Consider the following 115,343-nt stretch of genomic DNA (forward strand, 5'->3'; position numbering starts at 1 on the left):
AAACGATGGTTTTTTCCCTTCGATCGCATGGCCGATGAACTGGCCGATCCAGGCCAGCACAAAGATCACGATGGACAGTTGCAGGATATCGACCCCTGCCAGCTGGAGCCAGCCCAACAGTGCCAGATTGGCGATACACATCAATGCCATGCCGACGGCCATAGGCCTGGACAATCGCAGATAGAACCCAAGCCCGAGCAGGAAAACGACGGTCGCCAGGTTGCCATAGCCCACTCCGCCCATCGAGATTGATGATCGGATGGCATCAGGCACTGGCAACATCCAGAACAGACCAAACACGGTGAAGACGATCGTTGGCACGCAGATTTTATGGATGAGTATATTGATAGGGTGCTGATGACTTTCGCCATAGCGGGCCAGCCAGTCTTGCAGGCTCATGGTCATTCTCCTAAACAGATTGCCCCGTGATTATCAAGCGCGTGCTTGATGCGTGCTTGATCTGATAACCTGTGGAATTGACTTCACGGAAACAGCGTATTTGGCGCAGATATGCCTACACTGATCACCCCTACCGTCGCCTTTAGCTGGGTACATGGCATTTTGGATGCTGCCGCTATGCAGGGCGTGCCGCAGCGGCATTTGGCAGATCTTGCCGGGGTGCCGGTGACATCTCCCGCCCATGGTCGGTTGCCGATCGATCAGGTGGTCAGGCTGTGGCGGCTGGCAGCCGAGCTGAGTGGTGATGCGCTGTTCGGCTTGCACATGGGCGAACACATCAAACCTGCCAGCTTCAATGTGGTCGCCTTCACGCTATTGTCTGCCGCCAATCTCCGGGCTGCCATCCGCCACATGCAGCGCTACCAGCGCTTGATCAGCGACGCGGCACGCCTGCAATTGTTGGAGGGAGATGAAATCAGCTGGTTGGTGTATCACCCCCAGCCTGGTGTGCTGGCCTTTTCGCCGCATCAGGTGGAAGCCGCGTTGGCCACAGTTCTCACCGCTGGTCGCTGGATTTTGAATCGACCGCTGGTTCCGCTACAGGTCCGGTTCCGTCATACAGCCCTGGGCTCATCGAGTGAATACCGCCGTGTATTGGGTTGTGATCCTGGCTTTGAAGCATCGTTTGATGGTATTGCCCTCTCGACAGCTCAATTGGAACAAGCGTTGCCAGCCGCCGACCCCATGCTGTTCCAGCTTCATCAACGCTTTGCCGAGCAGCACTTGTCCAACCTGGATCAACATGAGCCTTGGGCGAGTCGTACCCGATATGCGCTGATGGCCTGCTTGGCGCAAGGTGTCTTGGATCGGGAAGCCGTCGCTGCCGCCATGGGCTTGACCGGCAAGCAGCTGCAACACCGCTTGGCGCAAGAACAGGCCAGCTTTTCGGCGGTATTGGACATGGCCCGGCGTGATTTGGCCCTGGAATGGGTCAAGCAGCGTACCGAGCCATTGGCGGCGCTGGCGGATCGGCTGGGCTTTGCTGAGCAAAGCGTATTCAATCGGGCGTTCCGACGGTGGACAGGGCTGACCCCAGGCGCGTATCGTGATCAGTCCCGATCACTTGCTGATGAAAGCTAGCCCATGGAAGACAGAATGAACGAGCTGGAGATCAAACTCAGCTTTCAGGAAGACCTGCTCGATACCTTGAACGAAACCGTTGTCCTGCAACAGCAGCAGCTCGATAGCTTGCAACGGCAGTTTCAACTGCTCTATCAGGAGCTTCGTACCATGAAAGACCAGGTTGGCGAAGGCCGTCCACCCGCCAATGATCCCCCGCCCCATTATTGATGACGGGGGCCAGGGTGGTCTGGGTTGCATTGACATGGTTTCATGATCTTGGCCCAGTCAACTGGGCCGGTCTGGATGCCACAGGTGCTGTGTAGCAGGCCATGAAATCATGTCGGCGGAGCTTGGCTTGGATCGGTGGTGGTCAGGCCGACAGACTGGCTTCAATCCCCCATCAGCTTCAGCCGCATCTCAGCGCGTGCTTGGCGGCGTTTTTCCACGTCGAGTTCCATCAGTGCTTCCTCTGCATAGCGGACGTGGGTGCCGCTGGCTTGACGGGCAGCCACTGGGTCGCGATCCATGATGGCTTGGAAGATGGCGGCGTGCTGGGCCATGATGGTGTCGCGCGTGGTGTGGCGGGTATACAGCCCACCCAGATTGGTCACCACATTGTGTCTCAGCAAGCCAAACAGCCCTCGGATGGTATGCAGAAAGACCACGTTCTGGCTGGCCTCTGCGATCGCCAAGTGAAATCCGGCGTCTGCTTCGGCCTCCTGGGCATGATCCGCTGAGCGGTAGGTAGTCTGGAGTTGTTCGTAGGCATGGCTGATATTCGCACGATCTGCTTCAGTGGCGCGTTCGGCGGCATAGTAGGCCATGGCTGTCTCGATGGTGTGGCGGAACTCCAATAGATCGAAATGCACGGTGGCATCCTGCTGCATCAACGCCAGCAGAGGGTCGTACCAGGTTGCGCCCAGGCCGGTGCTGACGTAATTTCCCCCGCCTTGGCGGCTGCGGATCAGCCCTTTGGCCACGAGCTTCTGGATGGCCTCACGGACTGAGGGGCGCGACACGCCAAATTGCTCGGCCAAGTGGCGCTCGGCGGGCAGTCGCTGATTTTCTTTCAGGACACCTTCCAAAATCATTCTTTGCAGACGTTCGACGATTTCGTCCGCGACACGGCGTGGTTTGATTTCTTGAAACATGCGTCACCTGAAAATTGGTCATACCAATTAACTGAACTCGATGCGATTGTGCCCGACAACAGGTTTGCCACCCTGCAAGGGGTATCACTCGATGCTATCTGGCCAGCTTGGCCTTCGCAGGTGGAAATGGGCACCACATTGACGATAACACATTGTTCAGGCTCGCTTGGCGGAATCATGCGTATCAATCAGTTGGGTGGAAGTCGTTTCGCGTGTGCCTGTGTCTTGACAGCGTGCAGCGCATTGTGTCGAATGAACTGTCAGTCGTATAAATTGGTATGACCAATAGGCCGGGATTGATCAGCTTCATGAAGGAGTTGGAATGCAGGATGTGTGTGCAAAGCAGGTTTATCTATTCGGCACCTGCTTGGTGGATGTGTTCTTCCCGCAGGCCGGGATGGATGCCCTGGCCTTGATCGAACAGGCCGGGGTGCGGGTACATTTTCCGGATGCCCAATCTTGCTGCGGACAACCTGCCTATACCAGCGGCTACCCCGATGAAGCCCGCCGGGTTGCCTGGTCACAGATCAGGCTGTTTCCAAACGATTGGCCGATCATTGTGCTGTCCGGCTCGTGTGCGGGCATGATGAAACATCATTACCCGAAGTTGTTTGAGCGTGGCACCACGCAATGGGCTGCAGCCCAGGATGTCAGCCGTCGTGTTGTCGAGCTGACCGACTATCTGGTGAACGATCTGGATATCCAGCTTAACGATCTTGGCCCCGCCATCAAGGTTGCATTGCATACGGCCTGCTCGGCCCGCCGTGAAATGGAGACTTTGCAGTGTGGGCTGGCACTGCTTGATCGGCTGCGTCATGTGCAATTGATGAATCATGAAAGGGAAGCGGAATGCTGTGGTTTTGGTGGTACGTTTTCCATCAAGCACCCGGCCATCTCGGCGGCCATGGTGGCTGACAAGGTGCAAGCCCTGCTGGATTGTGGCGCCCAGCAGCTTGTCAGCGCCGATTGTGGCTGCTTGCTGAACATCAATGGGGCTTTGGCTCATCGGGGTGAGGCATTGCAGGGCGAACACATCATCAGCTTTGTGCGGCGGCGCTGTGAGGGCGGGGTATGAGGACTGCAGCGCAACCCACTGCGACTGGGCTGGAGGCCGCGCAGCCTGTCGTTGTCACGCAAAGCCCATTCAAAGAGCGTGCCCAGGCAGCCCTGTGCGATCGCTCGCTGCGGCAGAGTTTCCGTGGTGCGATGGATTTTCTGACCGCCAAACGCGCAGGTGTATTCGATGACCCGGCAGAGTGGCAGGCGCTCAGTCAGCTGGGCGAGCATATTCGTCAGCGTGCTTTATCAAAGCTGCCGGATCTGCTGGAACAACTGGAACACCGCTGCCAGCAGAACGGTATCCATGTGCATTGGGCGGAATCCACCGAGCAAGCCAATCAAGTGGTGCATGGCATTCTGGCCCAACATCAGGCGACGCAGGTGGTCAAAGGCAAATCGATGGTCAGTGAAGAGATGGCGCTGAACCATTATCTGGCTGAGCGTGGCGTGGCGTGTCTGGAATCAGACATGGGGGAATACATTGTGCAACTGGCAGGGGAGACGCCATCGCACATCATCATGCCCGCCATCCACAAAAGCAAGGCCCAGATTGCCGCGCTGTTTGCTGAGCACCTGCCGGGCGTGCCCTACACCGAAGATGTCGATGCACTGATCCAGATAGGGCGACAGGTATTACGGCAGAAGTTTCTGGACGCGGAAGTGGGCATCTCTGGTGTGAATTTTGCCGTGGCGGAGACAGGCACCCTGTGTCTGGTCGAGAACGAAGGCAATGGCCGGATGTGCACCACTGTGCCCAAGGTACATATTGCCGTGATGGGTATCGAGAAAGTGGTCGAAAAGCTGATCGATGTCGCGCCGCTCTATAGCCTGCTGACCCGCTCGGCCACTGGGCAGATCGTCAGTACCTACCTGAATCTGATCAACGGCCCAAGGCGACCGGGTGAGCTGGATGGCCCGCAGGAAGTCCATCTGGTGTTGCTGGACAATGGCCGCAGCCAAGCCTTTGCCGACACGCAGCTGCGGGCCACTTTGCAGTGCATCCGCTGCGGGGCCTGCATGAATCATTGCCCTGTCTACGCCCGCATAGGTGGCCATGCGTATGGCACGGTCTACCCTGGCCCGATCGGTCAGATCATCTCGCCGCATCTGCTGGGTTTACAAGCGACACCGGCTTTGCCGGGGGCATCGTCACTGTGTGGGGCGTGCGGCGATGTGTGCCCGGTCAAGATCCCGATTCCAGCCTTGCTCACCCGATTACGTACCGAAGCCGCCCGCCCAGCCAACGAGCAGCCGCATGCCATGCGTGGCCAGGGTGCCAATGCCAACCTGCGTGAACGTCAGTTGTGGCGTTGGTGGCGCTGGCTGAATACCTCGCCCATAGCCTATCGCTTGCTGACGTGGTTGTTAAGCCGTGCACGACATCACCTGCCCAAGCAGCTCAAGCCCTGGACACAAGTGCGCACCCTGCCCAGGCCCGCGCCCAAGACTCTGCATGAGTTGATGCGGCAACGTACCGGGAGAACATCGTGAGCGCCAAGGCCAATATTTTGCAGGCGTTACGCCAAGGCTTGGCGAATGCGCCAGGCCCGCTGGGCGACAGTGATTATCAGGCGGCCATCGCACCCTATGCGTTTACCCATGCTGATGCAGTCACGCGGGTCAAGCAATTGCTGTGTGCTGCCCATGCAGAGGTGATCGACAGCACACATGACACTTGGCCTGCTGACCTGACCCGCGTTTTACAGCAGACTGGCATGCCAGCCACCTTATTGGCACCACAAACTGACTGTACCTTGGCTCTGCGCGCCTATTGGGCGGATCGACATGATGTGCCTTCGCTCAGGCTGTTCGATCAGGCCATCGACTGCTGGAAGGCTGATCTGTTCCAGATCGACGCGGCCCTGACCGAATGCGAGGGGGCGATTGCCGCGACCGGCTCGCTGATCATCTGGCCCACTCCCCAGGCCCCACGCACACTGTCGTTGGTGCCACCGCTCCATATCGTGCTGTGGCAGACCCGATCCGTGTGGAATACGCTGTTTGAGGCCATGCAGCAGGCCGAGTGGGCCAGTCGGCTTCCCACCAATGCGCTGTTGGTGTCCGGGCCATCCAAAACAGCAGATATCCAGCAAACCCTGGCTTATGGGGCGCACGGCCCGAAACGGTTGATTGTGCTGGCCATTGACGAGCCCTGCCCATGAGCCCCGCTCACCAAGCGTTGTTACAGATACTGCGGCGATTCCTGCCCGCTGATCGGCTGATCACCGACCCACTGCGCACCTATGCTTACGGCACCGATGCCAGCTGCTACCGACTGACTCCGCAAATCGTGGCCAAGGTCGAAACCGAGCAGGAGGTGATCCAACTGCTGCAGGCGGCACGTGCGGCGGCGGTTGCGGTGACCTTTCGCGCGGCGGGCACCAGTTTGTCCGGGCAGGCCATCAGTGATTCGGTGCTGGTGATACTGGGTGATGGCTGGCGGGGCATTGAGATCGAGCACCATGGCGGACGGGTCCGGCTTCAGCCAGGGGTGGTCGGTGCACACGCCAATCGCGCTCTGGCACCCTATCGACGCAAGATCGGCCCTGATCCGGCCTCGATCAACACTTGCAAGATCGGGGGCATTGCCGCCAACAATGCCAGCGGGATGTGTTGTGGCATCGTGCACAACTCATACCATACCCTGGCGGCCATCCGCGTCATTTTCACAGACGGTACGGTGTTGGATACCGGCGATGCAGCAAGCATCGCGCGGTTTCGCCAGACCCACCAGCCCTTGCTCAATACCCTGGCTGATCTCGGGCAGCTGGCGAAAAACAACAGTACGCTGGCTGAAAAGATCCAGCATAAATATCGCCTGAAAAATACCACGGGCTATAGCCTGAATGCCTTGGTCGATTTCACCGATCCCATCGATATACTCGCGCACCTGATGATTGGCTCGGAGGGCACGCTTGGCTTCATCGCCAGCATCACCTATCACACCGTGGAAGACCTTCAGGACAAGGCATCATGTCTGGTTGCGTTTCCTGACATCCACACCTGCTGCGAAGCCGTTGCTGCACTGAAAGCCAGCCCTGTGGCTGCGATCGAGCTGATGGATCGTGCTGGTCTGCGTTCCGTGGAGACAAAGCCGGGTCTACCTGAGTTTGTCCGGGGCCTAAGCCCAACTGCGAGCGCCTTACTGATCGAAACCCGTGCCCAAGATGCAGCCCAGCTCGCAACGCAGATGGCGGCCATTGAGGCGATACTGGCGCAATTTCAGCAAGAGGCGGCAGTTGCGTTCACCCGTGATCCCATCGTCTGCGAGCAGCTTTGGGCGATTCGCAAAGGCATGTTCCCGGCGATCGGTGCGGTGCGGGACACTGGCAGCACCGTGATCATTGAAGATGTCGCTTTCCCGATTGCCAGGCTGGCTGAGGGGGTGCAGCGGCTGCAAGCGTTGTTCCAGCAACATGGATATCACGAGGCCATCATCTTTGGGCATGCGCTGGAAGGCAACTTGCACTTTGTCTTTACCCAGCGCTTTGATGACCCTGGGCAGGTGGCCCGATACCAGGCGTTCATGGCCGACATTGCACGCCTGGTGGCGGTTGAATTGGGTGGATCGCTCAAAGCTGAACATGGTACCGGGCGCAATATGGCACCATTTGTCGAGCTGGAGTGGGGGAGCGAGGGGGTTGCATTGATGCGCGCCCTCAAACGGGCGTTCGACCCGACAGGGATCTTGAACCCGGATGTGGTGTTGTCTGATGATGCCGAGATCCACCTCAAGCACTTGAAAGCCTTGCCTGCGGCCCACCCGGTTGTCGATAAATGTATCGAATGCGGCTTTTGCGAGCCGGTGTGCCCCGCACATCAGCTGACACTCAGTCCCCGCCAGCGCATTGTCATCTGGCGCGAGATCCAGCGCCTGCGGCGTGACGCACCAAACAGCCCTAGGCTGGCCTCATTGGAGAAGGACTACACCTGGCTGGGGTTGGACACCTGCGCAGCTACCGGTCTGTGCGCCTTGCAGTGCCCTGTCGGAATCAATACCGGTGAATTGGTGCGTAGCCTGCGTGGCGAGCAAGATCGCTATCGGCACGCAGGCAGCATGGACGGCGTCCGCCTGAAGCTGTGGCTGGCAGACAGCGTGCATCAGCTGCTTGGTACCCGCCAGATGCAGCGCTGGGCGTATCGGTTGCGTCATTGGTTTGGCAAGCGCCTGCCACTCTGGACGCCCGCCTTGCCACAGCCAATCCACTTTGTGCCACCTAGGGCAGATCACACCAGTACACGGCCCCGCGTCGTGTATTTCACCAGCTGCATGAACCGGGTCATGGGCCCCGCCCGAGGGGACAGTGAGCAACAGCCGCTGGCTGACAAGACAATTGCGCTGCTGCGTAAAGCAGGGTTTGAAGTGATCATGCCCACGGACTTGGATGGGCTGTGCTGTGGGCAGCCGCTGGCATCACAAGGGCGTGATGAAGAGGCCGATACCCAGCTGAGACAGGTTGAGATGGCACTGTTGGCGGCCTCGCGGCAAGGGCAGGACCCGATCTATCTCGATACCAGCCCCTGTGCGTTACGGTTGATCCGTAAGCTCGACTCACGGCTGAGCGTGTATGACCCGGTCGCCTTCATTCATACCTTTCTGTTGGACAGGCTGGACTTCCACCCCCAAGCCGAGTCGGTGGCGGTGCATGTGACCTGCAGCACAACCCACTTGGACCAGGGCCAGGCGTTGATCGAGCTGGCCCGGCGCTGTGCCCGTTCAGTGGTGGTGCCGCCTGATGTCAGCTGTTGCGGATTCGCGGGCGACAAGGGCCTGACCACGCCTGAGCTGAATGCCCATGCCCTGCGCTTTCTGAAATCGGCCTTACCGGCCAATTGTCACGAGGGCGTCTCCACCAGCCGCACCTGTGAGATCGGCCTGTCGCACCATGCAGGGCTGCCATACCACAGCATTGTCTATCTCGTTGACCGCTGCACCACCCCCAAGCAGACACCGTGATGCCGACGCCGCTCATTTTTACCCAGTCCGGTGCTGACCATGACGCACCTAGACACAGCCTGGTCTATTCAAGCCGCGCCGGGTTCAGTACCATCGCCACCAATTGGAAACTGGATCGGGCGGTAAAGTGGCAAAACAGAGCCTCACGTTGGAGCGCATTTTGCAATCACAAGGGTTTGGCAGCCGGAAGGCATGTCGGCAGCTGATTGAATCGGCTGGCGTCAGTGTGAATGGCGTGGCGTGCGATGACCCGCAGACCGTGTTCGATCTGGCAGGGTTGCAGTTTGCAGTGGATGGCGTGACATGGGCTTATCGGCCTCAGGTCTACCTGATGCTGCATAAACCAGCAGGATTCGAGTGCTCGCGTAATCCGCAGCACCATCCATCGGTATTGAGCCTGCTGCCAGCCCAGCTGATCGAGCGAGGCGTGCAATGCGTCGGTCGATTGGATGAAGACACGACGGGCTTGCTATTGCTGACCGATGACGGCCCTTGGCTGCATGCCTTGACCCACCCACGTCGTCATGTGCCAAAGCGCTATCTGGCGATGTTGAAACACCCATTGACTGATGACATGGTGGCGCAATTGCAGAAGGGCGTTCTGCTACATGGTGAAACCACTCCGCTGGCCGCACGAGATGCCGCCAGGGCTGCAGACAGCACACTGGCGTTGACCATTGAGCAAGGGAAGTATCATCAGGTCAAACGGATGGTCGCTGCAGTCGGCAACCGCGTCACACAACTGCATCGGGCACAGATCGGCTACCTGAGCCTAGGAGATTTGCCGATAGGGCAATGGTGCTATCTGACTGACGAAGAGGTGCGGTTGGCCATGCAAGATCCCACCCCCGTTGATTCGAGATCGTGATCCCGCCTTCAGACCTTGCCGGCACCGTGTCGGCCAGATCATCAAACCATGCCAAAAGCCTCCCACAAACCAATAGCAAAAGTAATGAAAGTAATGACCAACTGAGGTATTATCATTTCCCTTGATGTCCATTAAATGGACGGAAATTGGCTGAAATTTAGTCTAATCATGGATGATGGGTGGCAGTGAACTTGGTTACGAAAAGATTGCCGAACCTATGACTGAAATTGGTGAAGTAGTAACAGGAGGCTCACTATGGCACGAGTACTGATTGATGATGCACTCATCGAGAAGATGCAGAAGACTTTGGATACTAATGATGGCGCTGCGAAGATCTCTGAGGAAGCGTTGACGCTACTTTATTGGGCTGCGAACGAGGTGAAGAGCGGGCGGGCTATCGTATCAGTGGATATGACGGGTCAAGACAAGGCGATCCATAAACTGGCCATGCCTGCATTGATGAAGTTAGAAGCAGCATAAGTTCCAAGCCATTCGGAACCATGGCCGGTGTTGTAGGTGACTGCAATACCGGCTTTTTCTTGGATAGGGAGGAAAAATGACATCCGAAAATAAGCAGGAGGAAGGGGCACAGATAAACCGAATACTTCAAGGGCTGGGGGTTAATGACACAGGCAATGTAAAGGTTGAAGTAAAAGATATCTCGAAAACCAATCTTATCCAGAAAGGGTTTGGCGTAACCGAAGAGGCGCCGCCAATCACGAAGATTGGTTATAGGCTATCGACGTTTGTTTTGTCGATGGTGATTGGTGCCGGTTTGCTTCTGATTTTCATGATTGGGGTGCAAGAGTTATGGATTTTCCCATCTCAAAAACAGCAGCTGTGGAACACGATCACCCGTCTTGAAAATGGACCGCTACTCACAACATGTGATCCTAGATGTGAAAAGCTGATAGAAACGACCAAGCTGGCAATAGAAGCACTTTCAAAGCAGCATCAGGAAGCAAGGCAGTTTTACCTCCAGCTTTTACAAATCATTCTCTTGAATATGTTGCTGCCCCTCGTAACGGCATTGTTTGGATATATCTTCGGAAGTAAGCAGGCTGAATCCAAGGGTTAGAAGAGATCGGGGCTTATACCAGATACTCCATACCAATACGAAACTGTCAGAGCAGCTCAGGCTTGATACTGATTCGTGAGCCTGCCGAAGAGTTGCGGCTCGAATATGGCCGCCAAAAACGCCCTGAGCTGTTTTCGTGCACATCCCCACGCTGATGATCACCGAAAATGCGAGGGGATCCAGAAGCAGGTATTGGTGACGTGTCGCTTAAGCTACTGCCGCCATGGGGAGCGGTGCGCTACGCTTGCCGTGATGTCTGACGAACAGCGTGATGTCGACCGGTGAATCAGTATGCAACACGCGCCTTAAAGCCGGGAAGAACCCACCTTCGACAATCAAGCCCACTGACCCGGCAAAACGATCACTGCCATCCAATAGATAGAAGGCTGGGCGGTTGCGGGTGGCTTCTCGGGTGGGCAGATCAGCTGCCACCGTGCGAATCCGACCGGAGATATTAGGGAGATCCAGCCCGCCTTCGCGGTTGCGCTGCACGCGGTGCGCCGCAGACAGCATACACTGGCGAGCCGCCATGTCGCGCTCTGTCAGCTGTCCGTTCAGCAGCAACTGGTAGGTACCGGGTGGTAGCGAAGCGCCCAAAGTGCTTTGTTTCAGCCGGTAGCGTTTGCCATTCCAGATCAGGTAGTGTCCGTCCAGTTCCATGGTGATTGGCATGTCGAATCCTTCCTTTACTTCTGGGCAAAGTCAGCCTCTGGGCTGCGCCTGCCACAACCAGTGACAACATTGGCCGCACGACATGCTGTGCTGCCGAGCTGTAGGCATCGTAGCAAGAAGCGCGAGCGAGGGATAGAAAAAATTAACTATTTTTAATCTAGCAGTACTTGCAAAAACTTGCATTGCGTGCTTAGGAATACACTTTTCCGAAATCGTGAATTCCCCACATACGCTGCTGACAAGTTGACGTCATGATGACGCAAGCAATCTGAACCATTACTGAAAATGCATGCGATCACAGTGGCCTGGTAGCGGATCAGGCGATAAGAATTTTTCTGGAAACGTTGTTTTTCATATCAGGGCTGCAGGGGCGTGGCCTGATGCACAGCGGGTTGGTAGGCGGCAGGGCCTGCACGCAGGCTCATTGCCCAAGCCTAGGGGATGGAAAGTGTCGGCGCGGAGCAAGCTGTCAAGGCGGGCGTCAAGGCCATTCGAATCAGCTATATACGGCAGGTGGCGTGAATCCTGACTGCATGCTCTAATGCTGGGCTGAGCAGCAGGTAGGTGGATTTCTCTGGATTGATAGCTGGCCTTAACCACACTTTGAATCATGATAGGTAACAATATGCCTTCTTTTCCCAAACCATCAGACTTATTCCAATCATGGGGGTTGAACCCGGACTTCATTCATTTGAATCATGGCTCTTTTGGTGGTACACCACGATTCGTGATCGAGAAGCAAAAGCACTATATGGACTTGCTTGAGTATGAGCCGGTGGATTTCTCGATCAGAAAATGGTTTCCGCTCTATCACGCCAATAAAGAGGCCTTGGCTGAATTCATCGGCGCCAAACCACATGATATTTATCTGGTGCCCAATGCCACGGTGGGTGTGAATCATGTGCTGCACAATACCAAGGACACCAATAAAACCTGGCTGACCACCAATCACGCCTACGGTGCATGTCAGCATGCCCTGCAGAGAATTGGCGGGGCCAAAGGCAATGAAATCGTCAAAGTCACGGTGCCATTCCCCTTGCAGTCAGAGGACGACATTCTGGATGCAATCGAGAGCGGCATTACGCCGGATACGACGCTGGCATTGATTGATTATATTTCGTCCGGCAGCGCGATCATCTTCCCGATCAAGAAGATCATCGAACGATTGCATGCCAGAGGGGTCAAGGTGCTGGTGGATGCAGCCCACGCTCCAGGCATGGTGGATCTGAATGTGGATGCGTTGGATGCAGACTATCTGGTGGCCAATTGCCATAAGTGGATGTGCTGCCCGAAAGGCTCGGCATTCGTCTATGTCAACCCTAGACATCAGGCGGAATTCCACCCTGTGCTCTACAGCTTTTTCAATGATTGGGATGTGGACAATGCACGGCACTGGTCAAACCAATTCATCTGGGAAGGTACCCGGGACTATAGTGCCTATCTGTGCATCAAAGACACGATTGAATACATGGCGACATTAGTACCGGGGGGATGGCCGGAAATCATGGCGCGTAATAGAGCGCTGGCTATTCAAGGCGCCAAGCTGATCGCAGATAAATTGGGTGTGTCTCTGCCTGTGCCAGAATCGATGTTGGGTTCGATTGTCACCATCCCGCTCTGGGACGATAAAGTGCCCACCAAGTGCTTCCATTATTATTCAGACCTGAAAAACAAACTGTATGACACTTATCAGATCGAAGTGCCTTGTATGCTATTCCCCAAGGCGCCAACCCAGCATATGAGGGTATCTGCTCAGCTCTACAACAGTCTGGCGCAGTATGAATACCTGGCAGAGTGTCTGCTGGAGATCAGGCGGGGAATGTAAGCACCTTGCCCGGGGTGCTTGCTGGCCGGGCCGGCTCGAATCAGTGGTCAGCGCGATCGATTCGGGCTGGGTCGACCTGCCTGTCAGGGGGGCTTGGTAGCTGACTGGCCCCGGTGGTGAACGGGATGGGCCGATCAAACGCCCTAGGCAAGGTTGCTTGGCTATTGAATTGGGGAAATCGATAGGTTTGAATTGAAACCGATTGAAAATAGCCACTTGTCTGAGGCGTGCAGGTTCCTTGATGGAAAGGGAGCAGGCGTGCCTGCGGGGCATCTGGGCTATAATCCAAGCAAACAACTGGGTTAATGTCATGTCTGTATTCACACCTGTCAGTGCGGCCCAGATGGCCGAGCGGCTCAAGAATTATTCCATCGGAAGCTTGGTCGAGCTTCAAGGTATCCTGGCCGGCATTGAAAACACCAACTATTTTCTGACCACGACACACGGTCGCTATGTGCTGACTTTGTTCGAAAAGCTCAAGCTTCATGAGCTGCCGTTCTATATCAATCTGATGGCGCATCTGGCCAAGCACGGCGTGGCCTGCCCCGCGCCGATCGCGGATGTCCGTGATACGTATCTGGCCGAGCTGAATGGGCGGCCTTCATGTATCGTGACCTGCCTGAAGGGCGAAGCCGTGATGGCACCCGAGGCTTTGCATTGTGCCCAGATCGGTGAGGTGTTGGCCGAGATGCACATGGCGGGCCAGACTTACGATGGTCGGATGTCCAATCCGCGCGGCCCAGCCTGGTGGACAGCCACTGCGCCCGAGGTCTACCCCTATATGTCTGCCGATGCCGTGCATGTGTTGCGAGACGAGGTGCGTTTCCAGTCGCGCCATCGTTTTGACAAGTTGCCTACTGGCGCCATCCATGCAGATCTGTTCCGGGACAATGTATTGTTTGACGGAGATCGCATCGGCGGCGTGATCGATTTCTACTTCGCGTGCAACGATCTGTTGCTTTATGACGTAGCTATCACCGTCAATGACTGGTGTGTCACTGATGATGGCGATATCGACTCAGACAAAGCCAGGGCGCTACTGGCCTCCTATCACGCAATCCGGCCTTTCCGTGATGAAGAGGCCGATAATTGGGGCGTGATGTTGCGTGCGGCGGCGCTACGGTTCTGGGTGTCTCGACTCTATGACTTCCACAAACCACGGCCATCCGAACTCAATAAACCCAAAGATCCGGCCCATTTCGAGCGCGTGTTGAAAAAACATGTCGCACGCGACCCTTCGAAATTATGGCTCTAGACTTGGCCCAACTGGCAGTGCACCGATCGTATCTGGTGCGCTACGCCATGCTGCAATTACGTGACGAAACCCAGGCTGAAGATGTGGTGCAAGAAACACTGTTGGCCGCGTTGCAGGCGAATTTCTCCGGGCAGTCGTCGATCAAGACCTGGCTGACCGGCATTCTCAAGCATAAGATCATTGATCTGATCCGTAAGAAAAGCCGTGAACCGGGCCTGCCGGATGATTTCTCAGACGTGGTGGATACGGGCGATTTCGACCCGCTTTTCAGCGACAGCCATCATTGGGACAAGGAATCGATGCCCCATAGCTGGGACCAGACGGCGCAGTCGATCGAGGATCGTCAATTCTGGGCTGTGTATGAAGCCTGTTCACAGCAGATGCCCAAGCGTGTCGCACTGGTATTTTCGCTGCGTGAGGTGATGGGCCTGGAAATCGACGAGATCTGTAAGCGTTTGGAGATCACTTCGACAAATTGTTCGGTGATTCTTTATCGGGCACGTATGAGCCTGCGCTTGTGCCTGGAGAAGAATTGGTTCGGTATCGCTGGGAGGGACGCCTCATGATGGCCTGCAAAGAAGCCACCCGTCTGATGTCGCAAGGCATGGATCGCAAGCTGACCGTGGCTGAACAGGTGAGTTTGAAATTGCACTTGGCTCTTTGCCAAGGCTGCCGCCATTTCAACCGGCACATCCATTTCATCCGTCACGCGGCCCGTCGCATGGTTGATCGAACCGATTGACTTGGCACCATACGCTGCCATTCGTCATGGAGAGCCGGTAACAAAGTTACCGGCTCTTTTCACATCCGCTTGCACCCGGCTCAACTCAGTCATGCAGAGGCTAAATCTTATTGGTAAATAAAATCAATATCTTATATTTGATCTTCTTCAATCGCACAAATTATCAAATTCGCAAATTAGAGCAAAAGTACAATCCGGTGCTGCCTTCATGAATTTGTCATGACGGTGAGGGTGACAACAAAACCTAACATAGGTGTGCGATTGCCAGATCCGTTGAGGGTTGTATTCGATGGCCGATGGCTGGGCATGCTTTACAACCAGAAAGCGAGGGATTGGACATGGTTTCTACACATCATCTGCTGATGCAGGTACGCCCATTGGTTGCAGCTGTCGCATTGGCTGTCGGGCTGGCTGGATGTGGCGGGAGTGGTTCTTCGGACGGGGGCGGCAGCACGCCACCACCGACGCAGGGTACGGCGACACCGATTGCTGCGGCCACGATGCGTGTGCATTTCCATCGTAATGACGGTAATACCGCTGATTGGGGCGTGTACTCGTGGAGCGGGCCCAAGGAGCCCAAAACGAGCTGGCCGCAGGATCGGATCAAATTCACCGGCCAGGATGCATTCGGTGCCTATGTCGATATCCCCTTGGATGTGAGTAAATCCAAGCTGGAGTTTCTGGTGATCGATGGCAATGGCAACAAAAGTTGCGGTAGCGATCAGCACGCGCCGTTTGCCAGCGATATCGCAACCAAAGGCCAGGAGGTCTGGTTGCTTGAGGGTGACTGCAAAGTCTACGATAAGCAGCCCGCCTTCAGCGTAGGCAGCTTTGCCAATGCCGGGGCCATGTGGCTGAACCAGACCACCATTGCCTGGCCCGGTGCGTCTGCTGGTAACACCTATAAGCTTTACTACGCAGCACAGGGCGGCATCAAAGCCACGCCCGATGGCGTGAGCGGCGCAGATGGTGAGGTGACATTGCAAATGGTCGCCGCTGGCCTACCAGATGCATTGCGTCAGCAATTCCCGCACCTGGCGGGCACCACCGCCCTGATGATATCTGGGCAGGATGCCGCGACGGACACCTTGAAAGGCCGCCTGAAAGGGCAGGTGGTGATTGCGGAGTCCAATGCAGCAGGTAAAGTCATCAAGGCCACCTCATTGCAGACGGCTGGGGTGTTGGACAGCCTGTATGCTAATACAGCCCGCACGCAGACCTTGGGCCTGAGCTTCGATGCCAATCAGATCCCAACTTTTGCGCTATGGGCGCCCACCGCCAAGTCGGTCAAGTTGAATGTCTACCCTGAAAATGGTGCGCCGGTGACCGTGGACATGGTTGAAGACCGCAACACCGGCGTCTGGCGTCATCAAGCCAAAGATGCCAGTTGGACGAATGCAGCCTATTACACCTACACTGTCGAAGTGTTCAGCCGCTGGGCAGACAATCAGGTTGCCCATAACACGGTGACCGATCCTTACTCGGTGAGTGTGTCTGCCAACGGGCAGAAGAGCTTCGTAGGCAATCTCGACGCTACCGCATTGAAGCCCACAGGCTGGGATGGTCACGCAGTGCCTGCGTTGGCGGCACCAGAGGATATTTCGCTATACGAGCTGCATGTGCGGGATTTCTCTGCCACTGATACAAGTCAGCCCGCCAATCTGCGTGGCAAATACCTGGCCTTCACCAACACGAACAGCAATGGCGTGAAGCACCTGCGTGGTCTGCAACAAGCAGGTCTGACCCACATCCACCTGTTGCCGGTGTTTGATATCGCCACCATCGACGAGCAGGGATGTACCGAGACAACCATCCCCGATGCGCCTGCAGATTCCGACCAGCAACAAGCCGCTGTGCAGGCCAACAAAGCCAAGGACTGCTTCAACTGGGGCTACGACCCGCATCATTACAATGCGCCGGAGGGCAGCTATGCCACGGATGTCAATGATGCCAAGACCCGTGTGCGGGAATTCCGACAGATGGTGAAAGCCCTACATGAACAAGGTCTGCGGGTCGTGATGGACGTGGTCTACAACCACACCGCTGAGGCCGGGCAGGGAGATAAATCGGTGCTGGACAAGATTGTGCCTGGCTATTACTACCGGCTTGATAACCAAGGCAGCATTTTCAATTCCACCTGCTGCTCCAATACTGCCGCCGAGCATGTGATGATGGCCAAGTTGATGATCGATTCGACCAAGCAGTGGGCCAAGGCTTACCAGATCGACGGATTCCGCTTCGACATCATGGGTCACCACCCATTGGATGTGATCAACCGGCTCAAAAGCGAGACTGACACAGCAGCTGGGCGTGAGCTGTATTACTACGGTGAAGCCTGGAATTTCGGTGAAGTGGCCAATGACCAACGCTTCAAGCAAGCACGCCAGGACAACATGGCTGGTACGGGCATCGGCTCCTTCAATGATCGCCTGCGTGATGCGGTACGTGGCGGAGGCTGCTGCGACTCAGGCGAGGCATTGTTGAAGAGCCAGGGCTACGCCAATGGTATCTATCTGGATGGCAATGGCCATAGCAGTGAAGGCAAGGATGCCCTGTTGCATCAGGCTGACCTGGTGAAGTTGGGCTTGGCCGGCACCCTGAAAGACTATGTGCTGGTGGACAAGGATGGCAAAACCAAGCGTGGCAACGAGCTGTCATATTTCGACCTGAAAGCAGGCTACGCTGGCGACCCACAAGAAACCATCAATTATGTTGAGGCGCATGATAACCAGACTCTGTTCGACATCAACGCATTCAAACTGCCGGTCGGTACCAGCAAGGCTGATCGGGTGAGATCGCAGATCCTTGGCTCAGCAATTGTCACCTTGTCACAAGGCATCCCGTTCTACCATGCAGGCCAGGACATCCTACGTTCAAAAGCCCTGGATCGAGACAGCTATAACTCGGGTGATTGGTTCAACCAACTGGATTGGACATATACCAACAATCACTTTGCGATTGGCTTGCCAGTTGCAGAAAAGAATCAGGAGAACTGGTCATTGATCAAGCCGCTGCTGACCAATCCCCTATTGCAGATGGGTAAGGATGAGATTGAAACCGCACGCGATGTGTTCCGCGATTTCATGACCATCCGGCAAAGCAGTACCTTGTTCCGTCTGCGTACAGGTGATGATGTCAAGAACCGGTTGAGCTTCTTTAACGTCGGGCCGGACCAAGTGCCGGGTGTGATTGTCGCCCACCTGGATGGTGTGGGCTATGCCGGGGCCAATTTCAAGCGGATCGTCACAGTCGTCAACCCAGACAAAACTGCACGTGCAGTGGGCGCCGATGCGCTGAAAGGCAAGCTGTTGGCCTTGCACCCCGTGCAATCCGGCGGACGTGACCCATTGGTCAAAACGGCCAAGTTTGACGCCGCCGCAGGTGTATTCAACATCCCTGCCCGGACAGTGGCTGTATTTGTCGAAAACTAAGGTCGCATTGCTGCATACGTCATATTGGCCAAAAAGCCGCCCGACTGGGCGGCTTTTTTTATGCATGCCACAATCCATACATCCGGAAGACGAATGTATTTGTTTTAAAAAATAACAAAAGAGTAATGTGTTGAATTGAGTTGGCCTATTGAAAAGTTGATAGATATCAGTGGAGAAGTGATTGTGTAATGCGATGAATGATGTTATATAGACAGAAATGATATGCATAGACATATCTCGTAATATCTGTTTTACAGGATGGCTTGTTGATCCGATCCAACTTCTCGACAACGGGTGGCATTGACATGAGCGCAGGAAATCAAACAATGAGTGCGAGCCCACGTAGCTATAACAATTATCGACGCGGCAATCGTCGTTCGCGAAAGATTCGCAACTGGATGGTGACCGGAGGGCTGGTGCTGATGGTGCTGGTGGCGATGGCTGCCGTGCTCTACAGTATTACGCAATCGTATATGTAGCCGTTACTGACGTCGAAAATGGAAAAGCCCAGGCAGTGTAGACTGCATGGGCTTTTCGTTTTTTACGGCACGATAGATTGGGGGAATTCAGATCCATCTTCTTGTATGGCTTTCTCTTAGTTGATCTTCTCTGCGTCGATGTCTGCAGGTGCGTTTGGTGTCGCTGCCCGTAATGTAATCACGCCAGATAAATGTCCAAATACCACGCCATCGTTTCCAGGTCATCATGTTGAAGCACTCCTTGTGTTGTTGAAAGAACGTGAGGAGAGCTTCGCATTGATCCGGCTGCAATGGCAGGGCTGGCAGCATGCGCCAATTGATGACCAGGCAGTGTTTTTTTGCAATTGTTGCAACTGCGCTGGCATGGTGTTGCAGCCGGTGGAAAACCACAGGTCAGATCAAGGCCATCTGGGTCATCTATGCTGTCGGCTCAGTTTTGCGTGAATGCAGCACTCTCGGCCAGCCTCAATCGAACGAAGTCTGGCACCTGTGCTTCATCCACCAGATCGAGCGCTTGATATAGTGGGGAGGTCTTGAGCGTGTCGAAAAATGGCACGAGCGGCCAGCCATCTTCATCGATCTGCGTGTCCAGCGCATGCTGCCAGTCTGCATCCAATTCAGCCTGCCGGATCAATGCAACCGAGCGACAGAACAATCCGCGTTGTCCAACCAGGCCCAGACACAACCCGCTCATGGCCTTGATCTGGCGATCCTGCTGTAGCAGATTGGAGAAAACAGTGATCTGAAATGCCCGAGTCTCTCGCTCGAAGCTCTGGACGATCAACTGGCTGGATTTTTTGACCAGATAGCCACGAAAGACCTCGGTTACCTCTGGCGTGGTCACCAGGTTGGTATCGCTGTGTTTGCTGCCACCCATGCGGTGGATTTCCAGAGTGCGCATGGCCCCGGTTTTTTGATTGAAATAGATCAGCAACAGGCCCAGCACATAACGCCCCGGCCATACCACAGACGGGCGCCAGACTTGATAGATGCCGGGTGAGGCATCCCGTAATTTCTGGCGGGTGGTGCGGACGGACTCCAGCTCATGGACAAGGCTCCAGAAATATTGATCCGGGCTGCGTGCTACTTCCAGCTGATCCCGGACTTCATCCCAAAAGCCTTCTGTCACCAAGTACTGCAACAAGCGCTGTGCATCGTCAGTTTCCAGCTCGGCCTTGCCACTGCACCATCGGCTGAAGGTGAATTGTGAGGCACGTTGGATGATCTCGGCGCGACACAGTACTTTGAAGTGCAGCATATCCCGTTCATCTGGACGGGCTGCTTTACGGATCTGCTTGAATCGTTCGCGCAGGAAGTCCTGTCCATCTTTGGATAGTCGGCCAAACAAACGCTCGATCTCACTGGCTGCTGTGTTCTCTCTCATATCCATCGTTGCTGATCATCTGTTTGTTGGGGCGATAGAGCCTAGTGTGCCATTGTTTCTGTCTGATCTGAATGTCCAATTTGCTCAGGTAGGCTGGTGATGAGGTGTAACGGTAAATTGCGCCCCTTGCTGTGTCTGAATCGTGATGTCGATTGACGCTACAATGCCTGCTTACTCGACACCTTGACCTTGGCAGGTCGTTACATCGTGCCTCAACAATCCCGACTTGGTTTGCTGTTTGCGTTTGGTGCCTATTTCTGTTGGGGATTGTTCCCGCTCTATTGGAAGCCCCTTCAGCACGTTCCTGCACTCGAAATATTGGCCCATCGGGTGGCATGGTCGCTCTTGCTGCTGGCTGGGGTGCTGACGATCCGTCGGCATTGGTCGTGGCTTGACGGTGCGGTGCGTACGCCCAGGGTGCTGGGGGGCTTCCTCGCCTCGTCGGTTTTGCTGTCCGTGAACTGGTTCATCTACATCTGGGCAGTCAACGCGGGGCATGTGGTCGAAAGCAGCCTGGGTTATTTCATCAACCCACTGATCAGCGTACTGCTGGGCAGTCTGGTGCTGCATGAGCGTCTTCGTACCGCACAGCTGTTGGCGGTGTCGATCGCAGCACTCGGCGTCATCTGGCTTACCGTTTCCTTGGGCAAGCTCCCTTGGATTGCATTGGCGCTGGCAGTTTCATTCGGCATGTATGGGTTATTGCGTAAGGTGGCCAGTCTGGGCTCGCTGGAGGGGTTATCCCTGGAGACTATGTTGATCGGCGGGCCCGCAGTTGGGTTCTTGCTATGGTCGGAGTGGCAGGGCAGCGGGCATTTTGCCCATGTTGATGCCTTCACCAATGCCATGCTGCTGGGGTCGGGGGTGGTGACTGCCATACCATTGCTGTTGTTTGGGGCTGGGGCCCGCCAGCTGACGCTTACAACACTGGGGTTGATGCAGTACATTGCGCCGACATTGCAATTCCTGATCGGGGTGTTTGTCTATCACGAGCCCTTCAATCAAGATAAATTGGTGGGTTTTGGTTTGATCTGGCTGGCTTTGCTGCTATTCAGCGGCGAAGGGCTCTGGCGTAGCCGAAAACTGGCGATGGCGGGCTGAGAGTCAGGCAGAGGCTGCCATGATGACTGCGGTTTGTAGCGAACGGGCAACGGAAACTGCTCGATCCTTACGGTAGACCAGGAATTCTTCTGGCCGGCTGTTATGAAAGCGAATGGCCTCGACTCGGGCCTCTCGCCCGCGATAGTTGACCCGCCAACTGGTAGCACCGGTCTTGCTGACCTCGATGCCAGACAAGCCATCGGCGTTGAAGGTGATGGAGTCATTGACCTTCATGGCGTAACGATCTGTGTCGAATCGCGATAGGTGAGAAATACGTTCAATTTGTTTGATGCAATGTGTGCCAAAGGCAAAGCACATGGCAAATCGTGCTCCCTGAGCCGATATTATCAGGCTTCCTGTATATCGCTGTCCAGTGCGTTCTCAAGCCAAAAAATGCAAAGTCAGGGGTGATTGGTAACCCGGTGATCTACCGTTGCTGTTTATTGAACAATATTTTGCCTGGCGGATTCACCGAATTGCAGGGCAGCTAATTCGGCATAGAGTGGCGAGCTGGACAGCAGGCTTTGGTGGGTGCCCTCAGCTACGATCCGTCCTCCATCCAGCACAATGATACGGTCTGACTGCTGCACGGTCGCCAACCGGTGGGCGATCACCAGTGTCGTTCTTGATTTGGCGGCATTGTCCAAAGCCAGTTGAACCTGACGTTCGCTAGCGGCATCGAGCGCGCTGGTGGCCTCGTCCAGCAGCAAGATGGGCGGGTTTTTCAAGATGGCGCGGGCAATGGCGATGCGTTGGCGCTGTCCTCCGGACAATCGAACCCCCCGCTCACCCAGGAACGTGTCATAGCCATCGGGCAGCGCCTCGATGAAATCGGCTGCTGCGGCCAGCTCGGCTGCGTGTCTGATCTCCTCTATGGTGGCATCGGCCCGACCAAAACGGATGTTGTCGAAGACACTGCCAGCAAAGATCACCGTGTCTTGCAGCACGATGCCGATATGGCGCCGTAGATCGGCCAGGGCGAGTTGTCGTGTATCGACGCCATTGATGTGGATGCTGCCCTGTTGTGGGTCATAAAAGCGCAGCAACAGCTGGAACAGGGTCGTTTTGCCCGCGCCCGATGGGCCGACCAGAGCTACATGCTCCCCAGGGCGAATGTGTAAGGAAAACTGCTGCAATGCGGGGGTATTCGGGCGGGATGGGTAGGTAAAGTGGACGTGATCCAGCTGGATGCCGTCCCCATCTGTCGGCAGGGCAAGTGGCTGGCGGGGGGACTGGACGGGTGGCACCGCTGCGAGCAATTGCAACAGGCGCTCGGTGGCGCCTGCTGCCCGTTGCAGGTCGCCCCAGACCTCAGCGATGGCGCCGATCGCCCCCGCCGTGACAACCGCATACAGAATGAATTGAGACAGCTCGCCTGCCGTCATCCGCCCGGCAAGTACCGCCTGCGCCCCCAGCCATAGCACAAAGACGATGGCGGCGAAGACCATCACGATGACCACGACGGTCAGCCAGGCCCGTGCCTTGACCCGGCTCAGCGCGGCGAGAAAGGCAGTCTCGACCGAATGCCCAAAGCGTTGCCGCTCGTTTGGCTCTTGTGTGAATGCCTGTACTGTCGGCATGGCATTCAGGATTTCACCGGCCAGGGCGCTGGCGTCGGCAATCCTGTCCTGGCTGGCTTTTGACAAGCGACGAACCCGTCGCCCGAACAGCAGAATCGGCAGAATCACGACCAACAACGTGATCAAAATGTAGGCCGACAACATGGGGCTGGTCACGGTCAGCATGACCAGCCCGCCGATCAGCAATAGCGCATTGCGTAGGCCCATGGACAGGCTGGTGCCGACAACGGTCTGGATGAGCGTGGTGTCTGCGGTCAGGCGGGAGAGCACCTCGCCAGTCTGCGTGGTTTCGAAAAACTGTGGGCTCATGCCCAGGACATGGTCGTATACGGCACGGCGCACGTCGGCTGTGACCCGCTCACCCAGCCAAGACACAAAATAGAATCGCAGCGCGGTAGCCCCTGCCAATACCACCGACACCAGGAACAGGGCCAGAAAATATTGATCGATATGGCCACGATTGGCGGGGGCAAAGCCCAGATCGATCAGGTATTTGAATGCCACCGGCAGGCTGAGCGTGGCACCAGCGGCGATCATCAGGGCCAGGCCTGCCCAGACCCATTTTGTTGCATAGGGCTTGAGAAACGGCAGCAAGCCCAGCAACGGCGTAAACTTGTCAGAGGCGGGGGCGGATGTGGACATGTCGGCTTTCTGGTTGGTGGTGGCTGATCGGGCTGATTGGAAAAGGGTAAATAAATGCAAATAAGATCTCGATAGGCGAATGCTTGAGAACAAACCACACCGGTTTCGTTCACAATGGGCTGTCTGCCTTGATCAGACCTGTGCGAGCCATGAAACCATGTCAGCAGAATCTGGATGACTGAGATTGTGCCGCAGATTGAAAATTTCCAGCGTGAATTGTGTTGAATCGTAATGAAAAGAAAAACGACTGTCATTGTGTTGCTATTGGCGGCTGGCGTGGCCAGCGGCCTGATATATCGCCATACCCACCAACAAACCGGCCATGCCAAGGCCGACAAAGGTGGTAAGCCCACCGCGAGGGTCGTTGTTGCGCCCGTACAGGTGGCGGATGTGCCGATTGAGATGGAGGCAACCGGGACCGTGACGCCTTTGCAAATGGTGGATGTCAAACCGCAATTGGCTGGTGTGGTGAAAAAGGTGGCGGTGAAAGAGGGGCAATACGTCGCGGTGGGCGAGGTGTTGTTCCTGCTGGATGATGATGCCGAGCGGACGGTACTGAGCCGGGCAAAGGCGCAGTTGGCCAAGGATCAAGCGCAATTGATCGATGCTGAGCGGACGCTGGAACGCAATCGGTCATTGGCGCGTGATGGCTTTTTGTCACCCAGCATGGCAGATACGGCACAGAGCAATGTCGATGGCCTGAAGGCTGCAGTGGCTGCGGACAACGCCGCGATCGAGGCGGCACAAGTCGATGTCAGCCGTAAGACCATCCGTGCTGCCATTGCTGGCCGGGTGGGCAGTGTCAGTGTGTTCCCTGGCAGCGTGGTGCAGCCCGGTATGGCCAATGCGATGGTGACCTTGGTGCAGATGTCGCCTACCACTATCAGCTTCACCCTGCCGGAAAGCAGCTTGCCGCAGGTGATGCAGGCTCAGGCTGTATCGCCCCTGGCGGTGGATGCCTACCTGTCTGGGCAGACTCAGCCCGTTTCGCATGGTCGGCTGGTGTTTCTGGACAATACGGTTGATACCCGTAGCGGCACGATCCGGGCCAAGGCCGAGTTCGAGAACCAGGAAAAGACGCTATGGCCTGGGACCTACACTCGGATCAAGCTGTCGTTGGGTAAGCGGACTGGTGCGATGGTGATCCCGGTGGCGGGTGTGCAGACTGGGCCAGAGCAGCGTTTTGCCTATGTGCTGCAAGCAGATCAGACTGTCAAGGCCAAGCCGCTCACGCTGGTATCCATCCAACATGATCAGGCAGTCGTAGAGGGATTGAGCGCAGGTGATTCTGTTGTGGTTGCCGGTGGGCAGAATCTCAAACCGGGTGACAAAGTGAAGACCAGCGAGGGTAAAGGTGGTGAGCGGGCTGGCTCACCCCGCTTGCCGGAAAAGTCGTAAGCTGAACAAGCTACGCCGGGCAGTCGCGCAGGGCGCATCCCGGTGCCCGATCAAGGTTGGTAGGCGCTATCGGCTTCACCATAACCAGAACAACAGTATCCAGCTGTATAAGACGCCTGCCCAGGCTGGGGAAACGGCCAACCAGGCCAGGATGCGATGGATCATCGGTTGTGGTTGGGTCTGCTTCCATAGCAGCCAAGCCGACCACAGTGTCGCCAGGCCCAGCAGGGCCGCGCGGGTGGGGCCTAGCCACAGCATCGACAGGTGCTCTGCTTTCAGGAGCGACGCCGTCAGGGCGGATAGGCCTAAGAACACGCCACAAGCCGCCATGGGAATCAGCGTGTCCGATGTACGCAACAGGCGGTCTTTCAGTGGCCCCTGCTGGCAGGCTGCGCTGATCGTCAGCCATAACAGAATCCAGCTACCCAATATGATGGCCACCGCCAGGATATAAGCAACGATCATGCCGCCATCCAGCCAGCTGAATGAGTCATTGCGCTCAGGATAGTGGGTCAACAGCCACCATGGCGCGTTGTCGTTCAATGGCCATAGGATGTCGCGCTCGATCAGCCACTCGGCCATACCTTGTTTGGCGGCAATGAACCAGGTGCTATTCGTCCACTGGAAGGCACCAATTGCGACACCAAGCAGGCCGTAGACCAACAACACCAGCTCCCATGCGCTAGGGGTAGGGCTGGATGCGGACGTGATTTCGGCATTGGGCCGCCGCGCCACCAGCTCCACTGCATCGCGATGACCGGCACAGCGCCCGCAGAGGTGGCAGTCCGACGCGCCTTGCATGCGGCGGATATCCACCAGCGGCGCACAATTGATCGGGATGACGCGCCCGGTGGATGTGTGCTGCCAGCGCTGGCGATCCACCCGCATGTATACCGGTGACAGCTTGGCCAGCAGACCAAATACGCCGCTGACTGGGCAGAGATGTCGGCACCAGACCCGTTTACCCTTGCCGTAAAACAAGCCGATCGCCATGGCCGCCACGGTCGAGCCACCCAGCACCAATAGGGCTGCCTTGGGGTATTGATACACACTGACCAATTGGCCGTAGATGGTGGTCAGACAAAATGCGACGAAAGGCCAGCCTCCCCATTTAGCCCACTTTGGTACCGCTCCGCCCCGCCCATGCTGGCTGGCCCACTCGCTCAATGCCCCCTCTGGGCAGAAAACGCCACACCAGCTTCGACCGATCAGCAACATCGATACCAACACAAAGGGCCACCAGATCCCCCAGAACAGGAACTGCGCAAAGGTGGTCAAGTCGTTCAGGATACGAGCGTGATCGTCAGGCAGCGGGCGCAGCGCAGGGACAATGATCAGAAACAGGTATACGGCGACCACTCCCCATTGAATGCGCCGGATCAGGCTGCTGTGATCCCGCATCCAGCGTGCGAAACGGGCAGGTCGTGTCAACGGGGCGGGCGAGCAGGTAAACGAAGAACAATCAGGCATCAACAACTCCAGCCGGTAACGGCCATCGGGCAGCTAGGGATCAACGATTGGTACGCCGCATCAACCCCCACATGGCCAGCCAGTAGGTGAGGTAGGCCAGCAGCACAGACAGCGCAGGGTGGGCACGATAGCCAGTCAGCGTGGCAATGAAATTGCCGGCGCTGGTGCTGTCATCCAGCAGAGCAGAGCTGTCCCAGACGGGGTCGATCAGCGGTGGTAGCCACCCAAAATTCATCATCTTCTCGGCAGCATTGACCAGCAGCCCGCCGGCGAGCAGTAGCAATAACAGCTCTGACACCCGGAAGAACGCCTGCCAGGATAGCCAGCGGCCACCTTTCTGTAGCAGCCAGAAGGTGACGCTCGCCAAGAGCAGGCCAATGGCAATTACCTGTAGCGTGCTGGCCAGGCTTTGCTGCTCCAGCCCGACACCATACAAAAACACGACAGTCTCAGCGCTTTCACGGCCCACCGCCAAGGCGACTACCGTCAGCATGCCCCACCAGTTGGCTGTTTCCAGATTCTGTTGCAAGCCCTGTTCCAGGTCGCGTTTGAGTGTGCGGCCATGGCGCCGCATCCACAGCACCATCTGCATGATCAGCAAGGCAGCTACGGTGACCATGCCCAGCTGGAAATACTCCATGCTGTCCGCCGAAAGCCATTGCATCATCCCCAGCATCAGCGCCGCCAGGACCAGCGCCAAGCCAACGCCAGCGGCTACCCCGCCCCACAAGTAACGCATGCCCTTATGGCCGTCCGGTTGACGCTTCAACCAGGCATACAAAATACCCACCACCAGCATCGCCTCGGCGGACTCACGCCAGATGATGAACAGTGCATTACCCATGATGTTGCTCCGCAAAACACTTACTTGGCGACAATCTGCCCTTGGCTGGTGGCCGGGTGATATTCGTCAAAAAACTTATAACTGCCGGGCTTCAACGGATGAATCACGACAAACGACTTCGCCCCCGGCGCCAGGACTTTTTCCTGGCGCAGCTGCAGGCTCTCGAATTCAATGGCGCTGTTGCTTTGGTTTTCGATCTCGATCTTGAAGCGCTGGCCTGCAGGCACACTCAGTGTGCTGGGCTCAAGCTTGCCATTACGCGCAATCATCTTGAAAGTGGGGAGCGCCTCTGCCCAGGCTGCCTGGCCAAGCAGGCTGCATAGCATGACCAGCATCAAGGAAAGATGTGACATAGCAGGCCTCATCAAGTTCAGTAACCGCCTTTTTTGCCAATGCCGGCGTAGGCAAAATCATACTCGACCTGAAACGGCTTGAACCAAGGCCCGACACCGGTTTCCTTGTCGGTATGGCGGCCAAAATGACTGTGTGGATTGGCATCGGGTGCGGAGATGGTCAGCTTGAGCTTGTATTTCCCTGGCCCCATCAGCTTGACATTATCGCCATAATGCGGCCCATCGCTCGCCACCATCGGCATGAAGTCACCTGAGATTTTGTCCTTGCTGCCCACCTTGCTGACTTCATATTTGATATTCAGATAAGGCACCCAGCTGCCCTCAGGGAAGCCATTGGGGTTGTTTTCCAGGGCCTTGATATCGGCCTCCAGGTGGATGTCGGACTCCTCAGCCTTGCGCATCATGCCATCCGGCTCCATCTTGACGGGTTGCAGATACACGGCTGCCACCTCCAGCCCATTCTTCTGTTGGGGCTTCCCGATCGGGTATTCACGGGCATAGACTGTAGAAACCAGCAAAGAGGCGGCAAGCAAGGGCAGGGCAGAGCGTAGATTGAGCATGGGAAATCCTTTTAGACAACAGCGGTACTTAAAAATAAGAATATTATTGAGAATTGTTCTCAATTGTACATGGTGTTGAGTATACATGACCAGCTCAGAATGCTGCCTTGCGCTAGATCAAAGAGGCAGAAATCCTGAGCCAATCATGATAGAGCTGCGTACCCGCTACATGGTTCCATGGGTGGTGTTGATCAGTTTCGGGGCGAAGCCAGCGGGTAAGCTGGTGGCCGGTCTGACCTGATGCAAGTGTCAAGACAGGCCAAGTGAGGCTGGGGGCGAATTCAGCCACATGAGAGAGTCACCGCCAACACCTGATTTGTATGGGATCAGATATGGCGGCGATTCGGGTGGGAGATGCCAACGTGGCATTATTCCTGAGGGACGTTTGCTTCAACCAGCTGCACCAGCAGGTTCAACGACTCCTGCCAGCCAAGATAGCACGCCTGCGGCGGGATGGACTCTGGAATACCTTCCTGTGTGATCTGCAGCTCCGTTCCACAGAATACCTCTGTCAGCTTGACAGTCGTACGCATCTCACCTGGCAGATTGGGATCATCAAACCTATCGGTGTTGCAGATGTACTCATTGGGAACCAACGCCAGATACTGGCCACCAAATGAATGTGATTGCCCAGTTGAAAAATTGGTGAATGACATCCTGTAATGCCCGCCAACCCGAGCATCCAGCTCATGTACGACCCCTGTGAATCCATGCGGTGGTAGCCACTTGACCATGGCTGCTGCATCCAGAAAAGCGCGATAGATTTTTTCCGGTTTGGCTTTGATGACTCGATGAAGGGTGATGGTGTGGCTTGTCATGATGGCGCGGCCTTTCAATAAGAACGGTTGACAACATGAGTAGCATGCGGACAGCTATTGACAGAGCCTGCGGAAGCCCGACCGCATGTGCAGTAAGATACCACAAGCAGTTTAAGGCGAAAGTGTGACGCGGGTGGGATACAAAGGTGTTTTCATCTGGCCATCCGACGCCGCTTGGGCAGGGATGGCCAGATCAAGTGGCCGTCAGTTTTTCTTGCCTGACAACAGCTCGATGAGTCGAGCCTTATCCGCTTCAGATTTTTGTCGGACGACGATCTTGTCCTGTTCGCGGGTCTTGACCAGATCATCAATACGCTTCATCTCGTCCTGATCATGTTGGATATCGTCCTGCAAGTCCTGCGGAATGGGTTTATTACGGCCTTTCAGGTTGGCGACTTGTTTGGCTTTCTTGGACAATCGCTCTTCAACCGCCTTACGCCCCAGCTGGGATGCTTTGATTTCGGCATCGATCCCTTCCAGCGCACGATCTCGTACCAGATCGACTTCTTCCGGTTTGGTGTATGTTTTCAGTAAGGCGTTGTCCCGCCGCCGCTGCTCTTTCAAGCGCTGTTCTTCGGATTGCTGGGATACCTTGGCTTCTTGCTCGGCCTTTTGCCGCTCGGGATTGCGCACAACCACGCCACCACGATTCAACTCAGCGGGTTTCGACTTGGTATCCTGGGGTAGTGGGGGCTGATCGCTATAATGTACCTTGCCATTTTCATCAACCCATTTATAGGTGTTACCAGCCGATGCCACGGATGCAACCAAGGCGAAGAGTATTCCGGCTGAGATCAATTTGCGCATTAGTGGACTCCGTACTCGGCACGATAGCGGGCAACCGCTTCCAGATTGTTTTTCATCGCGGGTTGGGTTTCCAGATAGGCAACCAGATCATCCAACGAGGCGATGCTGATGACCGGGATACCATACTCCAGCTCAACTTCCTGTACGGCTGACAGCTGGCCCTTGCCACGCTCCATGCGATCCAAGGCGATCACGACGCCAGCGGGTCTGGCACCTGCATCCTCGATCATATTGACCGATTCGCGTACTGAAGTGCCTGCGGAGATCACGTCGTCAATGATGAGCACATTGCCCTTGAGCGGCGCGCCGACCAGGGTGCCACCTTCACCGTGATCTTTTGCTTCCTTCCGATTATAGGCAAAAGGAACATTTTGGCCACGATCAGCCAACGCAATCGCCGTGCCTGCCGCCAATGAGATGCCTTTGTAGGCTGGGCCGAACAGGACATCGAATTGCAATTCGGATGCCTGGATGGCATCTGCGTAAAAGCGTGTCAGATGAGCGAGCGACAGGCCATCATGGAAGAGCCCGGCGTTGAAGAAATAGGGGGAAAGGCGACCTGCTTTTGTTTTGTATTCGCCGAACAGAAGCACTTGTTGTTCGATAGCAAACTGGATGAAGTCAGTACGAAAATCGCGCATGGCAAGACTCTGATAATTAGCATTCCATGAAATAGCATAGCATAGGGCGCGACATGCTTTACACTCGCTTTTTTTCAATGGGATGAATACAGGACAGCTCATGCGAATCGTGTCTGCCAATTTGAACGGTATCCGTTCTGCTGCGAATAAAGGTTTTTTTGATTGGTTGCCAGCGTTGGCGGCAGATGTGATCTGTTTGCAGGAGCTGAAAGCCCAAGATGCCGACTTGACCGATCTGATGCGGTCACCGCATGGCATGCATGGCTTTTTCCATTGTGCGGAGAAGAAGGGCTATAGCGGCGTCGGCATTTATTCACGACGCGCTCCGGACAGGGTGATCGAAGGACTGGGCATTGCAGATATCGATGCGGAAGGGCGCTATCTGCGGGCGGATTTCGGCAATCTGACAGTGATCTCGCTGTATCTGCCATCTGGCTCCAGTTCTGAAGAGCGACAGCAGATCAAGTTCAGTTTCATGGCACGTTTCTACCCCCATTTGCAGGCCTTGATTGCAGAGGGGCGCGATATCGTGCTGTGTGGTGATTGGAATATCGCACACCGCGAATTGGATTTGAAAAACTGGAAGGGGAACCTGAAGAACTCGGGCTTTCTGCCTGAAGAGCGTGCCTGGATTGGTCAGGTGTTCGACGAATTGGGGTGGGCTGATGTCTGGCGCCGTTTATACCCCGACGTGCCGGGCTACACCTGGTGGTCAAATCGTGGGCAAGCCTATGCGAAGGATGTGGGCTGGCGGATCGACTATCACATCGCAACGCAGGCATTGGCCGCCAAAGCGCAGCAGGGCAGTATCTATAAAGAGGTTAAGTTTTCAGACCACGCGCCTTTGATTGTCGATTACGACTATCCATTTTGAGTGTGCGTGCGGCCAATTTTCGAACCGGGAGTCAGGTTCGCCCTGCGGGCCAGTCGAAGCCAGCTGCCATTGGGAAGCTGGCTTCTTCGTTGATGGGTCACGGTCAGTGCTTGCCGGATAATCTATCCATCAACGCAAACAACACGCCAGAAACCAGGAAGGTCATGTGAATGCCGATCAGCCAAGCCAAGTTCTCATGGCTGGTGGATTCGATGTTCACGAAGGCTTTCAGGAGATCGATGGCGGAAATGGCAACAATCGAGCCGATCAGTTTCAATTTCAGATCGGCATAGGTGACCTTGCCCATCCAGCTCGGTTTGTCAGGGGAGTTGTGGGCGACATCCAGTTTGGAAATGAAGTTTTCATAGCCACTGAAAATCACAATTACCAACAGATTGGCAATCAAGGTGATATCCACCAGGCTGAGAATGGAGAGGACGGCATTGCCATCGCCCCCCATCACAATATTGACGACGGTGCTAAATTCTTTGATCAGCTTGACGAACAGGACCACGATCCCGCCGATCAGCGCCAGATAGAACGGTGCAAGCAACCATCGGCTATGGAAAATGGCTTTTTCCAGAAATGATTCAATTTTGTTGTTCTCACTCATATTCAATATCCCTACAAGTTGTGCTGATGGCCAGATGCGGTTGACGCAGTGACTGCTGGCCCATTGCGATGTGGCGGCAGGTGCCGCCCGGTAAAAGCGCCGTGGCATACCTGTCGTGCAGGCTTTTGCAGCATGATGCCGCAAGACATCGACAGGATCTTTCAAAAGGCGCAGCTGTCAATGGATGACGCTATTGTCTTTCCCGTGCCCTTGGTGTGTGGCCTGACCTGATCAGTTCCGTGGCGTTGTCGGCAAGTGCTCATGATCCAGTGCATGCTGCACCTGGATTCAAGCCCGGCCCGTCTTGGCCAAGTCATGCGCACAGGGCGGCATTGTAGAGTCACAACATGCTTTCTGCATCATGCCAGGCAAACATGAAGATCCGATGCGCCCCGTGGAGCTGGGGTGATGGATGCATGAATGAGATGGCTGATTTGAAATCGCACAAATTGTCAATCAGTAGGTGTACGAAGCTGTTACCTTGCGCCCATTGTCGGTCAATCACAGTGGTGAGGCGATGGCTGGCAATGTGATAGGGGCCGGCATCAAACATCTACCTAAAACAAGATTGCCAGCCTGTTCGACACAGCACATGACAGGTTATGTGCCTGATCATCATCAAGCGGGTATGGAGACCTAGATGACACACTCAACATTACGACCTCTTGCCATTGCCTTATTGGCAGGCATGGCGCATTTGGCGCAGCCCAGTATGGCGGCAACCGAGCAGACCAAGGCCAGCGCTGCGATTCTGCTGCAAGGTTTTCACTGGAATGCCTGGAACTACAACTACGGCTGGTATGCCAACCTGGCTGGCAAAGCGGCTGATATGAAGGCGTTGGGCATCACCCACGTCTGGTTTCCTCCTCCATCGGATGCCGCCTCCAATGAGGGCTATCTGCCTCGACAATTGAATGTGCTGGACAGCAAATATGGCTCAGAATCCGCGCTGAAAGATGCAATCGGTGCCCTGAAGAATCAAGGCATCCATTCCGTGGTGGATGTGGTCATCAATCACCGCGTCGGCACAACCAATTGGGCAGATTTCACCAACCCGACTTGGGGTTGCAATGCGGTGGTCAAAGAAGATGAATGGAGCGGTGCTTGTGGAAATAGCGACACCGGTGATGGCTATAGCGCGGGACGTGACCTCGACCACACCCAGCCACAAGTGCAGAACGATCTGAAGAGCTGGATCGGAGGCAGGCTGAAGAACCTGGGTTTCAGCGGTATCCGTTACGATTATTCAAAAGGCTACGGCCCACAATATGCCAAGATGTACCACGATGCCATGACCCCCGATTTCTGTGTGGGCGAAATCTGGACTGATCTGAATTACAACGATGTGGATGTGCATCGCAAAGTGCTGATGAACTATGTGGATGGCACTGGCGGCACCTGTGGCGCCTTCGATTTCACCACCAAGGGTTTACTGAATCAGGCATTGACCCACGGCGACTACTGGCGCCTGAAAGATGGCAGTGGCAAACCCGCCGGTGGGATTGGCTGGTGGGCGCAGAAAATGGTCACCTTTGTGGACAACCATGATACCGGCCCATCTGAGCGCTGTGGCAATGGGCAGAGCCACTGGCCGGTGCCGTGTGGCCAGGTCATGGAGGGTTACGCCTACATCTTGACCCATCCTGGCATTCCCAGCGTCTATTACGCCCACGTCTACGACTGGAACCTGCGGAACAATATCAAGAGCCTGATCGATGTGCGCAAGGCGGCTGGCATCACCTCGACCTCTTCAGTCAATATCGTCGCGGCACAGCAAGGCTTGTATGCGGCAATTGTCAGTGGTGCTGATGCGCAGGTGGCAGTCAAGATCGGCCCCAACAGCTGGAGCCCCGGCAATGGTTGGACATTGTCCACATCTGGGACAAATTACGCGGTGTGGGTCAAGGGTGGAAGCAACAACAGCTGCAGCGTCCAGGTCAATTTCAGTATCGCCAATGCCAATACGGATGCCAGCCAAAGTGTGTATGTCGTCGGCAACCAAGCTGCACTGGGGGATTGGGCGCCTGGGCAGGGCTTCAAACTGACTGCACAAGGCGCTGGCAACAACGTGACCTGGGCTGGCAGCAAAAATCTGCCTTGCAATAGCGCGGTCCAATATAAATATGTGAAGTACAACGGTACGGCCATTTGGGAAGGTAACCAGCCCACTGTGAGCGGTAACCGAGAGATGGCTACCAGCAATAGTCATGGCGGCACCATGACCCGGGCCGATGGTAATTTCCGCTTCTGACATAGCGGGCTGACATTCAGTAGAACCTAGTACGGGCAGGCGTTTGCAGCGCACTGCCCGTTTCTTTACTTCTCGATCTGCAAATTTATACTTATCTGAATCAAGCCTGAATCAGCATTTTGTGGTAGTCTCGCGCGCTCAAAAAACACCATGATGAATTCGTTGATGAAATTTCAACAGGTTACGCCCTATCATGGTGCATATCGATCAACTCCTTACTTAGTCTGAAAACCATGCTAGACGCCCTGTTCAAGCTCAAGGAGCACAATACTTCGGTGAAAACCGAGGTTATCGCCGGATTTACGACCTTCCTGACGATGGCGTACATCATTTTCGTAAACCCCGCCATCCTGTCGGCCACCGGCATGGATCAGAATGCCGTGTTCGTTGCGACCTGTATCGCAGCGGCACTGGGCTCTGCCGTGATGGGTCTGGTTGCAAATTACCCCATTGCATTGGCCCCAGGTATGGGCCTGAATGCTTACTTCACCTTCAGTGTGGTGAAGGGCATGGGGGTCAGCTGGCAAGTTGCCCTGGGCGCGGTCTTCCTGTCAGGCGTCATCTTTCTGTTTGTCAGCCTGTTCAAATTGCGGGAAATGATCGTCAATGCCATCCCTCATTCGCTGAAATTGGCTATTTCAGCAGGTGTCGGCATGTTCCTTGCCATCATCGCCCTGAAAAATGCAGGCGTGGTGGTGGGCCATCCGGTGACGCTGGTCACCCTTGGCAATGTACATGATCCCAAGGTGTTGCTGGCCGCATTCGGTTTCTTGCTGATTGTTGCCTTGGAATATCGCAAAGTCCCAGGCTCGGTCATCATCGGCATCATGACCGTCACCATGTTGGCTATCTGGATGGGACTGGAGCAATTCAAAGGGGTGGTGGCACCTGTGCCATCGATCGAGCCCACTTTCATGCAGATGGATATCCAGGGTGCCTTGAATGCAGGTCTGCTGGGCGTCATCTTCGTGTTCTTCTTTGTCGATCTGTTCGATACGACAGGTACATTGGTCGGGGTGTCACATCGCGCCGGTCTGTTGGACAGCAATGGTAAGCTGCCTCGCTTGAAACGTGCATTGTTGGCTGATTCCACCGCGATCGTGGCTGGTGCTGCCCTGGGTACCTCCAGCTGCACCGCCTACATTGAATCTGCAGCCGGTACCGCAGTTGGTGGCCGCACCGGTTTGACCTCAGTTGTCGTAGCCATCCTGTTCCTGGCGGCGTTGTGGCTGTCGCCGCTGGCTGGCACCGTGCCAGCCTACGCCACTGCGCCCGCACTGTGCTATATCGCCGTGCTGATGGCACGTGGTCTGGCGGAAATCAACTGGGATGACCTGACCGAGTCCGCGCCCGCAGTGATCACCGCCCTGGGTATGCCTTTCACTTTCTCGATCGCGGATGGTATTGCCTTTGGCTTCATCAGTTACGCAGCAATCAAGATCATGGCAGGCCGCTACAAGGATATCGGCCTACCCGTTCTTGCCATCGCCGCGCTCTGGGTCATGAAATTTGCCTTATTCTGATCCATCTGCTTAAATGGGCAGTGAGACTCCCAACGATTGTGCCGGCGTAAGCCGGCACTCTTTTTTTGGGTTGCGCGCAAGTGCTCGGCGTCGTTGCTTGGCCGGCGCATAATTATTGTCGTTCGATTCCTCCCGCCCCTTTTCATTTCATATACATGGTGCAGCAGCTGGTCTGCGGTGTAGACCGAGGGCAGCATTGCGTGCGGCATGGCTTGGCAGATTGGCGCGGGGATACACCATCAACTTTGAGTCAACATCATGTTTCTCGATCCACATTACATTCGTGACCGCATCCGTACGGTGCCTGATTGGCCTCAACCCGGTGTTCAGTTCCGTGACATCACCCCGCTGCTGCAAGACCCCAAGACATTCCGTGTGCTGGTAGACATGTTTGTTTACCGCTATATGGATCAGGGCCTGGATCTGGTGGCGGGGGTGGATGCGCGTGGCTTTATCTTGGGTGCGGTGGTTGCCTATGAATTGAATTTGGGATTTGTGCCTATCCGCAAAAAGGGCAAGCTGCCCTATATGACGGTCAGCGAAGAATACGAGCTGGAGTATGGTAGTGCCACCGTTGAAATCCACACCGATGCTTGTCGTGCCGGTGATCGCGTGTTGCTGATCGATGATTTGATTGCGACAGGCGGCACCATGATTGCAGCCGCCAAATTGCTCAACCGGATCGGCGCCAATGTGGTGGAGGCTGCGGCGATTGTGGATCTGCCGGAGTTGGGCGGCTCGCAACTGATCAAAGCGCAAGGCATTCCCTTGTTCACTGTGTGTGAATTTGAAGGCGAGTGAGCCAAAGGCAGCCAAAGGCTGCCTTTTATTTGAATAATTACCGATATTCACAATAAGTTAATTGTTATTGGATTGGGTACGTTTTGAGATGATTCCGACCTGATCCGACAAACGGTAGTTGTGCTGAGATCAAGGTGGAAAAACGCTTCCATCAAACTCATCCCACCGTACTGAGATTGGTTGATTGAACAGTTTTATTTGCTGAAGTAGATTGACTTCGTCTCTGTCACCGGATGCAGACATATTTCTTTCATCCCGTCTGTCGCCAATGAACTACTGTCGGGCACTCCCTTGATTCTGTAGCTGCCATTCGTCCTGCCCCAGTACGCATCCTCATTCTTCTGACGAAGCGACACATCCTGCCCAAGCCACCTTGGGCCAGAGGCTTTCGCCCTGCTTTTATGTGGCCAATCCAACGATGGCATGTGCCATCGGCTGTCATTCAAATTTGGTGCTGCTTTCAGACCCTTGGCAATGGTGCGTACCCACGAGCATCACGTGTGGGCTGGCTGCCATGTTGACCGATGACATTTGTCAGCAGCAATCGTCGTGGAATCGGAGAATTCAAATGCAGACCTATACGCAATTATTCAAATTCACCGCCATGGCTGCCTCGATGCTGGCAGGTAGTCTGTTCATCAGCCAGGGTGCCCGGGCAGACGGAACCTGCCCGGCCAATGTGAAGGAGGAAGTCGTCAAGATCATGATTAACAATGGCGCTGAAAAGATGCCAGATGAGAAGCGGCTCTCGCTGGAGGCAGATCTGTACAAGAAATTTGCACCATGTTCAAAACCAGATACCAAGCTTCTCCTGCCAGAGGGGGCCAGTTGTGGGAAGACATCCTATCGTGGCAGCTTGTGGTATGAAGAGATGTCTTGTTGTGGTTATGACCCGCAGCGGCGCATGTTTGCCTGCCCGGTCAGCGTCAAGCAGTCTTATGGCTTTGGCGGGAGCCCCCTGCCCGGCAGCCGTGAGTATGTGTTGAACTGTGTCTGGAGTGGGGGCGGGTTTTTGCCTGTGGCAATGGATAGCGTACATCTGGCCAACGCCTCTGGGCAAAATCCGCCTTGGCAATTTGCGGTGATTGCAGCAGCTAACACCAATATCAATCTGGTACAGCCGATGAGTGGTGCATCGCGCTCGGCCAGATCGATTTTGTCTTGGCAGCTCCAGCCCACCGACTGTAATTACAAGCCGATCTGGGGGAATGTAGTCGATTATATGATTCGCTTGGATCAATAATCACGCTGCCTGAAACACGGATTGGTTGAGATCCGGGCAACCCGCCTGTGGGGTGGGTTGCCTTTTCGTGTTGGATGGCAAGGTTCGGATCTTGGGCGGCGTGCTGGATTGGAGATTACGCAATCCATGCGCTCAGCTGGGAGCCCAGCAATACCACCATCCCCAGCATCGCAAAAATCACCGCCGCCACCATGTGCACCAACTTGATGGGGAGCTTCTTGGCGGCTACTTCACCCAACAACACAGCCGGCACATTGGCCAGCATCATACCCAGCGTGGTGCCTAGTACGACAGGAAGCAAGGTGGTGTATTTGGCGGCCAGGGCGACGGTGGCGATCTGGGTCTTGTCACCCATCTCGGCCAGGAAAAATGCAATCACTGTCGCACCAAACACGCCCAGGTTATCCACTACTTTGGTGTCTTCATCATCCAGCTTGTCTGGAATCAGCATCCAGCCTGCCATGGCTAGAAATGAAATACCCAGAATCCAGCGCATGGCATCCGGGCCTAACCACTGCGTGATCAAAGCGCCTGCCAGCCCCGCCAGAAAGTGATTGACGACCGTTGCAGCGAAGATCCCCGCGATGATCGGCCAGGGCTTGCGGAATTTCGCGGCCAACAGCAACGAAAGCAGCTGGGTTTTATCACCGATTTCAGCGAGCGCAACAATACCAGTAGAGATCAGAAAAGCTTCCAATGGAGATTCCTTCAGGGGCTGGATCATAAACCTCAACCCGACACCCACCCAGCCCCAAGCCAGCGGATATCGAGTCGAAGGTCTTGCCAAACGGATCAGCAAAGGATGCTGATCGATGCCGCTCGTGCCATGATCTGACGACCAAGTGTGTTGACACGCGCTTCCGTCATATTCGCGGAACGGCTACTCCCCTAGGACGGGCGGAACTCTATCACGATAGGCTTTTCATCGGCAATCTCAAGATAGAGTTGTTGCTTTGATGGCCTGTAGTTGGTTCGCGGGTGATGATCTACGGGTTGGAGCTTAAGTATTTGGTGCCTGCGAACTCCGCCGAGTGACGGACGTGCTGCTGTGAAGGCCGTATAATCAGGGAAGATTGGATTGTGCTTTGGACTTGTCTCGGTTATTCGCGTCATGCAGCCCCATTTACCACGGCGGGTAGCCCCAGCCGATACTCGATATATACAGCGGCAACGGCGGCAGACGTTATTGATCATGTCGGCTGTGTTGTTTGGCTTTGGCCTGATTGGTTATGGCGTGTTACATGAGCGGGAGCCCAATCCGATGGCCGCCGATTCACCCGGGCCCGTGGATGATGACCCCTTCGAGCAGGACGATCTCCGTCTCCGGTTGGAGCTGTTGCAGGCTCAATGGCGACGTTTGGAGTCACTGCTGCTGGCACAGCCGGACAACCAACACAGTGCTGCTGCGATGACACCTGCTGTCGCATTGGCATTGCAGCCAATCGGAGCCTTGTCAAATGAGGAGTTGCAGCGCCGGTTGAGTGTGCTGACAACGGCTTTGGGCGAGCGATTGGCAGAATTGAAAGAGCTGAAAAGACAAGGCGTGCAGCGATTGCTGCCGGTTGCGGGGATTCAGCCCACGTCAGATTTTGGTTTGCGGATCGATCCGGTCAGCGGGAAATTGGCCATGCATAATGGCATCGACTTCAAGGCACCAATCGGGACGGCCATTCTGGCGATGGAAGCAGGTAAAGTCAAAAGTGCAGGGTTGACACCCCAATTCGGCTGGACAGTCGAGCTGGAGCACGCAAATGGCTTGACCACCCGATATGCGCATGCGCTTCGGCTATTGGTCTTTAAAGGACAGCAGGTGGCAGAGGGGCAGAAGATCGCTGAGGTGGGTTCCAGCGGCAAGTCAACCGGCGCGCATCTGCATTTCGAAGTGCGATACAACGGCGTGCCGGTCAATCCTCGTCGTTTCCTGGCGTTGCGCTGATGCTGGGGCGATTGTTCAAATTCGCCCTGCTGGCGCTGGTGCTGGCCATGGTATTCCGATGGGTGCTCAAGCCCACGCAACGCGCCAAGGTCAGCGAGTTTACCCATCTATTGGCTTGGGCGCTGTTGATATCGGGTGGGCTGATCATCTTGGGGCATTATTTGGGTGCGTTTGGCGGATCGGTTTGAGATGACAGTGGGCCAAGCCATGGGTCAAGCTGATCAGTGGATGGGTTGACAGCATGGTGCGACCATGACGGCGGCTGAATAAGGAGAGCAGGATGCGGTGGTTGTGTGGTGCTGCATGTTTGGCATGCGTGTTGGCTGGGTGCGGCAGGGTGGGGGGCAATGGTGACGCCTCCATGCCGTTGGTCCGAGTCGATGAATCATTGATCACCCAAGTGGAATTGGATCGTGCCCTGCAGCGCAGTGGTAAACCCGAGGGCGCAGCCAAGCAGGTGCTGGAAAACATGGTGGATCAACACCTGCTGGCGAGTCAGGCGCAGCGCGAGCATCTGGATCAGGACCCGATGGTGAAAGACGCATTGGAAGCCGCGCGCCGTCAAGTATTGGCGCAAGCGCTGTTGGAGCGGCGCGGGCCGGTGCAGCCTACCGAGGCCGAGATTGCAGCCTACTACGATCGACAGACTGTGTTGTTCAGCGCCAGACGTGTGTTTGGCTTCCAAAGCATATCGATCGCAGAACCCAAGCCCGGCCTGGAGTCCCGTCTCAAGCAGGATTTACAGTCAGGGCTGGGATTGAGCGAGCTGGTCAGCGGGCTGGAGCGTGTTGGCTATAAGTTGCGCACGGCTGAAGGGACGGCGGGGCCGGAGCAATTTCCAGCCTACCTATATGAAGACCTGAAGCAAGTGGAGCCTGGCCAGATCGTGGTTGCCGGGAATGACCAGACGTTGACGGTACTGAACATTCTGTCCGCCAAACCCCGCCCACTGAGCCTGAGCGAAGCCAAGCCGATCATTACCCGGTATTTGGTCGAACTGGGTCGGGAAGAGTCTGCAAAGCAACTGGTCAAATCACTGCGGCAATCGATACGGGTGGATTACCTGACGCGCGAGCAAGCCTTGGCGATGGGAAGCGTCATTACCTTGCCTCCGCAATGATCGGGCCTGTGGGCGTATCACCTGCTTGGTGCGCCCATCCATCAAGCGGAATCAACCTCAGCCCACGTTGCAAGCCTGTGGCGGCTGTCAGGCGCATCATTCGTCATTTGCCTGGTCTGCACTGCACCGCAGCATCCCTGAATTGAAAAGTGCTAAATGCCGAATATGGAAAGTCCCGCTTAAAAAATGTGCAAAATGTCTTTGGCGAGTTGCGCTGAAACGATTAAAATACGCACCTTTCCGCCCAAAAGACCGTCATGCAGATCGGCCCTTATACCTTGAAAAACAATCTGATCGTTGCGCCCATGGCGGGGGTGACAGATCGACCGTTTCGCATGTTGTGTAAGCGCTTTGGGGCAGGGCACGCAGTCAGCGAGATGATCACTTCCAACTCGCTGCTCTGGGGTTCGGAAAAGACAAAACGTCGCGCCGATCATCAAGGTGAAATGGCACCGATATCAGTACAGATCGCAGGCGGCATACCGGCTCAAATGGCCGAGGCGGCTCGGGTGAATGTGGCGCATGGCGCACAGATCATCGATATCAACATGGGCTGCCCAGCCAAGAAAGTCTGCAATGTGATGGCTGGCTCAGCACTGCTGCAGCATGAGTCTCTGGTGGCGGAAATCCTGGATGCCGTGGTTGGGGCGGTTGATGTGCCGGTGACATTGAAAACCCGGCTTGGGTTTCGTCGCGGAGAGGAAAACATCCTACGCATTGCCAAGCTGGCTGAAAATGCCGGCATTGCCGCACTGGCGGTACATGGACGCACCCGTGAAGACATGTACAACGGCACCGCCCGTTATGAGCTGATCCGCGAGGTGAAGCGCAGTATTCGCATTCCAGTCATTGCCAATGGCGATATCGGCACACCACAGAAAGCCAGCGAAGTGCTTTCCGCGACGGGTGCTGACGCGATCATGATAGGACGGGCCGCACAAGGCCGGCCATGGATCTTTCGTGAAATCGCCCATTATCTGTCCACTGGCCAGCTATTGCCGGCCCCGGCGGTCGCTGAAATTCGCGGGGTGTTGCTAGAGCACCTCGATGATCTGCATCAATTCTATGGCGAGTATTCAGGGGTGCGGATCGCCCGCAAGCATATTGCTTGGTACACCAAAGGCCTGCGTGGTTCCAACGAATTCCGACAGGCCATGTATCAGCTGGAGTCAACCACCGAGCAGCATCAGGCTGTGCAGGCCTATTTTGACCAACTTGCGGAACAGGGTGAGCGCTTGGTGTATGAGCAAGAAGCAGCGTCTGAACCACTGGCAGCATGAATAACGGGCTATCCGGACCTTACCAGGGGCACGACTGAAACAGTACACCAGATGGGCAGATCGCGCTGATGGTGTGCTTTCAATCATGCTTTCTGGCAACACAGGATGCGCATGATCTCCGGCGCCCAAGGCCAGACCTGTCAGACCCGTTTGAACGGGCACGGCTGGCAATATCGACATAATAGGGAAAGGTATGCAAGGTAACGAGCAAATCTCGACCGCAGTGAAGCGGGCGATGGAACAGTATTTCCGCGATCTTGATGGCGAGGCGCCTTCAGCCATCTATGACATGGTGCTGGCCTGTGTGGAAAAGCCGCTGCTTGAAGTGGTGTTGTCACATGCCCAAGGCAACCAGACCAAAGCAGCAGAGCTGCTGGGTATCAACCGCAACACCTTGCGCAAGAAGCTGAAAGAATACGATCTCGCATAAGGCGCTGATCTATATTGATCTTTATCCAAATCTGACTCACCCGTAACGACGATTGCCATGATGACCAAAATTCAACGAGCCCTGATCAGCGTGTCCGATAAAACTGGCGTGCTGGAGTTTGCCAAAAGCCTGGCCGCTTTCGGTGTCGAAATCCTCTCTACCGGCGGTACCGCCAAATTGCTTGCGGACGCGGGCTTGAAGGTCATCGAAGTGGCCGATTACACGGGTTTCCCTGAGATGTTGGATGGGCGAGTCAAAACTTTGCATCCGAAGATCCATGGCGGCATTCTGGGGCGCCGTGATCTGGCTGCCCATGTCACCACCATGGCACAACATGGCATCGGCAATATCGACTTGGTCTGTGTCAATTTGTATCCCTTCACCCAAACGGTTGCCAAGCCTGATTGCTCGTTGGACGACGCGATCGAGAACATCGATATCGGTGGGCCGGCCATGGTGCGCTCCGCAGCCAAAAACCACGCTCATGTCGCCATTGTGACCGATGCCGCAGACTACTCCGCATTGATTGAAGAAATGCGGGCCAACGAAGGTGCATTGGGCCTGCCAACCCGTTATAAGCTGGCTTGCAAGGCCTTCTCCCATACCGCAGCTTATGACAGCGCAATCAGCAACTATCTGACGGGTCGTAATCATGAGAACCAGCCGACGGCTGATTTTCCTGATCGTTTCAACATCAACGTCGAAAAAGTGCAGGACATGCGCTATGGCGAGAATCCTCACCAAAAGGCCGCGTTCTACCGTGATCTGGCAGCTGTGCCTGGCGGCATTGCCAGCTATACCCAACATCAGGGTAAAGAGCTCAGCTATAACAATATTGCTGACGCAGACGCAGCCTGGGAAGCGGTCAAGACCTTTGACCAGACGGCTTGCGTGATCGTCAAGCACGCCAACCCTTGCGGCATTGCCGTGGCCAATGACACGCTGACCGCCTACAAGCTGGCTTTTGCCACCGACACCACCAGCGCTTTTGGTGGCATCATCGCATTTAATCGTGAAGTCGATGTTGCGACTGCTGAAGCCGTTTCCGCCCAGTTTCTGGAAGTGTTGATCGCACCTGCCTATACCGCTGAAGCACGAGCCTTGTTGTCCAAGAAGGTCAATGTGCGTGTGTTGGAAGTGCCGCTGGATGCGGGCCACAACCCCTATGATCTGAAGCGGGTTGGTGGTGGCTTGCTGGTGCAAAGCGCAGATATCCGTAATGTAGGATTGGACGAATTGAAAGTGGTGACCAAGCGTCAGCCCACCCCTGCCGAGCTGCAAGACCTGTTGTTTGCATGGCGCGTGGCCAAGTTCGTCAAGTCGAATGCCATCGTGTTCGCAAAAAATGGCCAGACGGCTGGCATTGGGGCTGGCCAGATGAGCCGGGTGGATTCCACCAAGATCGCGGCCATCAAAGCGGCGAGCGCGGGTTTGTCGCTGGCTGGGGCGGTTGCAGCCTCGGACGCATTCTTCCCATTCCGCGACGGTGTGGACGTGATTGCTGAAAACGGCATCAAAGCAATCATCCAGCCTGGCGGATCAGTTCGTGATGAGGAAGTATTTGCAGCGGCAGACGAGCACGGTATTGCCATGGTGTTGACGGGCACACGTCATTTCCGTCATTGAAATGGACTGTCATGGCCCTGCCTGAGCGGGGCTGAATCCCTTTTTTGAATTGCTCGAACAGGATTGTTTGATGAAAGTACTGGTCATCGGCTCTGGCGGTCGTGAACATGCGCTGGCGTGGAAGCTTGCGCAGTCGCCGAAAGTGCAGCGGGTTTACGTTGCCCCGGGCAATGCGGGCACGGCACAGGAAGAAGGGGTGGTGAATGTCGAGATCACCGCCATTGCAGACCTGATCACGTTTGTGAAACAAGAAAACATCGAGCTGACCGTGGTTGGCCCAGAGGCGCCCTTGTCGCAAGGCGTGGTGGATGCGTTCCGAGCGGAGGGTTTGAAGATTTTCGGCCCTACTCGTAGTGCGGCACAGTTGGAATGGTCCAAGGACTATGCCAAAGCCTTCATGACCCGCCATGGTATTCCCACCGCACAGTATCGCACCTTTGCTGTTGCCGAAGAGGCACACGATTACGTGGCCAGCCGTGGCGCGCCGATTGTGATCAAAGCAGATGGTTTGGCTGCGGGCAAGGGCGTCATTGTCGCCATGACATTGGATGAGGCGCACGCTGCCATTGACGCCATGCTGCTCGACAACAAGATGGGCGATGCGGGCGCAAGGGTGGTGATCGAGGACTTCCTGGCTGGCGAAGAGGCCAGTTTCATTGTGATGGTGGATGGACAGCATGTGTTGGCCTTGGCCACCAGCCAGGACCACAAGCGCCTGCTGGATGCAGACCAAGGCCCGAATACAGGTGGAATGGGGGCATATTCGCCTGCGCCGATCGTCACTCCGGAAGTCCATGCTCGGGTGATGCGAGAGGTGATCCTGCCTACAGTGGCGGGTATGGCAAAAGACGGCATTCCCTATACCGGCTTTCTGTATGCAGGGCTGATGATCAGCGAAGATGGCAAGGTCAATGTTGTCGAATTCAACTGCCGTATGGGTGATCCGGAAACCCAACCCATCATGTTCCGCCTGAAGTCAGATCTGGTGGATCTGGTGGAGGCTGCTGTGGAGAGTCGTTTGGACAAGGCAGAGGCAGAGTGGGATCGCCGGGTGGCATTGGGCGTGGTATTGGCCGCTGCCGGGTATCCAGACAGCCCGCGCAAGGGAGATGTCATTGCGTGCAATGCGAAAGACAACGAAGATGCCCATGTCTTTCATGCGGGCACAGTGTTGAATGATCAGCGACAGGTTGTCGTCAGCGGTGGGCGTGTATTGTGTGTCACAGCGTTAGGGGATAGCGTCCGCATTGCACAGAAGCGTGCCTACGAGATGGCCGAACAGATCAGTTTTGCTGGCATGCAATACCGTAAGGACATCGGCCACCGGGCCATCAAGAAATGATGTAGGTGATGTCCAGATCAACAAAAAGGCAGCCTCGGCTGCCTTTTGTTTTGTGCCATGTCTGATCCATGCAGCCGCTGCCTGCAGGTCAGGGTTTCAACATGTTGGTATTGGTCAGCGACGTCAGTATATGGTCGGCCCACTTGCCGTTGATATACAGGTAATCTCGCGCATAGCCTTCCACCGTAAAGCCCAGTCGCCTGAGCAGATTGCCGCTGCGCTCGTTGGTTGGCATGTAGTTGGCCTGGACGCGGTGCATGCCCAACTCGGTAAATGCATAATCGACGACCAACCGGACGGCGCGGGTGGCGATGCCTTTACCTTGCGCATGCTCGTCCAGCTCATAGCCAATGAAGCAGGCCTGAAACGGCCCGCGTTGGATGCCGGAAATGCCAATCGAGCCGATGACTTGCCTTCCATCGAACACATAGAGCTTACAACCACGGCCTTGTAGGAATTCATCCCATTGACTGGTCAACCGAGCAGGCCATGCCTCCAATTCCAGCATCGAATCAGGCCATGGGGGCGAAAAGGGCTGCAGGAAGGCTTGGTTGCGTTGGTAAAATTCAACCAACGTATGGATATCACTATCGTTGGCCATGCGCAGTGTCAAGCCCTCATCTCGGAGAACGGGTGGTTGTTTCATCACTGTGTGTCCTGTTGGCGGTGAAAAGCAGGTACTGTTGGACAGGCTGGGTGCAGTCCAGCGGGTGCGCCCAAAATCTAGGGCTTTCAATGGCCTTGGCATCATTTTGGTGTGGTCAAAGTCGGTCAATTACCGTTTTGCAATCAACAGAACCTGAGAAGCGGATGTATTGTGCTGGTATTGCCTGAGTCAACCAAACGCCATTATCCGAAACTTGAAAGCGCAGCCTATCCAGCTGCATGGCAGCGCTGGCCATGCTCAACACAGCCGGCATGCCATGGTGTGCTCTCAGCCGGGGCAGCAGTCTATCAAGAATCAAGCCACTTTGGCATCGGGCGGCGAAACATGGTGTGCGCATCTTGCGGGCGCATACCAGGACAGGGCAATTCTACATCCGTAAGGAGGTGGGCCTCGATCAACCTCGATTACTGTTGTCCTGCGCCCGCTTTCGACAGGGCATGAAAAGTACCTGGCCAGATCGGCTGCGGTAGGTCTTCCAGATCGGCAGCACCAGAAAAAGTGGCCGGGTATCTAAACCCGACCACCTCAAAGCATCAAATGTTTGGGCGCTTACAGCGAGCCATATGAATGCAAACCTGTCAGGAACATATTGACGCCCAGGAAGGCAAATGTAGTGACGAACAAGCCGATGATGGCCCACCATGCCAACATGGTGCCACGCAAGCCTTTCATCAGGCGCATGTGTAGCCAGGCCGCGTAATTCAGCCAGACAATCAAGGCCCAGGTTTCTTTCGGGTCCCAAGACCAGTAGCCGCCCCAGGCATCCGCAGCCCACATGGCACCCAGCACCGTGGCAATGGTGAAAAAAGCAAAACCGATGGCGATGGCTTTGTAACTGATTTCTTCAATCAGGGCCGGTTGCGGCAGGAATCGAGCCAATTTGCCGCGATTGACCTGAACCAACAGCAGCACCGCGACGGTCAGGCAGGCTTTCCCCCAATAGTGGGCGCCATCTGCCCATGCACCCTCCACCACATTCAATGCGATGCCAGCGGCACTCAGCAGGACGATGGCGATCCAATAGCGCAATGTATGTTGAGTGGTGCCTGTTGCAAGCAAGTAGGCTATGCCCAGCATGGCCGACATAGCAAAGGCGCCATAGCCGACGAAGTTTGCTGGCACATGTAGCTTCATCCACCATGATTGCAACGCGGGGATCAAGGGTTGGATCTCGTGTGCCTGACGATCGAAGGAATACCACAGCAGGAAGCCAACCGCTGCCGAAATCACCAACAGGACAAAAGCACCGAGCTGGCGGGAAGCGTAACGCGCTTCGTAAAAAAGATACATCAACGCGGTGATCAGGCAGAACAGTACAAAGACTTCGTAGAGATTGGAGACAGGGATGTGGCCGACATCCGGCCCCAGCAGATAGCTCTCAAACCAGCGAACCAGCATGCCCGCCAGCCCCATTGTGACAGCGGACCATGTCAAACCAGTGCCCGTCTTGTTGGCAAATTCGCTACGGCTGAGCAAGCCCAGCCAATATGCGCCGGTTGCCAGGAAGAACAGGGCGCACATCCACATGATGGCTGGCTGGCTGGCAATCAGATATTTGAGCAGAAAAGCCTGGTTGGCGCGATTCAGGTCTCCGCCATATTGCTGGGTGGCAAGCAACGCCAGTATGCCTGATAGTGGTAGTAGCCAACGGATAGGTTTCCAGTACCAGCCAAAGGCAATCAATGCGCAGGCAGAGAAAGCCAGAATGCCTTTCTCATAGCCATCCATGAAGTTGCCATACTGTGTCCAGGCCCATCCGGTGCCAATGATCAGCACCAAGGCATAGAGCCAATCGAACCAATTGAGTCTGGCCAATAGGCTGGGTTCACGGTAAGGGTGGGCGAGTTCCATGGGGCACCTCAATGACGAGCGGCGTGGATGATCTGTTCGATATCCTGCCGGATTTGTGTGAATTCACGTTCAAATTCAGCATGTTTGCGGTTGGCTGACATGGCAAGCACCAATTCAGTCGGCTTGAGCAATATGAACACGCGGCGTTCCCGGATATAGAACATCGCAAATACACCAAGGATCAGCATCAGTGACCCAAGATAGACGATATTCTGCCCAGGTGCGCGTGTGATTTGGAAGCCGCTGGCTTTGACTTCGTCGAAACCCGTGAGTTGCAGATAAATAGGTTCGCCATAGTCGAAACTGGTGCTGAGGGCGACCAGGCTGTCAACGATGAACCGGAAGTGGGCAGGTGACATTTCCTTGGCAGGCAACCCCGCATCTTGACGGGCCAGCTTGTCAGCCTCGATTGCGACACCCTGTAGAATCTGCAGATAGGTTCGGGCAATGGTGTCGCGTTTGTCCGCAGGCACATTGTTGCGTAGCGTCTCATCCAATGCCGGGAAGCCGCCTTGTGCGAATTGCTTCAGCACCCACGATACGCCCAATGCAAATTGCTCGCTGTTTTTGGCGGAGCTTGCGTCGGCGCTCAAAATGGCTGCTTGAGCGGCTTTGATCAGCCGGTCGGTATTGCCAGGCTCTGTCAGTAGAGCTTTGAGGCGCATGAAACCGTTGATTTCCAGATTTTCATCCGCAGGGATGCGCAGATACTGGAACGGCTCACCAGGTTGTGTCCGCATGCCGGTGACAAAATAGCTCTGGCCATCCAACAGCACCGGTTGCATATAGTTCATATACTCGCGCGCCTGCCCTGCTTCGTCGCGGAGTTTGAATTGAATGCTGGGGCCGACATTGCGCAATGTTTTTTCCGAGCGCACCTGCATGGCATTTTCCAGAGCGCTGGACAGCTGCCCAGCCATGCCATTATTGGTAGGTTTGCTTTGGCTGAAATTCTCAATGTTGAAGGGTCGGAAATCACCCAATTCGAGTGAAAAATCCTTGCCACTCAACTTGATAGGCATGATGACTTGAGAGCGGGCTTTGAAGGGGATCGGTTTGCTGCTCGCGCCGCGCAGTGTCCACTGCGCCAGCTCCAGCCCAGAGCCACCATCTCCAAAGCTGGCTTGGTAGATGGCGGCGCCACCGAAGAGCATCGGGTGGTTCACCTTGACCGTACCGACTTTGGTTTTGCCGGTAGCCTTATCGGTCACTTCAATGTCGCTGGCGAACAACTTAGGTTGTCCCGTTGAATAGTGCTCGATATGGAACTGTTTCAGTTTGATGCTGAAAGGTAGCTCCTGAACCATATAGCCGTTGCCAACATTAATGAACATCACATCGGCTTCGCTGCCCGCTGGAATGGTGACATTACCGCGAAAGGCAAGGCTGGTCTCAGGTAATCTGCTGATTTCCGGGACTTTGCTTTGAGGGATGTTCCGGGTTTCGGCATGCTTGGTGCCTAATAATTGCTGCACCTTCAGCGGGATGTTGCCATCCAACAACCCACCAATACAGATGAGGACAATTGCTGCATGCGCAAAGAAATAACCCAGTTTTTGCATGCTACCGGCTTTACCTGCAAGCAGTTCGCCACCGGTGACTTGATCCTGCCGTTTGAATCGATACCCTTTGGCTGTCAGGTATTGCTGTAATTCGGTGCTCAGCGCTGAGCCCGACGATGCCAGTGGGTAGGTCGCTTGGTGCGAGAATGCCTTCAAGGAGTTTTCACTGGCATGTTCGCGGAAGCTGCGCATGTCTTTCAGAAAGCCTGGCAGATTACGATAGATGCACAGACTGGTCGAAATCACCAGAAACAGCAAAATCCCTAGAAACCAGCCGGCATGGTAGACGTCGTATAAGCCCAATATACGAAACACTTCGAACCAGAATGGACCGAATTCGATGGTGTAGGCGGGGTAGGGCTGGTTCTGCTGTAAAACCGTGCCAATGACAGAAGCGATGGCAATCACCGTCAACAATGTGACGGCAAAGCGCATGGAGCTCAACAGCTCATACAGCGCACGGGAAAACGTCTGGCGGCGCAAAATATCAATCCGTTCGAATGCTGGATGTCACTTGCCAATGGCATGCAGGCCGTTTGGCGAATACAAACAAGGGTGGCCTAAGCCACCCTTGCGTGCTTTGATCAACATCAGGTAATCAGCGTAAACCAACCAGATAGTTGGATACCGCTTCGATTTCCTTGTCTGTCATCTTCAGAGCAATTTGACGCATGGTCTCGCCAGGGTCGTTGGCGCGCTCGCCTTTGCGGAACGCATTCAGCTGAGTAATGGTGTACTCAGCATGTTGACCACCCAGGCGAGGGAACTGAGCAGGCATGCCACCACCCTTCGGGCCGTGACAGGCTGCACAGGCCGGTAGCCCGGTAGCCGGATTGCCAACCTTGTAGATCTTCTTGCCCAATTCCTGCAGATCTGGCTTGCTGCCTTCGAGTACCTTGGGCTTCTGCTGGGACAGATAGGCCGATACATTGCGCATATCGTCTTCGGTCAGCGTGGCCGTCATACCAAACATGGTCGGGTTCTTGCGCAGTTTGTTTTCCTTGAATGCTTTCAACTGCTTGAACAGGTACTCCGGATGCTGGCCAGCCAGATTGGGGTTGATCGGCGCACTGCTATTGCCATCGGCGCCATGACAGGCTACACAAACCTGCTGCACGATCTGCTGGCCTTTTGCTGGGTCTGCCTTGGTCTCAGCCACTGCGGCGCCGGACGCTGCCAAACCGGCGATAATGAAGGCCACCATGCGGAATTTCATACGGGCTCCTTGCATCTGCAAAAGTAGATTTCGATTCAAACCTGTTATTCTATCCCAACTTATCAAAGCGATACCAGCGCACGGATTGCGAATGTCACTCTTCTCTCGTTTACAGTTCTACACGACCGTCAATCATATGCGTGATTTGCCCGAAACAAGGGCCGAAATCGCATTCGCAGGGCGGTCCAATGCTGGCAAGTCCAGTGCCATCAACACCCTGGCGAATCATACGCGTTTGGCCTATGTGTCAAAAACACCAGGGCGAACTCAGCATATCAATTATTTTTCATTTGGCGATGAAGCTTATCTAGTTGATTTACCTGGATATGGCTACGCGCAAGTTCCTGCCGCAGTGCGGGCGCATTGGGAAAAATTGCTGGGTCAGTATCTGGCAACCCGAGCCCAGCTTAAAGGGTTGGTTTTGTTGATGGATTCACGCCATCCGCTCAAAGAATTGGATTGGCAGATGTTGGAATGGTTTTTGCCGACAGGGAAACCAGTTCATGTTGTCTTGACCAAGGCGGATAAGTTGACCCGCCAGCAGCAGGCCCTGACATTGAATGCGGTCAAGAAAGCACTGGCAGATCACCCAAACTGTACAGTCCAGTTGTTCTCAAGCTTGAAGAAAACCGGTGTGGAAGCGCTGGAGCAGGCTATTGTGGATTGGATAAAAATGGATTGATATCAATAGTTTAATTTAATTGACAAATTCATTGGAACTCGCAGATGAATGGACTATCTTAGGTAGTAGGCGAGACTTTCCGCCTCCCGCTTCTCCTCCCTGAGCGGGTGCCTTACTCGTTAAGGCGTTTCACCCCGGCTTTCCCCTTTAGGCCGGGGTTTTTCTTTGTGCCGCTGCAACTGTATTTGATGAATACGGCATGCTGAACATTAGCAAGTCCTAAAAAATGCGCTAACATTAATTACCGCGCGTGGGTTTGCGGGTGCTTCCGAGGCTTGCCTGTCCACGCGGTATCGCATAAAAACGAATTGAACCCCGAATAAAATTTCATCGCCGTAACAGGCTGGAAGTATCATCTATTGCTGTTTGACAGCGATGCCGCTTGGTATGGTGCCATTCGGCTCGTGCTAAACGGAACGCCAAGGAGGTTGTGTGACTGGTACAACGGATCTGAAGGGTGTCAAGGTCATGGTGATTGACGATAGCAACACCATCAGACGCAGTGCAGAGATTTTTCTTGGTCAGGCTGGCTGTGAAGTCATCTTGGCAGAAGATGGGTTTGATGCACTTGCGAAGATCACTGACTTTCATCCCGATCTGATCTTCGTCGATGTCATGATGCCACGTCTGGATGGTTATCAGACATGTTCATTGATCAAGAAGCACCCACGCTTCAAAGCTACGCCCGTTATTATGCTGTCCAGCAAAGATGGTTTGTTCGACCGTGCACGTGGCCGCATGGTAGGCTCTGACGAATATCTGACGAAACCATTTACCAAGGACAGCCTGTTGCAAGCTGTCGGCCAACACGCCAGACAGCCGGTTTAATTCTGAAATAGACATCATCGTGTATCGAGGAAATACAAAATGCCGATCAAGAAAATCATGGTAGTGGATGACTCCCCGACCGAACGCCACGTGTTGAGTGAGATGCTGACTCGCAATGGATTCGAGGTGGTCACTGCCGAGAGTGGTGAAGAAGCAGTAACCAAGTCGAAGGTGGCATTGCCCGACCTCATCATCATGGATGTTGTCATGCCCGGACTGAATGGATTCCAGGCAACCCGTACCATCACCCGCGAAGAAGCGACCAAGCATATTCCTGTGATCATGTGTACGACCAAAGGGCAGGAAACCGACAAGATCTGGGGGCTTCGCCAGGGCGCGCGGGACTACATTGTCAAACCTGTCAATCAAGAAGAATTGCTGCAGAAGATCTCTGCACTCGGCTAATCGCCTGTCAAGCGAGCGGGAGCACCCCACCTTATGGCAAAAAAAATCAGTCTCAGGGAATACCAGGAAAGCGTAGTCGCCAAGTTGCAGTCATCGCTGGCATCCAGCACTGCTGCAGCTTCCAAACTTGGATTGCAAATTGGCAATGAGCGTTGGGTGGTGGATCTACAGGATACCAGCGAGGTGGTCGCGGTTACCGAGATTGAACCTGTACCGCTCACCCAGAGCTGGTTCCGCGGGGTGACCAATGTTCGCGGAAATCTGTACAGTGTGATTGATTTGCCGGCTTTCTTCGGCGGTGAATTTTCTGTTGTGACCAGTAGCAGTCGTCTGCTGTTGGTCAACCCGCATTTCATTGCCAGTTCTGCGCTGTTGGTTACCCGCATGCTCGGTCTGCGCGGTTTGCAGAGCATGGAAGCGGTGGAAGTACCTCCTGATAGCCCACCTTGGCTGGGAGGTAGATTACGAGATCAAGATGGTATCGTCTGGAACGTACTCAATATTTCGGCGCTGACAACAAACCCGCAGTTTCTGCAGGTTGCCGCGTAATTCCAACATTTCAGTCGTCTCCGACTTGTTCGGTGAGGGAGATAAACAAAAATGGCGTTTTCCATAAAAAATCTGTTCGGCAAGTTGATTGGCCGTGGTGGTGATGGTAGCGGCGATCGACCGTTCGACCCATCCAAAACCGTCTCCATCATCGAAAAACTACGCACAACCACAGATTCCGACATGCCGGCGCCTTTGCCGCTGATCGGTCATTTACCAGCCAAGCAACAATCCACCATTTTCACGACTGGGATTGTTGTGTGTCTCGTCTGTGCGGGTGCGCTGGTTTTGTGGGATATCCGGACATCCAACCATAATTCGCTGCGTCGTGCGACATCAACGGAAATGCAGATGTTGTCGCAGCGTATGGCACGTGCTGCAGCGCAGGCGATTCAAGGTAACGAAGGTGCGTTTGGCACGTTGAATGAGGCATATGGCTCATTTGGCAAGGATTTGGCGAGATTGCGCGATGGCGATGATGATCTTCCCAAATCGTCGGGTGAGGCGGCGGATGTTCTGCGGGCAATCGATAAGGTCTGGAAAGAGAGCTTCCTGCCCAACTCGGTCAAACCGACCGTTGAAACCATTCTGAAAAACCAGTCCACCATCGTCACCGTGACGAAGAGCGTGACCTCGATCAACTCGAACGATGCCAAGCTGCTGGAAGCTACCCAGCAACTGGTTTCGCTGTTGAAAGAAGGTGGTGGCACTGAGCATGAGCGTGAACTGGCGCAACAGATGGTGGTGTTGACACAGCGTATGGCCAAGAACGCCAACGCCATGCTGGCCAGTGAAATCATCAACCCGGAAGTGGTGTTCCTGCTGGGGAAGGATGCCAACACGTTCCGGGATACCCTGCAGGGGATGTTGGATGGCAGTGAAGAGTTACGATTGGCTGCTGTCAAGAATCAGGAGACGCGTGAAAAGCTGGAAGAGATCAAAACGCTCTTCAAAGATTTCGAAACAGTGGTGAGTACCTTCTCGCGGAACCAGCAGAACCTGGTCAACACCCGCTTGGCGAACCAGACCATCTTCTCCGAAAGTGAAAAGCTGCTGGTTGATTCGCGCAAGCTGGCTAACGCTTATCAGACTGAAGGTGGTAGCGGCATCATCTATGCCCTGATTGCTTTGTTCGGTATCGGTGCGGTTGGCTCTTTGGTGATGTTGGGTAGTGTGAACGCGGCGGATGCCCAACGTCGTCGTCTGGAGTCGGAGCGTGAAAACAAACGGAACCAGGAAGCGATTCTACGTCTGCTGAACGAAATGTCGGATTTGGCGGATGGTGACTTGACTGTCAGGGCGTCGGTAACCGAAGACCTGACCGGTGCGATCGCTGACTCCATGAACTACACGATTGACGAGCTGCGTTCTCTGATTACCGGTATCAACAAGGCGACTGAACAGGTAACCAGCGCTGCGGCGCAGGCGCAGTCGATTTCTAATGAACTGCTGGACGCCGCACAGCGCCAATCTACAGAGATTGTGACCACCAACAACCGTGTACAGCAGATGGCGCAGTCGATTTCGGACGTGGCGAGCACCGCATCTGAGTCCGCCCGAGTGGCGGAACAATCGCTGCAAGCTGCCGAGAAAGGCACGCAGGCGGTGGATAACTCGATCAAGGGCATGAATGAAATTCGTGAACAGATCCAGGAAACTGCGAAGCGGATCAAACGGCTGGGTGAAAGCTCGCAGGAAATTGGTGAAATCGTTGAACTGATTTCCGACATTACCGAGCAGACGAACGTACTGGCGCTGAATGCGGCCATTCAGGCAGCATCTGCAGGTGAAGCCGGTCGCGGGTTTACCGTGGTTGCGGAGGAAGTACAGCGACTCGCTGAACGCTCGGCGGAAGCGACCAAGCAGATCGGCGCGATTGTGAAGACCATTCAGAGCGATACCCATGATGCGGTAGCGGCGATGGAAGTATCGACCCAGGGTGTGGTGGAAGGAGCAAAACTGTCTGATGCGGCGGGTCAGGCTCTGTTGGAGATCCGTCAGGTATCGCGTGATCTGGCGTCACTGATTCAGCGCATTTCTGGTGCAACACAAGAGCAGTCGAAGATGGCGGAAGATGTATCGCACTCGATGACCGACATTCTGAACATTACTGAGCAGACAACTGCTGGTACCAAACAGACCGCCGTACAGATCGGTCAGTTGACTGGCTTGGCAGCAGAACTGAAGGGTTCCGTAGCCGGCTTCAAACTTTCATAAAAATCGGGCCGTCTCATGCGCGTACATAGCGAATTTGATGTCGGCTCGCTGGTCTGGGTCAAGGCTGAAATTGACCAGGCGTTGGAGCGAGCCAAAACCTGCCTTGAGCAATTCAAGGCTTCGCCTGCCGATACTTCTCAATTGAAGTTTGGCCGCACACATTTGCACCAGGTGACAGGTGCACTGCAGATGGTAGGTCTGGATGGGGTTGCGCGGGTTTCCGAAGAGATGGAGCTGGCGCTCTCTGCCATTGAGAAAGGTGAGGTCGAACAGGTTGATGATGTGCTGGACGCCTTGTCTGCGACGGTAGACGGATGTGCCCGCTATCTGGAAGCCCTGATGAATGGCGCACCAGATCTGCCATTACGGCTATATCCAGAGTACGAACGGATCAAGCTGGCGCGTGGTTTGACCAAAGTTTCACCAAGCGACCTGTTCTTTCCAAACCTGGATGTTTTTTCCCTGCCCGCCAACGCGAAACCACTTGCCGATACTGAGCTTCCCGCGTTGGTGAAGGCGCAGCGTACACGTTATGAGCTGGGTTTGTTGAAATGGCTCCGGGGCGGGGAGGATGGTTTGGCGATCATGGCGCAGACGTTGCGTGCCATCGAGGCCGCCGTCCGTTCGCCCCGCCAGCGTACATTCTGGTGGACTGCAGCGGGTTTGGTCGAGGCGATTGCCAATAAGGCCGTCAATATCGACTACGTGGCAAAGCAATTGTTTGCCCGGATCAATATTCAATTGCGGCGGTTGGCTGAGGGCTCGCAAACGGTTGCAGATCGCCTGCAACGTGACATCCTGTATTACCTCGCTCGCTCGAACGAAGCGACTGACACGCTGAAGAAGATCAGGCAGTCCTTTGCCTTGGATGAGCTGATTCCAACGGAAACAGTAGCGGAATCGAGTGCAGATGCGGCGCGGCAGAAAGCGGCCCGAGCCATGCGTGATCTGCTGGCTCAAGCAAAAGAGGCCTGGGCTCGTGCTGCGGGTGGCCAGGCGGACAAGTTGACGCAAGTTTCAGAAACACTGGCGAATCTGACCAACAAAGCGCAGGCATTTGATGTCGAGGGCTTAGAGGCATTCCTGCAGAATCTGCAATCAGCAGTCAACTCGGTTCAGAGCAACCCTGTTTCAGAAGCTGCGGCGCTTGACGTTGCCACGGCGTTCTTGCTGCTGGATGCCCTGTGTGAGCATCCTGTCAGCCCAGCTCACGAGCTACCTGGCCAATTGTCCGCCATGAGTGCGCGTCTGGATGCATTGGCCCGCACCGGCAAGCTGGACGATTCGCTGCCAGCCCTGCCGCAGCTTGATGAGCTGGCCCGCGATGCGCAGGCAAAAATGCTGCAATCGCAGCTGATGCATGAGATTCAAGTCAATCTGCAGCATATCGAACAGGGACTGGATGCGTTCTTCCGAGATGCCTCCAAACATACCGAGCTTGCCAGCCTGCAGCCATATTTCCGTCAGATTCAAGGCGCATTGGCGATCACTGAGTTGAACGATGCAGCGGAGTTGTTGGCCTGGAGCCAGGAGACCACAGCACGCTATCAAGCGCCGGATGCGGAGCTGATTCCAGCTGAGTTGGAAATGCTTGCTGAAGTTTTGTCAGCCCTTGGTTTCTATGTTGAAGCTACACAAAGCGATCGAGCCAATCGAGAGGAGATCCTCCGCCCGATTCTGCGAAAATTGCGTGGCGAAACCGATGTTGCTGAGCCTGAGCCGGTTGAGATGGCACCTGCGCCGGAATCGACGGTGGAGTTGGAAGTTGACCAGCAGAAGCAGCAAGCGCAGGAGTTGTTGGAGGTTCTGCGCGACAATCCGGAAGATCAGGCCGCACAGGAGCAGCTGAAAGCAACGTTACAGACTCTGCAGCAGAATGCGGATCTGATTGCTGACAATGCCTTGGGGCAGCAAAGTGCCGCTGCATTGTCCGCTTTAAAGGAGGCGGAAGGTAAGCCTATTGAGGCATTGGTTGCCACGGTCAGCGAAATGGTCGGTGACAAGCCTGCCGCCGAGGCGTCGCCCCGCCCTGCCCCGGTCAGTGACGAGGCGGTTGATCAGGAGTTGCTGGAGGTCTACCTGGAAGAAGCGGTGGACGTGCTGGCCAATATCCGCAGCAACCTCGCCATCATTGAGGCATCGCCGCGTGACAAAGAGGCTTTGACAGTCATCCGTCGCGGTTATCACACCCTGAAGGGCTCCGGTCGCATGGTCGGCTTGAACCATTTGGGTGAGGTGGCTTGGTCGGTTGAGCAGGTGATGAACAAGGTATTGCAGGATGATTGGCCTGTCACACCGGGTGTTTTACGTCTGATCAACCTCTCCCATGATGGATTCGTTACCTGGATCGACGAGCTGCGTGACAAAGGCAGTGCATCGATCGAGGCCAGTCAGATTTTCAATATGGCTGAAGCATTGAAGCGAGGCGAGGAGCCCGCTGAAGTAGCTTCTCCGGTTGTTGAGCCTGTGGCGGCGCCTAGTGCTGACAAGGTGGTGGCGGACGAAATATCGCTGGAGCTGCCGACTTTGGATTTGGAGCCAGCAGACGTGGTTGCCAAATCAGCGCCCGTGCTGGATGTTCCTGTGGTGCCGCCGGTTGCAGTCAATATCGAGCCGGCAGAGGATGTGGATCTGCACATCGGTGACGTGGTGATTTCCTCGGTGTTGTTCGACATCTTCACCAACGAGGCAGTGCGTTATCTGGCAACCTTGAATGAACAGCAAGCACAGCTGCGCGCAAACCCGCACCAGGCGGTCTCCGATCGATTCCTGCATGCAGCACACACCTTGTGCGGTATCTGCCGCACTGCTGGATTTCAGGATATGGGTGAGCTGGGCCATGGCCTGGAGCTATGCATACAGGGGCAGATGAAAGCGCCTGAACGCCTGGAAGCAACGGATATCAATGCGTTTGCGGATGCAATCGCGCAGCTTGATGTGATGTTCCTGACCATCAACGCCAAGTTGGCTCCGGCGGCGGCGCCTGAATTGGTTCAGCGTCTGGAAGAAATATCGACACGACTACGTGCAGTAGAGGACGTGCATCTGGAAGAGGATGCGGAGCTGGCGCCGTTGCCGATGCTGGATGAAATCAAGCTGGATCTACCGCCCCTGGCAGAGTCGGATGTCCCGGCGCTTGAGGCAGATGCAGAGCATGAGATTTCTTTGAGCCTGGATGAGTCCGGCACTGATGTGGGCATGCCCATTGCAGAGCCTGTGGCGTTGGATGCCTTGTCTGAAGACGCGATGCTGTCAATCGACTTGCCAGAGGTCGAAGCGCTGGATCAAGATCATCATCTCGTCGAAGAGCCGATTGAGCTGGCGACACCAGAGATGACGCCCGTGGCAATGGTTGAGGTGCCCGCTGCCGACATCCCTGTATTGGATCTCGAATCTGAGCTGCCGATCGTGACGGTGGATGCTGAGCCTGCGACAGTGGCGGCTGCCGAGCTGGATGCGCCCACATTGAGTTTCGATGAGCCGGAAATCTCGGTTGAAGCTGTTGAGTCCTCCTCTATAGCGGTCGATCAGGCGGAGGACATTCCCGTACTGGATGTGCCGGTTATTGATCTGGATGAGACGCCAAGCGAACAAGTATCGCCTGTCGCTGATCTTGACGCGGCTGTGAGCAACGAGCTTGCAGTTGATGTGGTCGAGGTCGAGCCGGAGCCTGTGGTTGCGCCGGTGATCGAAGTGCCTGCTCAGCCAGCTGTGTCAGTGCCGACATTCAACACTGCCGCTACAGCTGTTGCTACAGCCACTGAGGAGGCTCCAGAGGTTTCCTACTCAGTTCAGGATGACATCGACGAGCAATTGCTGCCCGTCTTCATCGAAGAGGTCAATGATCTGCAGCCTCAGATCAGCAAAGTGCTGCGCGACTGGCGGGCAGATCCGGCTGCCTACGAGATGTCCAAGGCATTGCAGCGTTTGCTGCATACCTTGAAAGGTAGCGCACGGATGACCGGTGCGATGCGGCTGGGTGAAGCCACCCATAACCTCGAAACCAAAGTCATTGCATTGCAGGATACAGCACCTGGCCATGATGACTTTGATGATTTCGAGTCGCAGTGGGATCACGTCAACGAATTGATTGATGCTCTGCAAGGTAAGCCTGTCGCGGAAACAGTGGTGGAAGCGACAGCCCCGGCGGCAAGCAATCTAAGTGTGCCGACCATGCCGATGGGCTTGGTCGATGCCGAAGCGGCCAAATCCACATTACGTGTCCGTGCTGATCTGGTTGATCGCCTAGTGAACCAAGCGGGTGAAGTGGCAATTGCGCGTTCCCGCATGGAAGCGGAAATGCAGGCGCTGAAACAATCACTGCTGGATTTGACCGATAACGTCACCCGCTTGCGCACCCAATTGCGTGAGATCGAGATCCAGGCTGAATCACAAATGGCCTCACGGATGTCGCATATCCAGACGGATAACGAATTCGACCCTCTGGAATTCGACCGGTTCACCCGCCTGCAGGAATTGACGCGTTTCATGGCGGAAAGCGTGAACGACGTTGCGACCATTCAACACAACTTGCTGAAAAACCTGGATGAAACCGACGCTGCATTATTGCAGCAAGGGCGTATGACCAAGGATCTGCAACAGGAGTTGATGCGGATTCGAATGGTACCGTTTTCCAGTGTGAATGAACGGCTGTACCGGATTGTTCGCCAGACGGGTAAAGAAGTGGGCAAGAAGGTCAACCTGGAGATTCGAGGCGGACGGGTTGAAATTGACCGGTCGATGCTTGAAAAAATGACATCGCCGTTTGAGCATATGCTGCGGAATGCCATTGACCATGGTTTGGAAAGCCGAGAACGGCGGATCGATGCGGGTAAGCCAGAAGTTGGTGAAATCTCGCTCAGCCTGAAGCAAGAGGGCAATGAACTGGTATTGGTGTTGGCAGACGACGGGTCAGGGCTCAATCTGCAGCGGATTCGCGAGAAGGCGATCGGTAAAGGGCTCATTGCTGCTGATCAGGTCTTGAGCGATGAGGAAGCCATGTACCTGATTTTCGAGCCTGGGTTCTCCACCGCTGAATCGCTCAGCCAATTGTCCGGTCGAGGCATTGGCCTGGATGTGGTGAAGAACGAGATCTCCGATCTGGGTGGCCGCATTCAGCTCGATTCGGAAGTGGGCAAGGGTACGCGTTTCACCATTCACCTGCCATTGACGTTGGCGGTGACGCAGACGATTCTGGTAACTGCCGCTGGCCGCAAGTACGCGATCCCATCGGTCATGGTTGAGCAAGTTCAGGAATTGAAACTCGGAGACCTGGAGCGTCTGTACGAGCAGAAGAAAGTCGTCTGGTTGGGCAACGAGTATCCGTTCACCTACTTGCCGCGACTGTTGGGTAATCGTGATCACCAGCCTGAGGCGAAGCGCTACAGTACGGTGGTGTTGCTCCGTAGTGGTAGCCAACGGATTGCCCTGCATGTGGATGATCTGGTGCGGAATCAAGAAGTGGTGGTCAAGAACATTGGCCCGCAATTGGCGCGGGTGCCAGGTATCGCTGGTGCGACAGTACTCGGTAACGGCGATATCGTCCTGATCTTGAACCCCTTGTTGTTGCTCAATCGCATGGAGTCTGCCCGTACACTGCAACAGGCACAGGCTGACGATCAAGCACCGACCCAGCAGCAGGCCGATTCACTGGCGATGGTGCCGGTGGTCATGGTGGTGGATGACTCGTTGACGGTGCGGAAGATCACGGGCCGGTTGCTTGCGCGGGAAGGTTTCCAGGTAACGACCGCAAAAGACGGCGTAGATGCACTGCAGCAAATTCAGGACGTGATGCCTGATGTGATGTTGGTTGACATCGAGATGCCTCGGATGGATGGGTTCGAATTGACGCGCCATATCCGCAGTGATGAAAAAACCCGGCATGTCCCGATCATCATGATCACATCGCGTACAGCTGAGAAACACCGCAATTATGCGACTGAGCTGGGTGTCAACGTCTACCTGGGTAAGCCGTATCAGGAAGACGAGTTGTTGGGTCATATCGAGCGTTTTGTCGAACACAAAAAAGCTCGACAAGTCTGATTGTCCGTAGCTCAAGTGGAAAGGGCGATACCAGTGGTATCGCCCTTTTTCGTATCTGGCGATGCGCTGGCATGACGTGATTCAAGTGCTTGTCATTTTGCGTGGCTATGATGCGTGCTTTTTCTGCGGAGTAGTACGATGGCCGTTTTGCTCAATCCTATGAAACTTACCGCACTGGCGGTCAGCATCACCCTGCTTGCAGCTTGTGATGTTGATACTGTCCAGACCGTCAATGAGCCAACCTTGGTCGGGCGTGCGGTGCTTCCTGCCGCTACTTTTGCGGATGGCCCGGTGTCAGGTCAATACGTCACCGGTAATCTGAATGGGCAGAAGGCGCCATTCGACAAGCAGCCAGTACAAGGCTTCTCTGCGGTTCTGCGTAATGTGGATGGCAGCTATCTTGCCATGGCAGATAATGGTTATGGCACGATTGAAAACTCGGCTGATTTCAATTTGCGGGTGTATACCGTCAGGCCGAATTTCAAGACCAAAACCGGAGGAGAAGGCGCGGTCAAGGTTGAGGGGTTTTTTGAGCTGAAAGACCCGAATAAACACATTCCCTTCGCCATCACCAATCACTTCACCACTGAACGCATCTTGACCGGTGCAGATTTCGATATCGAATCAATGCAGAGGGCTCCGGATGGCACCTTCTGGTTCGGAGATGAATTCGGTCCTTTCCTGATCCATACCGACGCTAAAGGTGTGTTGCTTGAGGCGCCTATCCCCTTGCCTGATACGGAAAACGCCGGTCAGGAGATTCGTTCACCCCAGAACCCTTTCAGCGAAGAGTCCGCAACGCTGCGTGTCATGAATGCGGCACGAGCACATGCCTTGGCAAATGGTGCCAAGCGCACGCCCGTTTTTTCCCCTTATTTCGTACAGCTGAAATATGACACCAATGGTGTGAAATCGAGCCCGGATGCACACTACGCACGGGGCGCCAAATCCCCAGAAGGGCTGCGTAAAGCCAACTCCGACATTCATGATGTGGCGATGATGAAAGCCGCTGGCTTTCAAGTCGTGACCTGGACGGTCAACACCACGGATGATATGACCAAGCTGCTCAAAGCAGGGGTGAATGGCATCATTTCCGATCGGCCTGATCTGCTATATCAAGCCGTTGCAGCGTTTGATGCCAATGGAGACGGCAAACCCGGTGACTATTTGACACCCGCCGGCTTGATCGATATAGCCAAGTTCGATGCGCAGGGGCACCGTGGTGGTCGGAATCAACGCCCAGAGAACACCTTACCTGCATTCGAGGTGGCCCTGGACAACCTGATGACAACCATCGAGACGGATACAGGTATCACCAAAGATGGCGTATCAATCATCAAACATGATCCGTACATCGAGGCGGTCAAGTGCCGTCGTGTAGATGGTCAGCCCTATGCATTTGCAGACGAACGCTTGATCAAAGACCTGACGCAGGCTGAGATTCAATCTACTTTCATCTGTGACAAGATCTTCCGTGGTGCGGATCAGAAAAATGACCTGGCGCTCTCGCCTGTTTCTGTCGCCTTGGCGAACAGCAAAGGTTATATCAGCCCCTATGTCATGCCCACCACGCAGGACATGTTCGACTTGGTTACGGCCTACATCGATCATTACAGCAATGGTGCGGGCAAAGCTCACCCTGATGCACCTAAGCGTGTGGAAAACGCCAAACACGTGCGCTTCAATATCGAAACCAAACTCAACCCACGCTCCGATAAAGATAGCCACGGTAATACCTACAAAGATCGCACAGTAGGCTATGTGCAGATGGCAGACACCCTGGCTGGTGTCATCGTTGCGAATAAAATGGAAAACAGGGCAGATATCCAGAGCTTTGATTTCCGCACCTTGTTCCATGTCCAGCAGAAATTCCCTGCCATTCGCACGGCTTTCCTCTTTGGGGATTTCCCGATCTACGCGGGGCCGGACAGTGACGATGGCACAAACATGCAGGATGAAGCGGGCAAGAACACACCGTGGATGAACGGCCTGCCCTGGCCATACCGTCAAACTGCCGCATCCAACCCATTCCGCGCCAAGCGTAGTGGAGGGTTTGAAGGGATGGCCTTGTCAGCTGATGGCACCAAACTCTACCCGCTGCTGGAGCTGCCATTGGCTGGGCATGACGACAAGACTTTGCTGATCAATGAGTTCGATCTGGCCAAACGGCAATACACCGGCAATCGCTACCTCTATAAGCTGGATGCCAAAGGAACCAATATCGGTGATTACATCATGTTCAACGGTGAGGAAGGGATTGTCATCGAACGTGACCCCAGCCAAGGGGATATGACGGGCTTCAAAAAGCTGTTCAAGATCAGGTTGGGCAAAGCGGGCGACTATGTTGAAAAGCGTGAATTGGTCAACCTGATGGCAATCAAAGACCCTGATGGTATCAGTGGGGCTGCGGCCAATGGAGACATCGGGCTGGGTGCTACCTTTGCCATGCCATTCAATACCATTGAGGACATTGCCATACTGGATGAGCGTACTCTGCTGATCATGGATGACAATAACTATCCGTTCAGTGTTGGCCGGCATGTGGGCAGCAAAATGCCGGATGATAATGAGTTCGTGGTGATCAAATTGCCAGAGCCTTTGAAAATGGCCAAATAAGCACATACCGTTTCGGTGAGATGGCGCTACCGTTGTGGTGGCGCCATTATTTTTTTGCTATTCCTGATGGTGGAAACAAATAATGTCTTGAGTACCTTGAAAAAGATGGTGAGCAATATGTTGAACAGATTCTTTTTTGCTGTTGCGGCGGGCCTTTTGACCATGCAGGCTCAGGCTGATGACCTGGATAAAATACAGAAAAAAGGCGAAGTCCTGATTGGTGTCCGTGCAAACTCCCCGCCTTTCAGCTTTCTGGACAAAAGCCAAGGCACCGTATCTGGCTATGACATCGAATTCGCGCAGATGATTGCTCGCCGTATTGGTGCCAAACCTGTCTTCAAAACGGTCGAGCCGGATGACCGTATCCCTTCCCTCAAGGATGGGCGTGTGGATCTGGTTGTGGCTACGTTCGCCAAAACACATGACCGGGAAAAACAGGTCGACTTCAGCCTGGGGTACTTTGTCACCGTACAAAAGATCGCCGCCAAAACGGGCAAGTTCCGTGACATCAAGCAATTGAACGGCATCAAGATTTGTGTGGCAAATGGTACTTCAACACAGAGCCTGGTCAAAGAGAATGTGCCTACTGCCGTGCAAGTCGTTCAAGACGATTACGACCTTGCTTTCAAAGCATTGCTGGCGGGCAATTGTGAAGCCGTCGCCGGCCCCGCATCTGTGTTGAATGGCAATATATCGAAACAGCCTGCCAGCGCTGGCTTGGCGGTTGCAGAGGTACCGTTGGGGATTGAATCATTCGGTATCGGCATGCGTAAAGGCGAAAAGCGTTTGCAACGAATGGTGAATGACGCATTGCTTGAATCTGAGCGCTCAGGAGAGGCAGTCAAGATCTTTGAGCGGTACTTCGGGAAGAATTCGCCTGCTCCACAAATGCGCTTATTCAAGATTCAGGAGTAACTATCGCCAAAGACCCGCCCGTCACTTGTCCAACCATGATGGCTGTGATGGCCCCTGCGTTCGGGCAAGCGCAAAGCACACCCGGTGGGTGTGCTTACACAGACTGGGCAGCCAGGCTCCAACAGGCTGAAGATCAGGTAACAGCTTGGCTGCCAGTCACTGGTGAGTCAGTGCCATGGCGCTGTGCCAGCGGCCAGTCCAACGCTCAAAGACCGGCTGGATGCCATGGGTTTGGATTCCATCAATTCGGGACAACGAACTGCCGCCATTTTCCTCGCCCACCTGGATGGTTGTTCGAGACCAGTACCACTTTGACACCATCTGCACCAACACCAATGGAAAGTCCATTTGAATTATATGGATAGGGGCGTATCACTCTTGCGCCATCATCCGGTTGTTGATTGAAGCATAGATTCAAGAAGCGCAGATTGTTCGAGTCCTCGCAGGCCCAAATACCTAGGCCGGTTCCGGAGGTTTGGCTGCCACGCGTGTCCAGGCAATAGCGGCTATCTTGTCTATTACGGATGAATTCGGTTTCCCTCTCATGTATCCACTGTTGTTTAAGCTCCGAGGTGCATTTTTCAAGAATGACATTGGCACCATTTGTCAGCACCCCATTTTCCACCGACATACACATGTCGTCGGCACCGTTCCAAACACTCCATTTCACATAGACATCAGACGCCACAGCGTTGCTGCAACCATCGTTACCTGTGCCGGGGGCGGCTGCAGTCGTAGGGCCCGCCCATAAGGCCATTGTGCTCATGGCCAATAGCACAGCAGTTTTTCCAAACTTATTCATGTTCATTTCTCCTCGTCGTGCAATCACGGATGGATTGCGTAGATGAAAATCCCATCACCTTTCATGGAAGACTGAAATGGCGATGTAGACCACTCATGGTTCCTATTTGATATGGATGTTGCTTTTCACGACTGATAATAGGGTGATAGGTGATTGATATATCAATGATAAATTTGTATTTTTTGGTTCTTTTATGAATTGGCATGGCTCTGTGATTTGTATCATTTTGAATGCAACTAAATTTTAGTGATGAATGAAAATTTGATTGGTTTGTTGGTTTTATACCAATCTTTATTCAGCCTATATTCAGGTTTATTTCTTAGTCAAGTCATACGAAATTCATTAACTTTATGGAAGCGTAAAATTCATTCGGGTTGGTGAGGGTGGTTTTATTTTCAGGAGATAGTGGGTAAATATACGAAAAGGCGAGAATACCTGGTGAGGAAGGTGCTGGGTGTGTATGCTTTTGTAGCTTGGATGAAGATGTTTCTTCAAATAATTCAATTAGTTGTGTGGTTGAACTTGTTTTGACTTGACCGAATGTTCTTTTTGTTGGTTGACATTTAAATATGGATTGATTGCGCGATAAGATATTGTTTGATCAGTTTGGTATATATGATTTTTAGGTTGTATGTGGTTGAGAATTTTATGATGTAGGGTAGATATTCGGTGGTTGAAACTGTCAATTGAATTGAGTGTGTAACTGAATAGGGCTGCTTCAGGTTTGCGCATTGCCTTTTTTGGAATAGGTAATGCGTGATTTCAACTGCCAATGAAAACGTTTTTAATTGGCAGTTTGGTATCTTTGGCCCGACATAAAGAGCCAGGTAAACAAGGTGCGGGCTAACTTTTCATATGTCGCTCAGTCAGGCTCTGCTGTATGGATGAGGGCGTGTGGCATCACAATGAAAATTGCAGTGCTGGTTGTCGAATTCATCGGTCAGCCACTGGCCAGGTCAATATGGATCGTCACTTGCGTGGCGGTTTGCAGCCTGATGTATTGCTGCTTGATGCGGAGAGCTGTTTTCCTGCGATGATTTAGCTGGCGATGCATGTTTTACTCGCATCTGGCTGACGAGCGCGATCAAGACCAATACCGTGGCGACAGCAAAGGTGACTTGCATGCCATATCTGGCAGCGGTGGGGGCATGCTGCTGCCCAGTGATGTTGACCACCCATGCAAAGGTCGCACCCATCAACGATGCACCGGTGATCAAGCCCAGATTGCGTGCGAGGTTGAGCATGCCTGAAATCAGCCCCCTCTGCCCGCCTTGCGAGTGGGCCAATACGGCTGTGTTGTTGGCGGTCTGGAACGTGGCATAGCCGGTGGTGAGCAGGGCCAGAGGAATGGCATAGCCGAGTACGCGCCAACTGGCTGGAATACAGACCAACAACGCACTGGCGACCAGCATGGCGCTCAGTCCCTGGGTGATGGTGCGGGCAGACCCAATGCGGTCTACCAGGCGACCAGCGGGAAAGGAGGTGAGGGTGGCGAAGGCGGGGCCAATCGACACGACCAGGCCGACTTGTGTTGAATTCAGATCAAAAAACCGCCCCAAATAGAATGGCCCGACCACCAGTGCGGCCATTACCACGGTCGTGGCTGCTACGCTGGCTATCAAGCCACTGCTGAATTGCGGGTCTTGAAACAGGTGGACTGCCAGCAAAGGGTTGGCTGCCTGTCGCTCGATGGCGATGAGCACAGCAAGGCTGATCAACGCAAGCATCAGCAGGCTGCCATTCAGCCAGCCATAGTGGCCGCGCTCCAAGGTCAAGGCCAAGGTGTAGAACAGCAATGTTGTCATCAACCAGCACATACCGGGTATATCCAGGTTGGAAGTTGGCTGCCTGCTCAGGTCGGTTTGGCCGGGTAAATATCGGGAGATCAGCACCCATGCCAGCACGGCCAGGGGAATAGGTACCCAGAACATGGCCTGCCAGCCCATTGTATCAATCAGTATCCCCCCCAAGGCTGGGCCAAGTGTGGTGCCAATGGCTGACATGGTTCCCAGCAGGCCCAGCGCACCACCGCTCTTCGCCTTGGGAATGACCTCACCAACGCAGGCCATGGCCAGTGTGGTCATGGCTGCTGCACCCAGCCCTTGGCCAATCCGTGCCATGACCAGCATGGTGATATCTTGGGCGCCTGTAGCAAGCAGCGAGGCGATACAGAAAAGTGCGATACCGATCAGGAGAATACGTTTCCGCCCTAGGCGATCTCCAAGATATCCTGTGCTTGTAATCAATGCTGTCATGGCCAGCAAGTAGCCCAGTATCACCCATTGCACTGCTGAGAATGGGGTGGAAAAAACCTGCATCAAGGTCGGCAAGCCGGTGTTGACGATGCTGACACTGAGCGATGGCAGCAAAACTGCCAGCGATAAGCCGGCCAAGATGCGGCGGCTGGGGGGGAAAGCGGTGGTGGGCATGGTTGGGGTGTTTCCGCGTCAATGGGTTTGATCGGACTATAAAACCAGCCTAATCAGTGCGGAAGGCGCATGATCTGCATGTTATTCGTGCATGTGACGCCAGCTATAGTCCGGTATGCTTGCCGCTTCTTGGCAACTTTGCTCGCGAGCCAATTCATGAATCTGCCGGACTTGAATCTGTTGATTGCCTTGAATGCTTTATTGGCGGAAGGCAGTGTAGCCAAGGCTGCAAAACGCCTACACCTGAGCCCTTCTGCCATGAGCAGGGCGTTGGCCAGATTGCGTGAAACCCTGGGTGACCCATTGCTGGTGCGGGCGGGCCGGGGTATGGTGCCTACGCCCCGTGCACTTGTGATCAGGGAGCAGGTCGGCCAGTTGGTGCAAGGCGCGGAAATGGTGTTGCGGCCCGCCAGCAGACTGGATCTGACCCAGTTGAAGCGTACATTCGCCATCCGGGCCAGCGATGGCTTTGCGGAGACATTCGGCCCGGCCCTGCTTGAACATCTGGGGCAGGCAGCCCCTCAGGTCAGGTTGCGGTTCATGCAAAAACCCAATAAGGACAGTACGCCCTTGCGCGATGGCATTATTGATCTGGAGATTGGCGTAGTGGGCGAAAGCGAAGCCCCTGAATTGCGGGTGCAGAAACTGTTCAAAGATCAGTTCGTTGCTGTAGTGCAGCCTCGGCACGCACTTGCACAGGATGTGATCACCCCCGAGCGCTATGCCGCAGCGCGACATATCGTAGTGTCTCGCCGTGGGTTTGAAAAAAGCCGGATCGACGATGCCTTGCTGGGCTTGGGCCTGCAACGACAAGTTGAAACTATTGTCGATAGCTTTGCCACTGCGCTGGCATTGGCGCGTCGTACCAATCTGGTCGCTACGGTGCCGGCTCGTCATACTGCAGGTTTGCAGGATGGACTGGTGGTGCTTGCATTGCCGATCAGCTTGCCGGATCTCACGATTTCCATGCTCTGGCACCCCAGGTTGGATGCCGATCTGGCACACCGCTGGTTAAGGCAGTGCCTGCGTGTCGTGTGCGGAGAGCCGCCTGGCGAGGCAGTGTCTGGCGCGAGCTGAACAGCAGACCGGCGCAAACATCTCGATAGCATCAGGTACTAACTGATGCCCGTCACTCGTATCAACAGCCAGACAGGCACGCCAACATATAGTACCAACAGGCCCATGCGTTCGATCAGGTAGCGGGTATCGGCAGCATGTTGCGGCTTGGCCCAGGTTGCCACTAAGGTAATCGACTCAATACCCAGTCGCAGCACGGCTGCGGTGGCTGTCATGCCGATCAGCCACCCTCCCCACCACAGCAACAGCGTGGTCAGGTAAGCCTTGAGCCCCAGCACGTAGTACTCTCCGAACAGGCTGCCATACACAATATGCTGGTGCAGGTTGAATGCAATCAGCGACAGTGCCAGTGGGAGCAAGGCGAATTTCACCAAAGGATGGGCGATGCGCCCTGGCCGCGTCGCTTCGCGTGTCTGGGCGAGCAGGGCGATGATCGATGGTTTGCTGGTTTGTGCTGTGTCAATGGGCGTCAACACCCTCATCAATTTGGCTGGATCAGGAACTGCAAGGGTGTATGGCCAGGGCCTGCCTGAGCGGAGGTGTATGGCCAGGCCAGGGGTGGGCAGGGGTAGCCAGCTGGGCTCGACTGCACGGATATCAGCCAAGGGAAGCATCAGGCTGTCTTTGCCTCGGCGCAGCACCAGTTGCCCTGATTCGATGCTGGCGGTGGCTGCGAACGCCCGCAGGACAAACCAGGCTGCCGCCTCGGGCACCAAGCAAAGGCTCATGAACAAGCGGATCTGGGCCCATGCCTGAACCCGCAAACTGTCATCCAGCAAGATCGACAGTGCCAGCCAGATCAGCGCGCATCGTGCAAAGGCCCGTAGCGCACTTGCCAACAATCGGGCTGGCAACGGCAGCACCGCCACACTGCCCAGCGGACAATCAGCGGGGGGCGTGTCCAGCTGGGGCCGGGCTGGTGGTTGCCACCTCGGCAGCAGCGCTGTGATGGCCAACAACCCCAGCCATGTCACACAGACCAACCCGACCCAATCCCCCCATCTGACTAGCAAGGTGGGGGCGGGCGTGCCGATCGGCAGTGCGCCCACTACCAGGGTACGCTCACCCAGCCGTGATCCTGCGGTGACATGGCCCTGTCCATCGATGACCGCGCTGTAGCCATTGGTGGTGACGCGATATTGCGGCAGGCGGGTTTCAATGCTGCGGAAGGCGGCGACTGCATGGTGTAGGGCCGCGCCCTGGGGGTATTGGGTAAACCAGGAGTCGTTGGACAAAGTAATGATGGCCTGGGCGCCCAGGCGAGCGCCATGGATGGCCAGCCGTGTATCGACATCATCAAGGCAGATCAGCGGCAATACAGGTATTTCGCGCCCATCCTTGAGCGGCAGCGGGAACACCCGTGCACCATTGCCAGCCAGCCAGGTGCCTGTCCATGGTAGCCAGCTGCGAAAGTTCGGGCCATCCAACCAGGCTGGCACCCATTCGGTCAGCGGGAACAGCCGGGTTTTCCGATACATGCCCGATACACCTTGCTTGGGTGTGACAATGGCGGCGGCGTTGTATTCACCGGCGGCGTCCCGATCATAGGTGCCCATGACAAATGGCACCTGTGCGGCCTGCACAATGCTGAGGATCTCTTGATCCAGCTCTGCGCCGGTTTGGCTTTTCGGGTGACCAAGGGTGGTGGGGTAGGCGGTTTCAGACCACAGCACGACATCGACTTTTTGGCGTTCCACCGCGTCGTAGCTCATTGCATAATGCAGATCGAGCACCTCGCGGACAGCCGCGAATGCACCTTTCTCGGCGCGTAACTGCTCATATGCCACCAGATTGGATTGGATCAGGCCCACACGTAGCGATTGCGCCGTTGTTGAGGGCGGCAGTGGTCGCACGTAGGCCCCGTAGGCAGCCAGCAGCAGCGGAATGGCCAAGCCGATGGCAGCGGGCTTCAACATTGACAACACACCTTGCCGACGTTGGCCCCAGGTGCTGGCTGTTGCTTCGTTGGCCAGCAGCAGGCAAAAGGTCAGCCCTGCCGAGCCAATCAGATCTGCCGCTTGACGGATGGTTGTGGCCGGGTAAAGCCCATAGCCCAAGGTATCGCCCAGCAATTTGGGAACCAGCCGCTCTGTCGCCACCCAGGCCGCAGCCCCGGCCAGGGCCTGTACCCAAGGGCCATAGCGACGACCAGCCCAATGACGGGCAAGGGCAAAAGCGAGGATCTGCGGCTGAAACAGTGGCGCCATCAACACCAGCACCAGCAAGCCAGTTGACTGACCCAGCTTGGTATAGTCTCCAATCGCCAAGCCAAACCACGCGAAGACGGTCAGGCTATAGGCGATGCTCATCCCATATCCGCTCAACAATGTGCTGCCGAACGTCTTGCTCCCGTTGAGCGAGCACAGCCAGGGCGCCAGTGCCACAAAACCTAGCACCCAGCCCAGGCCGCCATACGCATACAAACCACACAGCACTGAGCTGCCAATAATGCCGATCAACATAACTAAACCGTTGGAAAAATAGAGTGAAATCAGGGCTTGGCGTGCCCGGTGTCAACTGGGGGAGGGATTACGATCCGCCGGATCGGGAAGCCCGGTGGCGCCAGCTCCGGTGTGACCACGCGGTCTTCCGGTATCGGAATCGGTTGGTTGTTCGCATCAAAAAATGGGCGATCTGGTGCAAACATCAGAATCGGCTCGATGCGTTGGCCATCGTCGGTTGCCTGATAGTGCCGGACATACCCTTCCGGCAGCGTGTAACCCTCTGGCACAGCCAGCCCGACCATGGGTGGGCGGGTGCCAGGCGGGTTGAAAGCCCCTAAACCAGTACGGATACCCGCTTGATGCAGTCGTGTGATCACTTCGTTCATGGTCGGCACTTGGCCCTTTGGAATGAAGCTTGTGATATCCGGTGTGGGATCTTGATCACCCTCGCGCCCAACCCGAATAGTCGGTTCATCGGCTTTGGGCTGTTCTGCTGGCGCTTTCGACAGCATCGGCCAGCCAGCGGCCTGCGTGGCTGGTGCTGAGGGGAGCGATGCTGGCGCGGAGGTCATCTCCACTGGGGAGGCCGGGGGGCCGGACAACCAGCCATAGCCCAGCCCCCATAGCACCAGTGCAGCTGCTACCAGCAGATAGCCGATCGACGGGCGCCACGCCCCCGCTTCGCTCCGCCAGCAGGGCGAAAATCGATCAGTGCGGCGCGATACGGCCATCATGCATGCTCCCGAAGATCAGGGCGAAACTGGGTTGGAGGTTGAGACTGCCCAGCCCATACGCTCATGCCCCAAGGTGTTCCAGATGGGGTTCTTGCCACCTGGGATCGATGTAAAGCGTGGCGCACCTGAGCCGGTCGTGTCTCCAAACAGGCCCGATCTCACCGTCCCACCGCTGAAGGTCGGGTGAGTGTCATCTGATTGGATATAGTCATGGCTAGTACCAGGCGAAACAAACTTGGTATTGGCATCACGAATGGTGGACTTCAGCGTGGAGGTAATGCGGGTCACATAGCTTGCTTCGCTCTCGCCCGCAATGTATCGCAACCCATCAGTGTCGATCATGCCATCACCATTGCTGTCGTAGTCAGCAGCCATATACTCAGCAAAATTGTCTGTGCACTTGAAGCCCTTCTGGCGTGCAAACTCGCACATCCAGTAGTTCATCTTGGTCAGATAGGGCAGGAACGTATCCCGCATATTGACCGTTCTACCGGTGCTGGGGCTGGTGCAGGTGCTTTGCTGATTGTCAGCGGCATAGCCAGGGTAGTAAAGGTTCGAGATCACCTTCAGCTTCACGCCGGAATAGGCGTTGGCATTGATGAAATCCATTGCGGCTGCTACATGTGTCTTACAACTCTGCAGCGCATTTTCCATCACCGCAACATTGCAGGTACCGCCCTGCTCCCTGAATGCAGAGCGCGCCTGTAGGCCATCGTTGCCACACATCTCAAATGTCACCACGCGGGTCGAGGCATCCTGCATATACGACCGCTCCGCCACGATCTTGTTGTGATACACATCAGACGCCACCGCACCGGATTTCGCACGGCGCACACTCTCCACGTCCGCATTCCACGCTGCCGACAGATACTCTGCATCCACTGTCGGTGCGGCATATTTGGCGGCATTGAAGACCGAGCTGCTGTAACCAGCGTAAATCGAATCACCATATGCCACAACGCGATACTTGGCCGACGTGCCAGGCCGGTCGATCGTCCATGACACGTTCTGATTCAGCGTACTCGCCATTACCTCCGCCCCACCCGTCAATAAGGCCAGCGCACACCAAGCCGCCAACACGGTGGGTTGGCGCTTTGGCTTCAAATCACCATCGCCTTTTACGGCAAAACACTTCGACTTCATCTGTTATCTCCTCCATTTGAGTGCGGCGCAGAACACCGCAGCAATCCCCTGTGGTGTGACGCAGGTAGCCAATGGCCGGCGCGGCACACCCTGCCCGTGCCATTTATGTTTTTTGTCTATGGCGACGAGCGGGTCTGTTTGTAAAACATCGTGATGGAACAACACGCGCGACACGGGCCAAGCCGACCCGGAACAGGATGTATAGGAAAGCACGCCAGAACAGGACGCTGGCACACTCCCACGCGCTGGGTAAGGATTTCAGTACTGAAAACGGCGATGTAAGAATTTTGTTATCAAGGTGGTGAGTCACCACAAGCCGTATCAGCAGATCGTAACGGTACCTACAGATTTGTCAATAAAATATTGTTATTTTTTTGATTGATGTTTTATGTAATGAGAGTTGATTGCCATGGCCAAACAAGAAAGAGGTAGATATGTGTCACAAGCAAGATGATATCGCTCAATAACGAGCAAGCTGCAACCCAATCATTGGCGAGACATCGTAGCCCTTTATGTCAAGGATGCCATTCCAGTCTTGGGGCCACATGACTATGCGATCTGGCTTGCGGGCGATGTCATGGATTGGAGAGAGTACTGCGCTCTGGCATTCAAGGAAAAAGGCTTTTCTATGTAAATGAAAAGTATGGAGGCTGGGACGAGCGTTGCCATAAATGAAGTTGGTATGCCAGCCCAGAATATCCAATCATCTGCATGATCTGGGGTGTAAATAATGGCCAAGATCATGAAGATGAATTTCAACGTAAGACCATGAATCAGATAGTAAGAGTAGCTCATATTGCCTAGCCAGCGCATGGGCGTGAATTTGAATATTTTGCTAGCCATGCTATTTGATATGAGGCAATCCAGGCAGAAGATGAAGAATAGCATGAAGATAAAAAGAAATTTCCACCAGCTATTCACATGAAAGATATTCAATATGATGACTATGGTAATGGATAGCCCTAGCGCTGGTAGGCCAATGGGTGGAATGCGCTGTATTTTTCCATTTTCGATAACTTCAAATAGCAATATCCCAGAGATGAACATCAATAGTCGGATATGGCCGCTATGAAATGAAAAATATGTAAAAAGTGTCAGTGCAGCGACTGAGAAAAAGGTGACGCGTAATTTCCAATGCCATTTTCGTAGCTTCATCAACGAAATGGCAATTGGAATCAGTAAGTAGCAGAAGAATTCATAGCTTAATGACCAGGAAACGGTAATGATGGTATTGATGTCAAACATGCCAGGGAATAAGAAAAAATTCTGAGCAATGAATATTAAGCCGTGCCAGCTATTTGGTATTTTGGATTCGGATGGAAATATGAAAGACAACGCAAGATATAGCAGAAAAACAGCAGTGAAAGTTGGGTAGATTCGTCGGATTCGTCTAACCAGATAGCTACCAAATGGCTGCTTTTTTCTGATCAGCATGCCATAGATCAGGTAGCCACTTAGTACGAAGAACAGATCAACGCCGATATCACCAATGCTTCTGACATGGTATGAGATGGTCTGTGTGAAGGATGACTCGGCCAACCAGGGTTCAACAAGTGTGACGTAATGCACCAGGAATACCAGAAATACTGCAAAACCACGGATGCCCTCCATGGAGGAGATGGCTTGATGGGTAGTATGAGATATTTCAAAGGTTTTGCTAAACCAGTTGATATTCATAGGTGTGCCATGAGATTGAAGTTATTCAGCTTTGCCGTGGCGTCAAGTGTTTCTAAATGAAATGAACGGTGTCAGTGTAGCGTGGTGGAATTGATCTAGCCAATTGTCATGATGTGGTTGGTTCTTCCATACAACAATCGCATTGGGCTGGGCTGGGCTGGGCTTGGGATAGGGGCCGGATTATATAAGCGGTGGATGGGCGCTATCGGCAGGCAATGCCGAGCAGGGTAGGGCGGCTTGGGAGCTGTAGGTTGACGCAGTTAGTGAAAAACCTGCCAATGACAAAGTGAGCTTTTTTCATATTCTGTGGCGTAGAGCCCTCTCCAAAAAGCCAGTTAACCTGAAAAATTTCACAGGTTGTGCCGTTTTTTGTGAAAAATCTGGCTGAATCTCTAGATCGTGATCTGTAGTGATGACCAATATCCGGCCTCCAACGCAAAATCAGTCGCCAAGACGGCCACATATAGAAAAGAGAAAAGTCGTGGCTCTCGGCATCAGTTATCGCCTAAATACAATACCAAGTCTGTGTTCAGGGCTTGACTTAGACCATCGGTAAAGTACAAATGCTTAAAAATCAGAACCGCCTAACACCCGGAGCATTTGTGATAAATCTTCTTGAGCATTTCCATCAACAACTCAGTGGAACCAAAAATACGCTGGCAAAACAGCTACTGACCAAACCATGGAATACCGACGTCGAATGTTTACGCGAACACTTGCCAGTAGCACTCTATAAGACTTTTTGCATCCTCCGAAAGCATGTCTCCTCAAGGCTAGAGCATATTCAGAACAAAACAGTCCCGCTCTTTCATGTTGGGGTACAGGCTGTTGAGATGGGGGTGCATGCGGAGCTACCTGATGGGCAATCCGGCTTTGTCGACGGCAATGATCGCGTCTGGGCAGACCATATCTGGGCACAAGTCGTAGAAGACCTAGGACAGGAGGATATATCTAGCCAGTCGTTAACCGAGGCCGACCGGGCTGCATTTGTTGCACTGTACTCTGTCGCACATACATGTTTGTTCGTAATGGCGGGCGTCGTCGTTCCTTGTGGAGACGACCAAAGGCAGCAGGTTATGTTTGAACGAAACTCGGCAATCCTAGAGGCGCATAAGCTCTATTGGTTCGCTCACTACTGGGCACATCAGAGCACGTTGTCGGATCACGCATTGATTCTTGGCTTCTTGGAAAAAATTCAGAATACAAATAACGCCTTCCATGACATCGTTCGTTCCGACAGTCATGAGTTTAATCTTCTTTGCGATTACTTTATTGACAAGTTTCTGTCGTTACACCCCGATTACATGGCCTTGATGCATGCGAAGGATCGAGTTGTTATGCAAGACATAACGGAACGCTTGCGGCTGATCCTCTACATCTACCTTCATAGCACAAAGCAACAAGTATCCTCTGGCATAACGGCCAGTGAATTGCTGCTAAATAGCATGCTTCCGATATATGTCCGCGAAGAAAACCTTAACAAAGCTGGATTTCCCACGGAGGCCATAAAATCGCTACTCGATGATTCAAGGCGGCATCCTGTTGGTGATCGATTCCTCGAGAATGTGGGGGATGGACAACTACAAGTCGGGAATCTCTCGCTAAAGTATGCATTGCGCAAGTACTGTCATGCGGGGTTAAGTACAATGAATTTCCGCGGTGACTGGTTTGAACAAGATTACATTGCAAACTACGTTCGCGACCGCATCCCCTCAAAACGGTATCGTGTATTCCCAGGCATCAACGATAAATCGGCGAAATACGACGCGGACGTAATTATTGAAGACTCTCGTTCTCATGCCCTATTGTTTTGTCAGATTAAGCATCGGACGGCTACGTTGCTTCCACATCTGCGCGACGAGCTAAAGGAGTATTCAAGTAATGGGCAAATTCTGCATGGGCTGGAGCAGCTTAGAAATCTCCGAAATCAAATCAGGGAGCCCGGAGTTCTTGAGCGAGTTCGACAGCGGATTGGCGAACGCCAACTCGATTCAGAAATGCTGGCTCAGCGCGCTGGCTTCCTGTTAATACACAACATCGAGAACCTAGATTTCTGCACGAGTGAGGGCGTCGCGATGTACGAATGGAACACGCTACGTAATCTAATGAAAGGGCAGATCGGGCAGGTAACAAAGGAAAAGGCGACAGCGGTCTCTATATCAGATATCGAATTGAATCTCCGCAACCCCGGCCAAGTAATGGAGGTTATATTGGGCTGGTTCAACCAGCAGGCGTATGCGGATCATCCTACTAGCCCACGGCACCAGTGGCCGTTGTTGCTGTCCAGTAGCTTGGTATTCAGAGTCTGGCGTAGGCTATGGGTCAATGGGATTAATTTTGCCCCCGCAGGAAAATTGGACTTTTGCTTCCCGCTTATCTAACGTAGTCAGCGGTTGCTATCTGCCAAGCCCCGGCTGGTTGCATACACATTTTTGAACAATTCTGTTTTTTACCCACCAGAGTTTAAGCGCCTATACTGGCGAAACTTGCTTGAGTGCTCGCTGTGGAATGAAGCAATTGTAGGTTTCACGCTGGCCAAGGGACACCTCTAGTTCGGAGGTAAAAGCAACTCATGTATATGAACACTGAGAGCCTTGGCCAGCCGTTCGAGGTTATCTAGCGAGATATTCCTGACTTGCCGCTCCACGTGGGCGACGAATGTCCGATGTAGTCCTGCCTCAAAGGCCAGTATCTCCTGAGACCAACCTTTTTCCCGGCGTAGCCGGATCAAATTTGAGGCGAGCACAGCCCTGGCCGAATTGGCTTCTACTGAAGAGGGTGTGCTGCTTTCTAGCATGAGATGTAGTCTCATGCCGTGCCGCTTTTGCGTCAGCCGCGTTTACGTCACAATTCGCTCGTTATCATAGTGTTTGGAATTCGAGCGATGATTTGGCGACCTATACTTGCTTCACTCCTATTGGCCTTCTCAAGCGCCGGGTATGCGGGGCGTTTCACGACAGCCGAGTTTGGGCCGGCAACTGCTGGCGATGTCAGAGATTTGGTAAGCGAGGCTTTTACCCGGAAATATCCAGCAGATCGCTGGTCGATTTTCCTGTATTCGGCCGTAAATCGCACAACCAACGGAGCGCTGCATTGCTACGGAATTTCAGGCGTAACCCCCAAAGGAAGGGACAATTTTCCCATTCGCTCGTTCAGCTATTCCATTCAACAGCGCCAGTCCTCCGGATCGGATACTGCTGCGGAGAAGCGTGATTTGGCGATTGCATGTGCAAGATGTGCTGTTGAAGCAATGATGGCGGAGGACGTAAATTTGATCTACGTACCCCCGCCAAAGTAGCGAACACTAGATACAGGTGAAGTGCTAACTGCCTGCGCGGAGGTTGGCTTCGCCTAACCAGTTTTCCCGACCATAAACATGGCTAGGGAAAACCTCAGAAAACGAGCACTCGCGTTTCAACAAGCGCCTCGCAAGATTCGCCAACTGACGGACCTCCTCGATATTCCGCACTTCGATTGGGGCACAGAGATCGACGCCGATACCCCATCGATACCATCGAGCAGACATTGAAGGGGCAACAACGTAATCAATCCCTTCCGCACATAGTCGATCCTCGATGGCGTTGACTCGTTCGAAATAGCCCGAGAGCCTCTCGGATAACGCATGAGTTCGAAATGCAATCTGGTTTTTCCTGGATCGGCCAACTCGCTTACAGTACTTGCCGATAGATTTGCCAAAAGCCTCGTCATCTGGCATTGGCCCAGCATCGCGCAATGCACGTGCTTCGATCTCATCCAAGTATCTTCTCCGTGGATGAACCCACCAGACCATCACACGCCGGCCGCCGAGCACAAAGCCAACGTCATCCCACCAGGACAAGGGTTTGAGGTCTGGATAGCTGTGCGGGATATAAAGTCCCAGGGTCAGTCGCCAAGGGTTCATTCGGTGATATTGACTCATTTGCCGGCGCATTCGTTCCTGTCGCGGATTTTTCATGACTTGAATCCCTCACAGGCGAAGCCCTGGCTTGGGCGAAGCAGGTAGATTTCCCGCTCCATAAATATGGTTTCCAAGGTTGCGGGCGGCGAATCCACCGAGCCGTTCCGGCGCGCGATTTCTAGCAAAATCTCCGCTTGGTAAAGCAGGAAGTACCTGAACAGTTTGTCTTCATCGATGGCTGCCCAGGCTCCGTTGTTTTTCCCTACAGCCAGGTGACCAATCAGAGTCAAAGGGGCTTTGATGTAATCAAGCGGATCGCCTACGATTTCCACATCATCATTCCGTAAAGCGATACGAAAGTCTCGTTCCAGTAGATGAAGCCATTCATTGCTCAGGTTGCAGGGAAGAGCCTTTTCGCGTGGCTGTCTGATGATCTCCTCGGACAAGCGTTGCAGGTCGGTTAGTTTTTCATGCGAAGTATTCATAGCCATTGTCTTTTGTTAATGCTGCACCGAATCGAGCATTTCCCGCAGGTAGCAGAGGTGGGTGTGAGATGCCTCATGGAGTGGCCCGATCAGGTGCGCAAGCCATTCGAGCAGCGAAGTTCCGGAGTGCTCCGGTAGCGCTGGCCAGATTCGCGCAGTTCGTCTCAATCCTGTGTTGAAGGACTGTTTTGTCACTGCATATGCGACAAAGCGCGCGATTACCTGCCGCATGACCGTGGCCTGGCGACTGTCGGCGCCGGATGGCTTGCCCGCTTGAGGGCTGTGTAAGTGGCTGGATCGTTCTGTCAGGGCGTAGAACTCATGCAACCACGCTGCATCCAGTTGCTTTAGCAATGCCGAGTCGATCAGATACACACCGGGGCCGTGTACGGGGAGACGAATGCGGTCGACAAACCTTGCGAGGTATTGTCTGGAAATATTCGGCTCTGCTTTTGCCGAGAGCGGACTTGAAAACGATGTTTGCAGCTTGATGAGCGGCATATTCCTGCCTAAGCGGACGATGCCGCTGCCGTGATCTTTGGCGAAATATCGTTCCAGCCACCCCTGAAGATAGGCGTCCAGATTCCGGGGCCATCGAGCGAGCAACATACCTACCGACGCGGAAGGGAATTTGGTTACTCCGATTCCGCCTAAATGCCGGTGCAACTTGCATTCCAACTGATGGAGAAATTCAATCTCGGCATAGAGTGCCTCAAGCGATAGATCGTGAAATTCCTTGGGTAATCGCCAGGCGTATGGCCATCGTCCACCTCTTTCGACGGAGGAGCAGGCAGAAATCAGTCGCGCGAGCACCACCGTACCTTGGGCAGCATCCGGGGCATCTATCTCGCAAAAAGCCTTGCCACATCGGCAATTCCAATCGGCACTGCTCCATCGCCACCCCAGTTTTCGTCCGCACTCACATTCCTCAACCAACTGGGTCTGATGAATCGGGCACGCCGTGACCAAGGGAAGCTCCCAAATAGATTGATGGAGCTGGTTTTCCCGCAGGCAGAGGGGGCAGAAACGAAGCCAGGCGTAGCTTTGCTTTAGCCAACCGTGCCACGTTCGCCATCGTGGCCAGTCCGCATCACTTAGCTCGCCAGCAACCGCTGATAACTGGGCAGCTGCGGCCTCGCGTTGATCTAGTGCGGCGTTGCTGTAGAGCAGCGACAGGCTCGCATGGATTTCAGTCGGAACCGGGTGACCATTGGCGTTGTAGAGTCGGTAGAGATATCCAGGCAGGCTTTCACCAAGTTCCCTGCTTGGTCGTACAGGCAATCCATTTCGTTCAAGCAGCGACATGGCGCTTACCTCCTTTCAACGGCATGCCGGGAATACCCCGCTCGAATGGTTCTCCTGCTCGCGTTAAAGGGCGAAACTCAAATTTCTCGTTGAATGGGTTCAGTGCGCCGATCCCGGCGCTCCATATTTCGCACGCGAAAGCAGCTTCCAGCTCCTCGGGGGTAATTGCCTCAAGGTTTCGTTGAACGACCCAGCGGAGTGCTGCGCTCAGCAAAGACTTGACGTAGGCAATCCGGCCATCGGTTGCGTAATAGAGCCGCTGCCCGAATTCCTCCCAGTCGTAATTGCCAAAGCGCAGCGGTACGGGCAGGCTGGGTATCAGCGATGCGAAAAGCTGAAAGCACTCCGTTTCGATGGAGCTGCCTTCGTTTTGCCCGAGGTTCATGCACAGACGACGGGTAAACCGCCGACGTAACTGCTCATTGACCCGTAACAGGCTGTCGACGCGTGGGAGCCCCAGCAATACTGTCGGCACGCCGATCTCATCCGCCATGCCTTTCAGCCAGTCACCAACCATGTACTGCGTTGGAAGCTGGCCCCGATCCTGGATGTGCTGGGCTTCATCGAGGAGGATGAGTTCAACCCCGCACCCTCTCGCCAATTTGAAAACCCGTGCCGTTTTTGCCGAGATTGTCCCTTTGCCGGGAGCCGGATCACCCAGCTTGGATAGCATGGCTTCGGTAACGCCTGCGATGGTTGCTGCTGGCGGAATGGGGATATACAAAACCGGCAGCCAGTCCCGCTCCTGCAATGCCCGTCGCGGATGTTGCTGGATCACAGCCTGGCAAAGGGTGGTTTTTCCGGTTCCAGACTCGCCGAGGATCAGAAGGTTTTCTGCGAGCCCGGTTTCCCGGTACATCTGAAGCAAACCATCAATCTCGTGGAGCGCTCTGGCAAATGGCGGGAACGAGAGGTGTGCGTTGTTGAAACGATTCAACGCCGTATGCAAGGTATGCATCAAACCACCTCCTTGCCACGCATGAGCGTAAAGGACGGGAATGGTGTCGGCGGAAGTGCTGGCGCGCTGCCCGAGGTGGCTTTTCGAGTCGGCCGTGGTGTCGGAGAGGCTGCTTTGGGTGCAGAGGCTTCGAAACGTGCTTCAGGCTGCCGGCTCGACATGCCGTGGATGTGGGCCGCCTGTCGGCGTGTGCGCTGCTTGCGGCTGCGGATCATTTCATCGACCGCCTGAGCAAGCTGGTGCTTGGCATCGATCAGCGCATCGAGGTTTTCCGACGACTTGCCATTGGTTCGTACCTGCTCGCGGATCAATTCATGCTGATACAGCGAGAGTCCCTTGGCGTAGTTGAGATGGATGGCTTCAACGGTAATTGGCTCCTGGGCCTCAGGCGGCCAAACATGGATGCTGCCAAGATCATCGGCATCGAACACGACCCGGACCTTGGCGCCCGGTCCCCAGGTTCGAATCACGGGCGATAGCGCTGGCCCTGCATAGTGCAGGCCATGAAGTTGAATGCCTTGGTGGCCTAGCGAGCGTTCCCGGACCAGGCCGATGCGGCGTTGCAACTCAGCGACGCTACCGGGGAGGATGGGTGTTCGTTGATTCAGGCCTTCATGCCAGCGTGCCCAAGGCGTCGTGCCAATCCCGCGCTGAACAGTTTGCGCATAGACATCCAGTAGCCATTTCTCAAACAGATGCCGGAATTCGGCTAGGCTCAGGACGGCATGTTTGGCTGCGTCGTAATCTCCACGATCCGAGAGGCGCGCGAGGCTGGTGCCGGGCAATTGATGCGTAAAGAAGTAATTGACGGTTTTCAGGTAGCGTTCAACAACCCCCTTGAAACGGGGCTGGCGTTTGGGGCAAAACTGAAGGCGGGTGCCAAGATCATAGGCAACGCTGTTCAGATCCGCCCCGAGAAACTCCAGGCCGTTATCCAGTACCAGCACATCAATCAGGCCATAGCATGGCCAGACGTGTTGAACAGGCAGGTTAGGAATGACTTCAACGGTCGCAGCCTTGGGCAAAACGGCATGCCGTAATCCGCCGATAACGGCAGCGGCCGAGGTGTTGCCGAAACTGAGGTGATAACCCAGCGGGAAGCGACTGAAAACATCGATATAAACAGTCAGAAGTGGTCGCCCAAGTGGAAGCCCCGTCACCTGATCGATCAAAAAGAGATCGAGCGGCGTGTGGTCAGCCTCAACCCGCTCAAGAATTCGCGTCACCTTGGGGCCGGCTTTCACGATCCGAAAGCGCCGATCTGCTGCGGCTTTTCCGTTCCTGAGCATGGCCAGATCGTAGGCTTCCATGCGATCCATCAAGCGGTACATGGTACGCAGTGCTGGGGCCGGGATTTGATCGCTCGGTAGCCGCTGTTGGTTCTCGGCCTGAAGCTTTCCAAGCAGACGGTCATAGATGTTTCTTACCGTGGCGGCGGGACTTGCATCAAACGCTTCCTTGGTGGCTTCCGCAGCCAACTCCAGACAGCGAGCATGCTGCCTGGCCCGGGAACCACCCCGTAAATCGTACCGTGGCACCAAGTTACGAACCTGCCGACTCTGTTGATAGCGCCGATGCCATCGATACAAGGTAATGACCGAGGGCGGTTTGGGGTCACTAATTCGGGCCGCAACCTCGTCAATCAACGGCTGCAACGAATAGGCGGTGAATACGCAATTTCCATCGTCCTCAATCGCTTGCAGGTAGGCCATACGGCGCTCGATTTCCTTGCGTACACGAGCCGGCAATTCCGCCAAGGTACGCCCATAGTGGGTTTGAGGGCGAGTAGCCTTGCTTTCTTCGCAAACCTGAATCTGTAATGTTCGATAAGCATCCAGAAGCGCTGGACGCGAGCTCATGACGATCTGGCCATCATGCAGACGCTCAAGCACGACCTGCTCATCCGGCCCGAGTCGCTCGATGCGGTGGGTGGCACCGGACAACTCAAAAGTGGTGCCGGTGCGAAAGGCGAAACCATTCATGGCCGCTCTCCAAATTCAGGTTGAGCAAGGTATTGGCGCCGACTGGCATGCCGAGGTCGCATACCAGTTGTCCGGCAAGCAGCAAGCTATAGGGGTCAAGGCTGAAGGCAGAAAGCGCTGCTTTAGCCGCATGGATCTCCATCGGAAAATTTGCGGCCAAGCGGCGTAGGGAAACTTCACCCTTCAATAGCTCTGGCCGGATACGTGCTGCCTCGTGGTGAATGACTTTCAGATTGGAAAGACGAGGCTCAATGCGGATTACCTCATCGCTCAGCACCTCGAACGATTGGCCGGCTCGGTTGAAATGGGCCGCAATCTGCGCAAGGCTGTGGCAGGTATCTGGGTGAGCGGCATTGGCTGCGGGCTTCACCTCGATCAGTACTTCTTGCCCATCGGCCAAGGTGAGATGGAAATCCGGTGTATAGCGCCGAAGTCGTGCACCATCGGGGTAGTAGATGCGTACCGGCTGCTCCGTATAGCTGGCGATCAGAGGTGAGTTTTCAAAGAGATAGAGCGCATCGAGTTCGAGCAGACCTTCGTAATGCACCATGCGGCCGGTTTTACGGCTGGGGAACTTGCCCCGGACGATGCCGCCCGTTGAGCGAAGTACTTCGCGGGCGCGTTGATGGGATAGACCGGCCGGGGATAGACCCCGCCATGTGCCTCTCCAGGATATGTGCGGCATAGCAACTCCTTGCAGTACCGGCTAAAGGGTGCAGAAACCCGTACCGACACCGCTGAACAGTTCGACATGTCCGGTTTCGGGCGTAAAAAGCCCCCTCTTCAGGCCGGAGGCCGAAAGAAAACCGGATGATTTTTCAATGGAATGGCTTGACGCGCTGAAGGTAGATGGCGATACTTTGATTACCAGTCAGGTATCGACAGATGCCAAGAGCGGGGCAAGCCGAAAGGTTTGTCCCGTTTTTTACATTTTGGCCTCCGTATTTCTGCGCCGCTTCAGGCGCGTGATAGGTTCTTGTGTGCGCTGGGCCAGTTGATCGGGTAATTCAACGATTTCCCGAATCATCCTAACCTGGGCTGGGTGAAGGTCGGGCACACGTTCGCGCAGTGCAGCGAGCATCCAGAAAACCTCTGTTGGCGCTTCTGCGTCAATGACCATCTTTCGGTCAGATGCAGCCACTGCCTCGTGCAGCTCTTCTTGCTCATCTGCACCGAGATCCAGGACGCTGATTAGTTTTTCCACAAACTCAGGCGGTGGTGGCCCCTTGATGCCGATTTCAAGGGCAGAGACGTATCCTTGGTGATGCCCAAGCAGTTTTGCGAGGTCTCCTTGGCGAATGCCATGACGCATTCGAAGGTCGTGAAGTAGGCGGGCAAAAGGGCTCATTTTTCTGGGATCGGAAATATGTTTTCCCGCCAGCGTAAGCACCGAAAAATTGCATGTCAAACGCAAAAAATGCTGTTGCTTTCACGATGAAAGCAAGTAAGTTGACGAAACCATGACAAACCCCTTGGGGCTCTAAGGAACGCGAAATTTCGAGGAAATTTTCCTTGTTTTAGAAGATGTTGTAATCAGAGCTATCCAGCAAGATGTATTCAACTGTGTGCCCAACGTGATTCTGCACAAATAATTATTGTCCCTTAAGAGTGGGCTATGAAGAGCTTAACTAAACGAACATGGAGCCTTTCGCTATTGTTTCGCTGAACTCGCCGAAGCTGCTGCTCCGGTGCAGCGTACGCACCTGCCAAAGGTAGAACGCCCGCAGCGTCCCACATTCAGGGCCAGCACCCTCGCGGTATGCCGTGCCTCGTGAGGTGAGCGCCGTCCCACAATTTCCACGAAGCTGCCTTGGTCGTGCTGGCCCCCACCCAGCGTTCCAGTAGCAAAGATCAGCGACGACATAATCTTCGACCTTGATTTCTAGCTGCCCATCACGAGGAGTGACTGCAACCTCATGCAAACCGGGCGCCGTCGGGAAGAAGAGCCGTGACGGATACAGGTCGTGCTGGAGGTAGCCCATCCGGTCGTAGTCGAGCGTTCCGGCCAGCGGCCAGGCCTTGCAGTCGTCGTCCACCAGTTGTTCAAGAGTTGGTGGAACTACGATGGTTGTTGTGCTGAATGGGTCTGCAACCGTGCTATGAAGAATCTGCTCGCGCGCCCAGAAGGCATCGAGATGAGCCGCCAAGTCCGCATCGTCAATGTTGCTCCCTGGGGCCTGCGAGCACCTCACCAGAGACACCTCCACACACCGTTCCATTGACATCACAACTGGCGAGATGAAGGAGATCAGTTCATCACCTGGACGCGCCGCCTCCACGCGGGCAACCAGGGCTCGAAATGCTGCTTCGATCGCCTCGGTATCGCCGTCGAAGTCAGCTGACGCCGGAAACCAGTGTGGGCGCCGTGGCTTAAGCAAGGCCATAGTCGGATGGACAGGCAGTGCCAAAAGCGACTGTTCGTCTGCAAACTCCGACGGCATGTTCCAGAACTGCTTGGCCACCGCCAGCGTACGAAGGTAGGCAGATATGGCGCGAAGAGCGGCGCGCGCGGAAAGCTGGCCGATGAAACCATCACCAAGCGGTCGTGTGAAGTGCCACGGGTCGCCTTGGTATGGCGCGTCGGGGTAAGTCGCTCGGTTCTCCGTCCACTCGAAAGCCATCTGCCGGACGAAAGGGAGTCCGGTGTAGGCCTCGAGCCTGCTCATGGACGTTCGGAACATCCTGGGCAAGTCCACACCTTGCACGCCGTCGAAGTCATCTGGGACCACGAAGTCATCAGGCACCTCCTTCATGCCCGCATCGCCGGCTTGACCCGACAGCCCAAGACTCGCCACCAGCAAGTCTGAGAGCGGAGAGGGCTTCGGGATGCTCGTGGCCAACTCTGCTGTAGGCGAGTAGCCATGCCCCTGTACCGCCATCCAGAAGATGCACAGAACCTCGACAACTTCGGCCTCGAGCTTGCGCGAGCGCAGCAACTGGAGCAGCGCAACCTCGGTTTCAGCCCACGCAGTTGGTTCGCCTAGCCGGTCCGCCAACTCTTGCATGGTCCACCACCGTGCGGACGTGGAAGGCCATCCGAGGCGGGCTATGAGAATGCGAAGCTCGTCCATCAAGTCCCCGACGAAGAAGACGAGGCCAACTCAGCCGCCCAGCGAGGCTGCTCCAGCGGGAGGGTACGGGTGTCCTCGATGACGCAGTTGATCATGGTCTCCGCGAACCTCACGGCTTCCGCGATGCGCCCCTGTCGTGCATAGAAATAGACCATCACATCCGTGGGTGCAACGCGCGGCGGCACGGGGTTGTCGAACATGCCGTAGGTCGTCTGGACCACAAACTCGTCGCATCGCTGTGGGTAGTTTTCAGCCACCAAATCGAGCCTGCTGCGGGTCTTGGTCTCGCTCTCCATGTACCCGATCCACCCGCCGCTCAGTATCTGCGCACGGACAAGGTACTTCCATGCTGCATTTACCCCGCTCAGCTTGCGCCTCGTATGAAAGGCGAGGTCGGACAGGAGCAGGACGTCCCTATGCCGCCCTTCTTCTGATAGGAGCAGTCCGTCGAGGGCATCGAGCAACCTCTTGCCTTGACCCTTCGTGGCCCAGTGCTGATACCAGGCACGAAGAAGCCGCGTTCGCTCGCTGTGGCTTTCCGACAAACTCTCGAGCAGGTCGTCTAATTGTTCTGGCTCAAAAGTCGTCGCGTCGCCCTCATAGGGTTTGCTTTCAATGCCGCTCCCGGAGTGCTCTTGACGCTGTAGCAACCCCATGTCCCATCCACCGTGCTCCTCGAGGATGCGTAGTCGCTCGACAGCGCTCGAGCTGCCCTCCCGAACAAGTTGCAGAAGGGTGTCGCGTATTTCGGGGTGCAGACCTGTGCGCATCAGTGCGTCCAGGGGCCACCCTTCCTTCACCCCCTGCTCCACGTACGCTCGCAGGCTGTTCTCTGCCTGCGACCAGTCGCCCGCGTGCGTGTGCTCCTCATACTTGACCACCAACGCCGAAGGCTTCAACTTCGCTAGCAGGCAATCGGCCTCTGCCAGGACATGCCTCGTGCCTTTTCCATCCGTGTACTTCAGGACATGGTGGATCTGCGGCGCGACCCGGGCGAGCAACCGGCGGGCATCCTCCGCAGCAACGTCCACCAGGTAGCCGATGGCATCGACCGAGTTGTTCAGCGTCGGATCTTTGCGATGCCCATAGCCTGTCGTTAGCTCCCAGGTCTGCCTGCAGAGCTGACGAGCTTCTGTCATCAAGTTGTGTGCCAGCGCAATCGCGCAGAGTTGTAGCGGCGTCTGAAGGCGCACGCTGGTTTCCTCCCAGACCTCCGCATCAAGCAATGAACGTTGAGACTGAACGAACGCCGCAGCCGCTTTATCGGCCATTCTGGTCAGTGACCCGGCTGCGTATTGGGCGCGGAAAGACGCGCCGTCGAACCAGGTGTACTGCCTAGCCGCTTCCATGGTTTCTTCGGTCAGGGCCACATCGCCGCAGTTGGCCAACAAGATGCTGCCAAGGCGGATGTCACAAGCGATGCGATGTAGCGCCCGTCTAAAGTCCTCGGCTGCCAAACTCCAGTTATGGCTCTGCCTGAATCGTCGGAACTCGACTGGCTCGAGCAACGCAAAAAGCGCATGGAAATCCACGAACTCCCCGCGCCACCAGTGATGCGCGATCTGGGCACCGACGGCGGAGAGCGCATTGAGGAAGTCGGTGATGTTCTCTCTGTCTTCATAGATTGGGGCTCGCGCAAACTCGAAGGCAGTCTGGTCCTCCGCAGCCATGCACAGGCCTAGATGCACGGCGCTGAAGAACCAGTGGTACGCGAGCGCCGCCAAGTCTTCCTTGCGTTCGTAGTAGTCGCCCTTCAGCCACTCCACCGGGATCGGTTCGTTGAGCGGCTTGGAGGAACGTGTGAGCGCCGCCTCCACTGTAGCAACGAAGGGAGTTCGGGCTAGAGCGTCGAAGTCATCGCGCCCGGCAATGCTTACCCCCGCCTTCGCGGCCGCGCGGATGCATGCATCGCTGATGATGTTCTTGTTCTCCCCGCTTGCAAGCGAGGCAACAACCGTCATCAAGTCGTCTAGATTGCGCTCCTCAACCAACATCCGGACTCGAGGCAGCCATACGACCGGGCTGTTCTCAGCTACCAGCCTAGCAAGTTCCACAGGAGTGGCGCCGATGGCGCCTAGTTGCGCGAATGCGCCAACCAAGAACTCGAACTCATCAGACCCCGTTCTCGATCCATACCTGTCGGAGAACCGGCTCAAGCCCCTGAACCGACGAAGCGCCTCTTCACCACACGTTTCAGCCAAAACCTGGTCACCACGAGCACGTAGGGCCAGCCCAAGTGCGGCGACGCGCAGGATGTCCGTCTCATGTCTGGAGGCAACGGCCTCACGTACTACGCCTTCCTCCGGAGCTAGCGTCAATGTGAAGGAGATGAGTCTAGCCAGGTCGTCGTTCTGCATCTGGAACTCGCTGCCACCAACCATCCGGGCCTTGAGATGCTCCAGGCGATAAGCATCCGCGAACTCGGTGGTCTCAAGCGCGGCAATCAGGGCTTCCGAGAGCAGTGTGTCGAACAGCGACTCTGGGTATCCCTCCTCAAGGCGAAGCATGATCCAGTCGCGGGTGAGTCCTTTGATGAGGTTCTTCGGGTCGCCCAGCCTCGCTTGAACCGTCCAGAGCCAGTTCACGCGCAGCGAGGTGGGAGCCCATCTTTCCAGCCAGTTCGCGACTACAGGCATCAGCTCCTTGATGCGGTCTTCGTAGTTAGCTGTAGTGCGTACGAAAACCGCCAGGCTCTCGTGGAAAACCTTTAGGCCGGCCGTAGACGAATGGAGCAAATGCTCCACGCTCCCGACTTCAGGTTTTACAGTCTTGATCTCGGTGGCAATCTCACCGAACGCCGTCCTTGGCCAGAAGAACGGGAAGGCACAGACCAGCCGCAACGTGTCCTTCAGGCTTGGAAGTAGATTCTCCCAAAGCGATGCATAGTAGAACTTGGCATCCTTGCTCAGGTCCCCCTTTAGCCGCTCGACGTCCCAACTGGACAGATTGCGACCAGCATATTCCAGCTCTGCGGTGGCGTAGATAACGTGAAGGGGGTGGCCGTTGGTCCTTGCATGGAGGGCGGATGCTGCTTTTTGAAGTTGTTCCTCAGCCTGTTCCCTGTCCTCGAATCCAGTCGTGAGTCTTCCCTCTTGAACTGCCTTACGAAGGTAGGAAAGAACTGCGTTTCCAGACATTGCCGGCAACGTACGCCATTCTACCTTTGGCGCCCAAGCGAGGAGATCCCTCGGCAACTGTGCATCATCCACAGGTTGCGTACCGACGAGCAGCACCATGTTGTCCGGACAAGGGATCACCTGAGCAAATAGGTCGTCCAGCGGCTGCTTGTCCTCCGCATTGGTGCGCCAGACATGATCCAGACCATCTAGGATGAGCACGAGCGGCTTGCCCTGCTCCTTGTAGTGGGAAGCGCACTCCTCCAGGAGAGCGCGCAGGCTGCCTACCGTAGCCGGGACACCCTCGCCAAGCTGCTTAACCTGAGCCCTAATGGACTGTTCGACCACGTAGCTGTTCACCCGGTCGCGGCCACGCTCCGTCGTCGAGAGGAAGTAGTGATGGCGCACCGTCGGGATATCCCGTTTGACGAGTGTGTCGCACAAGGCGCTCAGGTAAGTGCTCTTTCCTCGGCCAGGCGGCCCTGTCAGAACAATCGCCTTCCCGGCAGCACCGATTGCGTCTCGGACAAACTCCTGGTGGAACGTGGCGTCGGGGACCTCATACCCCTTGGGGACAACGAAGTCTTCAGGCAGCGGTGCTGGCGGTGACGCCCGCAGGATGGCGCGGACATCTGCCAGCATGATCCAGCCGTCAGGAGCGGGGAAGTTCTTCTGCGTCGCCCAGTTCAGAGCCACGTTTTTTAGGATCGCGATCCCTTCCGGGGTGCCATGCATCCGAAGTCGCGCATCGACCTCGTGCTCCAGTGTGACGTAACCCTTATCGCTGTGCCGAATGCGTAGCTGGCTGAAAAACTCTTCGCAGTCTGCGGCGCTGCCAAACTCAGCGATGACCTCCGAGCGCCTCGGCTCGGGGATCTTGGCGAAGGAAATCCCACCAGCATCCAGACAGGCTTCGATGGCGGCATCCGGTCGGCGGTTTGTTATGAGCGAGATCTCGCCAATGCGCACGGTATCAAGCTTTTTGAAGGCGTCGAACCACTTGCGAAGCATCGACCTCGACCGCGCTGTCTTGCCAGCCTTCTCGAGCATCCAATCCCAGGAAAGCAGATGCGCGTCCGGGTTGGGGGTAAACTTGACCTGGAAAAGGTCGATGACACCATCACTTCGTTCAATGACGATGTCGTCCAGCCCTGTTGGCGCTACGTTCTCGTCGTCGCACTCGAACCTCACCCGGCTGTAGCGGGCCGGTGCGTCGAGCCAATCGCACAGGACCTTGAGTCCCTGCCGATTTTGGTAAACGTAGCCAGCCGCAGTGATTGCGGTGTTTTTGATGCTATCAGACATGACTACACGACGCGCTGAGCTCAGTCTTGATCCAGGTGTCCAGTGTGTCCACTCGCACGAACTTGGTCGGAACAGGGTAAGGCGGATGGACCATCCAGTAGTAAACGTCACGGCTCACGTAGAGCTCAATATGCCTGAGGGGCTCGGCTTCCAATTTGGGCCACTTCAAAAGCTCAAGCATCCTTGCGCAGTTCTTCTCGAGAAACTTCCTTCGACGCAGGATTCTACTGAATTGCCCAGCATTGTCGTCCTCCACTTTGCCGAATATCCGGTCACGAAGTCGACGGCCATCTTTTACTGTGTAGGCAGGCTGGTTGTACTTGCACTCTACCGTCACGAGCAGGTTTGCATCTGGCCAGTAGGCGAAAACGTCGAAGTCACCAACGTCCTCGAATCCCTCCCTGCGAAACTTCCTGAAGAAGTCGATGCCCTGCTTGACGAATGAAGTGTACCTCCGGAATATCTCTTCGGTGCGAAGCTCCAGCCGACTCTCGATGCTCGCCTTGACCTCTCGAATGACTGCTTCAACATGGGGCCACCCAAAGTCTGCAGGGAGATAACCATCCCGCACCGCCGACATCCAGTTGTACATCGACCGACTAGCCGCTTCTGCACCCCAACGCAAGTCTGTGCCATCGACAATCAGTGGCCTGATTGCGTATCGATGGATTCGCTTACTGTGCTCCCAGTACGGGACGTCGGCCTCGTCGACATCCTTTCCGGACAGTCGGCGAACGCCTTTCTCTGAAAGCGTGAGGAATGCCACAATCCTTTCAGCTTGTACAAGATCAAGCCCCTCAATGTTGTCGGCCAGTCCCTGTGCGACACGGCTTGGAGCGGCGGCATAAGAGAGCGCTAGCTCATCGCCGAAACCATACCTCTGAGCTTGTGACAAGACTGCGAGAGCAGTGACTAGGCTCTGCAGCTCAAATCCCAAGTCGGCGACGAAAGCACTCTTGAGCTTCTCTGAGGACAGTAAATCTTCCGACACACCTTCCACCGCATCTTCGCTGTTTGCTCCAAGCCCCAGCCGTGACTTCGCATACTCGCGTGAGAAGTCGGTCTCGCGGTCGTCGGAGCCGGTAGAGTAGAAAACCTCTGGAATGTACGAATCGTCGATCACGACGCCACCAACGTCTATGCCGTTATGTAGGACATCGCTGGCTCCGGTAAGCACCATGAACCAATCAACCAAGCCAACCAACTCGCGCAGTACCTCATCAGTGACTTCCACATTGTCGGTCGTCGGTGAGCTAACTGTTTTTTCCAGTAGATATCGATAGTGACGAGCTGTGGAGCCGAATTCTTTCCGAGCTTCTTCAACGGCATCTAGCCTGTCGTAGTCAACCGCATGGGCGAGGCTCTGGCGGGCCCGTTGAATCTTCATTCTCTCGGTTACAAGAAGTGCATCGTGCTGCTCAATGAATGCTCGAATAAGTTGATGCCTGTCGAGGGATGCGAGCCGATTCTCGATATAAAGACGCAAACGGGTGCTGGCAGGATCAATCCTTGCCTTGGCATCTGACAGCTCATATCGACCTGGCTCCAAACCAAGCTCCATGATTTCCGTGGCCAAATGCTTGCGTGCAAGCTTGTAGTCTGTGGGAGAGGGGATGACAGGCTCCACGTAATCAGGGACATCAACATATCTAGCTGCAACTCTCAGGTGGTACCGAGCTGGTTCCGATGCCTTGTTACAAAGCCGCTTGGCAAAGTCGTTGGGCAGTTCCAAGCCGCATGCAGCGTGACTCCTTTCAAGTGTTTCCAGTAAGCAACGAACTTCAAACGATCCATCTTTAGCTGCGTTTAGCCCCGCAAGGACCGCGCGAGTATTAACTTGCAGTTGAAACAAGCCCTTACGTACGGGATCTTCTTTCGCTGCATATACTGCTTGCTCGAATTCCTCAATTGGCAGGGGAGCCTCATCATCGCTAATAGGTTTGGATGGGTCGGACCGGCAGATGAACAAAATATGTTGCTGTCGAAAGAGTGGGATGTCTGACATCAGCTCTCTGCACCGATAGGTGCAGTCCGCGAGCAGTTGGGCGAACATGTCGACCATGCGAGCATCATTGACCCGCAGATCTTCAGAGATTTCCAGTAGGGTTTGGACGGTGCAGGTGCCGACTGATGTTGAGTACGCCATTGCCTTATGATGGCGCGATTGGAGATCAACGACGCCTTCAGTGCCATTGGTCAGCCGCCAGCCAGCAGAACCGTCTGGAAATACGCTCGGTGCAAGTGACCAGAAGTCAGCAAGCGCCTTGAAACGCCAGGAGGTTCCCCAGTGAGTATCCAATCCTATAAAGGGGGGTGAAATCGCCCCTTCAACAAGTACACCGTGTGTGTCCTTGAATGACGCATATAGGTCCGCAGGACCGGTCGAGAAGGGGCTGAGAGAGCGTCTATGAGAGTCAACGAATTTCCAGTAGCGTTCCAACTCGTCGAGGTCACTCAGACAATCGAAGATGGTGATGAAGTCCGCCAGCGGTAGCAGGCGTGCGGGCCTCTCGGGTACAGCTATGGAGCCAAATGCCGTGCCAGCCAGGGTGACCACAATGATGATTCTAATGTCGTCGGCGCTCGGTCCTGTGGTTCCATCCTTGGACAACATAAGTCCGCGCCCGTCAGCGAGACGGAAGTGGATCGGTGCGCCGCGTCTCACTTTGGCGTACGTACCTTTCGCTGCGATTGATAGCCGCTCATTCGATGCGTGGTCACATGCGCAAATGAGATACACACCAGAGTCGGCCGAGATAACGCAGCTGACAGGGAGGTCTTCACAGGCAGTTTCACCGACAAAGAGCGTCAGGGGACCCATGACCGTCCCTCGGAATCGCTCGGCAACAAACCGAGCAAGCGTCCTGTGGGTATGAGTGCTGACTCCATCCAATTCTTTGTTGGCCCAATGGTCAACGACAACTCCCGGGGCGCTGCGAACTGACATCGGCACCCAAGTGCCGTCGCTTTCGACCGCTAAGAAAGGAAGAGCTGCCCCCTGCATTGCGGCGTCACCGAAGGCACTCCAAGTTAGCGGTGCCTTGAAAGTGCCAAAGCCAGTCTCTAGCACGCTGCTAGCCTTGTTTCGCCACTCAGCAATATCTGCGCCGACCTGCAGCAGCGTTGACCGACAAGCTAGCCAGAAGTCCTCAGGAGGCACCTCGACGAGAGCACGTTGTGACTCTTCCGCGGAGGTAGCCCCCAGGCTGGGCATTGCCTCGATGATCCGCGCTTGCAACGCGACAGCAAGATCCATTTGGGCTAGGGCTTCGGGAATATGCGCGTAAGTGATGCGGAATGCCTCTACGAAGTCGGGTGTGCGCTCAATGCAGCTACCGTAGAACATTGGGACAAAGGCCCGGCCAAGGCGTACCTTGGTTTGACCCCAGTCCGTCTCGGGAGAGAAGTCTTCAAGCATCGGGAACTCTGGCCACGTCTTATATAGCTTCTCCGCAAACGCCTTGAAGTCTACGTAGCTAGCGATGGGCATCCCTCCTTGAGCATTTTCCGGGAGGTCTAGCAGAACGCCCCAGGCATAGATGTGTTTAATGGGGCTTCCCGAGTTGGCAGGCCACAACTCAGAGACACTCAGGGCAATCGCGGCATCAAGGCGCCGATATTGGCGGAGCAACGCGCGTGTTGCCTCGAGTCGCTTGTGAAATGGATTTTCCTGATCATCTTCGTAAGCAACTCGATCATGAAACCTGAGCATCTCACGCATCAGAAAGCCAGGATCGCCATCCATTCGCGCGAGTCGGCGCTCTCTCTTTTCTCGGGACTTCTTGCCCATGTTATTTTTTTCCCGTAAGCAGTAGGTCTGACCATCGGCCATAAAAGCACCACGCCGGTTGCCGTGAATGCTTTAGCGGTATGTGGATGAGCTTTTTGAATCACGCAAAACACGCAATTAGCATGTTACCGCATTCGGGCATGGAGGATTATCTTCTTGTCGCCCGGAAGGAGTGAGTAGGTCTAGCGTGCGAGTTCATCAGACGGAGAAGTCCTCCGTTATCTTTGCGTCTCGCTTCAAAGTGGCCTAGACTGGCAGCAGTTAATGACTTACCTGCTCTGCTACTTGTGGGTGGGATGCTCGGAGACTTCCTAGGTGGTCTGCTGATCCTCGCCTCCATCATTTCAATGTTGGAGGTAAAGTTCTCAATCGATGGTTCGCCAAAGAAAAGGAGCAAGAAATGAAGGTCAAAGTAAACCTGAAATGCAAGTGTAATGGCGCCAAGTCTCTGGGGGTTAAGGCAACAGATCACTGAGGGAAGCTAGAACGTTCGCTGCAAGTGGTGGGTAAGAGCAGACTCCCCCGCCAAATTACAAAGCGCCCCTTGGGCGCTTTGTCTTTTCTTGAACGACACTGCTTCTCATGTTCAGCAGCGACGCCTGAGACGCTGTATCTAGAAAGCCGTCCGAAATAGCCAATCACCGGAACACTGGAAATGACCGGCGTTCAGCTATATCTGCAATCAGTAATTGTTCATTATTTCTGGCAGCAGTTTTTCACTAACCTGGCACGTTTTTCACCAACTGCGTCAACCTACAGGAGCATGTGGTACGTTTACAAACAGCTTGCATAATTCAATATTTCAACTATTATTGAAATATGGAAACGAAAACTGTCATCGCAGCCTTGGCTGCATTAGCTCAGGAATCCCGTCTGGCGATCTTCCGTGCGCTGGTCCAAGCGGGCTTGGCAGGATTGTCTGCTGGCAAGATTGGTGAGATCACGGGTATTGCGCCTTCCTCACTGTCTTTTCATATGAAAGAGCTGACCCATGCCGGGATGGTGACATCGCGCCAAGAAGGACGGTTTGTCATCTATACCGCGCACTTCGATGCCATGAATGCTTTGCTGGCCTTCCTGACCGAGAACTGCTGTGGGGGCCAATCCTGTATGCCGGGCTGTTCGCCAGCCTGCGCCAACCCTGAAGAGAGGTCATCATGAAACGCTTGCATGTACATATCTCTGTTGACAATCTGGCTGAGAGTATCCGTTTCTATTCGGCAATGTTTGCGAGTCAGCCGACTGTCAACAAGCCAGACTACGCAAAATGGATGCTCGATGATCCGCGTGTCAATTTTGCCATTTCACAACGTGGCGCAGCCATGGGGCTCAACCATCTGGGGATACAGATTGAGTCGGCAGATGAGCTGGCCGAGATGCACCAGCGATTGCAGACCTTGCAGGAATCAGTGGTCGAAGAGGCAGGCGCTGCTTGCTGCTATGCCAAATCAGACAAGTATTGGGTGAATGATCCACAAGGTATTGCCTGGGAAACTTTCCACACTTTGGACAGCATTCCGATGTTTGGCGAGCCACAGGCGACTGCAAGTCAGGAGGCTGCTTGCTGTATCCCGCTGGTGCAGACCAGCAGCACCTCGGCTTGCTGTGTGCCGACTGGTCAGCGGACTACAAACGGCAGCTGTTGTTGAATCCATCACACATGAGCATGACCATGACAGACAAGACCTATCACATCCTGGTGCTGTGTACCGGGAATTCCGCACGCAGCATCATGGCTGAGGCGTTGATCAATATTCTGGGGCAGGGGCGCTTTCGTGCATTCAGCGCTGGCAGCCATCCCACAGGTAAAGTGAATCCTTTTGCCGTTGAGCAGGTTGCGGTATTGGGTTACCCGACCGATGCACTACGCAGTAAAAGCTGGGATGAGTTTACCCAGCCCGACGCCCCGGCCATGGATTTCATCCTCACCGTGTGTGACAACGCTGCGGGTGAAGTCTGCCCGGTTTGGCCAGGCCAGCCAGTGGCGGCGCATTGGGGCTTTGAGGACCCGGCTGCCGTGGTTGGGAGCGACGAGTACAAGCGTGAGGCATTCCACACTATTTGCCAGCAGATCCGACGTAAGGTGGAACAGCTGATGAAACTGCAGTTGGATGAACTCGATCTGCCTGCAATCAAGCAGGCGTTGCAAACCATTGGGAATCAGCCAGTATGACCGTAGCACGTCGAGGTGTGGCAGAGGGCTTGGGCGCGGCATTGTTACTGGCCACGGTGGTGGGCTCCGGCATCATGGGTGAGCGGCTGGCGGGTGGGAGCGTGGGCTTGGCGTTGCTGGCGAATACATTGGCAACCGGCGCAGGGCTGGTGGCGTTGATCCTTACCTTCGGCCCCATTTCCGGTGCGCATTTCAACCCGGTGGTCACTTTGTCCGCTGCTTGGCAGGGGCAATTGCGCTGGCGAGAAGCGCCTGTCTACATCTTGGCTCAGATGTTGGGCGCGCTGTTGGGTGTGGCGGCTGCACATCTGATGTTCGGAGAGCCTTTGTTCTCATTATCGCAGCATGTGCGGACTGGCCCTGCACAGTGGTGGAGCGAATGCGTAGCCACCTTTGGCCTTGTGGCGGTCATCATCGGTAGTAGTCAGAGTCGGCCCAATATCACACCTTTTGCGGTGGCGGCATATATCACGGCTGCTTATTGGTTCACCGCTTCCACGTCATTCGCCAACCCTGCGGTCACCGTGGCCAGAGCTTTCACCGATACGTTTGCTGGCATCCGTCCGGTAGATGTACTGGGCTTTACGGTGGCGCAGCTGGTGGGTGCGTTGGTGGCAACGGTGCTGTTCCGGTGGCTGTATCGTGTCCAGATCCGCTGAAGAGGTGTGATGAGGTAAGCCACAGGCAGCTCTGCGGGTGGGCTGCCCGATCCATCAGCTGAATACCCTTTCCTCGCGCCCCTGGCCTACATGGATTGGCTGTGGGCTTGTACCAACTGGGCCATGTGGTCCTGTGTATCCGACCCCTGCGCGCACAAGCTCTGCGCAACAGATTGTCGATTGCATGCAGGCTGATTTTGACTGACTTTCCACTTGCCTTGCAGGCGGTTGATCTGCAGTTCAATGCCGACGATATGGTTTGCCAGTTGCGCAATGAATTCATCAGGGGCATCGCTGACCCGCCAAGGGTTGGCCTGTGTGGCTTCATGATGGTCGGTCAAACGGCGCACGATAGGCAATACATCCGCAGAGTCTGGCAATGCCGTCAGTGTGCAGTAGGCATGCACGACAGCATAGTTCCAAGTCGGCACCACTTTGCCGGTTTCCGGTTTTGTGGCATACCAGTTGGGCGAAATGTAGGTGGATGGACCTTGAAACACCACCAACAGCTCCTGGCCTGCGGACTGCTCCCAGAGGGGGTTCTGCCGGGCAACATGACCGAGCAGCTTGCCGGGCGTGTCTGGATTGGTTTCATACAACAGGGGGATATGATCAGCCTCCAACCCTGTAGCACCATGGCGGATGACCGTTGCCAGCGGAAATTGCCTGATCAGATCGACCAAGACGGACAGATCATTTTCCTGAAAATGCGCGGGGCTATACATAAGGGTTTCGGGAGCGATATCAAGATCACGCCATGGTAACGGAAAGGCCGACAGGTGTAACTGTCGGCCTGTGGCAAAGTGTTCGTTTTCTGCTGATTGAGACTGATTGGTGTGGCGCTTGAGATCGCATCTCCAGCATTCAACAATGTTCCCAGAATCGCTCGTTCCAGGGTCGCAGATCGATCTCGCTTGACCAGGCGGTACGTGGCTGATGGTGTAGTGCCACGATGGATTGGGCAATGTCATCCGGGTCGGAGTGGATGGGCTCCGACGATTCCGCATCGGGCTCGTCAATATCTGCGTCGATCAGCACGTGGGCCACATGCACACCATGGGGCCATAGCTCCCTTGATAGAACCTGAGCCAGCGCGCGCTGGCTGAATTTGCCGATAGCCAGGTTGAGGTGCCCCTCGCGTCCGATGATGGATGAAGTCGAGCCGACCAGAATGATGCTGCCTTTGCCGGCGGCTTTCATCGCGCGTCCCGCTGCTTGGCTGACCAGAAAGGCCCCCAGGCAATTATGCTTCCAGGCGCTTTCGAAGGCGGGCACAGTGACATCAAGTGCCAGGCCAGGGCCGAATTCCTGTAGCGAATAGACGACCAAGGATGGCGTACCCTGGTTGGCAATGACTTTGGCGAAGGTGGATGCAACGTCGATTTCATGCGTGGCGTCCATGCCATATGATTCGGCCTTCACCCCCTGAGCTCGTAACATTTCACAAAGTGAGCTGAGACGATTTGCGTTACGGGACAGCAAGGCCAGGTCGTATCCTGCCTCGGCCAGTCGGTTGGCCAGTGCATACCCGAACCCTGGCCCCACGCCAACGATCACTGCCGTACCCAGCGTAGCTGGCGCAGGTGACATTGGTACTTCAGTGAATTCGACATGGGCCGGGCGTAATCGATCGCCGTTACGATCAGCGCGTCGCCACGTACCCGCCGTGACGGGAACTGTCTTGCGAAAAGCGAAATGTAACTGTACCGGGCCGAACCGCAGCCTTCTCCAGACTTTCAATTGTTGCCAGACTGTATCAATCATTTTCACTCTCCATGCTATTGAGAAAATGGACCAATATCATCCTTTGTTTATGTATTTATATAGCATAGGTATAAGAATGGCAATGTTGTAAGATTATGAATTTGAACATTTTGTTAAAATGTTTATATGAATGTATTGATAATTTTTCTTTATATGAAATATTGAATGTATTGACTTGCTAATTTCGCTAGGTATGTACAGAGAGAATGCGTCTCAAAAAACATTTTTATGGCTAATATGTGAAGCAGAGCCAGTTGGTTGTAATAGAAGAGATTGTTAAAATTGGAATATGGTGAAATATTTATGGAAAGTGACGCATACTGCACCATTTTATGAATGGAGTGCCAATGTGTGGTTGATTGGATGGTGTGGCTTCGCCCGCATGATTTGCCAGCTTGGTCGGTGACAGCGGGGCAGCCCTGTGATCAGGTCTAGGCAGCTCGTGAAGCCACGTCAGCGGAATCTGGAACCAGATGGTGGTTCGAAAAGGCATGGCCAATATGGCTCGGGCTGGCTGAGGGGTAATCCGTTATTGAAGTGTGCGAAAAAACCGCACTATGCCGCATCAAGGGGGGCTGGGGTGCCATTTGAAAGGACATGAGCCGACGCAGGGAATTGCTCATTACCGGCCAGTTTGCCTGATATGGTGGCGACGTGATGGAAGCCTTCGCTGAGGTAGAGGGCAAGCGCGGCTTCGTTGCCGACCAGCACATCCAAAGCCAATGGCCCCACCGATGCGGCGACCGCTGCACGTATCAGTCCGCGTGCGATACCCTTGCGCTGATGGCTTGGGTGGACGTACAGCCATGTCAACTCATCATCAGTGAATCCGACAAACCCCACCACCTGCTGCTGCCATTCAGCAACGAGAACGGTACCGTCAAACAATCCTTCCGTCGGCCCGGCCTGTTCGAGTGGTAGAAAAGCATCGGCCAAGCCACTGGCCGCCAGCTCAAGCATGCGGGCTGGGTCGTGTACCTCACAGAGCGCTGGCCAGTCGGCAGGATGGTATGGGCGTATCTGCATCGGGGGGGCTTTGGTTGTTCAGCGAGGTGTTGCATTCGGACACACAGCATATTGGACGGCAGCCCGTTCTATCAAGCCTCGCTACTGGAATGACGATACCAATGGCCTATCGTGTGTGCAACAGGTGCCTGTATCCAGACACCTGTTGGCGCCTCTGTTCAAGCAGACTTTGCCAGCGAAAGTGAGCTGTCGCACTTGCCATTGTCAGCTATACACAGGGTGCGTGCCGCGTAATCTGCCACCATGTGGTGGGCTCAGGCTGGCCGGACCAACGCTGCTGTGGCCTTTCGAACAACAGGCAACACCAGTAGTAGTACGGGAAAGGCGATGAGCCATGATATACCCCATGCGCCCAACCACTTCGACGTGAACTGTGGAGACATGCCGATGCTTTTGAAGGTGCTGATCAGCGAGACGATACAAGTCATCAGGATCGACAACAACAAAGGCATGACCACGGTGGCGTAACGGGCTGGCAACTTGGGGATGCCAAACAGGATGGTGTGTTGATTTGAAGCGTTCATGAAGATCTCCTGAATCCGGCCAAACAAAGGCGCCTATCGCCCATTGAATGAGCGAACTGCCCGGCATGGCCGGAAAGATTGGCGCGTTGATTGACGTTGAACGCTTACGATCAATTGCGAGAGGCGCAACGATGGCATGATCATAGCGTGTGCGATCCTTCAAGACAAGCATGGGCAAGGTCTGACGACAAGGTGCTACTATCCGGTTGGTATATTTGCTGTGATTCTGAAGATGAAGACGACGTTGTGCCTGGTTCGCCATGGCGAAACAGATTGGAATGTGGCCCGGCGCCTGCAGGGGCACTTGGATATCCCCCTCAATGCAATTGGTTTGCAGCAGGCTGCTGCGGCTGCCTGTGGATTGATTTCGCATGGCTTCCACGCCATTTACAGTAGTGATCTGCTGCGTGCACGCCAAACAGCGCAAGCGGCGGCTCAGGGATTGGGGTTATCAATTATCGAGTGGCCAGCACTACGTGAGCGCCATTTCGGGTTGTTTCAAGGTTTGACCGCAGCTGAAGCAGAGGCTCGCTTTCCAGATGCTTATGCAAATTATATCTCGCGTCAGTGTGACTACATTCCGCCTGATGGAGGAGAGTCATTGGCGGGGTTCGCATCCCGTGTGCATGGCGCGTTGATGCAGATTGTTGCGGCTCACCCAGGGCAGGCTGTCTTGGTCGTGACGCACGGTGGTGTTCTGCACATGGCGAACCGCATGGTGACCGGTGTGCCGATTGATGAGCCACGAGATTACCCGATTCCCAATGCGGCATTGAATTGGCTGTCCTATCGAGATGGACAGTGGAGAATCGACCATTGGGCCGACCAACGGCATCTGCAGGGTGCATTGGACGAGATTTGATCACTTGTAGTGATGTGGTTATTTACGAGCGGCCCGGAGATGTCATTGCATATGAATTCTGCAACTGATCTCCTCAAATCTACCATGACGCCAAATAGATGCTGCCCAGCCATGGAAAATTGGAAACGATTTCAAATTGCCATCTTCTCAGGCCACCAGGGATGGCAGGTGAAAGAATATCAATTGATCCTATGGTGGTGTTAAATATTAAATTTAAACAATGGCTTATGGTTTTTTTGAGAAGGCGACTGTATCGGTGGTGTTATTGTGTCGATTCATTGAAAATAGGGGGCGCTGAGGCATATGTAGTTGGAAGTAGTAAAAAATAGGGATATCGTTGCTGCATTGAAAATTAGGCTGTCTTAAATTGCTGCGGCAGAGGATGAGTAACAATGACGGAAAATGCGCCAACAGCAACTGTGCATGAGGTCGCACATGCAGCGGGTGTTTCACCTGCAACGGTTTCCCGTATCCTCAATGGTTCGGCTCGCGTGTCGGATGCCAAGCGACGCGCTGTAGAGCAAGCCATCGCGCAACTGAATTACCGGCCCAATTTGCTGGCACAGAGTCTGAAAAGTGGTCGGGCCATGACCATCGGCATATTGACTCCAGATGTAGTCAGCCCATTTTTCACCGAGTCGTTGCGCGGCATCGAGGCAGCATTGGTTGGCACGGGATATGCCCCGTTGATCGTCAGTGGCCATTGGCGGCCAGATGAAGAGAGTAATCGTGTCGAGCTGCTGATTGCGCGTCGGGTTGATGGAATCGTCATTTTGTCCGGCGGGCTGACGGAATCGCAGATTGCTTCCTACGCACAACGGATCCCCATTGTCGCAACAGGGCATCAGCTGCGAGCGAACCGTGCATTGGGGATCACATTTGATCAATATCAGGGTGCACGTATGGCCATGCAGCATCTGATCGAAATGGGGCATCAACGGATCGCATTCATTGCCGGCTTGGTGGGCCATGGGGACGCCAAAGCTCGCCTGCAGGGCTATGAGGACGCATTGGCGGCAGCGGGCATCGCCTTTGACCCGCAACTGGTCGTGCAAGGTAATTTTCTGGAGAATGGTGGCATCTTGGCGGTGAATCTGCTGTTGGAGGCCCACCAACAGTTTTCGGCCATTTTTGCAGCGAATGACCACACCGCTTATGGCGCACGCCTGGCGCTGTATCGCAGGGGTATCCGGGTGCCAGAGGATGTGTCGGTCATCGGCTTTGATGATTTGCCTGCGTCCAGTTATGTCACGCCACCCTTGACCACGATACGCCAGCCTGTCTTCGAGGCGGGCCGAGTGGCGGCGCAATCCTTATTGCATCTGATCCGTGGCGAATCGGTTGCCGTGCCATCATTGGCTTTGGAGCTGATTGTCCGCGAATCAGTCAAATGCTTGCGCTAGGCCCGGCCCAGGGAGGGTGGCGAGCCAAAATGGTCGACCATTTGTGTTGGCCAACGGGCAATACACCACCCTGATCCCTCGATAGAGGGCATAACGCCACTACAGCAGGAATGCGGTTGCCAGTCCCAAGAAGATGAAGAATCCCATGCTGTCTGTGGTGGCGGTCAGTAATACACTGGAGCCAAAAGCAGGGTCGCGCCCCATTTTGTGCATGGTGAGGGGTACAAAAATGCCCACCAGCGCTGCCACTTGAAAGTTCAACACCATCGCGGCCATCATCACCAGTCCAAGCGAAACCTGTTTGTAGAGCAACCAGGCAATCAGCCCCATGACGCTTCCCCACACCAAACCGTTCAGTAGGGCAATGCCCAGCTCTTTGATAATCAGGCGACGGGCGTTGCTGGCGTTGATCTGATTCAGTGCCAAGCCGCGAATGATCAGGGTTGAGGTTTGGTTGCCTGTATTGCCGCCGATGCCAGCGACAATCGTCATCAAAGTGGAAAGGGCCACCAAGCTGCTGATGGTGTTTTCAAAGGCCCCGATCACGCGAGAAGCAACGAAGGCGGTGCAGATATTGATGGCAAGCCAAGGCCAGCGGTTTTTGGCAGAGGCCCAGACGGATGAGAACAAATCTTCATCCTCCCGCAGACCCGCCAGATTCAGCATTTCATTTTCGGCGTCTTCACGGATGATATCCACCATCATGTCCACGGTCAGACGGCCAATCAGCTTGCCTTGTTTGTCAACCACCGGCGCGGAGATCAGGTCGTAACGTTCAAAGGCCTGCGCGGCATCACCCGCGTCCTCTTCCGGGCGAAATGTCACAACATCCTGCGCCATGATGTCGACCACCATCATGTCTGGGTCGTTCACCAACAAGCGTTTCAATGGCAAGATGCCCTTGAGAATGTCGGACTTGTCAACAACAAACAGTTTGTCGGTATGGTTTGGCAGCTCTTCAAAACGGCGCAGATAGCGTAAGACCACTTCCAATGAGACATCATCACGGATCGTCACCATTTCGAAATCCATGATCCCGCCCACCTGGTGCTCGTCATAGGACAAAGCACTTTGAACCTGCGCTCGTTCTTCCTTGTCCAGTGAGTCCATCAACTCGTGGACAACAGCTTGCGGCAAGTCGGGGGCTAGGTCGGCAATCTCGTCAGCGTCGAGCTGCTCTGCCGCTGCCAGGATCTCGTCGCTGTCCATGTGGGCCAGCAGGGTTTCGCGGACGGCATCGGAGACTTCAAGCAGGATGTCACCGTCCCGCTCGGCCTTGACCAGATCCCATACCAACAGACGTTCGTCGAGAGGAAGTGCTTCGAGGATGTGGGCGATGTCGGCTGGGTGCAGCAGATCCAGTTTGTGCTGCAGCTCTACCAGATTCTGTCGATGGACGAGTGTTTCGACCAGGTCGTGTTTAGGCATGTCCTGCTTGTGGACGAGCCCTTCAACCAGTTTGTGACGTGCAATCAGGCGCTGAACCTGTTGCAGGCTTTCTTGCAGGCTTTCCTGCGGTTTTTGTTCAATGGCGTTCATGGCGCTCTTCACCCGGCAGATGCGGGCGGCGAAAAAGAGCGCCCGCGGGTTAGGCTATATTTCTTGCGTGGAGCGATAAATAGTGACTACTACTGGAGTCCATTGCGTAAGCCTCAAAAAGCCGCATAGGGCGCGGCATCCTGATATGGATTATACATCTGTTTCTGTGATGGACGATTGGGGAAACCGCTTGACGTGATGTCTGCCGGTTTTTCCGCATGGCATTGGCTTGGTCTGAGCTTTACAGACTGGGCCTTGACATGGCCGCTCGTCAGAGATCAGTTGAGTAATCTGCTATATGGATTGGGATTCGTCGGCGGCCAAATGGTTTCTCTCCTGATGAGAATCGCCCTTGCAATGGGGTCTGGCAATGTGCGCAACAGCCATTCGCATCTATATCGTATGTCAGCAGCGCATGCCAATCACGTACTACCACGGGTTTTTGGCAGCTTGGGCAATAGGTGGTTCCCCCTTCGATATCGATAATATTGCCGGTATACACATAGTGCAGCCCCGTCTGGCGAGCGATGTGCCTGGCATGATGAAGCGTGCTGGCAGGCGTGGCGGGCAGATCGCCCAGCTTGTAATCAGGGTGGAAAGCCGTGAAATGCAATGGCACGTCCGGCCCCAGTTCATTCATGATCCATTCGCAGAGCCGTGTGATTTCCTGGGTGCTGTCGTTGAGTGTTGGAATCAATAGCGTCGTAATCTCCAACCAAACCTGCGTTTCATGTTTCAGGTAAAGCAGCGTGTCCAGAATGGGTGACAACCTGGCCCCACACAGTTTGACGTAAAACTCATCGGTGAAGCCCTTCAGGTCAACATTGGCCGCATCCATCTTGGCAAAGAACGCCCGTCTGGGGTGGTCGTGGAGATAGCCTGCCGTCACGGCCACGGTCTGGATGTCCATGGCATGGCAGGCATCCGCGACATCCATGGCGTATTCGGCAAAGATGACCGGGTCGTTGTAGGTAAAGGCGACGCTGCGGCAACCATGCTGGGCGGCTGCTTGGGCAATGCGCTCGGGGCGCGCGGCATCGGCCAGGGTGTCCATCTCGTGGGATTTGGAGATATCCCAGTTCTGGCAGAACTTGCAGGCCAGGTTGCAACCTGCCGTTCCAAAGCTCAGCGCGCTGGAGCCAGGGTAGAAGTGACTGAGGGGTTTCTTCTCGATCGGGTCGATACAAAAGCCAGACGAGCGGCCATAAGTTGTCAGCACCATGGCATCTTGCTGGCGCATCCGGACAAAACACAGGCCTCGCTGGCCTTCATGTAACCTACAGTCTCGTGGGCACAGGTCGCATTGCAGGCGCCCGTCATCAAGCATGTGCCAATACTGGGCCGGGTGATGCTTGGTCATGATCAATCCTCAGCGGAGTGGCGGCTCGGTGAACTTCTGAACCTGGTAGCGGGTGACAATCATGTCTGGCGACCAGAAATCCGCCGACCAGCCTGCCTTGCGTTTCAATTGTTGTATGAACGCAGTGGGGGCGGGCAGCTGCTCCCATACTTGGGGTAGAAACGTCGCTTGGCGGCAACCACACCGCAACGTCACGCCATCGACCCCTGGCCTCAGCATGGCAAGCAATTCTGCCTCATTGGCGACCGTGACAGGCTCGGGTGCGGTCAATACGGATACCTCGATGGTGGTTTCGCCCAGCTCCTCAATCGACACTGGCGGAAAGCGAGGGTCATGCAAGGCTGCGGCCACCGCATTGTGGATGATATCTTCAGCAAGTGATTGATGCGCTTCCAGGCTGCCCATGCAGCCCCGTAATGCACCCTGCCGCTTGAGTGTGATGAAACAAGCCCCTGGTCGGGACAGCGCCTGGGTGTCTGGTTTTTTGATGGCGGATTGGCCGAGCTGGCTGACAATGGCCTCACGTGCCAGCGCGAGCAAGAGGGTGCCCAGTCGTTCATCCAGCATGATCGGCCTCCAAAAAGGCAAATGCAGCGTAACCGACCACTCGTTCCTTATCGCCAGCAGTATCGCCTGAGTTGCGCAAATCCATCAAGAAGGGCTTCAGCTGTCGTTGACGGGCCACCTGCAGCAAGCCACGGATTGGTGTTGCGCCACACGCTTGCTGGTGATTGATCTGATCATGCAGCTCCAGAATCGATTCACAGGTGTCATGATCAACCCGCTGCGCCAGGCTGTACGGCAAATAGTGCGAAAGATCGGAGCTCACGACGATCAGCGTTTCACGCCCACCCCATAACAGATTCAGCACATCGGCCACCTCTTGTGTGCTGGCGTCACCCACCGCCAGAGGAACCAGCGTGAAATGATCGAGAACATGTTGCAAAAAAGGGAGATGCACCTCCAGTGAGTGTTCCAGGGCATGTGCCGCCGCGCTGGTTTCAACTTGCGGAAGACTGATCAGACGACGGCAGCTGGACTGATCGATGGGAACCGTACCCAGCGGTGTGGCGAAGGCTTCGCAGTCTGGTAGCGCCAGGCCCTTCACCGGTACCCGATGGGTGGGGCCCAGCAGCACCACCCGCTCAATTTGCGCGTGAAATGGCCGTAGTGCCGCATAGACCTTTGCCGCGACCGAGCCCGAATAAACATAGCCAGCGTGGGGGGCGATGATGGCCTTGGGAGGATGGGGTAAAGACTGATGACGAGCTGCATCGACAATCAAGTCATCTACCGTCCGCATCAATTGATCATGTTGGCCTGGGTAAAATGACCCGGCCACCGCGGCGTGGCGAACAGCAGACATGGCATCCTCCTGGTACAACACCCAACGATGCGTGGTACTACGTATATTTAGGCGAATTCACATGCTTCAAGTTTCATTGAAGACAAGTTTTTTCACTGGAGCAAGCTTGCAAGTATACGAACTGAATCATTTGATCATGGTTAACGTACTGTTTTAATTGAAAAACATGGTGTTGTTGCTGGTATTTTTTGCCTATATCGCGTAAAATCTCCGCCCTTTTGCAAGCTTTGTGGATTGTGGCCATGTTGTATCCAACCGAATTTGACGTGATCGTGGTAGGTGGCGGCCATGCCGGTACTGAGGCTGCGTTGGCAGCGGCACGCATGGGCGCAAACACCTTGCTGCTGACCCACAATATTGAGACTTTGGGGCAAATGTCCTGCAACCCGTCCATTGGCGGAATCGGCAAGGGGCATCTGGTCAAAGAGGTAGACGCCCTGGGCGGCGCCATGGCACTCGCCACCGATATGGGTGGCATCCAGTTCCGCACGCTGAATTCCTCCAAAGGCCCAGCGGTGCGCGCCACGCGTGCGCAGGCCGATCGCGTGCTGTACAAAGCAGCCATTCGTGGCATGTTGGAAAATCAACCCAATTTGACGCTGTTCCAGCAGGCAGTCGATGACATTCTGTTGCAAGGTGAGCGTGTCAGCGGAGTCGTCACCCAGATTGGCATCCGTTTCATGGCGCGTGCAGTGGTGCTCACGGCAGGCACCTTTCTGGGGGGGAAAATCCACGTTGGGCTGGAAAACCATGTGGGTGGGCGCGCTGGGGACTCTGCCTCGCTCACCCTGGCTGGTCGTTTACGAGAATTGCAGCTACCGGTTGGCCGCTTGAAAACAGGCACACCCCCACGCATTGATGGGCGGACCATCGATTACAGTGCCTTGGAGGCCCAGCCCGGCGATGCGCCTGAGCCGGTTTTCTCCTACCGTGGCTCACGCGCCCTTCACCCCAAGCAACTGCCTTGTTGGATCACCCATACCAATGAACGAACCCATGAGATCATCCGCTCGGGTTTTGATCGCTCACCTATGTTCACGGGGATCATTGAAGGTGTCGGCCCGCGTTATTGCCCCTCGATTGAGGACAAAATCAATCGCTTTGCCGACAAGAACAGCCACCAGATTTTTCTGGAGCCAGAGGGCTTGCAAACCAACGAGATCTATCCCAATGGAATCTCCACCTCGCTACCCTTCGACATCCAATTGGCGGCGGTGCGCTCGATGCGCGGGCTGGAGCAGGCGCACATCCTGCGTCCTGGCTACGCCATAGAATACGATTACTATGACCCGCGTAATTTGAAGTCCAGCTTCGAAACCAAGTCGATCAACGGCTTGTTCTTTGCTGGCCAGATCAATGGCACCACCGGCTATGAAGAAGCGGCTGCGCAAGGCCTGTTTGCTGGTATCAACGCGGCGTTGCAGGTGCAGGAGCGAGCGCCCTGGTGCCCTGCGCGTGACCAGGCCTATATTGGCGTGCTGGTCGATGATCTGATCACTCGCGGGGTAACCGAGCCCTATCGCATGTTCACCAGCCGTGCAGAATTCCGTCTGCAGCTACGGGAAGACAATGCCGATCTGCGCCTGACTGAAATCGGACGTGAGCTGGGCGTGGTAGGTGATGCGCAGTGGGATGCGTTCTGCCGCAAGCGTGACGCCATTGCAGCGGAGTTTGAGCGACTGAAATCCACATGGGCCAACCCACGCAATGTGAGTCGTGAGGATGCCGAGCGGGTGCTCGGGCAACCAATCGAGCGAGAGTACCGACTGGCGGATCTGCTACGCCGCCCCAATGTCACCTATGCTGAGTTGATGACCCTGCCGGTTGCGGGCAATGCAGTGGATGATGTAGAGGTTGCAGAACAGGTCGAGATTCAGGTCAAATACGAAGGCTATATCAACCGTCAGGCTGATGAAGTCGCACGTCGCGAGAGTCTGGAACATGTCAAGCTGCCTGCCGACATTGACTATGCGCAAGTCAAAGGGTTGTCAAAAGAAGTTCAGCAGAAATTGAACACTCACCGTCCCGAGACATTGGGACAAGCCTCCCGTATATCCGGGATCACGCCTGCCGCTGTGGGTCTGCTCTTGATCCATCTCAAGCGCGGCTTTGAAGAAACAGGAAAGAAATCCGCATGATACTTGCTGAACAACTGAAGCAAGGTATCGATGAGTTAGGCCTTGAGCTGTCCGATGATGTGCAGCGCAAGCTGCTTGACTATCTGGCCTTGCTGGAAAAATGGAATAAGGTATACGCTCTGACCGCAATTCGTGATCATACGAAAATGGTCAGCCATCATCTGCTGGATTGCTTGGCAGCATTGCCACATGTGACGGCCCAGCGAGTGTTGGACGTGGGCTCGGGTGGCGGACAGCCCGGTTTGGTCTGGGCCATTGCCCGCCCAGATTGGTCGCTGACCTTGCTCGATAGCAACCACAAGAAAACGACTTTCTTGCGGCAGGCAGTCATTGATCTAGGGCTGAGCAATGTGGAAGTGGTGACCGGAAGGGTTGAGGCGCTGACGGCTGAAGACCCCTATGATGTCATCACTTCGCGAGCGTTTTCCGATCTGGGCGATTTTGTGCGTCTCAGTCGCGCGTTGCTGGCGGACGATGGCCGTTGGCTGGCCATGAAAGGCGTGCATCCTTATGAAGAAATCGCGTTGTTACCGAAAGACATTGTGGTAGACAAAGTTGTACCTCTCCATGTGCCAGGATTAGGCGCAGAACGACACCTGATCATCATGCAGGCGGTGCCCAATGCTTAGAATCATTGCCATCACCAATCAAAAAGGTGGGGTCGGAAAAACAACTACTGCAGTCAATCTGGCTGCCAGTTTTGCCTCAATCGGCAAGCGTGTGCTACTGGTGGATCTGGACCCACAAGGCAATGCAACCATGGGTAGCGGCGTGGCAAAGGGCCAGTTACCCGTCTCTGTCTACCACGTCTTGCTTGGAGGGGCGGATATCCGATCGGCCCTGCATCGGTCCCAGGGCGGGGAATACGACGTATTGCCCGCCAATCGCGAATTGGGTGGGGCGGAAATCGAGCTGGTGGATCTGGAGCACCGAGAGGCCAGATTGAAACAAGCATTGGCGCCTTTACATGATCAATACGATCTGGTGCTGATTGATTGCCCGCCCGCCTTGAATCTGCTGACCTTGAATGGCCTGGTGGCCGCTGAGCGAGTCATGATCCCGATGCAATGCGAATACTACGCGCTTGAAGGATTGACTGATCTCATCAATACCCTACGTAAAGTCCGACAGGGTTTGAACGCGCAAATCGAAATCGAAGGCCTGCTGCGCACCATGTATGACCCACGTAGCACATTGGCTCAGCAAGTGTCGGAGCAATTGAGGCAACATTTCGGCGATAAGGTATACAACACTGTCATTCCTCGAAATGTCAGGTTGGCAGAGGCGCCCAGCTATGGGCTGCCAGCATTGGCCTATGACAAGGGGTCCCGAGGGGCGCAAGCCTATTTGGCTTTGGCGCAAGAGATTCTAAGCAAGGCGCCAGTCGCCGCAGCAACGGTTAGTTAATACGTATGGCAAAATTGAAAGGGCTTGGGCGCGGCCTGGATGCGCTCCTTGGCGAAATGCGTGTGGATACCCCGGCAGACCAGCTGCTGACTCTGCATATTGACCAGCTCAAGCCTGGTAAGTACCAGCCGCGCACCAGGATGGATCAAACGGCGCTGGCTGAATTGGCCGCATCAATCAAATCGCAAGGCTTGATGCAGCCAATTCTGGTGCGCCTGCTGGTCTCTGGTGGGTACGAAATCATTGCCGGTGAGCGTCGCTGGCGTGCGGCCAGAATGGCAGGTCTGATGCAGGTGCCTGTAGTGGTCAGGGTCGTAGCGGATGAGGCCGCTCTCGCCATGGCACTGATTGAGAACATCCAGCGTGAGGACCTCAATCCACTGGAAGAGGCAGTCGGCATCCAGCGCCTGGTGGATGAATTCGGCATGACGCATGATTCGTGTGCCCAGGTTCTGGGCCGCTCTCGCAGTGCGGTATCCAATTTGCTCCGTTTGCTGAATCTGCCAGAGCCAGTTCGCCAAATGGTATCAGAAGGTGATCTGGATATGGGGCATGCTCGGGCGCTATTGAGCCTGCCGGTCATGCAGCAGATCGAGCTTGCCAAGCAGGTCGTTGATCGAGGGCTATCGGTCCGAGAGACAGAGAAGTTGGTGCAGCGGATGTTGGAGCCCTTGGCTTCGCGGGAGCAGGTCATGCCGGACCCCGACGTCCTGAGATTGGAAGAAGAGATTTCAGAATCGATCGGCACCAAAGTCAGAATCCAGTCTGGCAAGCGCGGAGCCGGGAAAATAACCATCGAATACGGCTCTCTGGATCAATTGGACGGTCTATTGGCCCGTCTTCGTTGAGATTTATGGATTCGAACGTTCATTCTAACTATCGGATATCGACTTCCAACCAAAGCATAGTCATGTCAGGAAACACTTTTTGAACATTCTAATATCAAAAAGCGCTGATAAATCAATCCTGACGCAGTTGTTCTGCCATCATCGTGTTGACTATTAAGGCTTTTCATGGCTACAATCCGCAGGTTTTTTAAGACCGGGTTCCGCAATCTTGAATCGCCAAGTAAGCCGGGTCATCAGCCTGCAAATTTTTTTTGTTAGTCTGCTGGCTGTGATTCTTTGGTGGCAAGCGGGCAAGGTTGTTGCACTGTCCTCTCTCGCGGGAGGGGCCATCGGTGTGATATCCAGCTTGGTTTATGCGGTCGTGGCAAATGGCGACCGCCATCGTGCGCCTCAGGTCATCATCAAGGCGCATTTTGCTGCAGAGATGCTCAAGTTCACTGCTGTCGTGATTATGTTCGCGTTAGCAGTGATTTTTTTGCGAAATGAATTGTCCGCGCCAGCTTTATTTGGGGGGTATCTCGCGACAACGCTGGGATACTGGGCAGCGCTTATGTTCAAAAACTAGTGGTTGAAAATAATGTCGGCAGAACACGCACAAGCACCTGCAAATGCAACCGAGTACATCAAGCACCACTTGACCTTCCTGCAATCTCATGGCGAAGGCTTTTGGCGTTTTAATCTAGATACGTTCTGGATTGCTTTGTTCCTTGGCTTCATCTTTTTGTTCGTTTTTGGCTTGGCCGCGCGTCGGGCCACTTCTGGCGTGCCAGGTAGGCTGCAAAACTTTGTTGAGATGGTCGTCGAGATGGTTGACGCTCAAATCAAAGATGCATTCCACGCCAAAAGCAAGGTCATCGGCCCGTTGAGCTTGACCATTTTTGTCTGGGTGTTCTTGATGAACTCCATGGACTTCTTGCCGGTTGATCTGTTACCGAAGGTCGCAAGTTGGTTTGGGGTGCATTATCTGCGCGCTGTTCCAACAGCAGATGTAAACCAGACATTTGCCATGTCGATCTCGGTCATGTTCCTGATCATCGGGTTCAGCATCAGCGCTAAAGGCTTGGGTGGTTATACAAAAGAGCTCTTTACTGCTCCTTTCCATGCAAGCGGGCCAATGGCTATCGTACTGGCACCAGTCAATTTTGCCTTCCAGTTGATCGAATTGCTGGCGAAGCCGATCTCTCTTGCATTGCGTCTGTTCGGTAACATGTATGCAGGCGAGCTGATCTTCATTCTGATTGCACTGCTGCCGTGGTGGATTCAGTGGGTGTTGGGTGCGCCTTGGGCCATCTTCCACATTCTGGTGGTAACACTGCAAGCGTTTGTATTCATGATGTTGACCATCGTGTATCTGAGCCTCGCGGTAGAAGATCACTAATTTGAAGCAGTAATCGTTATTTCAAACCCTTTTTAGTAACACGTCCTTAATCTAGGAGATATAAATGGAAGCAGCACAACTGATTGCTAACGTACAAGGCCTGACCGTTATCGCCGCCGCCTTCATCATTGGCTTGGCAGCGATCGGTACCGCTCTGGGCTTTGCAATCCTCGGTGGCAAGTTCTTGGAGTCCTCTGCTCGCCAGCCGGAAATGATCCCCGTGCTGCAAACCAAGCTGTTCATTATTGCTGGTCTGTTGGACGCGATCTCCATGATCGGTGTTGGTGTTGCTATGCTGTACACCTTTAACAACCCGTTCCTGGGCCCGATCCTCGCTCGTATCGCCGGCTAATTGATCCAACTTTTGGATCAAATTGGTCTGATTTTGAATTAACGAGGAAAAACAACCATGGATATCAATGCATCACTGATCGGGCAAGCGATTACCTTCGCCCTGCTGGTGATCTTCACCATGAAGATTGTTTGGCCTCCGCTGACCCAGGTGATGGATGAGCGTGCCAAGCGCATCGCTGATGGCTTGGCTGCTGCAGATCGTGCAAATCAGGATCTGAAAAATGCAGAAAAGGCTGCGGCTGAAAAGCTGCGCGAGGCCAAGCAACAAGCATCCGAAATCATCGCCCAAGCTGAAAAACGTGCATCACAATTGATTGATGAAGCCAAGGAAGAGGCTCGTCAGGCAGGTGATCGCGAAAAGGCTGCGGTATTGGCGGAGATCGATCAAGAAGTGTTTCGAGCCAAAGAAGCGTTACGCGCTCAGGTGGCTGGTCTGGCGGTAGCCGGCGCAGAAAAGATTCTGCGCAAGGAAATCGATGCAGGCAAGCATGCCGATCTTTTGGCCTCGATCCAAGCGGAATTGTAAGAATCTCATGGCAGAAATCGTTACAGTCGCTAGGCCTTACGCAGAAGGGCTGTTTCGCCTCGCCAAGGAAAGCAATGCGTTCGCTAAGTGGTCTGATGTGCTGAGTGTGCTGGCGGCCGTGGTTGGTCATGATGAAGTTAAGGAAGTAGTGACCAATCCCAAGTTTTCCGCCGGTCAAGTTCAGTCATTGTTGTCTGATGTGCTGGGTGACAAGGCTGATGATCAAGTCAAGAACTTGGTCAAGACACTGCAAGAGAATGGGCGTCTCACGTTGTTGCCTGAGATTGCCATTCAGTTCGAGCAGTTGAAGTCTGCACTCAATAGCACAGTTGACGCGCACATCGTGTCCGCATTCCCATTGGATGGCGCACAGTTGCAAGCCCTTGTTGCGAAGCTTGAGGCACGCTTCAAGCAGAAAGTGGATGCCCAAATCAGCGTTGACCCCGAATTGCTGGGTGGTGTGCGTATTGAAATTGGTGATGAAGTTATCGATGCATCCGTTCGTGGCAAGCTGCAAGCCATGGCGTTCAGGCTTAAGAGTTAGGAGATATCATGCAGTTAAACCCCTCTGAAAT

Annotated in this window: 99 protein-coding genes, 1 pseudogene and 1 riboswitch (2 of these 101 cut by a window edge); of the genes and pseudogenes, 56 read left to right on the plus strand and 44 right to left on the minus strand. The window is 54.9% G+C overall.

All coding sequences use genetic code 11. The annotated features are described in order from the left end of the window. Positions 1-405, minus strand: partial view of an Mpo1 family 2-hydroxy fatty acid dioxygenase gene (locus HNQ59_RS06100; RefSeq protein ID WP_425491357.1) — the 5' portion only. It extends 81 nt beyond the left edge of the window; the window shows 405 of its 486 coding nt (coding positions 1-405); it begins with the start codon at positions 403-405; its stop codon lies beyond the left edge, outside the window. A 105-nt stretch (positions 406-510) separates the two neighbouring features. Between HNQ59_RS06100 and HNQ59_RS06105 the strand changes: the two genes are divergently transcribed. Continuing rightward, positions 511-1,539 carry an AraC family transcriptional regulator gene (locus tag HNQ59_RS06105; protein WP_184036543.1) on the plus strand — a complete coding sequence of 343 codons (1,029 nt, stop codon included), beginning with the start codon at positions 511-513 and terminating at the stop codon, positions 1,537-1,539. A gap of 3 nt (positions 1,540-1,542) precedes the next feature. Continuing rightward, entirely contained in the window at positions 1,543-1,749 is a 207-nt protein-coding gene (locus HNQ59_RS06110; RefSeq protein WP_184036545.1) for a SlyX family protein, read from the plus strand. A 161-nt stretch (positions 1,750-1,910) separates the two neighbouring features. On the opposite strand, the gene HNQ59_RS06115 is transcribed toward HNQ59_RS06110, so the two are convergent. Next, positions 1,911-2,672, minus strand: a complete 762-nt coding sequence (locus tag HNQ59_RS06115; RefSeq protein ID WP_184036548.1) for an FCD domain-containing protein — start codon at positions 2,670-2,672, stop codon at positions 1,911-1,913. 322 nt (positions 2,673-2,994) lie between these two features. On the opposite strand from HNQ59_RS06115, the gene HNQ59_RS06120 reads away from it, so the two are divergent. The 7 genes from HNQ59_RS06120 to HNQ59_RS06150 all read left to right on the plus strand — a co-directional run bounded on the left by HNQ59_RS06120 (position 2,995) and on the right by HNQ59_RS06150 (position 10,634). Beyond that, the gene (locus HNQ59_RS06120; protein ID WP_184036551.1) at positions 2,995-3,747 is read left to right on the plus strand and encodes a (Fe-S)-binding protein; all 753 of its coding nucleotides are present in this window, start codon (positions 2,995-2,997) and stop codon (positions 3,745-3,747) included. Continuing rightward, the gene (locus HNQ59_RS06125; RefSeq protein ID WP_184036554.1) at positions 3,744-5,222 is read left to right on the plus strand and encodes a LutB/LldF family L-lactate oxidation iron-sulfur protein; all 1,479 of its coding nucleotides are present in this window, start codon (positions 3,744-3,746) and stop codon (positions 5,220-5,222) included. Before HNQ59_RS06120 ends, HNQ59_RS06125 begins: the two co-directional genes overlap by 4 nt. Continuing rightward, positions 5,219-5,893, plus strand: a complete 675-nt coding sequence (locus HNQ59_RS06130; protein WP_184036557.1) for an LUD domain-containing protein — start codon at positions 5,219-5,221, stop codon at positions 5,891-5,893. Before HNQ59_RS06125 ends, HNQ59_RS06130 begins: the two co-directional genes overlap by 4 nt. Continuing rightward, positions 5,890-8,688, plus strand: a complete 2,799-nt coding sequence (locus HNQ59_RS06135) for an FAD-binding and (Fe-S)-binding domain-containing protein (protein ID WP_184036560.1) — start codon at positions 5,890-5,892, stop codon at positions 8,686-8,688. The genes HNQ59_RS06130 and HNQ59_RS06135 overlap by 4 nt, the downstream gene beginning before the upstream one ends. 127 nt (positions 8,689-8,815) lie before the next feature. Continuing rightward, complete coding sequence (locus HNQ59_RS06140) at positions 8,816-9,556, plus strand: pseudouridine synthase (protein ID WP_184036563.1); 741 nt, start codon at positions 8,816-8,818, stop codon at positions 9,554-9,556. 255 nt (positions 9,557-9,811) lie between these two features. Beyond that, the gene (locus HNQ59_RS06145; RefSeq protein ID WP_184036566.1) at positions 9,812-10,036 is read left to right on the plus strand and encodes a hypothetical protein; all 225 of its coding nucleotides are present in this window, start codon (positions 9,812-9,814) and stop codon (positions 10,034-10,036) included. A 76-nt stretch (positions 10,037-10,112) separates the two neighbouring features. Next, a complete protein-coding gene (locus tag HNQ59_RS06150; protein WP_184036570.1) occupies positions 10,113-10,634 on the plus strand; it encodes a hypothetical protein in 522 nt (173 codons plus the stop codon). Positions 10,635-10,841: 207 nt separating this feature from the next. Here HNQ59_RS06150 and HNQ59_RS06155 read toward each other — a convergent pair whose 3' ends face one another. Next, positions 10,842-11,306: a hypothetical protein gene (locus HNQ59_RS06155; RefSeq protein WP_184036573.1), complete on the minus strand. Its 465-nt coding sequence runs from the start codon at positions 11,304-11,306 to the stop codon at positions 10,842-10,844. Between the two features lie 625 nt (positions 11,307-11,931). Here HNQ59_RS06155 and HNQ59_RS06160 point away from each other — a divergent pair. From HNQ59_RS06160 to HNQ59_RS06185, 6 genes are all read left to right on the plus strand, one after another. After that, positions 11,932-13,131 carry an aminotransferase class V-fold PLP-dependent enzyme gene (locus tag HNQ59_RS06160; RefSeq protein ID WP_221320193.1) on the plus strand — a complete coding sequence of 400 codons (1,200 nt, stop codon included), beginning with the start codon at positions 11,932-11,934 and terminating at the stop codon, positions 13,129-13,131. Between the two features lie 310 nt (positions 13,132-13,441). Continuing rightward, positions 13,442-14,386: a homoserine kinase gene (locus HNQ59_RS06165; RefSeq protein WP_184036579.1), complete on the plus strand. Its 945-nt coding sequence runs from the start codon at positions 13,442-13,444 to the stop codon at positions 14,384-14,386. Further along, positions 14,377-14,952, plus strand: a complete 576-nt coding sequence (locus HNQ59_RS06170) for a sigma-70 family RNA polymerase sigma factor (protein ID WP_184036582.1) — start codon at positions 14,377-14,379, stop codon at positions 14,950-14,952. Before HNQ59_RS06165 ends, HNQ59_RS06170 begins: the two co-directional genes overlap by 10 nt. After that, complete coding sequence (locus HNQ59_RS06175) at positions 14,949-15,128, plus strand: zf-HC2 domain-containing protein (RefSeq protein ID WP_184036585.1); 180 nt, start codon at positions 14,949-14,951, stop codon at positions 15,126-15,128. Before HNQ59_RS06170 ends, HNQ59_RS06175 begins: the two co-directional genes overlap by 4 nt. A gap of 338 nt (positions 15,129-15,466) precedes the next feature. Beyond that, positions 15,467-18,559 (plus strand): pullulanase-type alpha-1,6-glucosidase, encoded by a 3,093-nt coding sequence (pulA, locus tag HNQ59_RS06180; protein WP_184036588.1) that lies wholly within the window; start codon positions 15,467-15,469, stop codon positions 18,557-18,559. A gap of 326 nt (positions 18,560-18,885) precedes the next feature. Next, a complete protein-coding gene (locus tag HNQ59_RS06185; protein ID WP_184036591.1) occupies positions 18,886-19,038 on the plus strand; it encodes a hypothetical protein in 153 nt (50 codons plus the stop codon). Positions 19,039-19,468: 430 nt separating this feature from the next. Here HNQ59_RS06185 and HNQ59_RS06190 read toward each other — a convergent pair whose 3' ends face one another. After that, a complete protein-coding gene (locus HNQ59_RS06190) occupies positions 19,469-20,422 on the minus strand; it encodes a hypothetical protein (RefSeq protein ID WP_184036594.1) in 954 nt (317 codons plus the stop codon). Between the two features lie 207 nt (positions 20,423-20,629). On the opposite strand from HNQ59_RS06190, the gene rarD reads away from it, so the two are divergent. Then, the gene (gene rarD, locus HNQ59_RS06195; protein ID WP_343074209.1) at positions 20,630-21,523 is read left to right on the plus strand and encodes an EamA family transporter RarD; all 894 of its coding nucleotides are present in this window, start codon (positions 20,630-20,632) and stop codon (positions 21,521-21,523) included. 3 nt (positions 21,524-21,526) lie between these two features. Here rarD and HNQ59_RS06200 read toward each other — a convergent pair whose 3' ends face one another. Both HNQ59_RS06200 and HNQ59_RS06205 read right to left on the minus strand, forming a co-directional pair. Continuing rightward, positions 21,527-21,841 (minus strand): hypothetical protein, encoded by a 315-nt coding sequence (locus tag HNQ59_RS06200; RefSeq protein WP_184036597.1) that lies wholly within the window; start codon positions 21,839-21,841, stop codon positions 21,527-21,529. Between the two features lie 122 nt (positions 21,842-21,963). Further along, a complete protein-coding gene (locus HNQ59_RS06205) occupies positions 21,964-23,745 on the minus strand; it encodes an ABC transporter transmembrane domain-containing protein (RefSeq protein ID WP_184036599.1) in 1,782 nt (593 codons plus the stop codon). Between the two features lie 231 nt (positions 23,746-23,976). Here HNQ59_RS06205 and HNQ59_RS06210 point away from each other — a divergent pair, with 231 nt between their 5' ends. Continuing rightward, positions 23,977-25,143 (plus strand): efflux RND transporter periplasmic adaptor subunit, encoded by a 1,167-nt coding sequence (locus HNQ59_RS06210; protein WP_184036602.1) that lies wholly within the window; start codon positions 23,977-23,979, stop codon positions 25,141-25,143. Positions 25,144-25,218: 75 nt separating this feature from the next. Here the strand turns inward: HNQ59_RS06210 and HNQ59_RS06215 are convergent, their stop codons facing one another. The 7 genes from HNQ59_RS06215 to pyrE form a co-directional block, all read right to left on the minus strand. Continuing rightward, positions 25,219-26,613 (minus strand): 4Fe-4S binding protein, encoded by a 1,395-nt coding sequence (locus HNQ59_RS06215; protein ID WP_184036605.1) that lies wholly within the window; start codon positions 26,611-26,613, stop codon positions 25,219-25,221. Between the two features lie 40 nt (positions 26,614-26,653). Continuing rightward, positions 26,654-27,457 (minus strand): FTR1 family iron permease, encoded by an 804-nt coding sequence (locus HNQ59_RS06220; protein WP_184036608.1) that lies wholly within the window; start codon positions 27,455-27,457, stop codon positions 26,654-26,656. 20 nt (positions 27,458-27,477) lie between these two features. Next, positions 27,478-27,810, minus strand: coding sequence for a cupredoxin domain-containing protein (locus HNQ59_RS06225; protein WP_246490874.1), 333 nt, complete (start codon positions 27,808-27,810; stop codon positions 27,478-27,480). Between the two features lie 17 nt (positions 27,811-27,827). Then, entirely contained in the window at positions 27,828-28,370 is a 543-nt protein-coding gene (locus HNQ59_RS06230; RefSeq protein WP_184036611.1) for an iron transporter, read from the minus strand. Positions 28,371-28,738: 368 nt separating this feature from the next. Next, complete coding sequence (locus tag HNQ59_RS06235) at positions 28,739-29,188, minus strand: SRPBCC family protein (protein ID WP_184036614.1); 450 nt, start codon at positions 29,186-29,188, stop codon at positions 28,739-28,741. Between the two features lie 204 nt (positions 29,189-29,392). Next, complete coding sequence (locus HNQ59_RS06240; RefSeq protein ID WP_184036616.1) at positions 29,393-29,995, minus strand: DUF4124 domain-containing protein; 603 nt, start codon at positions 29,993-29,995, stop codon at positions 29,393-29,395. Then, entirely contained in the window at positions 29,995-30,636 is a 642-nt protein-coding gene (pyrE, locus tag HNQ59_RS06245) for an orotate phosphoribosyltransferase (protein WP_184036619.1), read from the minus strand. Before pyrE ends, HNQ59_RS06240 begins: the two co-directional genes overlap by 1 nt. A 100-nt stretch (positions 30,637-30,736) precedes the next feature. On the opposite strand from pyrE, the gene HNQ59_RS06250 reads away from it, so the two are divergent. Then, the gene (locus HNQ59_RS06250) at positions 30,737-31,510 is read left to right on the plus strand and encodes an exodeoxyribonuclease III (RefSeq protein ID WP_184036621.1); all 774 of its coding nucleotides are present in this window, start codon (positions 30,737-30,739) and stop codon (positions 31,508-31,510) included. A gap of 103 nt (positions 31,511-31,613) precedes the next feature. On the opposite strand, the gene HNQ59_RS06255 is transcribed toward HNQ59_RS06250, so the two are convergent. Then, on the minus strand, positions 31,614-32,123 hold the full coding sequence (locus HNQ59_RS06255; protein ID WP_184036624.1) for a TIGR00645 family protein: 510 nt from the start codon (positions 32,121-32,123) through the stop codon (positions 31,614-31,616). A gap of 640 nt (positions 32,124-32,763) precedes the next feature. Between HNQ59_RS06255 and HNQ59_RS06260 the strand changes: the two genes are divergently transcribed. The 4 genes from HNQ59_RS06260 to HNQ59_RS06275 all read left to right on the plus strand — a co-directional run bounded on the left by HNQ59_RS06260 (position 32,764) and on the right by HNQ59_RS06275 (position 37,941). Then, entirely contained in the window at positions 32,764-34,374 is a 1,611-nt protein-coding gene (locus HNQ59_RS06260; protein WP_184036627.1) for a glucan 1,4-alpha-maltotetraohydrolase domain-containing protein, read from the plus strand. A 233-nt stretch (positions 34,375-34,607) separates the two neighbouring features. Continuing rightward, positions 34,608-35,897, plus strand: coding sequence for an NCS2 family permease (locus tag HNQ59_RS06265; protein WP_184036629.1), 1,290 nt, complete (start codon positions 34,608-34,610; stop codon positions 35,895-35,897). Between the two features lie 258 nt (positions 35,898-36,155). Continuing rightward, complete coding sequence (locus HNQ59_RS06270) at positions 36,156-36,698, plus strand: adenine phosphoribosyltransferase (protein WP_184036631.1); 543 nt, start codon at positions 36,156-36,158, stop codon at positions 36,696-36,698. A 568-nt stretch (positions 36,699-37,266) separates the two neighbouring features. Continuing rightward, positions 37,267-37,941, plus strand: a complete 675-nt coding sequence (locus HNQ59_RS06275; protein WP_184036634.1) for a hypothetical protein — start codon at positions 37,267-37,269, stop codon at positions 37,939-37,941. Positions 37,942-38,056: 115 nt separating this feature from the next. Here HNQ59_RS06275 and HNQ59_RS06280 read toward each other — a convergent pair whose 3' ends face one another. Continuing rightward, on the minus strand, positions 38,057-38,638 hold the full coding sequence (locus HNQ59_RS06280; protein WP_184036637.1) for a TMEM165/GDT1 family protein: 582 nt from the start codon (positions 38,636-38,638) through the stop codon (positions 38,057-38,059). A 10-nt stretch (positions 38,639-38,648) separates the two neighbouring features. After that, positions 38,649-38,842: riboswitch (yybP-ykoY riboswitch) on the minus strand. A 291-nt stretch (positions 38,843-39,133) separates the two neighbouring features. Between HNQ59_RS06280 and HNQ59_RS06285 the strand changes: the two genes are divergently transcribed. The 7 genes from HNQ59_RS06285 (at position 39,134) to purD (ending at position 45,675) form a co-directional block, all read left to right on the plus strand. Next, on the plus strand, positions 39,134-39,877 hold the full coding sequence (locus HNQ59_RS06285) for a M23 family metallopeptidase (RefSeq protein WP_184036640.1): 744 nt from the start codon (positions 39,134-39,136) through the stop codon (positions 39,875-39,877). Further along, entirely contained in the window at positions 39,877-40,065 is a 189-nt protein-coding gene (locus HNQ59_RS06290) for a protein MIGRI (RefSeq protein WP_184036642.1), read from the plus strand. Before HNQ59_RS06285 ends, HNQ59_RS06290 begins: the two co-directional genes overlap by 1 nt. A 92-nt stretch (positions 40,066-40,157) precedes the next feature. Next, positions 40,158-40,997 carry an EpsD family peptidyl-prolyl cis-trans isomerase gene (locus HNQ59_RS06295; protein WP_184036645.1) on the plus strand — a complete coding sequence of 280 codons (840 nt, stop codon included), beginning with the start codon at positions 40,158-40,160 and terminating at the stop codon, positions 40,995-40,997. A 257-nt stretch (positions 40,998-41,254) separates the two neighbouring features. After that, the gene (dusB, locus tag HNQ59_RS06300; protein WP_184036647.1) at positions 41,255-42,277 is read left to right on the plus strand and encodes a tRNA dihydrouridine synthase DusB; all 1,023 of its coding nucleotides are present in this window, start codon (positions 41,255-41,257) and stop codon (positions 42,275-42,277) included. Positions 42,278-42,470: 193 nt separating this feature from the next. Continuing rightward, positions 42,471-42,707, plus strand: a complete 237-nt coding sequence (fis, locus tag HNQ59_RS06305) for a DNA-binding transcriptional regulator Fis (protein ID WP_184036650.1) — start codon at positions 42,471-42,473, stop codon at positions 42,705-42,707. 60 nt (positions 42,708-42,767) lie between these two features. Then, complete coding sequence (gene purH / locus HNQ59_RS06310; protein WP_184036801.1) at positions 42,768-44,333, plus strand: bifunctional phosphoribosylaminoimidazolecarboxamide formyltransferase/IMP cyclohydrolase; 1,566 nt, start codon at positions 42,768-42,770, stop codon at positions 44,331-44,333. 70 nt (positions 44,334-44,403) lie between these two features. Beyond that, positions 44,404-45,675, plus strand: a complete 1,272-nt coding sequence (purD, locus tag HNQ59_RS06315; RefSeq protein ID WP_184036653.1) for a phosphoribosylamine--glycine ligase — start codon at positions 44,404-44,406, stop codon at positions 45,673-45,675. Between the two features lie 88 nt (positions 45,676-45,763). Here the strand turns inward: purD and HNQ59_RS06320 are convergent, their stop codons facing one another. The 4 genes from HNQ59_RS06320 to HNQ59_RS06335 all read right to left on the minus strand — a co-directional run bounded on the left by HNQ59_RS06320 (position 45,764) and on the right by HNQ59_RS06335 (position 50,971). Continuing rightward, the gene (locus tag HNQ59_RS06320; RefSeq protein WP_184036656.1) at positions 45,764-46,321 is read right to left on the minus strand and encodes a GNAT family N-acetyltransferase; all 558 of its coding nucleotides are present in this window, start codon (positions 46,319-46,321) and stop codon (positions 45,764-45,766) included. Between the two features lie 570 nt (positions 46,322-46,891). Next, positions 46,892-48,193, minus strand: coding sequence for a c-type cytochrome biogenesis protein CcsB (gene ccsB, locus HNQ59_RS06325; protein WP_184036659.1), 1,302 nt, complete (start codon positions 48,191-48,193; stop codon positions 46,892-46,894). A gap of 8 nt (positions 48,194-48,201) precedes the next feature. Beyond that, positions 48,202-50,238 carry a cytochrome c biogenesis protein ResB gene (locus HNQ59_RS06330; protein WP_343074210.1) on the minus strand — a complete coding sequence of 679 codons (2,037 nt, stop codon included), beginning with the start codon at positions 50,236-50,238 and terminating at the stop codon, positions 48,202-48,204. A gap of 115 nt (positions 50,239-50,353) precedes the next feature. Continuing rightward, a complete protein-coding gene (locus tag HNQ59_RS06335) occupies positions 50,354-50,971 on the minus strand; it encodes a c-type cytochrome (protein WP_184036662.1) in 618 nt (205 codons plus the stop codon). Between the two features lie 91 nt (positions 50,972-51,062). Here HNQ59_RS06335 and yihA point away from each other — a divergent pair, with 91 nt between their 5' ends. The 9 genes and pseudogenes from yihA to HNQ59_RS06375 all read left to right on the plus strand — a co-directional run bounded on the left by yihA (position 51,063) and on the right by HNQ59_RS06375 (position 65,225). After that, complete coding sequence (yihA, locus tag HNQ59_RS06340) at positions 51,063-51,653, plus strand: ribosome biogenesis GTP-binding protein YihA/YsxC (protein WP_184036805.1); 591 nt, start codon at positions 51,063-51,065, stop codon at positions 51,651-51,653. A gap of 468 nt (positions 51,654-52,121) precedes the next feature. Then, on the plus strand, positions 52,122-52,481 hold the full coding sequence (locus HNQ59_RS06345) for a response regulator (RefSeq protein ID WP_184036808.1): 360 nt from the start codon (positions 52,122-52,124) through the stop codon (positions 52,479-52,481). A gap of 39 nt (positions 52,482-52,520) precedes the next feature. Then, positions 52,521-52,886: a response regulator transcription factor gene (locus HNQ59_RS06350; RefSeq protein WP_221320194.1), complete on the plus strand. Its 366-nt coding sequence runs from the start codon at positions 52,521-52,523 to the stop codon at positions 52,884-52,886. Positions 52,887-52,919: 33 nt separating this feature from the next. Beyond that, positions 52,920-53,435 (plus strand): chemotaxis protein CheW, encoded by a 516-nt coding sequence (locus HNQ59_RS06355; protein ID WP_184036665.1) that lies wholly within the window; start codon positions 52,920-52,922, stop codon positions 53,433-53,435. A 51-nt stretch (positions 53,436-53,486) separates the two neighbouring features. Further along, the gene (locus HNQ59_RS06360) at positions 53,487-55,652 is read left to right on the plus strand and encodes a methyl-accepting chemotaxis protein (protein ID WP_184036668.1); all 2,166 of its coding nucleotides are present in this window, start codon (positions 53,487-53,489) and stop codon (positions 55,650-55,652) included. Positions 55,653-55,667: 15 nt separating this feature from the next. Then, positions 55,668-61,694, plus strand: coding sequence for a hybrid sensor histidine kinase/response regulator (locus tag HNQ59_RS06365; protein WP_184036670.1), 6,027 nt, complete (start codon positions 55,668-55,670; stop codon positions 61,692-61,694). A 159-nt stretch (positions 61,695-61,853) separates the two neighbouring features. After that, positions 61,854-62,483: pseudogene (locus HNQ59_RS19580) on the plus strand (esterase-like activity of phytase family protein); the annotation flags it as partial. A gap of 207 nt (positions 62,484-62,690) precedes the next feature. Then, entirely contained in the window at positions 62,691-64,310 is a 1,620-nt protein-coding gene (locus HNQ59_RS06370) for a glycerophosphodiester phosphodiesterase family protein (protein ID WP_281397181.1), read from the plus strand. A 117-nt stretch (positions 64,311-64,427) separates the two neighbouring features. Further along, complete coding sequence (locus HNQ59_RS06375; protein ID WP_184036675.1) at positions 64,428-65,225, plus strand: transporter substrate-binding domain-containing protein; 798 nt, start codon at positions 64,428-64,430, stop codon at positions 65,223-65,225. Between the two features lie 241 nt (positions 65,226-65,466). Here HNQ59_RS06375 and HNQ59_RS06380 read toward each other — a convergent pair whose 3' ends face one another. After that, positions 65,467-66,027 (minus strand): ricin-type beta-trefoil lectin domain protein, encoded by a 561-nt coding sequence (locus tag HNQ59_RS06380; RefSeq protein WP_184036677.1) that lies wholly within the window; start codon positions 66,025-66,027, stop codon positions 65,467-65,469. Between the two features lie 956 nt (positions 66,028-66,983). Continuing rightward, a complete protein-coding gene (locus HNQ59_RS06385; protein ID WP_184036679.1) occupies positions 66,984-68,456 on the minus strand; it encodes an MFS transporter in 1,473 nt (490 codons plus the stop codon). A 156-nt stretch (positions 68,457-68,612) separates the two neighbouring features. Here HNQ59_RS06385 and HNQ59_RS06390 point away from each other — a divergent pair, with 156 nt between their 5' ends. Then, on the plus strand, positions 68,613-69,533 hold the full coding sequence (locus HNQ59_RS06390) for a LysR family transcriptional regulator (protein WP_184036681.1): 921 nt from the start codon (positions 68,613-68,615) through the stop codon (positions 69,531-69,533). Positions 69,534-69,571: 38 nt separating this feature from the next. On the opposite strand, the gene lnt is transcribed toward HNQ59_RS06390, so the two are convergent. From lnt to HNQ59_RS06410, 4 genes are all read right to left on the minus strand, one after another. Continuing rightward, positions 69,572-71,995 carry an apolipoprotein N-acyltransferase gene (gene lnt, locus HNQ59_RS06395; RefSeq protein WP_184036682.1) on the minus strand — a complete coding sequence of 808 codons (2,424 nt, stop codon included), beginning with the start codon at positions 71,993-71,995 and terminating at the stop codon, positions 69,572-69,574. A gap of 29 nt (positions 71,996-72,024) precedes the next feature. Then, entirely contained in the window at positions 72,025-72,711 is a 687-nt protein-coding gene (locus HNQ59_RS06400) for a hypothetical protein (protein ID WP_246490876.1), read from the minus strand. Positions 72,712-72,726: 15 nt separating this feature from the next. Further along, the gene (locus tag HNQ59_RS06405) at positions 72,727-73,854 is read right to left on the minus strand and encodes an SGNH/GDSL hydrolase family protein (protein ID WP_425491358.1); all 1,128 of its coding nucleotides are present in this window, start codon (positions 73,852-73,854) and stop codon (positions 72,727-72,729) included. A 549-nt stretch (positions 73,855-74,403) separates the two neighbouring features. Beyond that, positions 74,404-75,531 carry an acyltransferase family protein gene (locus HNQ59_RS06410; RefSeq protein WP_184036684.1) on the minus strand — a complete coding sequence of 376 codons (1,128 nt, stop codon included), beginning with the start codon at positions 75,529-75,531 and terminating at the stop codon, positions 74,404-74,406. A gap of 563 nt (positions 75,532-76,094) precedes the next feature. Here HNQ59_RS06410 and HNQ59_RS06415 point away from each other — a divergent pair. Then, positions 76,095-77,912 carry a hypothetical protein gene (locus HNQ59_RS06415; protein ID WP_184036686.1) on the plus strand — a complete coding sequence of 606 codons (1,818 nt, stop codon included), beginning with the start codon at positions 76,095-76,097 and terminating at the stop codon, positions 77,910-77,912. Between the two features lie 167 nt (positions 77,913-78,079). On the opposite strand, the gene HNQ59_RS06420 is transcribed toward HNQ59_RS06415, so the two are convergent. The 11 genes from HNQ59_RS06420 to HNQ59_RS06470 form a co-directional block, all read right to left on the minus strand. Then, the gene (locus tag HNQ59_RS06420; protein ID WP_425491359.1) at positions 78,080-78,343 is read right to left on the minus strand and encodes a helix-turn-helix domain-containing protein; all 264 of its coding nucleotides are present in this window, start codon (positions 78,341-78,343) and stop codon (positions 78,080-78,082) included. A 510-nt stretch (positions 78,344-78,853) separates the two neighbouring features. Then, positions 78,854-79,486, minus strand: coding sequence for a hypothetical protein (locus HNQ59_RS06425; RefSeq protein ID WP_184036689.1), 633 nt, complete (start codon positions 79,484-79,486; stop codon positions 78,854-78,856). Beyond that, positions 79,483-79,914: a hypothetical protein gene (locus tag HNQ59_RS06430; protein WP_184036692.1), complete on the minus strand. Its 432-nt coding sequence runs from the start codon at positions 79,912-79,914 to the stop codon at positions 79,483-79,485. Before HNQ59_RS06430 ends, HNQ59_RS06425 begins: the two co-directional genes overlap by 4 nt. A gap of 15 nt (positions 79,915-79,929) precedes the next feature. Next, a complete protein-coding gene (locus HNQ59_RS06435) occupies positions 79,930-81,219 on the minus strand; it encodes a TniQ family protein (RefSeq protein WP_184036694.1) in 1,290 nt (429 codons plus the stop codon). Further along, positions 81,206-82,177 carry a TniB family NTP-binding protein gene (locus tag HNQ59_RS06440; protein ID WP_184036697.1) on the minus strand — a complete coding sequence of 324 codons (972 nt, stop codon included), beginning with the start codon at positions 82,175-82,177 and terminating at the stop codon, positions 81,206-81,208. Before HNQ59_RS06440 ends, HNQ59_RS06435 begins: the two co-directional genes overlap by 14 nt. Then, positions 82,177-84,159, minus strand: coding sequence for a Mu transposase C-terminal domain-containing protein (locus tag HNQ59_RS06445; RefSeq protein ID WP_184036700.1), 1,983 nt, complete (start codon positions 84,157-84,159; stop codon positions 82,177-82,179). Before HNQ59_RS06445 ends, HNQ59_RS06440 begins: the two co-directional genes overlap by 1 nt. Next, the gene (locus HNQ59_RS06450; protein WP_184036703.1) at positions 84,122-84,844 is read right to left on the minus strand and encodes a TnsA endonuclease N-terminal domain-containing protein; all 723 of its coding nucleotides are present in this window, start codon (positions 84,842-84,844) and stop codon (positions 84,122-84,124) included. Before HNQ59_RS06450 ends, HNQ59_RS06445 begins: the two co-directional genes overlap by 38 nt. Before the next feature lie 240 nt (positions 84,845-85,084). After that, positions 85,085-85,549: a helix-turn-helix domain-containing protein gene (locus tag HNQ59_RS06455; RefSeq protein WP_343074211.1), complete on the minus strand. Its 465-nt coding sequence runs from the start codon at positions 85,547-85,549 to the stop codon at positions 85,085-85,087. Between the two features lie 238 nt (positions 85,550-85,787). Next, the gene (locus HNQ59_RS06460) at positions 85,788-87,164 is read right to left on the minus strand and encodes a multidrug DMT transporter permease (protein ID WP_343074212.1); all 1,377 of its coding nucleotides are present in this window, start codon (positions 87,162-87,164) and stop codon (positions 85,788-85,790) included. 65 nt (positions 87,165-87,229) lie between these two features. Beyond that, the gene (locus HNQ59_RS06465) at positions 87,230-91,651 is read right to left on the minus strand and encodes an ATP-binding protein (RefSeq protein WP_184036709.1); all 4,422 of its coding nucleotides are present in this window, start codon (positions 91,649-91,651) and stop codon (positions 87,230-87,232) included. Continuing rightward, positions 91,644-95,441 carry a hypothetical protein gene (locus tag HNQ59_RS06470; protein WP_184036712.1) on the minus strand — a complete coding sequence of 1,266 codons (3,798 nt, stop codon included), beginning with the start codon at positions 95,439-95,441 and terminating at the stop codon, positions 91,644-91,646. Before HNQ59_RS06470 ends, HNQ59_RS06465 begins: the two co-directional genes overlap by 8 nt. A gap of 819 nt (positions 95,442-96,260) precedes the next feature. On the opposite strand from HNQ59_RS06470, the gene HNQ59_RS06475 reads away from it, so the two are divergent. The 4 genes from HNQ59_RS06475 to HNQ59_RS06490 are packed head-to-tail and all read left to right on the plus strand — an operon-like array spanning position 96,261 to position 98,273. Then, entirely contained in the window at positions 96,261-96,602 is a 342-nt protein-coding gene (locus tag HNQ59_RS06475) for an ArsR/SmtB family transcription factor (protein WP_184036715.1), read from the plus strand. Beyond that, positions 96,599-97,090, plus strand: a complete 492-nt coding sequence (locus HNQ59_RS06480) for an ArsI/CadI family heavy metal resistance metalloenzyme (RefSeq protein ID WP_184036718.1) — start codon at positions 96,599-96,601, stop codon at positions 97,088-97,090. The genes HNQ59_RS06475 and HNQ59_RS06480 overlap by 4 nt, the downstream gene beginning before the upstream one ends. A 23-nt stretch (positions 97,091-97,113) precedes the next feature. Beyond that, on the plus strand, positions 97,114-97,614 hold the full coding sequence (locus HNQ59_RS06485; RefSeq protein WP_184036721.1) for an arsenate reductase ArsC: 501 nt from the start codon (positions 97,114-97,116) through the stop codon (positions 97,612-97,614). Further along, positions 97,611-98,273, plus strand: a complete 663-nt coding sequence (locus tag HNQ59_RS06490; protein WP_184036724.1) for an MIP/aquaporin family protein — start codon at positions 97,611-97,613, stop codon at positions 98,271-98,273. Before HNQ59_RS06485 ends, HNQ59_RS06490 begins: the two co-directional genes overlap by 4 nt. 86 nt (positions 98,274-98,359) lie before the next feature. Here HNQ59_RS06490 and HNQ59_RS06495 read toward each other — a convergent pair whose 3' ends face one another. The 4 genes from HNQ59_RS06495 to HNQ59_RS06510 form a co-directional block, all read right to left on the minus strand. Further along, entirely contained in the window at positions 98,360-98,998 is a 639-nt protein-coding gene (locus HNQ59_RS06495; protein WP_184036727.1) for an FMN-binding negative transcriptional regulator, read from the minus strand. A gap of 139 nt (positions 98,999-99,137) precedes the next feature. Beyond that, complete coding sequence (locus tag HNQ59_RS06500) at positions 99,138-100,037, minus strand: SDR family NAD(P)-dependent oxidoreductase (RefSeq protein WP_184036730.1); 900 nt, start codon at positions 100,035-100,037, stop codon at positions 99,138-99,140. Between the two features lie 555 nt (positions 100,038-100,592). Continuing rightward, entirely contained in the window at positions 100,593-101,063 is a 471-nt protein-coding gene (locus HNQ59_RS06505) for a GNAT family N-acetyltransferase (protein ID WP_184036733.1), read from the minus strand. A 254-nt stretch (positions 101,064-101,317) separates the two neighbouring features. Then, positions 101,318-101,587 carry a DUF2798 domain-containing protein gene (locus tag HNQ59_RS06510; protein WP_184036735.1) on the minus strand — a complete coding sequence of 90 codons (270 nt, stop codon included), beginning with the start codon at positions 101,585-101,587 and terminating at the stop codon, positions 101,318-101,320. Positions 101,588-101,819: 232 nt separating this feature from the next. Here HNQ59_RS06510 and HNQ59_RS06515 point away from each other — a divergent pair, with 232 nt between their 5' ends. Both HNQ59_RS06515 and HNQ59_RS06520 read left to right on the plus strand, forming a co-directional pair. Next, positions 101,820-102,449: a histidine phosphatase family protein gene (locus tag HNQ59_RS06515; protein ID WP_184036737.1), complete on the plus strand. Its 630-nt coding sequence runs from the start codon at positions 101,820-101,822 to the stop codon at positions 102,447-102,449. Between the two features lie 392 nt (positions 102,450-102,841). Further along, positions 102,842-103,852 (plus strand): LacI family DNA-binding transcriptional regulator, encoded by a 1,011-nt coding sequence (locus HNQ59_RS06520; RefSeq protein ID WP_184036739.1) that lies wholly within the window; start codon positions 102,842-102,844, stop codon positions 103,850-103,852. Positions 103,853-103,951: 99 nt separating this feature from the next. Here HNQ59_RS06520 and mgtE read toward each other — a convergent pair whose 3' ends face one another. The 4 genes from mgtE to amrB all read right to left on the minus strand — a co-directional run bounded on the left by mgtE (position 103,952) and on the right by amrB (position 108,117). Next, complete coding sequence (mgtE, locus tag HNQ59_RS06525; RefSeq protein WP_184036741.1) at positions 103,952-105,391, minus strand: magnesium transporter; 1,440 nt, start codon at positions 105,389-105,391, stop codon at positions 103,952-103,954. Positions 105,392-105,662: 271 nt separating this feature from the next. Next, entirely contained in the window at positions 105,663-106,751 is a 1,089-nt protein-coding gene (gene amrS, locus HNQ59_RS06530; protein ID WP_184036743.1) for an AmmeMemoRadiSam system radical SAM enzyme, read from the minus strand. Positions 106,752-106,760: 9 nt separating this feature from the next. After that, positions 106,761-107,318, minus strand: coding sequence for an AmmeMemoRadiSam system protein A (amrA, locus tag HNQ59_RS06535; protein ID WP_184036746.1), 558 nt, complete (start codon positions 107,316-107,318; stop codon positions 106,761-106,763). Beyond that, complete coding sequence (amrB, locus tag HNQ59_RS06540; protein ID WP_184036749.1) at positions 107,308-108,117, minus strand: AmmeMemoRadiSam system protein B; 810 nt, start codon at positions 108,115-108,117, stop codon at positions 107,308-107,310. Before amrB ends, amrA begins: the two co-directional genes overlap by 11 nt. Positions 108,118-108,359: 242 nt before the next feature. Here amrB and mnmG point away from each other — a divergent pair, with 242 nt between their 5' ends. The 10 genes from mnmG to atpA all read left to right on the plus strand — a co-directional run. Then, the gene (gene mnmG, locus HNQ59_RS06545) at positions 108,360-110,255 is read left to right on the plus strand and encodes a tRNA uridine-5-carboxymethylaminomethyl(34) synthesis enzyme MnmG (RefSeq protein WP_184036752.1); all 1,896 of its coding nucleotides are present in this window, start codon (positions 108,360-108,362) and stop codon (positions 110,253-110,255) included. Next, complete coding sequence (gene rsmG / locus HNQ59_RS06550; RefSeq protein WP_184036755.1) at positions 110,252-110,884, plus strand: 16S rRNA (guanine(527)-N(7))-methyltransferase RsmG; 633 nt, start codon at positions 110,252-110,254, stop codon at positions 110,882-110,884. The genes mnmG and rsmG overlap by 4 nt, the downstream gene beginning before the upstream one ends. After that, positions 110,877-111,662 (plus strand): ParA family protein, encoded by a 786-nt coding sequence (locus HNQ59_RS06555; protein WP_184036757.1) that lies wholly within the window; start codon positions 110,877-110,879, stop codon positions 111,660-111,662. Before rsmG ends, HNQ59_RS06555 begins: the two co-directional genes overlap by 8 nt. Positions 111,663-111,667: 5 nt before the next feature. Next, a complete protein-coding gene (locus HNQ59_RS06560) occupies positions 111,668-112,510 on the plus strand; it encodes a ParB/RepB/Spo0J family partition protein (RefSeq protein ID WP_184036759.1) in 843 nt (280 codons plus the stop codon). Positions 112,511-112,718: 208 nt separating this feature from the next. Beyond that, positions 112,719-113,075 (plus strand): ATP synthase subunit I, encoded by a 357-nt coding sequence (locus tag HNQ59_RS06565; protein ID WP_184036761.1) that lies wholly within the window; start codon positions 112,719-112,721, stop codon positions 113,073-113,075. Between the two features lie 12 nt (positions 113,076-113,087). Next, complete coding sequence (gene atpB, locus HNQ59_RS06570; RefSeq protein ID WP_184036763.1) at positions 113,088-113,888, plus strand: F0F1 ATP synthase subunit A; 801 nt, start codon at positions 113,088-113,090, stop codon at positions 113,886-113,888. Positions 113,889-113,952: 64 nt separating this feature from the next. Further along, on the plus strand, positions 113,953-114,240 hold the full coding sequence (gene atpE / locus HNQ59_RS06575; RefSeq protein ID WP_184036765.1) for a F0F1 ATP synthase subunit C: 288 nt from the start codon (positions 113,953-113,955) through the stop codon (positions 114,238-114,240). Between the two features lie 57 nt (positions 114,241-114,297). Further along, positions 114,298-114,768, plus strand: coding sequence for a F0F1 ATP synthase subunit B (locus HNQ59_RS06580; protein ID WP_184036768.1), 471 nt, complete (start codon positions 114,298-114,300; stop codon positions 114,766-114,768). Beyond that, positions 114,719-115,312, plus strand: coding sequence for a F0F1 ATP synthase subunit delta (locus HNQ59_RS06585; protein WP_246490877.1), 594 nt, complete (start codon positions 114,719-114,721; stop codon positions 115,310-115,312). The genes HNQ59_RS06580 and HNQ59_RS06585 overlap by 50 nt, the downstream gene beginning before the upstream one ends. Before the next feature lie 8 nt (positions 115,313-115,320). After that, on the plus strand, positions 115,321-115,343 hold the start of the coding sequence (gene atpA / locus HNQ59_RS06590; RefSeq protein WP_184036771.1) for a F0F1 ATP synthase subunit alpha. It continues 1,519 nt past the right edge of the window; the window shows 23 of its 1,542 coding nt (coding positions 1-23); it begins with the start codon at positions 115,321-115,323; its stop codon lies off the right edge, out of view.

The sequence above is a fragment of the Chitinivorax tropicus genome (assembly GCF_014202905.1).
In the GTDB taxonomy this organism is placed as follows: domain Bacteria; phylum Pseudomonadota; class Gammaproteobacteria; order Burkholderiales; family SCOH01; genus Chitinivorax; species Chitinivorax tropicus.

What these genes read in the sequence shown, in the direction of transcription:
- HNQ59_RS06105 (WP_184036543.1), top strand. Translation starts at nt 511, where the DNA reads ATGCCTACACTGATCACCCCTACCGTCGCCTTTAGCTGGGTACATGGC.
- HNQ59_RS06110 (WP_184036545.1), top strand. Translation starts at nt 1,543, where the DNA reads ATGGAAGACAGAATGAACGAGCTGGAGATCAAACTCAGCTTTCAGGAA.
- HNQ59_RS06115 (WP_184036548.1), bottom strand. Translation starts at nt 2,672, where the DNA reads ATGTTTCAAGAAATCAAACCACGCCGTGTCGCGGACGAAATCGTCGAA.
- HNQ59_RS06120 (WP_184036551.1), top strand. Translation starts at nt 2,995, where the DNA reads ATGCAGGATGTGTGTGCAAAGCAGGTTTATCTATTCGGCACCTGCTTG.
- HNQ59_RS06125 (WP_184036554.1), top strand. Translation starts at nt 3,744, where the DNA reads ATGAGGACTGCAGCGCAACCCACTGCGACTGGGCTGGAGGCCGCGCAG.
- HNQ59_RS06135 (WP_184036560.1), top strand. Translation starts at nt 5,890, where the DNA reads ATGAGCCCCGCTCACCAAGCGTTGTTACAGATACTGCGGCGATTCCTG.
- HNQ59_RS06145 (WP_184036566.1), top strand. Translation starts at nt 9,812, where the DNA reads ATGGCACGAGTACTGATTGATGATGCACTCATCGAGAAGATGCAGAAG.
- HNQ59_RS06150 (WP_184036570.1), top strand. Translation starts at nt 10,113, where the DNA reads ATGACATCCGAAAATAAGCAGGAGGAAGGGGCACAGATAAACCGAATA.
- HNQ59_RS06155 (WP_184036573.1), bottom strand. Translation starts at nt 11,306, where the DNA reads ATGCCAATCACCATGGAACTGGACGGACACTACCTGATCTGGAATGGC.
- HNQ59_RS06160 (WP_221320193.1), top strand. Translation starts at nt 11,932, where the DNA reads ATGCCTTCTTTTCCCAAACCATCAGACTTATTCCAATCATGGGGGTTG.
- HNQ59_RS06165 (WP_184036579.1), top strand. Translation starts at nt 13,442, where the DNA reads ATGTCTGTATTCACACCTGTCAGTGCGGCCCAGATGGCCGAGCGGCTC.
- HNQ59_RS06170 (WP_184036582.1), top strand. Translation starts at nt 14,377, where the DNA reads ATGGCTCTAGACTTGGCCCAACTGGCAGTGCACCGATCGTATCTGGTG.
- HNQ59_RS06175 (WP_184036585.1), top strand. Translation starts at nt 14,949, where the DNA reads ATGATGGCCTGCAAAGAAGCCACCCGTCTGATGTCGCAAGGCATGGAT.
- pulA (WP_184036588.1), top strand. Translation starts at nt 15,467, where the DNA reads ATGGTTTCTACACATCATCTGCTGATGCAGGTACGCCCATTGGTTGCA.
- HNQ59_RS06185 (WP_184036591.1), top strand. Translation starts at nt 18,886, where the DNA reads ATGAGTGCGAGCCCACGTAGCTATAACAATTATCGACGCGGCAATCGT.
- HNQ59_RS06190 (WP_184036594.1), bottom strand. Translation starts at nt 20,422, where the DNA reads ATGAGAGAGAACACAGCAGCCAGTGAGATCGAGCGTTTGTTTGGCCGA.
- HNQ59_RS06200 (WP_184036597.1), bottom strand. Translation starts at nt 21,841, where the DNA reads ATGTGCTTTGCCTTTGGCACACATTGCATCAAACAAATTGAACGTATT.
- HNQ59_RS06205 (WP_184036599.1), bottom strand. Translation starts at nt 23,745, where the DNA reads ATGTCCACATCCGCCCCCGCCTCTGACAAGTTTACGCCGTTGCTGGGC.
- HNQ59_RS06210 (WP_184036602.1), top strand. Translation starts at nt 23,977, where the DNA reads ATGAAAAGAAAAACGACTGTCATTGTGTTGCTATTGGCGGCTGGCGTG.
- HNQ59_RS06215 (WP_184036605.1), bottom strand. Translation starts at nt 26,613, where the DNA reads ATGCCTGATTGTTCTTCGTTTACCTGCTCGCCCGCCCCGTTGACACGA.
- HNQ59_RS06220 (WP_184036608.1), bottom strand. Translation starts at nt 27,457, where the DNA reads ATGGGTAATGCACTGTTCATCATCTGGCGTGAGTCCGCCGAGGCGATG.
- HNQ59_RS06225 (WP_246490874.1), bottom strand. Translation starts at nt 27,810, where the DNA reads ATGTCACATCTTTCCTTGATGCTGGTCATGCTATGCAGCCTGCTTGGC.
- HNQ59_RS06230 (WP_184036611.1), bottom strand. Translation starts at nt 28,370, where the DNA reads ATGCTCAATCTACGCTCTGCCCTGCCCTTGCTTGCCGCCTCTTTGCTG.
- HNQ59_RS06235 (WP_184036614.1), bottom strand. Translation starts at nt 29,188, where the DNA reads ATGACAAGCCACACCATCACCCTTCATCGAGTCATCAAAGCCAAACCG.
- HNQ59_RS06240 (WP_184036616.1), bottom strand. Translation starts at nt 29,995, where the DNA reads ATGCGCAAATTGATCTCAGCCGGAATACTCTTCGCCTTGGTTGCATCC.
- pyrE (WP_184036619.1), bottom strand. Translation starts at nt 30,636, where the DNA reads ATGCGCGATTTTCGTACTGACTTCATCCAGTTTGCTATCGAACAACAA.
- HNQ59_RS06250 (WP_184036621.1), top strand. Translation starts at nt 30,737, where the DNA reads ATGCGAATCGTGTCTGCCAATTTGAACGGTATCCGTTCTGCTGCGAAT.
- HNQ59_RS06255 (WP_184036624.1), bottom strand. Translation starts at nt 32,123, where the DNA reads ATGAGTGAGAACAACAAAATTGAATCATTTCTGGAAAAAGCCATTTTC.
- HNQ59_RS06260 (WP_184036627.1), top strand. Translation starts at nt 32,764, where the DNA reads ATGACACACTCAACATTACGACCTCTTGCCATTGCCTTATTGGCAGGC.
- HNQ59_RS06265 (WP_184036629.1), top strand. Translation starts at nt 34,608, where the DNA reads ATGCTAGACGCCCTGTTCAAGCTCAAGGAGCACAATACTTCGGTGAAA.
- HNQ59_RS06270 (WP_184036631.1), top strand. Translation starts at nt 36,156, where the DNA reads ATGTTTCTCGATCCACATTACATTCGTGACCGCATCCGTACGGTGCCT.
- HNQ59_RS06275 (WP_184036634.1), top strand. Translation starts at nt 37,267, where the DNA reads ATGCAGACCTATACGCAATTATTCAAATTCACCGCCATGGCTGCCTCG.
- HNQ59_RS06285 (WP_184036640.1), top strand. Translation starts at nt 39,134, where the DNA reads ATGTCGGCTGTGTTGTTTGGCTTTGGCCTGATTGGTTATGGCGTGTTA.
- HNQ59_RS06290 (WP_184036642.1), top strand. Translation starts at nt 39,877, where the DNA reads ATGCTGGGGCGATTGTTCAAATTCGCCCTGCTGGCGCTGGTGCTGGCC.
- HNQ59_RS06295 (WP_184036645.1), top strand. Translation starts at nt 40,158, where the DNA reads ATGCGGTGGTTGTGTGGTGCTGCATGTTTGGCATGCGTGTTGGCTGGG.
- dusB (WP_184036647.1), top strand. Translation starts at nt 41,255, where the DNA reads ATGCAGATCGGCCCTTATACCTTGAAAAACAATCTGATCGTTGCGCCC.
- fis (WP_184036650.1), top strand. Translation starts at nt 42,471, where the DNA reads ATGCAAGGTAACGAGCAAATCTCGACCGCAGTGAAGCGGGCGATGGAA.
- purH (WP_184036801.1), top strand. Translation starts at nt 42,768, where the DNA reads ATGACCAAAATTCAACGAGCCCTGATCAGCGTGTCCGATAAAACTGGC.
- purD (WP_184036653.1), top strand. Translation starts at nt 44,404, where the DNA reads ATGAAAGTACTGGTCATCGGCTCTGGCGGTCGTGAACATGCGCTGGCG.
- HNQ59_RS06320 (WP_184036656.1), bottom strand. Translation starts at nt 46,321, where the DNA reads ATGAAACAACCACCCGTTCTCCGAGATGAGGGCTTGACACTGCGCATG.
- ccsB (WP_184036659.1), bottom strand. Translation starts at nt 48,193, where the DNA reads ATGGAACTCGCCCACCCTTACCGTGAACCCAGCCTATTGGCCAGACTC.
- HNQ59_RS06335 (WP_184036662.1), bottom strand. Translation starts at nt 50,971, where the DNA reads ATGAAATTCCGCATGGTGGCCTTCATTATCGCCGGTTTGGCAGCGTCC.
- yihA (WP_184036805.1), top strand. Translation starts at nt 51,063, where the DNA reads ATGTCACTCTTCTCTCGTTTACAGTTCTACACGACCGTCAATCATATG.
- HNQ59_RS06345 (WP_184036808.1), top strand. Translation starts at nt 52,122, where the DNA reads ATGGTGATTGACGATAGCAACACCATCAGACGCAGTGCAGAGATTTTT.
- HNQ59_RS06350 (WP_221320194.1), top strand. Translation starts at nt 52,521, where the DNA reads ATGCCGATCAAGAAAATCATGGTAGTGGATGACTCCCCGACCGAACGC.
- HNQ59_RS06355 (WP_184036665.1), top strand. Translation starts at nt 52,920, where the DNA reads ATGGCAAAAAAAATCAGTCTCAGGGAATACCAGGAAAGCGTAGTCGCC.
- HNQ59_RS06360 (WP_184036668.1), top strand. Translation starts at nt 53,487, where the DNA reads ATGGCGTTTTCCATAAAAAATCTGTTCGGCAAGTTGATTGGCCGTGGT.
- HNQ59_RS06365 (WP_184036670.1), top strand. Translation starts at nt 55,668, where the DNA reads ATGCGCGTACATAGCGAATTTGATGTCGGCTCGCTGGTCTGGGTCAAG.
- HNQ59_RS06370 (WP_281397181.1), top strand. Translation starts at nt 62,691, where the DNA reads ATGATGAAAGCCGCTGGCTTTCAAGTCGTGACCTGGACGGTCAACACC.
- HNQ59_RS06375 (WP_184036675.1), top strand. Translation starts at nt 64,428, where the DNA reads ATGTTGAACAGATTCTTTTTTGCTGTTGCGGCGGGCCTTTTGACCATG.
- HNQ59_RS06380 (WP_184036677.1), bottom strand. Translation starts at nt 66,027, where the DNA reads ATGAATAAGTTTGGAAAAACTGCTGTGCTATTGGCCATGAGCACAATG.
- HNQ59_RS06385 (WP_184036679.1), bottom strand. Translation starts at nt 68,456, where the DNA reads ATGCCCACCACCGCTTTCCCCCCCAGCCGCCGCATCTTGGCCGGCTTA.
- HNQ59_RS06390 (WP_184036681.1), top strand. Translation starts at nt 68,613, where the DNA reads ATGAATCTGCCGGACTTGAATCTGTTGATTGCCTTGAATGCTTTATTG.
- lnt (WP_184036682.1), bottom strand. Translation starts at nt 71,995, where the DNA reads ATGTTGATCGGCATTATTGGCAGCTCAGTGCTGTGTGGTTTGTATGCG.
- HNQ59_RS06400 (WP_246490876.1), bottom strand. Translation starts at nt 72,711, where the DNA reads ATGATGGCCGTATCGCGCCGCACTGATCGATTTTCGCCCTGCTGGCGG.
- HNQ59_RS06405 (WP_425491358.1), bottom strand. Translation starts at nt 73,854, where the DNA reads ATGAAGTCGAAGTGTTTTGCCGTAAAAGGCGATGGTGATTTGAAGCCA.
- HNQ59_RS06410 (WP_184036684.1), bottom strand. Translation starts at nt 75,531, where the DNA reads ATGAATATCAACTGGTTTAGCAAAACCTTTGAAATATCTCATACTACC.
- HNQ59_RS06415 (WP_184036686.1), top strand. Translation starts at nt 76,095, where the DNA reads ATGCTTAAAAATCAGAACCGCCTAACACCCGGAGCATTTGTGATAAAT.
- HNQ59_RS06420 (WP_425491359.1), bottom strand. Translation starts at nt 78,343, where the DNA reads ATGAGACTACATCTCATGCTAGAAAGCAGCACACCCTCTTCAGTAGAA.
- HNQ59_RS06425 (WP_184036689.1), bottom strand. Translation starts at nt 79,486, where the DNA reads ATGAAAAATCCGCGACAGGAACGAATGCGCCGGCAAATGAGTCAATAT.
- HNQ59_RS06430 (WP_184036692.1), bottom strand. Translation starts at nt 79,914, where the DNA reads ATGAATACTTCGCATGAAAAACTAACCGACCTGCAACGCTTGTCCGAG.
- HNQ59_RS06435 (WP_184036694.1), bottom strand. Translation starts at nt 81,219, where the DNA reads ATGTCGCTGCTTGAACGAAATGGATTGCCTGTACGACCAAGCAGGGAA.
- HNQ59_RS06440 (WP_184036697.1), bottom strand. Translation starts at nt 82,177, where the DNA reads ATGCATACCTTGCATACGGCGTTGAATCGTTTCAACAACGCACACCTC.
- HNQ59_RS06445 (WP_184036700.1), bottom strand. Translation starts at nt 84,159, where the DNA reads ATGAATGGTTTCGCCTTTCGCACCGGCACCACTTTTGAGTTGTCCGGT.
- HNQ59_RS06450 (WP_184036703.1), bottom strand. Translation starts at nt 84,844, where the DNA reads ATGCCGCACATATCCTGGAGAGGCACATGGCGGGGTCTATCCCCGGCC.
- HNQ59_RS06460 (WP_343074212.1), bottom strand. Translation starts at nt 87,164, where the DNA reads ATGCAAGAGTTGGCGGACCGGCTAGGCGAACCAACTGCGTGGGCTGAA.
- HNQ59_RS06465 (WP_184036709.1), bottom strand. Translation starts at nt 91,651, where the DNA reads ATGTCTGATAGCATCAAAAACACCGCAATCACTGCGGCTGGCTACGTT.
- HNQ59_RS06470 (WP_184036712.1), bottom strand. Translation starts at nt 95,441, where the DNA reads ATGGGCAAGAAGTCCCGAGAAAAGAGAGAGCGCCGACTCGCGCGAATG.
- HNQ59_RS06475 (WP_184036715.1), top strand. Translation starts at nt 96,261, where the DNA reads ATGGAAACGAAAACTGTCATCGCAGCCTTGGCTGCATTAGCTCAGGAA.
- HNQ59_RS06480 (WP_184036718.1), top strand. Translation starts at nt 96,599, where the DNA reads ATGAAACGCTTGCATGTACATATCTCTGTTGACAATCTGGCTGAGAGT.
- HNQ59_RS06485 (WP_184036721.1), top strand. Translation starts at nt 97,114, where the DNA reads ATGACAGACAAGACCTATCACATCCTGGTGCTGTGTACCGGGAATTCC.
- HNQ59_RS06490 (WP_184036724.1), top strand. Translation starts at nt 97,611, where the DNA reads ATGACCGTAGCACGTCGAGGTGTGGCAGAGGGCTTGGGCGCGGCATTG.
- HNQ59_RS06495 (WP_184036727.1), bottom strand. Translation starts at nt 98,998, where the DNA reads ATGTATAGCCCCGCGCATTTTCAGGAAAATGATCTGTCCGTCTTGGTC.
- HNQ59_RS06500 (WP_184036730.1), bottom strand. Translation starts at nt 100,037, where the DNA reads ATGATTGATACAGTCTGGCAACAATTGAAAGTCTGGAGAAGGCTGCGG.
- HNQ59_RS06505 (WP_184036733.1), bottom strand. Translation starts at nt 101,063, where the DNA reads ATGCAGATACGCCCATACCATCCTGCCGACTGGCCAGCGCTCTGTGAG.
- HNQ59_RS06510 (WP_184036735.1), bottom strand. Translation starts at nt 101,587, where the DNA reads ATGAACGCTTCAAATCAACACACCATCCTGTTTGGCATCCCCAAGTTG.
- HNQ59_RS06515 (WP_184036737.1), top strand. Translation starts at nt 101,820, where the DNA reads ATGAAGACGACGTTGTGCCTGGTTCGCCATGGCGAAACAGATTGGAAT.
- HNQ59_RS06520 (WP_184036739.1), top strand. Translation starts at nt 102,842, where the DNA reads ATGACGGAAAATGCGCCAACAGCAACTGTGCATGAGGTCGCACATGCA.
- mgtE (WP_184036741.1), bottom strand. Translation starts at nt 105,391, where the DNA reads ATGAACGCCATTGAACAAAAACCGCAGGAAAGCCTGCAAGAAAGCCTG.
- amrS (WP_184036743.1), bottom strand. Translation starts at nt 106,751, where the DNA reads ATGACCAAGCATCACCCGGCCCAGTATTGGCACATGCTTGATGACGGG.
- amrA (WP_184036746.1), bottom strand. Translation starts at nt 107,318, where the DNA reads ATGCTGGATGAACGACTGGGCACCCTCTTGCTCGCGCTGGCACGTGAG.
- amrB (WP_184036749.1), bottom strand. Translation starts at nt 108,117, where the DNA reads ATGTCTGCTGTTCGCCACGCCGCGGTGGCCGGGTCATTTTACCCAGGC.
- mnmG (WP_184036752.1), top strand. Translation starts at nt 108,360, where the DNA reads ATGTTGTATCCAACCGAATTTGACGTGATCGTGGTAGGTGGCGGCCAT.
- rsmG (WP_184036755.1), top strand. Translation starts at nt 110,252, where the DNA reads ATGATACTTGCTGAACAACTGAAGCAAGGTATCGATGAGTTAGGCCTT.
- HNQ59_RS06555 (WP_184036757.1), top strand. Translation starts at nt 110,877, where the DNA reads ATGCTTAGAATCATTGCCATCACCAATCAAAAAGGTGGGGTCGGAAAA.
- HNQ59_RS06560 (WP_184036759.1), top strand. Translation starts at nt 111,668, where the DNA reads ATGGCAAAATTGAAAGGGCTTGGGCGCGGCCTGGATGCGCTCCTTGGC.
- atpB (WP_184036763.1), top strand. Translation starts at nt 113,088, where the DNA reads ATGTCGGCAGAACACGCACAAGCACCTGCAAATGCAACCGAGTACATC.
- atpE (WP_184036765.1), top strand. Translation starts at nt 113,953, where the DNA reads ATGGAAGCAGCACAACTGATTGCTAACGTACAAGGCCTGACCGTTATC.
- HNQ59_RS06580 (WP_184036768.1), top strand. Translation starts at nt 114,298, where the DNA reads ATGGATATCAATGCATCACTGATCGGGCAAGCGATTACCTTCGCCCTG.
- HNQ59_RS06585 (WP_246490877.1), top strand. Translation starts at nt 114,719, where the DNA reads ATGCAGGCAAGCATGCCGATCTTTTGGCCTCGATCCAAGCGGAATTGT.